103 protein-coding genes, 1 tRNA gene, 1 pseudogene and 1 riboswitch (1 of these 106 cut by a window edge) are annotated in these 112,525 nt (G+C 64.8%); of the genes and pseudogenes, 56 read left to right on the forward strand and 49 right to left on the reverse strand.

Annotation, left to right across the window (positions count from 1 at the left end; genetic code table 11):
• Window positions 1-266 precede the first annotated feature (266 nt).
• The 3 genes from leuS to holA all read left to right on the forward strand — a co-directional run bounded on the left by leuS (window position 267) and on the right by holA (window position 4,608).
• Window positions 267-2,849: a leucine--tRNA ligase gene (gene leuS / locus ACE3TY_RS14375; RefSeq protein ID WP_374654107.1), complete on the forward strand. Its 2,583-nt coding sequence runs from the start codon at window positions 267-269 to the stop codon at window positions 2,847-2,849.
• On the forward strand, window positions 2,836-3,435 hold the full coding sequence (gene lptE / locus ACE3TY_RS14380) for an LPS assembly lipoprotein LptE (protein ID WP_374654109.1): 600 nt from the start codon (window positions 2,836-2,838) through the stop codon (window positions 3,433-3,435). Before leuS ends, lptE begins: the two co-directional genes overlap by 14 nt.
• Before the next feature lie 147 nt (window positions 3,436-3,582).
• Window positions 3,583-4,608 carry a DNA polymerase III subunit delta gene (gene holA, locus ACE3TY_RS14385; RefSeq protein WP_374654111.1) on the forward strand — a complete coding sequence of 342 codons (1,026 nt, stop codon included), beginning with the start codon at window positions 3,583-3,585 and terminating at the stop codon, window positions 4,606-4,608.
• A 30-nt stretch (window positions 4,609-4,638) separates the two neighbouring features.
• Here the strand turns inward: holA and ACE3TY_RS14390 are convergent, their stop codons facing one another.
• The gene (locus ACE3TY_RS14390; RefSeq protein WP_374654113.1) at window positions 4,639-5,352 is read right to left on the reverse strand and encodes a winged helix-turn-helix transcriptional regulator; all 714 of its coding nucleotides are present in this window, start codon (window positions 5,350-5,352) and stop codon (window positions 4,639-4,641) included.
• Window positions 5,353-5,650: 298 nt separating this feature from the next.
• Between ACE3TY_RS14390 and ACE3TY_RS14395 the strand changes: the two genes are divergently transcribed.
• Window positions 5,651-6,832, forward strand: a complete 1,182-nt coding sequence (locus ACE3TY_RS14395; RefSeq protein ID WP_374654115.1) for an acyl-CoA dehydrogenase family protein — start codon at window positions 5,651-5,653, stop codon at window positions 6,830-6,832.
• A 161-nt stretch (window positions 6,833-6,993) separates the two neighbouring features.
• On the opposite strand, the gene ACE3TY_RS14400 is transcribed toward ACE3TY_RS14395, so the two are convergent.
• From ACE3TY_RS14400 to ACE3TY_RS14430, 7 genes are all read right to left on the reverse strand, one after another.
• On the reverse strand, window positions 6,994-7,878 hold the full coding sequence (locus tag ACE3TY_RS14400) for a ParB/RepB/Spo0J family partition protein (RefSeq protein WP_374654117.1): 885 nt from the start codon (window positions 7,876-7,878) through the stop codon (window positions 6,994-6,996).
• Between the two features lie 149 nt (window positions 7,879-8,027).
• Window positions 8,028-8,825: a ParA family protein gene (locus tag ACE3TY_RS14405; protein ID WP_374654119.1), complete on the reverse strand. Its 798-nt coding sequence runs from the start codon at window positions 8,823-8,825 to the stop codon at window positions 8,028-8,030.
• Between the two features lie 17 nt (window positions 8,826-8,842).
• The gene (rsmG, locus tag ACE3TY_RS14410; protein WP_374654121.1) at window positions 8,843-9,478 is read right to left on the reverse strand and encodes a 16S rRNA (guanine(527)-N(7))-methyltransferase RsmG; all 636 of its coding nucleotides are present in this window, start codon (window positions 9,476-9,478) and stop codon (window positions 8,843-8,845) included.
• 163 nt (window positions 9,479-9,641) lie between these two features.
• A complete protein-coding gene (gene mnmG, locus ACE3TY_RS14415; RefSeq protein WP_374654123.1) occupies window positions 9,642-11,537 on the reverse strand; it encodes a tRNA uridine-5-carboxymethylaminomethyl(34) synthesis enzyme MnmG in 1,896 nt (631 codons plus the stop codon).
• Window positions 11,538-11,591: 54 nt separating this feature from the next.
• Window positions 11,592-13,055, reverse strand: coding sequence for a tRNA uridine-5-carboxymethylaminomethyl(34) synthesis GTPase MnmE (mnmE, locus tag ACE3TY_RS14420; protein ID WP_374654125.1), 1,464 nt, complete (start codon window positions 13,053-13,055; stop codon window positions 11,592-11,594).
• Window positions 13,052-13,435, reverse strand: a complete 384-nt coding sequence (locus tag ACE3TY_RS14425) for a ferredoxin (RefSeq protein ID WP_374654127.1) — start codon at window positions 13,433-13,435, stop codon at window positions 13,052-13,054. The genes mnmE and ACE3TY_RS14425 overlap by 4 nt, the downstream gene beginning before the upstream one ends.
• A gap of 1 nt (window position 13,436) precedes the next feature.
• Window positions 13,437-13,712: a DUF6489 family protein gene (locus ACE3TY_RS14430; protein WP_374654129.1), complete on the reverse strand. Its 276-nt coding sequence runs from the start codon at window positions 13,710-13,712 to the stop codon at window positions 13,437-13,439.
• A 178-nt stretch (window positions 13,713-13,890) separates the two neighbouring features.
• On the opposite strand from ACE3TY_RS14430, the gene ACE3TY_RS14435 reads away from it, so the two are divergent.
• The 8 genes from ACE3TY_RS14435 (at window position 13,891) to ACE3TY_RS14470 (ending at window position 23,265) form a co-directional block, all read left to right on the forward strand.
• The gene (locus ACE3TY_RS14435) at window positions 13,891-14,355 is read left to right on the forward strand and encodes a hypothetical protein (protein WP_374654131.1); all 465 of its coding nucleotides are present in this window, start codon (window positions 13,891-13,893) and stop codon (window positions 14,353-14,355) included.
• A gap of 82 nt (window positions 14,356-14,437) precedes the next feature.
• Window positions 14,438-16,513, forward strand: a complete 2,076-nt coding sequence (locus tag ACE3TY_RS14440; protein ID WP_374654133.1) for a thioredoxin domain-containing protein — start codon at window positions 14,438-14,440, stop codon at window positions 16,511-16,513.
• A 149-nt stretch (window positions 16,514-16,662) separates the two neighbouring features.
• Window positions 16,663-17,718 carry a ferrochelatase gene (hemH, locus tag ACE3TY_RS14445; RefSeq protein WP_374654135.1) on the forward strand — a complete coding sequence of 352 codons (1,056 nt, stop codon included), beginning with the start codon at window positions 16,663-16,665 and terminating at the stop codon, window positions 17,716-17,718.
• A 128-nt stretch (window positions 17,719-17,846) separates the two neighbouring features.
• On the forward strand, window positions 17,847-18,278 hold the full coding sequence (hemJ, locus tag ACE3TY_RS14450; protein WP_374654137.1) for a protoporphyrinogen oxidase HemJ: 432 nt from the start codon (window positions 17,847-17,849) through the stop codon (window positions 18,276-18,278).
• Window positions 18,279-18,415: 137 nt separating this feature from the next.
• On the forward strand, window positions 18,416-19,450 hold the full coding sequence (locus ACE3TY_RS14455; RefSeq protein WP_374654139.1) for a methyltransferase: 1,035 nt from the start codon (window positions 18,416-18,418) through the stop codon (window positions 19,448-19,450).
• 311 nt (window positions 19,451-19,761) lie between these two features.
• Entirely contained in the window at window positions 19,762-21,123 is a 1,362-nt protein-coding gene (gene rho / locus ACE3TY_RS14460; RefSeq protein WP_374654141.1) for a transcription termination factor Rho, read from the forward strand.
• A 181-nt stretch (window positions 21,124-21,304) separates the two neighbouring features.
• Window positions 21,305-21,820, forward strand: coding sequence for a molybdopterin-dependent oxidoreductase (locus tag ACE3TY_RS14465; protein WP_374654143.1), 516 nt, complete (start codon window positions 21,305-21,307; stop codon window positions 21,818-21,820).
• Between the two features lie 2 nt (window positions 21,821-21,822).
• Window positions 21,823-23,265 (forward strand): sensor histidine kinase, encoded by a 1,443-nt coding sequence (locus ACE3TY_RS14470; protein ID WP_374654145.1) that lies wholly within the window; start codon window positions 21,823-21,825, stop codon window positions 23,263-23,265.
• Window positions 23,266-23,285: 20 nt separating this feature from the next.
• On the opposite strand, the gene ACE3TY_RS14475 is transcribed toward ACE3TY_RS14470, so the two are convergent.
• The 4 genes from ACE3TY_RS14475 to hemE form a co-directional block, all read right to left on the reverse strand.
• Complete coding sequence (locus ACE3TY_RS14475) at window positions 23,286-24,287, reverse strand: quinone oxidoreductase (protein ID WP_374654147.1); 1,002 nt, start codon at window positions 24,285-24,287, stop codon at window positions 23,286-23,288.
• A gap of 177 nt (window positions 24,288-24,464) precedes the next feature.
• The gene (gene ribB, locus ACE3TY_RS14480; protein ID WP_374654149.1) at window positions 24,465-25,136 is read right to left on the reverse strand and encodes a 3,4-dihydroxy-2-butanone-4-phosphate synthase; all 672 of its coding nucleotides are present in this window, start codon (window positions 25,134-25,136) and stop codon (window positions 24,465-24,467) included.
• Window positions 25,137-25,253: 117 nt separating this feature from the next.
• Window positions 25,254-25,420, reverse strand: a riboswitch (FMN riboswitch).
• A gap of 97 nt (window positions 25,421-25,517) precedes the next feature.
• A complete protein-coding gene (locus tag ACE3TY_RS14485; protein WP_374654151.1) occupies window positions 25,518-26,060 on the reverse strand; it encodes a methylated-DNA--[protein]-cysteine S-methyltransferase in 543 nt (180 codons plus the stop codon).
• Entirely contained in the window at window positions 26,057-27,097 is a 1,041-nt protein-coding gene (hemE, locus tag ACE3TY_RS14490) for a uroporphyrinogen decarboxylase (RefSeq protein ID WP_374654392.1), read from the reverse strand. Before hemE ends, ACE3TY_RS14485 begins: the two co-directional genes overlap by 4 nt.
• Window positions 27,098-27,631: 534 nt before the next feature.
• Here hemE and ACE3TY_RS14495 point away from each other — a divergent pair.
• From ACE3TY_RS14495 to ACE3TY_RS14505, 3 genes are read left to right on the forward strand one after another with little or no spacing between them, the layout of a single operon-like run.
• Entirely contained in the window at window positions 27,632-28,492 is an 861-nt protein-coding gene (locus tag ACE3TY_RS14495; protein WP_374654153.1) for a pyruvate, water dikinase regulatory protein, read from the forward strand.
• A gap of 7 nt (window positions 28,493-28,499) precedes the next feature.
• Entirely contained in the window at window positions 28,500-29,099 is a 600-nt protein-coding gene (locus ACE3TY_RS14500) for a nucleoside triphosphate pyrophosphatase (protein WP_374654155.1), read from the forward strand.
• Window positions 29,096-29,962: a shikimate dehydrogenase gene (locus tag ACE3TY_RS14505; protein ID WP_374654157.1), complete on the forward strand. Its 867-nt coding sequence runs from the start codon at window positions 29,096-29,098 to the stop codon at window positions 29,960-29,962. The genes ACE3TY_RS14500 and ACE3TY_RS14505 overlap by 4 nt, the downstream gene beginning before the upstream one ends.
• 17 nt (window positions 29,963-29,979) lie before the next feature.
• Here ACE3TY_RS14505 and ACE3TY_RS14510 read toward each other — a convergent pair whose 3' ends face one another.
• The gene (locus ACE3TY_RS14510; protein ID WP_374654159.1) at window positions 29,980-30,567 is read right to left on the reverse strand and encodes a TetR/AcrR family transcriptional regulator; all 588 of its coding nucleotides are present in this window, start codon (window positions 30,565-30,567) and stop codon (window positions 29,980-29,982) included.
• Window positions 30,568-30,697: 130 nt separating this feature from the next.
• Here ACE3TY_RS14510 and ACE3TY_RS14515 point away from each other — a divergent pair, with 130 nt between their 5' ends.
• A complete protein-coding gene (locus ACE3TY_RS14515) occupies window positions 30,698-31,417 on the forward strand; it encodes an MBL fold metallo-hydrolase (protein WP_374654161.1) in 720 nt (239 codons plus the stop codon).
• A 57-nt stretch (window positions 31,418-31,474) separates the two neighbouring features.
• Here the strand turns inward: ACE3TY_RS14515 and ACE3TY_RS14520 are convergent, their stop codons facing one another.
• Window positions 31,475-32,278, reverse strand: coding sequence for a hypothetical protein (locus ACE3TY_RS14520; RefSeq protein WP_374654163.1), 804 nt, complete (start codon window positions 32,276-32,278; stop codon window positions 31,475-31,477).
• Between the two features lie 213 nt (window positions 32,279-32,491).
• On the opposite strand from ACE3TY_RS14520, the gene lepA reads away from it, so the two are divergent.
• Window positions 32,492-34,291, forward strand: a complete 1,800-nt coding sequence (gene lepA, locus ACE3TY_RS14525; protein WP_374654165.1) for a translation elongation factor 4 — start codon at window positions 32,492-32,494, stop codon at window positions 34,289-34,291.
• Window positions 34,292-34,303: 12 nt separating this feature from the next.
• Here lepA and ACE3TY_RS14530 read toward each other — a convergent pair whose 3' ends face one another.
• Complete coding sequence (locus ACE3TY_RS14530; RefSeq protein WP_374654167.1) at window positions 34,304-34,603, reverse strand: hypothetical protein; 300 nt, start codon at window positions 34,601-34,603, stop codon at window positions 34,304-34,306.
• Between the two features lie 196 nt (window positions 34,604-34,799).
• Here ACE3TY_RS14530 and ACE3TY_RS14535 point away from each other — a divergent pair.
• Window positions 34,800-34,889, forward strand: a tRNA-Ser gene (locus ACE3TY_RS14535).
• Between the two features lie 182 nt (window positions 34,890-35,071).
• Window positions 35,072-35,272 (forward strand): GIY-YIG nuclease family protein, encoded by a 201-nt coding sequence (locus tag ACE3TY_RS14540; protein ID WP_374654169.1) that lies wholly within the window; start codon window positions 35,072-35,074, stop codon window positions 35,270-35,272.
• Between the two features lie 99 nt (window positions 35,273-35,371).
• On the opposite strand, the gene ACE3TY_RS14545 is transcribed toward ACE3TY_RS14540, so the two are convergent.
• Window positions 35,372-36,424, reverse strand: a complete 1,053-nt coding sequence (locus ACE3TY_RS14545) for a Fic family protein (RefSeq protein WP_374654171.1) — start codon at window positions 36,422-36,424, stop codon at window positions 35,372-35,374.
• Window positions 36,425-36,666: 242 nt separating this feature from the next.
• Here ACE3TY_RS14545 and ACE3TY_RS14550 point away from each other — a divergent pair, with 242 nt between their 5' ends.
• The gene (locus tag ACE3TY_RS14550) at window positions 36,667-37,233 is read left to right on the forward strand and encodes a T4SS efffector SepA family protein (RefSeq protein WP_374654173.1); all 567 of its coding nucleotides are present in this window, start codon (window positions 36,667-36,669) and stop codon (window positions 37,231-37,233) included.
• Window positions 37,234-37,358: 125 nt separating this feature from the next.
• Complete coding sequence (locus ACE3TY_RS14555) at window positions 37,359-37,661, forward strand: helix-turn-helix domain-containing protein (protein WP_374654175.1); 303 nt, start codon at window positions 37,359-37,361, stop codon at window positions 37,659-37,661.
• Window positions 37,662-37,860: 199 nt separating this feature from the next.
• Here the strand turns inward: ACE3TY_RS14555 and ACE3TY_RS14560 are convergent, their stop codons facing one another.
• Window positions 37,861-38,496: a hypothetical protein gene (locus tag ACE3TY_RS14560; RefSeq protein WP_374654177.1), complete on the reverse strand. Its 636-nt coding sequence runs from the start codon at window positions 38,494-38,496 to the stop codon at window positions 37,861-37,863.
• Window positions 38,486-39,043 (reverse strand): DUF2239 family protein, encoded by a 558-nt coding sequence (locus ACE3TY_RS14565; RefSeq protein WP_374654179.1) that lies wholly within the window; start codon window positions 39,041-39,043, stop codon window positions 38,486-38,488. The genes ACE3TY_RS14560 and ACE3TY_RS14565 overlap by 11 nt, the downstream gene beginning before the upstream one ends.
• 328 nt (window positions 39,044-39,371) lie before the next feature.
• On the opposite strand from ACE3TY_RS14565, the gene msrB reads away from it, so the two are divergent.
• Window positions 39,372-39,797: a peptide-methionine (R)-S-oxide reductase MsrB gene (msrB, locus tag ACE3TY_RS14570; RefSeq protein WP_374654181.1), complete on the forward strand. Its 426-nt coding sequence runs from the start codon at window positions 39,372-39,374 to the stop codon at window positions 39,795-39,797.
• On the opposite strand, the gene ACE3TY_RS14575 is transcribed toward msrB, so the two are convergent.
• The 5 genes from ACE3TY_RS14575 to ACE3TY_RS14595 form a co-directional block, all read right to left on the reverse strand.
• On the reverse strand, window positions 39,794-40,765 hold the full coding sequence (locus ACE3TY_RS14575; RefSeq protein WP_374654183.1) for an endonuclease/exonuclease/phosphatase family protein: 972 nt from the start codon (window positions 40,763-40,765) through the stop codon (window positions 39,794-39,796). The two genes, msrB and ACE3TY_RS14575, sit on opposite strands and share 4 nt — an antisense overlap.
• A 158-nt stretch (window positions 40,766-40,923) precedes the next feature.
• Window positions 40,924-41,937 carry a cytochrome d ubiquinol oxidase subunit II gene (locus ACE3TY_RS14580; RefSeq protein WP_374654185.1) on the reverse strand — a complete coding sequence of 338 codons (1,014 nt, stop codon included), beginning with the start codon at window positions 41,935-41,937 and terminating at the stop codon, window positions 40,924-40,926.
• Between the two features lie 5 nt (window positions 41,938-41,942).
• Window positions 41,943-43,310 (reverse strand): cytochrome ubiquinol oxidase subunit I, encoded by a 1,368-nt coding sequence (locus ACE3TY_RS14585; protein ID WP_374654187.1) that lies wholly within the window; start codon window positions 43,308-43,310, stop codon window positions 41,943-41,945.
• Between the two features lie 132 nt (window positions 43,311-43,442).
• A complete protein-coding gene (locus ACE3TY_RS14590; RefSeq protein ID WP_374654189.1) occupies window positions 43,443-44,699 on the reverse strand; it encodes an adenylate/guanylate cyclase domain-containing protein in 1,257 nt (418 codons plus the stop codon).
• A gap of 173 nt (window positions 44,700-44,872) precedes the next feature.
• Window positions 44,873-47,362 (reverse strand): methyl-accepting chemotaxis protein, encoded by a 2,490-nt coding sequence (locus tag ACE3TY_RS14595; RefSeq protein ID WP_374654191.1) that lies wholly within the window; start codon window positions 47,360-47,362, stop codon window positions 44,873-44,875.
• A gap of 381 nt (window positions 47,363-47,743) precedes the next feature.
• Here ACE3TY_RS14595 and katG point away from each other — a divergent pair, with 381 nt between their 5' ends.
• Entirely contained in the window at window positions 47,744-49,933 is a 2,190-nt protein-coding gene (gene katG / locus ACE3TY_RS14600) for a catalase/peroxidase HPI (protein WP_374654193.1), read from the forward strand.
• A 70-nt stretch (window positions 49,934-50,003) separates the two neighbouring features.
• Here the strand turns inward: katG and chrA are convergent, their stop codons facing one another.
• From chrA to ACE3TY_RS14665, 13 genes are all read right to left on the reverse strand, one after another.
• Window positions 50,004-51,332 carry a chromate efflux transporter gene (gene chrA, locus ACE3TY_RS14605; RefSeq protein WP_374654195.1) on the reverse strand — a complete coding sequence of 443 codons (1,329 nt, stop codon included), beginning with the start codon at window positions 51,330-51,332 and terminating at the stop codon, window positions 50,004-50,006.
• Window positions 51,329-52,150 (reverse strand): chromate resistance protein ChrB domain-containing protein, encoded by an 822-nt coding sequence (locus ACE3TY_RS14610; protein WP_374654197.1) that lies wholly within the window; start codon window positions 52,148-52,150, stop codon window positions 51,329-51,331. Before ACE3TY_RS14610 ends, chrA begins: the two co-directional genes overlap by 4 nt.
• A 128-nt stretch (window positions 52,151-52,278) precedes the next feature.
• On the reverse strand, window positions 52,279-54,081 hold the full coding sequence (locus ACE3TY_RS14615; protein ID WP_374654199.1) for a SulP family inorganic anion transporter: 1,803 nt from the start codon (window positions 54,079-54,081) through the stop codon (window positions 52,279-52,281).
• Window positions 54,082-54,098: 17 nt separating this feature from the next.
• Complete coding sequence (locus ACE3TY_RS14620) at window positions 54,099-55,853, reverse strand: TIGR01244 family sulfur transferase (RefSeq protein ID WP_374654201.1); 1,755 nt, start codon at window positions 55,851-55,853, stop codon at window positions 54,099-54,101.
• A 16-nt stretch (window positions 55,854-55,869) separates the two neighbouring features.
• Window positions 55,870-56,742, reverse strand: a complete 873-nt coding sequence (locus ACE3TY_RS14625; protein WP_374654203.1) for an MBL fold metallo-hydrolase — start codon at window positions 56,740-56,742, stop codon at window positions 55,870-55,872.
• Between the two features lie 94 nt (window positions 56,743-56,836).
• Window positions 56,837-57,160: an ArsR/SmtB family transcription factor gene (locus tag ACE3TY_RS14630; protein ID WP_374654205.1), complete on the reverse strand. Its 324-nt coding sequence runs from the start codon at window positions 57,158-57,160 to the stop codon at window positions 56,837-56,839.
• 68 nt (window positions 57,161-57,228) lie between these two features.
• Window positions 57,229-58,122, reverse strand: coding sequence for a LysR family transcriptional regulator (locus ACE3TY_RS14635; protein WP_374654207.1), 894 nt, complete (start codon window positions 58,120-58,122; stop codon window positions 57,229-57,231).
• 137 nt (window positions 58,123-58,259) lie between these two features.
• Window positions 58,260-58,496: a formate dehydrogenase subunit delta gene (locus ACE3TY_RS14640; RefSeq protein WP_374654209.1), complete on the reverse strand. Its 237-nt coding sequence runs from the start codon at window positions 58,494-58,496 to the stop codon at window positions 58,260-58,262.
• Window positions 58,497-58,511: 15 nt separating this feature from the next.
• Entirely contained in the window at window positions 58,512-59,354 is an 843-nt protein-coding gene (fdhD, locus tag ACE3TY_RS14645; RefSeq protein WP_374654211.1) for a formate dehydrogenase accessory sulfurtransferase FdhD, read from the reverse strand.
• A 4-nt stretch (window positions 59,355-59,358) separates the two neighbouring features.
• On the reverse strand, window positions 59,359-62,193 hold the full coding sequence (gene fdhF, locus ACE3TY_RS14650) for a formate dehydrogenase subunit alpha (RefSeq protein ID WP_374654213.1): 2,835 nt from the start codon (window positions 62,191-62,193) through the stop codon (window positions 59,359-59,361).
• Between the two features lie 11 nt (window positions 62,194-62,204).
• Window positions 62,205-63,773 carry a formate dehydrogenase beta subunit gene (locus ACE3TY_RS14655; protein WP_374654215.1) on the reverse strand — a complete coding sequence of 523 codons (1,569 nt, stop codon included), beginning with the start codon at window positions 63,771-63,773 and terminating at the stop codon, window positions 62,205-62,207.
• Window positions 63,773-64,276, reverse strand: a complete 504-nt coding sequence (locus ACE3TY_RS14660) for a formate dehydrogenase subunit gamma (RefSeq protein ID WP_374654217.1) — start codon at window positions 64,274-64,276, stop codon at window positions 63,773-63,775. The genes ACE3TY_RS14655 and ACE3TY_RS14660 overlap by 1 nt, the downstream gene beginning before the upstream one ends.
• A gap of 179 nt (window positions 64,277-64,455) precedes the next feature.
• Complete coding sequence (locus ACE3TY_RS14665) at window positions 64,456-64,986, reverse strand: GNAT family N-acetyltransferase (RefSeq protein WP_374654219.1); 531 nt, start codon at window positions 64,984-64,986, stop codon at window positions 64,456-64,458.
• A gap of 88 nt (window positions 64,987-65,074) precedes the next feature.
• On the opposite strand from ACE3TY_RS14665, the gene ACE3TY_RS14670 reads away from it, so the two are divergent.
• The 9 genes and pseudogenes from ACE3TY_RS14670 (at window position 65,075) to ACE3TY_RS14710 (ending at window position 74,765) form a co-directional block, all read left to right on the forward strand.
• The gene (locus ACE3TY_RS14670; protein WP_374654221.1) at window positions 65,075-65,857 is read left to right on the forward strand and encodes a carbon-nitrogen hydrolase family protein; all 783 of its coding nucleotides are present in this window, start codon (window positions 65,075-65,077) and stop codon (window positions 65,855-65,857) included.
• 531 nt (window positions 65,858-66,388) lie between these two features.
• Window positions 66,389-67,135, forward strand: a pseudogene (gene rhuM / locus ACE3TY_RS14675) (RhuM family protein).
• Between the two features lie 147 nt (window positions 67,136-67,282).
• Window positions 67,283-68,281, forward strand: coding sequence for a phosphotransferase enzyme family protein (locus tag ACE3TY_RS14680; RefSeq protein WP_374654223.1), 999 nt, complete (start codon window positions 67,283-67,285; stop codon window positions 68,279-68,281).
• A gap of 334 nt (window positions 68,282-68,615) precedes the next feature.
• On the forward strand, window positions 68,616-69,506 hold the full coding sequence (locus ACE3TY_RS14685; protein WP_374654225.1) for a proline iminopeptidase-family hydrolase: 891 nt from the start codon (window positions 68,616-68,618) through the stop codon (window positions 69,504-69,506).
• Window positions 69,503-70,447 (forward strand): ABC transporter permease, encoded by a 945-nt coding sequence (locus ACE3TY_RS14690; RefSeq protein ID WP_374654227.1) that lies wholly within the window; start codon window positions 69,503-69,505, stop codon window positions 70,445-70,447. Before ACE3TY_RS14685 ends, ACE3TY_RS14690 begins: the two co-directional genes overlap by 4 nt.
• A complete protein-coding gene (locus ACE3TY_RS14695) occupies window positions 70,444-71,289 on the forward strand; it encodes an ABC transporter permease (protein ID WP_374654229.1) in 846 nt (281 codons plus the stop codon). The genes ACE3TY_RS14690 and ACE3TY_RS14695 overlap by 4 nt, the downstream gene beginning before the upstream one ends.
• Window positions 71,286-72,272 (forward strand): ABC transporter ATP-binding protein, encoded by a 987-nt coding sequence (locus tag ACE3TY_RS14700; protein WP_374654231.1) that lies wholly within the window; start codon window positions 71,286-71,288, stop codon window positions 72,270-72,272. The genes ACE3TY_RS14695 and ACE3TY_RS14700 overlap by 4 nt, the downstream gene beginning before the upstream one ends.
• A complete protein-coding gene (locus ACE3TY_RS14705) occupies window positions 72,269-73,255 on the forward strand; it encodes an ABC transporter ATP-binding protein (RefSeq protein ID WP_374654233.1) in 987 nt (328 codons plus the stop codon). The genes ACE3TY_RS14700 and ACE3TY_RS14705 overlap by 4 nt, the downstream gene beginning before the upstream one ends.
• Window positions 73,248-74,765, forward strand: a complete 1,518-nt coding sequence (locus tag ACE3TY_RS14710; protein WP_374654235.1) for an ABC transporter substrate-binding protein — start codon at window positions 73,248-73,250, stop codon at window positions 74,763-74,765. The genes ACE3TY_RS14705 and ACE3TY_RS14710 overlap by 8 nt, the downstream gene beginning before the upstream one ends.
• A gap of 243 nt (window positions 74,766-75,008) precedes the next feature.
• Here the strand turns inward: ACE3TY_RS14710 and ACE3TY_RS14715 are convergent, their stop codons facing one another.
• Window positions 75,009-77,132: a methyl-accepting chemotaxis protein gene (locus ACE3TY_RS14715; protein ID WP_374654237.1), complete on the reverse strand. Its 2,124-nt coding sequence runs from the start codon at window positions 77,130-77,132 to the stop codon at window positions 75,009-75,011.
• 237 nt (window positions 77,133-77,369) lie between these two features.
• Between ACE3TY_RS14715 and ACE3TY_RS14720 the strand changes: the two genes are divergently transcribed.
• The 4 genes from ACE3TY_RS14720 (at window position 77,370) to ACE3TY_RS14735 (ending at window position 81,952) form a co-directional block, all read left to right on the forward strand.
• On the forward strand, window positions 77,370-78,203 hold the full coding sequence (locus tag ACE3TY_RS14720; protein WP_374654238.1) for a pirin family protein: 834 nt from the start codon (window positions 77,370-77,372) through the stop codon (window positions 78,201-78,203).
• A 238-nt stretch (window positions 78,204-78,441) separates the two neighbouring features.
• Window positions 78,442-80,001, forward strand: coding sequence for a trimethylamine methyltransferase family protein (locus ACE3TY_RS14725; RefSeq protein ID WP_374654240.1), 1,560 nt, complete (start codon window positions 78,442-78,444; stop codon window positions 79,999-80,001).
• A 147-nt stretch (window positions 80,002-80,148) separates the two neighbouring features.
• Window positions 80,149-80,952 (forward strand): M55 family metallopeptidase, encoded by an 804-nt coding sequence (locus tag ACE3TY_RS14730; RefSeq protein WP_374654242.1) that lies wholly within the window; start codon window positions 80,149-80,151, stop codon window positions 80,950-80,952.
• Between the two features lie 136 nt (window positions 80,953-81,088).
• A complete protein-coding gene (locus ACE3TY_RS14735) occupies window positions 81,089-81,952 on the forward strand; it encodes a carbon-nitrogen hydrolase family protein (protein WP_374654244.1) in 864 nt (287 codons plus the stop codon).
• A gap of 25 nt (window positions 81,953-81,977) precedes the next feature.
• Here ACE3TY_RS14735 and ACE3TY_RS14740 read toward each other — a convergent pair whose 3' ends face one another.
• The 3 genes from ACE3TY_RS14740 to ACE3TY_RS14750 form a co-directional block, all read right to left on the reverse strand.
• Window positions 81,978-82,757, reverse strand: a complete 780-nt coding sequence (locus ACE3TY_RS14740) for a sterol desaturase family protein (protein WP_374654246.1) — start codon at window positions 82,755-82,757, stop codon at window positions 81,978-81,980.
• A gap of 19 nt (window positions 82,758-82,776) precedes the next feature.
• A complete protein-coding gene (locus ACE3TY_RS14745) occupies window positions 82,777-83,556 on the reverse strand; it encodes a sulfurtransferase (protein WP_374654248.1) in 780 nt (259 codons plus the stop codon).
• Between the two features lie 127 nt (window positions 83,557-83,683).
• Entirely contained in the window at window positions 83,684-84,583 is a 900-nt protein-coding gene (locus ACE3TY_RS14750; protein WP_374654249.1) for a LysR substrate-binding domain-containing protein, read from the reverse strand.
• A gap of 112 nt (window positions 84,584-84,695) precedes the next feature.
• Between ACE3TY_RS14750 and betC the strand changes: the two genes are divergently transcribed.
• The gene (gene betC, locus ACE3TY_RS14755) at window positions 84,696-86,222 is read left to right on the forward strand and encodes a choline-sulfatase (protein ID WP_374654251.1); all 1,527 of its coding nucleotides are present in this window, start codon (window positions 84,696-84,698) and stop codon (window positions 86,220-86,222) included.
• A gap of 59 nt (window positions 86,223-86,281) precedes the next feature.
• Here betC and ACE3TY_RS14760 read toward each other — a convergent pair whose 3' ends face one another.
• The gene (locus ACE3TY_RS14760) at window positions 86,282-87,280 is read right to left on the reverse strand and encodes a zinc-dependent alcohol dehydrogenase family protein (protein ID WP_374654253.1); all 999 of its coding nucleotides are present in this window, start codon (window positions 87,278-87,280) and stop codon (window positions 86,282-86,284) included.
• A 112-nt stretch (window positions 87,281-87,392) separates the two neighbouring features.
• Between ACE3TY_RS14760 and ACE3TY_RS14765 the strand changes: the two genes are divergently transcribed.
• On the forward strand, window positions 87,393-88,253 hold the full coding sequence (locus tag ACE3TY_RS14765; RefSeq protein ID WP_374654255.1) for a LysR family transcriptional regulator: 861 nt from the start codon (window positions 87,393-87,395) through the stop codon (window positions 88,251-88,253).
• 10 nt (window positions 88,254-88,263) lie between these two features.
• On the opposite strand, the gene ACE3TY_RS14770 is transcribed toward ACE3TY_RS14765, so the two are convergent.
• The gene (locus tag ACE3TY_RS14770; protein ID WP_374654257.1) at window positions 88,264-88,680 is read right to left on the reverse strand and encodes a cupin domain-containing protein; all 417 of its coding nucleotides are present in this window, start codon (window positions 88,678-88,680) and stop codon (window positions 88,264-88,266) included.
• Window positions 88,681-88,741: 61 nt separating this feature from the next.
• The gene (locus tag ACE3TY_RS14775; protein ID WP_374654259.1) at window positions 88,742-89,518 is read right to left on the reverse strand and encodes an SDR family oxidoreductase; all 777 of its coding nucleotides are present in this window, start codon (window positions 89,516-89,518) and stop codon (window positions 88,742-88,744) included.
• 257 nt (window positions 89,519-89,775) lie between these two features.
• Here ACE3TY_RS14775 and ACE3TY_RS14780 point away from each other — a divergent pair, with 257 nt between their 5' ends.
• The 4 genes from ACE3TY_RS14780 (at window position 89,776) to ACE3TY_RS14795 (ending at window position 92,636) form a co-directional block, all read left to right on the forward strand.
• The gene (locus tag ACE3TY_RS14780) at window positions 89,776-91,365 is read left to right on the forward strand and encodes a winged helix-turn-helix domain-containing tetratricopeptide repeat protein (protein WP_374654261.1); all 1,590 of its coding nucleotides are present in this window, start codon (window positions 89,776-89,778) and stop codon (window positions 91,363-91,365) included.
• A 68-nt stretch (window positions 91,366-91,433) separates the two neighbouring features.
• The gene (locus tag ACE3TY_RS14785; protein WP_374654263.1) at window positions 91,434-91,754 is read left to right on the forward strand and encodes an ArsR/SmtB family transcription factor; all 321 of its coding nucleotides are present in this window, start codon (window positions 91,434-91,436) and stop codon (window positions 91,752-91,754) included.
• A 22-nt stretch (window positions 91,755-91,776) separates the two neighbouring features.
• Window positions 91,777-92,205 carry a YeeE/YedE family protein gene (locus ACE3TY_RS14790; protein ID WP_374654265.1) on the forward strand — a complete coding sequence of 143 codons (429 nt, stop codon included), beginning with the start codon at window positions 91,777-91,779 and terminating at the stop codon, window positions 92,203-92,205.
• A 5-nt stretch (window positions 92,206-92,210) separates the two neighbouring features.
• Window positions 92,211-92,636, forward strand: coding sequence for a DUF6691 family protein (locus tag ACE3TY_RS14795; RefSeq protein ID WP_374654267.1), 426 nt, complete (start codon window positions 92,211-92,213; stop codon window positions 92,634-92,636).
• Window positions 92,637-92,759: 123 nt separating this feature from the next.
• Here ACE3TY_RS14795 and ACE3TY_RS14800 read toward each other — a convergent pair whose 3' ends face one another.
• From ACE3TY_RS14800 to ACE3TY_RS14810, 3 genes are read right to left on the reverse strand one after another with little or no spacing between them, the layout of a single operon-like run.
• Window positions 92,760-93,617, reverse strand: coding sequence for a TIGR01459 family HAD-type hydrolase (locus ACE3TY_RS14800; RefSeq protein ID WP_374654269.1), 858 nt, complete (start codon window positions 93,615-93,617; stop codon window positions 92,760-92,762).
• 18 nt (window positions 93,618-93,635) lie between these two features.
• Window positions 93,636-95,018, reverse strand: a complete 1,383-nt coding sequence (locus ACE3TY_RS14805; RefSeq protein ID WP_374654271.1) for an EAL domain-containing protein — start codon at window positions 95,016-95,018, stop codon at window positions 93,636-93,638.
• A 52-nt stretch (window positions 95,019-95,070) separates the two neighbouring features.
• The gene (locus ACE3TY_RS14810) at window positions 95,071-96,144 is read right to left on the reverse strand and encodes a quinone-dependent dihydroorotate dehydrogenase (protein ID WP_374654273.1); all 1,074 of its coding nucleotides are present in this window, start codon (window positions 96,142-96,144) and stop codon (window positions 95,071-95,073) included.
• Window positions 96,145-96,567: 423 nt separating this feature from the next.
• On the opposite strand from ACE3TY_RS14810, the gene ACE3TY_RS14815 reads away from it, so the two are divergent.
• The 3 genes from ACE3TY_RS14815 (at window position 96,568) to ACE3TY_RS14825 (ending at window position 98,877) form a co-directional block, all read left to right on the forward strand.
• Complete coding sequence (locus tag ACE3TY_RS14815; protein ID WP_374654275.1) at window positions 96,568-97,281, forward strand: helix-turn-helix transcriptional regulator; 714 nt, start codon at window positions 96,568-96,570, stop codon at window positions 97,279-97,281.
• Between the two features lie 110 nt (window positions 97,282-97,391).
• The gene (locus ACE3TY_RS14820; protein ID WP_374654277.1) at window positions 97,392-97,853 is read left to right on the forward strand and encodes a hypothetical protein; all 462 of its coding nucleotides are present in this window, start codon (window positions 97,392-97,394) and stop codon (window positions 97,851-97,853) included.
• A gap of 172 nt (window positions 97,854-98,025) precedes the next feature.
• On the forward strand, window positions 98,026-98,877 hold the full coding sequence (locus tag ACE3TY_RS14825) for a branched-chain amino acid aminotransferase (RefSeq protein ID WP_374654279.1): 852 nt from the start codon (window positions 98,026-98,028) through the stop codon (window positions 98,875-98,877).
• 211 nt (window positions 98,878-99,088) lie between these two features.
• On the opposite strand, the gene ACE3TY_RS14830 is transcribed toward ACE3TY_RS14825, so the two are convergent.
• The 3 genes from ACE3TY_RS14830 to ACE3TY_RS14840 all read right to left on the reverse strand — a co-directional run bounded on the left by ACE3TY_RS14830 (window position 99,089) and on the right by ACE3TY_RS14840 (window position 104,324).
• Entirely contained in the window at window positions 99,089-99,499 is a 411-nt protein-coding gene (locus ACE3TY_RS14830; protein ID WP_374654281.1) for a tellurite resistance TerB family protein, read from the reverse strand.
• Window positions 99,500-99,575: 76 nt separating this feature from the next.
• The gene (locus ACE3TY_RS14835; protein ID WP_374654283.1) at window positions 99,576-102,359 is read right to left on the reverse strand and encodes an ATP-dependent DNA helicase; all 2,784 of its coding nucleotides are present in this window, start codon (window positions 102,357-102,359) and stop codon (window positions 99,576-99,578) included.
• A 150-nt stretch (window positions 102,360-102,509) separates the two neighbouring features.
• On the reverse strand, window positions 102,510-104,324 hold the full coding sequence (locus ACE3TY_RS14840; RefSeq protein WP_374654285.1) for a putative bifunctional diguanylate cyclase/phosphodiesterase: 1,815 nt from the start codon (window positions 104,322-104,324) through the stop codon (window positions 102,510-102,512).
• 322 nt (window positions 104,325-104,646) lie between these two features.
• On the opposite strand from ACE3TY_RS14840, the gene ACE3TY_RS14845 reads away from it, so the two are divergent.
• From ACE3TY_RS14845 to ACE3TY_RS14895, 11 genes are all read left to right on the forward strand, one after another.
• The gene (locus tag ACE3TY_RS14845) at window positions 104,647-105,171 is read left to right on the forward strand and encodes a hypothetical protein (protein WP_374654287.1); all 525 of its coding nucleotides are present in this window, start codon (window positions 104,647-104,649) and stop codon (window positions 105,169-105,171) included.
• A gap of 80 nt (window positions 105,172-105,251) precedes the next feature.
• The gene (locus ACE3TY_RS14850; protein ID WP_374654289.1) at window positions 105,252-105,584 is read left to right on the forward strand and encodes a helix-turn-helix domain-containing protein; all 333 of its coding nucleotides are present in this window, start codon (window positions 105,252-105,254) and stop codon (window positions 105,582-105,584) included.
• A gap of 67 nt (window positions 105,585-105,651) precedes the next feature.
• A complete protein-coding gene (locus tag ACE3TY_RS14855) occupies window positions 105,652-106,947 on the forward strand; it encodes an MFS transporter (protein ID WP_374654291.1) in 1,296 nt (431 codons plus the stop codon).
• Window positions 106,940-107,230, forward strand: coding sequence for a SelT/SelW/SelH family protein (locus tag ACE3TY_RS14860; protein ID WP_374654293.1), 291 nt, complete (start codon window positions 106,940-106,942; stop codon window positions 107,228-107,230). Before ACE3TY_RS14855 ends, ACE3TY_RS14860 begins: the two co-directional genes overlap by 8 nt.
• 147 nt (window positions 107,231-107,377) lie before the next feature.
• A complete protein-coding gene (locus tag ACE3TY_RS14865) occupies window positions 107,378-107,962 on the forward strand; it encodes a histidine phosphatase family protein (protein WP_374654294.1) in 585 nt (194 codons plus the stop codon).
• A gap of 250 nt (window positions 107,963-108,212) precedes the next feature.
• Window positions 108,213-108,824 (forward strand): 3-isopropylmalate dehydratase small subunit, encoded by a 612-nt coding sequence (gene leuD, locus ACE3TY_RS14870; RefSeq protein ID WP_374654296.1) that lies wholly within the window; start codon window positions 108,213-108,215, stop codon window positions 108,822-108,824.
• Between the two features lie 143 nt (window positions 108,825-108,967).
• Entirely contained in the window at window positions 108,968-110,083 is a 1,116-nt protein-coding gene (leuB, locus tag ACE3TY_RS14875) for a 3-isopropylmalate dehydrogenase (protein WP_374654298.1), read from the forward strand.
• Between the two features lie 248 nt (window positions 110,084-110,331).
• On the forward strand, window positions 110,332-111,213 hold the full coding sequence (locus ACE3TY_RS14880; RefSeq protein ID WP_374654300.1) for a universal stress protein: 882 nt from the start codon (window positions 110,332-110,334) through the stop codon (window positions 111,211-111,213).
• A 26-nt stretch (window positions 111,214-111,239) separates the two neighbouring features.
• A complete protein-coding gene (locus ACE3TY_RS14885; RefSeq protein ID WP_374654302.1) occupies window positions 111,240-111,542 on the forward strand; it encodes a hypothetical protein in 303 nt (100 codons plus the stop codon).
• Between the two features lie 119 nt (window positions 111,543-111,661).
• On the forward strand, window positions 111,662-111,787 hold the full coding sequence (locus ACE3TY_RS14890; protein WP_374654304.1) for a hypothetical protein: 126 nt from the start codon (window positions 111,662-111,664) through the stop codon (window positions 111,785-111,787).
• 136 nt (window positions 111,788-111,923) lie between these two features.
• Window positions 111,924-112,525: the 5' portion of an aspartate-semialdehyde dehydrogenase gene (locus tag ACE3TY_RS14895; protein ID WP_374654306.1), read on the forward strand. The gene runs 427 nt beyond the window's last position; only the first 602 of its 1,029 coding nucleotides appear in the window; it begins with the start codon at window positions 111,924-111,926; its stop codon lies off the right edge, out of view.

The raw sequence follows: 112,525 nt of genomic DNA on the forward strand, positions 1-112,525 counted from the left end.
GATGGACCGGATACTACGGAAAGCCAGGCCCCATCGTCATGCTCAGAGGTCTCAATCAGTTCCATGCAATCAAGCATGGCTGGAACCTCCGAAATGTGTGAATCTCGTAGCCTCGCGGGAGAGGGTCGGGGTGAGGGGGTGGGTCGAACGAGACTGAATGCCAGCGCCCCCTCACCCAACCCTCTCCCGCGAGGGGAGAGGGTTTGAGTGGCAGCGAAATCGAACTCCAAAAGGTGACCTCAGGGTCCGGCAAAGAATTAGTGATCATGTCGCGATATAATTTCCACGAGGCGGAAGGCAGATGGCAGGCGGCCTGGAAGGCCCGCAACTGCTTTGCCGCATCCGCCGACACCACGAAGCCCAAATATTACGTCCTGGAGATGTTTCCCTACCCGTCGGGGCGCATCCATATGGGCCATGTGCGCAACTATACGATGGGCGATGTCGTCGCCCGCTATAAGCGCGCGCGAGGCTTCAACGTGCTGCATCCCATGGGCTGGGACGCGTTCGGCCTGCCGGCCGAGAACGCCGCCCGCGACATGAAGATTCATCCCGCGCGCTGGACCTACGACAATATCGCCACCATGCGCGCCGAATTGAAGCGCATGGGCCTGGCGCTGGACTGGTCGAAGGAGCTGGCGACCTGCCATCCGGGCTATTATGCCCAGCAGCAGCGCATCTTCCTCGATTTCTTCAAGGCGGGCCTCGCCTACCGCAAGGAGGCCTTCGTCAACTGGGATCCGGTCGATCATACCGTGCTCGCCAACGAGCAGGTGATCGACGGCAGGGGCTGGCGCTCCGGGGCGCCCGTGGAAAAGCGCAAGCTCAGCCAATGGTTCCTCAAGATCACGGAATATGCCGACGATCTGCTGAACGCGCTGGGTTCGCTCGACCGCTGGCCCGACAAGGTCCGCCTGATGCAGGAAAACTGGATCGGCAAATCGACCGGCGCCCATGTACGCTTCAGGATCGCCGGGTCCGACAGCAGGATCGAGGTCTTCACGACGCGGCCCGACACCCTGTTCGGCGCCAGCTTCATCGCCGTCTCGCCGGACCATGCGATTGCCGAAGCGGCCGCCAAGGCGGACCCGGCGGTAGCCGCCTTCATCAGTGAATGCCGCGCCGCCGGCACGTCGGAGGCCGCGGTCGAGGCGCAGGAGAAGCGCGGGCATCGCCTGAACCTCGAAGTCGAACACCCCTTGATGCCGGGCAAGCGGCTGCCCGTCTACATCGCCAATTTCGTCCTCATCGAATACGGCACCGGCGCCATCTTCGGCTGCCCGTCCGGCGACCAGCGCGACCTGGATTTCGCCCGCAAATACGGCCTGCCCGTCATTCCCGTGGTGCTGCCCCCGGGCGAGAACCCCGCGACCTTCGCCATCGGCGACACCGCCTATACCGATGACGGCACCATCTACAATTCCGGCTTCCTCGACGGGCTCGACACCGAGACGGCGAAGAAGAAGGCCGGCGCAGCCCTCAAGGAACAGGGCGACGGCGAACCCACCACCATCTTCCGCCTCCGCGACTGGCTGGTCAGCCGCCAGCGTTACTGGGGCTGCCCGATCCCGATCATCCATTGCGATGCCTGCGGGCCCCAGCCGGTGCCGGAAAAGGACATGCCGGTGCTGCTGCCCGACGATGTCACCTTCGAGAAGCCCGGCAATCCGCTGGATCACCATCCGAGCTGGAAGCATGTCGCCTGCCCCACTTGCGGCAAGGCGGCCGTGCGCGAGACCGACACGTTCGACACTTTCGTCGATTCCTCCTGGTATTTCGCGCGCTTCTGCAGCCCCCGCCATGACCAGCCGGTCGACCGGGCGCTGGTCGATTACTGGCTGCCGGTCGACCAGTATATCGGCGGGGTCGAGCACGCGATCCTGCATCTTCTTTATTCGCGCTTCTTCACCCGCGCCATGAGGCAGGTGGGCCTGGTCAAGCTCGACGAGCCCTTCGCCGGCCTCTTCACGCAAGGCATGGTCTGCCACGAGACCTACCGCGATCCGGAAAGCGGCGAATGGCTCTTGCCGGATGAAGTGGAGAAACGCGGCACGGGCGCCATCCGCACCGATACCGGCATGGCCATCGAAATCGGCCGTTCCGAGAAGATGTCGAAGTCGAGGAAGAACGTGGTGGCGCCCGATGTCATCATCGGCGGCTACGGCGCCGACACCGCGCGCTGGTTCGTCCTTTCCGACAGCCCGCCCGAGCGCGACATGGAATGGACGGCTTCCGGCGTCGAGGGCGCCTGGCGCTTCGCCCAGCGCCTGTGGCGCCTCGGCGCGCTCTGGCGGGAAGCCCATCCTGCCCTCAAGGGCGCCAAGGGTGGCCAGCCGGGGAGCTTCCCGGAAGCGGCCCTGGCGCTGCGCCGCGCCACCCACAAGGCCATCGCCGGCGTTTCCGAGGATATCGAGAAGTTCCGCTTCAACCGGGCGGTGGCGAAGCTTTACGAATTCGCCAACACTCTCTCGGAAATCAAGGATTCCGATCTCGCCGACGAGGCCGGCCTCTATGCCCGCAAGGAGGCCCTCGAAGCCCTCGCCCAGCTCATCGGCCCGATGATGCCGCATCTGGCCGAGGAAATGTGGGCTTCCCTGGGGCACGATACGCTTCTGGCCGAGACCGCTTGGCCGGAAGCCGATCCCGTGCTTATCATCGACGACCATGCTACCGTCGCTATCCAGGTCAACGGCAAGCTGCGCGCGACCATCCAATTGCCGCGCGATTGCGTGCCCAAGATCGCGGAAGCGGCGGCCCTGGCCGAGGATGCGGTGATCCGCGCCCTCGACGGCAAGAGCCCTAAGAAAATCGTCGTGGTGCCGAACAGGATCGTCAATGTCGTGGTCTAGAAGAGACGCCATCCGCCTTGGTCTTGCCGGAACCGCCCTTCAGGCGGCGGCACCCCTCCTGTCCGCCTGCGGCTGGAAGCCGCTTTACGGCAAGTCGAGCGTCACGCCCAGCGGCAATGCGACGGTCGATGCCAACCTCGCCGCGGTCGCCATCAAGGAACCGTTCTGGGAACGCGACGCCGCCCCCTTCGGCGAGTTCGCCCAGGCCGGCCGCGCCAAGTACGATGCGCGCACCTCGCAGATCCTGCACAATGCGCTGCGCGACGGTTTCAATCCCTATGGCCAGCCGGCGACGCCCGCCTACACGCTGACCATCGAACTCTCCGAAGCCATCAACCGCACGGTCACGGCGGAAGAAGGCGATGCGCGGCGCGAGGATCTGGTCCTCAAGGCGAATTTCGCGCTCCGCGATGCCAAGGGCAACGAGCTCGTCAAGGAAAAGACGCGCTCGATCGTCGCCTATACCGTGCTGCAGGATCCCTATACCGATCTCGAGGCCCGCAACGACGCCCGCGACCGCACCGCGCGGCAGCTCGCCGAACTGATCAAGCTGCGCATCTCCAGCTATTTCGCCACGCATGGGTGAGGCTGTCATCGGCAGCCCCCTCACCCCAACCCCTCTCCCCGGAGGGGCGAGGGGCTTTGCAGCGCACTCGTTCGAAGCTCCCTCGGCCCGCTTGCGGGGAGAGGGTCGGGGTGAGGGGGCAGCGCTCCGATCCCGCCAAATCCATCCATGAAACTCGACAAGCAGCCGCTCGATAAATTCCTCAAGGACCCGGCGCCGAATATCGCCGCGGCGCTGATCTTCGGTCCCGACGAAGGCATGGTGCATGAGCGCGCTGGGGTGATGAGTCGCGCCATCCTGGGTGAAGGCGACGACCCCTTCCGCCTGAGCGAACTCAGCGGCGACGAGATCAAGGCCGACCCGGCGCGGCTCATCGACGAGGCACGCGCCATCGCCATGATGGGCGGCCGGCGCGTGGTGCGCGTCACGCGCGTCACCGACGCGCTGGAGCCCGCTTTCGCGGCACTCCTTGCCGACCATAAGGACAGCGCCCAGTGCCTCGTCGTCATCGAGGCCGGCGATATCGGCGGCAAGTCCAGCTTGAAACGCCTGTTCGAGAATGCGCCGCATGCCGCCGCCATCGCCTGCTACCGCGACGAGGCCGGCGCCCTGCCCGGCCTCATCACGCAGCATCTCAAGGCCGCGGGGCTGGAGATCGAGCGCGACGCGCTTTCCTATCTTGCCGCCAATCTCGGCGGCGATCGCGGCATCACGCGCGCCGAGCTCGACAAGCTCGTCCTCTATATGGGTCCCGAAAAGAAGGTCTCGCTCGACGCAGCGATGGCCTGCATCGGCGACATGGCGGCGATCGGCCAGGACGATCTCTGCCAGGCGATCGGCCTGGGCGATCTCAAATCGCTTGAACGGCAGATCGAACGCAACCTCGCCGAGACCAACGAAATCGCCCTCATCCGCGCGGTGGCACGCCATTTCATGCGCCTGCATCAGGTGGCCGGCCGCGTGGCGCGCGGCGAGCAGCTGGAAGCCGCCATGGGCGGCCTGCGCCCGCCGGTCTTCTGGAAGGCGGTCGACGGATTCAAGAGCCAGTGCCGCCGCTGGAATATCGAGGCCATCGGCAACGCGCTGCTGCGCCTTTCCGAGATTGAGGCCGAAGCCATGCGCCAGCATCAATTCGCCGACACCCTCACCCGCCGCGGCCTGATGGAGATAGCGGTGATGGCCGGGAAGAGATAGGACTGCGCCGAAGGCCGCGATCCCGCTCCTTCACCCCGCCTTGGCGAACGGACTCAAACCCAGCCAGCTCTGCATCATGCGGGAGATATTCTTGTCGCCGCTGAGGTCCATCCGCCCGCCGGCGATTTCGGTGGCGACATTGGTGATGCCCATCCAGATCGCCGTCATCGATTTCAGCGACGTCTCGACATAAAGATCGACATCGAAGCCGGGATCGGTCTGGCAGAGATCGACATTGCCGCGCTCGATCACCAGCCACCAGTCGCGCCGGTTGGAAAGTTCGGGATAGGTGAACTGGACGACGCAGCGCCGCGGCGGCAAGGGTGTCGGGTTGAGGTTGCGCCGCATGTCCCACATCAGCAGCGACGGGTCGAGATTCTTCAGCGATTTCTGCGTATCGACCCAGCGCGCGCCCCAGAAGCCCAGCGACATGACGAGGTTGCGCAGATCCTCGCCGGCCGGCGTCAGGATATATTGGGCGCCGCTCGTTTCCAGCAATCCGCCCTGCTGCAATTCCTTGAGCCGCTTCGAGAGAAGTGTGGGCGAGATGCGCGGCAGGCCGCGCTTCAGATCGTTGAAATGCCGACTGCCGGCCAGCAGCTCGCGCAGAATCAGCGGTGTCCAGCGCATGCAGAAAATCTCCGCCGCCATGGCCACCGGGCAGAACTGCCCGTACCCGCCTCCCTCGCGATCCTCGGCCGATTTCCTGGCGGCCACTGCCTTGGCCGATGCCTGCATGTCCATGAGCTTCCTCCATTCATGTCTCGGAAGCCGGTTGCAACGCTGCAATCTATAGCATGAAGGGGCCCGAGATGGGTGTTCATAACCTCGATACAGATTCTGAAGCGTCTACCGATCGGTAGACGGCGCCCGCGGCGCGGAACGCTAAGCAATCGGGGCATCCGCCAGGCCCGGCTGCATCGGACCCATATCGGGCGAGCGCTTCGCTACAGATCCAGGACTGGAAGCCGGCGGCCCGATGGTGGTTGAGATGAACGCGGGATGAAACGCCATCGGAAAAAGACATAAGGAGCCACCCGTCATGACCCCCGCAGCCCAAGCCGCCATCAAGCCGGATTTTCCGGCCCCCCTTGCCGATACCGGCGCCACCGACCTTGTCGCGAAGGTTCGCGGCCTCGGCCCCGCTTTCGCGGCCCGCATCCAAGCGGCCGACGATAGCGACAGCTTCGTTGCCGCGAATTTCGCGGAACTTAAGGCAGCCGGCCTGGTCGAGGCCGGCGTGCCGGCCGATCTGGGCGGTGGCGGCGCCGGCGTCGCCGAGCTTTCCGCCATGCTGCGCGAGATGGCGCATCATTGCAGCTCGACCGCCCTTGCCTTTGCCATGCACACGCACCAGGTCGCGATTCCCGCCTGGCGCTGGGTGCGACAGCAGGCGGCGCCCGTGGCGCCCCTGCTGAAGCGCGTCGCCGCCGAAAGGCTGGTCCTGCTTTCCAGCGGCGGTTCGGACTGGGTCGCCGGTTCCGGCAAGGCCGAGAAGGTCGAGGGCGGCTATCGCATCGCCGCCCGCAAGGCCTTCACTTCCGCCTCGCCCATCGGCGACATCCTGATGACCGGTGCCGTCTGGGAAGATGCGCCGGAAGGGCCCTGCGTGCTCCATTTCGGCATTCCGATGAAATCGCCGCATGTCAAAGTGCTCGGCAACTGGAAGTCGATGGGCATGCGCGGCACCGGCTCCCATGATGTGATGATCGACGGCCATGTGGTGCCGGAAGAAGGCGTTGCCCTCAAACGCAAACAAGGCGAATGGCATCCGCTCTTCCACATCATCTCGATGATCGCCTTCCCGATCATCTACGCGGCTTATCTCGGTGTCGCGGAGAATGCGCGCGACCGTGCCGTTGCCATGGCGGGTCAGCGCCGGCCGAGCGATCATGTGGTCTCGCTCGTCGGCCGCATGGATACGGAACTGCGCGCGGCCCAGATGGCGCATGCGGCGATGGTGCGGCTTGCCGAAACCGCTTCGCCCTCAGCCGCGACCACCAACGAAACGATGATCGCCCGCACCCTGGTGGCGCGCCACGCACTGGCCGCGGTCGAACTGGCGATGGAAGCGGCGGGCGGTGCCGCCTTCTACCGCGACAATGGACTGGAACGTCTCTTCCGCGACATCCAGGGCGCCCGCTATCACCCGATGCAACAGGGCCCGCAAGCAACCTACGCCGGCAAGATCGCGCTGGGCGAGGATATCGCCACGGTGTTCTGAGGGAGCGAGCTTGTGGCGGACCCCCTCCCGCCGACGCATGTCGGCATTCGCCGACGGCCCTCCCCCCTGAAGGTGGGAGGGCTTTCTCCCTTCTCCTCCCACCTTCAGGGGGGAGGTTGGGAGGGGGGCGCCAAGTGACGGGTGTGGGCCGCCGCCGCGCCTCACCCCAGCTTCGCGATGATTCCGTCGAGCTGGTCGAGGCTCTTATAGTGCAGGATGACGCTGCCGCCCTTGCCGTTGAAGTCGATCTCGACCTTGAGGCCCAGCTTCATCGAGAGGTCATTTTCGAGGGCCTTGGTGTCGGCGTCCTTTTCCTTCGGCGCCTTCTTGGCCTTCAGGGTTTTCAGCAGCGATTTGGGCTTATAGTTCTCAGCCAGGCGCTCGGTCTGGCGCACGTTCAGGCCTTGCGCCACCACTTCGGAGGCGAGGCTCACCGGGTCCGAACATTTCAACAGTGCGCGCGCATGGCCGGCGGTCAGGCGCCCGTCGGCCAGCATCGAGCGGATGGCGCCGGGCAGGTCCATGAGGCGCAGCAGGTTGGCGATGGCCGAGCGCGACTTGCCCATGCGCGTCGAAAGTTCTTCCTGCGTGTATCTGAACTCGTCCATCAGGCGGCGATAGCCTTCCGCCTCCTCCAGCGGGTTGAGGTCCTGGCGCTGGACGTTTTCGATGAGCGCGATTTCGAGCGCGTCGCGGTCGGTGAGGCTCTTCTCGACGATCGGCACTTCATGGAGCTGCGCCATCTGGGCGGCACGCCAGCGCCGCTCGCCGGCGATGATCTCGAACTCGCCCTTGGGGCGGTTGGGATGCGGGCGCACCAGAATGGGCTGCAGCACGCCGTTGCTGCGGATAGATTGCGCGAGGTCTTCCATCGCGGCGGCATTGAAGCTGCCGCGCGGCTGGTACTTGCCCGGATGCAGGAACTCGATCGGCACCTGGCGCTGGCCAGCGACCGGCGCACTCAGCCCGTCGCTGGTCGTCGCCGCAACCACCGGATCATTCCCCAGCAACGCCGAGAGCCCGCGGCCCAGATGTTTCTTCGCCATGATCGTTTTCTTCTTCGTCGGCTGTAAGTCTTCAGTCGCTCCCCCCTCTCCCCGACCCTCCCCCACGTTGGGGGGAGGGAGAAGAAGTCGGAGCTCGGTCTAGTCCCCTCCCCCCGGCGTGGGGGAGGGTTAGGGAGAGGGGGCCTTCGTCACGCCACCTTCAGCGATCTTCCCTGCAATCCCTGTTCCCGCCGCAGCAGTTCGGAAGCCAGATGGATATAGGCCTGCGAACCGGCGCAGCGTATGTCGTAGAGCAAGGCGGGCTTGCCATAACTTGGCGCCTCGGCGATGCGGACATTGCGGGGGATCGCGGTCTCGTAGACCTTGGGGCCGAAATGCGCGCGCACGTCGGCCGCCACCTGCTCGTTCAAGCTGGAGCGCTTGTCGTACATGGTCAGCACCACGCCCTGGATCTCCAGCACCGGATTGAAATGCTGGCGCACGCGCTCGACCGTCTTGATGAGCTGCGAGAGGCCTTCCAGCGCATAGAACTCGCATTGCAGCGGCACCAGCACGCAATCGGCCGCGACCATCGCGTTCAAGGTGAGGAGCGAAAGCGAGGGCGGGCAATCGATGAGGACGAAATCATAGGCAAGATCGGCTGTCGCCAGCGCGTCCTTGAGGCGGTATTCGCGCCGGTCCAGGTCGATGAGCTCGATTTCGGCCCCCGCGAGATCCGGCGTGGTCGGCACGATCGACATGTTGGGCACAATTGTGGGTTGCGTCGCCTCCGCGATGCTCGCCCCATCCACCAGCACCTCGTAAGAACCGGTTGCGCGCTGGGCCGATTCCAGCCCCAGACCGGTCGAGGCATTGCCCTGGGGATCGAGGTCGACGATGAGGACTTTCTTCCCACAGGCCGCCAAGGCGGTCGCCAGATTGACCGCCGTCGTGGTCTTCCCCACGCCGCCCTTCTGGTTGACGACGGCCATGATGCGGGGCTGCATTGAACTACGCTCGCTCGTCACCGGGAACCCCGCCGCTGGATGTTGGAGAGTCTGAGAATAACGCCACTGGAATCCGTCAGACTCCGGTGGCGTGTCGTCGTCATATTCCAAGAGCTTCCCGCCCCGGTCAATTCATCTTCGGCCTTGGCGCCCTTCGGAAACAGGCAGACCGTCTCGGGCGTGAGGTAAGGCTCGGCCCAGGCAAGCAGCTGGTCCAGGCTTGCCAGCGCCCGCGCGGTGACGATCGGCGCCTTCCAGGCAGCTGCCGCCTCGATCCGGGTGGTGTGGATCTTGACCCGAGGGAGCACGCCGGTCTGGCGCGCGCATTCCAGCAGGAAGGCGCTCTTGCGCTGGTCGGAATCGACGAGATGCACCAGGCGCTCGGTCATGATGGCCAGCACCAGGCCCGGAAAGCCGGCCCCCGACCCCAGATCCGTGACCGGATCGTTGCCGGGCGGCAGCAAGGGCAGGAGCTGCGCGGAATCCAGGAAATGCCGCCGCCAGAGATCCTGGAGACTGTCCTTGGCCACCAGATTGATCCTGGCCTGCCATTTCCGCAGCAAGGCGTCATAAATCTCCAGCCTGGAAAATGTTTCACGTGAAACATTTTGCCCGAGACGGTTCATTTCCGAGGCGAATTGAGCGGGGGTCATCGCTTAACCCCCTCTCCCCAATCCTCCCCCACGTTGGGGAGAGGGGGTTCCACCGAGCTAGCGCCAGCAGCGGAATTCAAACTGGATGGAGTCCCCTCCCCCCAACGTGGGGGAGGGTTAGGGAGAGGGGGTGTCTGCAACTGAAAACTCCCGCCGCGGATACTCAAGCCGATTGCCGCTCCGCGCGCTGGCGGCGGGCGTGGCGGAGCAGGATGGTGAGCGCCGCCGGGGTGATGCCGGAGATGCGGCCGGCGGCGCCCAATGAGGCGGGGCGGGCTTTCTTCAGCTTTTCGCGGACCTCGGCCGAGAGCGAGGGGACCCGGTCGTAATCCAGATCCTCGGGCAGCAGCAGCGCCTCGTCCTTCCTGAAGGCCAGGATGTCGGCATCCTGGCGCTTGAGGTATCCGGCATAGCGGCCGTCGATCTCGATCTGCTCGGCGATATCGGGTGCCAAACCGCCGATCTCCGGCCAGATCGCGGCAAGGCGCGCCAGATCGATTTCCGGATAGGCGAGCAGCCCCATCGCCGTGCGGCGCTGGCCGTCCTGGTTGATGTTGAGGCCCTGGCCGCGCAACTCGTTGGGGGTCGCGGACAGGGTCCGCATGCGCGCCCGCGCTGCGTCCAGCGCCGCCATCTTGGCGGAAAAGGCCGTTTCGCGCGGTCTTCCCACGCATCCCCAGGCGAGGCCCAGGGGCGTCAGGCGCTGGTCGGCATTGTCCTGGCGGAGCTGCAGCCGGTATTCGGCGCGGCTGGTGAACATGCGGTAGGGCTCCGCCGTTCCACGTGAAACAAGGTCGTCGATCATGACGCCGATATAGGCGGTGGCCCGGTCCAACGTAAATGGGTCGAGGGTGACGCCCTGCCCGCTTCCGCCCACAAGGCGCGCGGCATTGAGGCCGGCCATCAGCCCCTGCGCCGCCGCTTCCTCATAGCCTGTCGTGCCGTTGATCTGGCCGGCCAGGAACAGGCCCGGGAGCGCCCTCAGTTCCAAACTGGGCTTCAGGGCGCGAGGATCGACGAAATCGTACTCGATGGCGTAGCCGGGACGCAGCATCGCGGCATGTTCGAGGCCGGCGATGGTCTTCAGGAGGTCGCGCTGCACATCCGCCGGGAGCGAGGTCGAAATACCGTTGGGATAGACGGTGTCGTCGTCCAACCCTTCCGGCTCCAGGAAGATCTGGTGCCGGTCCTTTTCGGCAAAGCGCACCACCTTATCCTCGATCGAGGGGCAATAGCGCGGCCCCGTCCCCTCGATCTGGCCCGAATAGATGGGCGCCCGGTGGAGATTGCCGCGAATGAGTTCGTGCCCGGCCTGGCTTGTATAGGTGATGCCGCAGGCGATCTGCGGCGTGGCGATTTCAGCCGTCAGATACGACATCGGCACCGGCGGATTGTCGCCGGGCTGGGAATCCAGCGATTTCCAGTCGATCGTGCGCCCATCGAGGCGCGGCGGCGTGCCGGTCTTCAAGCGCCCCATGGGCAGGTTCAGCCGGTGCAGTGTCTCGGCCAGTTTCTTCGAAGGCGCCTCGCCCACCCGCCCGGCCGGGACGCGCTCCTCGCCGCAATGAATGAGGCCATTGAGGAAGGTGCCGGTCGTCAGCACGACGGCGCCGCAGGCGATGCGTGCTCCAGCCTCGGTGATGACCGCGGCAACCCGGCCCTGACCGTCGACCTCCAGGTCGCCGGCGGCACCGGCCTCCACGGCGAGGTTCGCCTGCTCGGCCAGCAGCGCCTGGACGGCCTGGCGATAGAGCCTGCGGTCGGCCTGGGCGCGGGGGCCGCGCACGGCAGGACCCTTGGACTGGTTCAGCATGCGGAACTGAATCCCGCCCCGGTCGATGGCCCGGCCCATGATCCCGTCCAGCGCATCGATCTCGCGCACCAGATGGCCCTTGGCGAGACCGCCGATGGCCGGGTTGCAGGACATCTCGCCGATCCTGGCGGGATCGTGGGTCAGCAGCAGGGTGCGCGCGCCCAGGCGCGCGGCGGCGGCGGCGGCCTCGGTTCCGGCATGGCCGCCACCCACGACGACGATATCGAATTTCACTTCAGCATTCATGTTTCACGTGAAACAATTTCATATTCACCATATATTTCAACGGCTTGGTTATTTTCATTTGCCGATGCAGAATTCCCGAAAGATCAAATCGAGAACATCATCGACCTCCACCCGGCCAGTGATCCGGCCCAGGGCCTGAACAGCCAGGCGCAGGTCTTCGGCCTTCAACTCTATCACCCGCGCGTCAAGTCCGCGCTGCAGGGCACCCAGGCACCGTTCCAGCGCCGACCGGTGCCGCAACCGGGTGAGTACCGGTTGGCTGCCGGCATTGAGAAACCGGGCCGCCTTCGCGGCGAGGCTTGCCATCAGCGCGTCGAGCCCCTGGCCGGTCCTGGCCGAGACCCGCAAGAGCCCCCGCCCGGCAATTTCCGGCGTCTCATATGCGCTCAATTCGGCCTTGTTCAATACGACAATCGCCTCGGCGTCAATCTGCGCCGCGACCTGCTCGTCGAAATCCGGCCAGGTCGCCCCATCGAAAACGATGAGTTTCAAATCGGCATATTCCGCCCGTTTGAGGGCGCGCTTCACCCCCTCCTGCTCGATCTCGTCGGGACTGTCGCGCAGGCCCGCCGTGTCGGCGATGAGGAGCGGATAGCCGCCCAGATCCAGCTTCACCTCGATCACATCGCGCGTCGTCCCGGCGCGCGCCGAAACGATCGCGGCCTCGCGCCCGGCCAAGCGGTTGAGCAGGCTGGACTTCCCCACATTGGGCGCGCCGAGGATGGCGACGGAAAGTCCCTCGCGCAGCATCTCGCCGCGATGATCGTCGGCGAGATGCCGCTCGACCGCGTCGGCCAGCAGGCGCATGGTCTCGTCGACCATGCTCGTCAGGCCCTCGGGCAGATCCTCGTCGGGAAAATCGATCGCCGCCTCGATCCGCGCGAGTGCCGAAATCAGGGGCCCGCGCCAGCTTTCATAGAGTGCCGAGAGTTCGCCCTCCGCCTGGCGCAGGGCCTGCCGGCGCTGCGCTTCCGTTTCGGCGGCGATAAGGTCGGCAAGACCCTCGATTTCGAGAAGGTCGAGCTTGCCATGATCGAAAGCGCGCCGCGTGAACTCGCCCGCTTCAGCGAGGCGCAGGCCGAGCCCGCTCAGCGCCTTTGCAACGGCGGCGATGATCGCCTGTCCGCCATGGATATGCAGCTCCACCACATCCTCGCCGGTGAAGCTCGCGGGGCCCGGAAAATAAAGGACAAGTGCATCGTCGAGGGGAATGGGGTCGACATCTCCTCCCACCTTCAGGGGGGAGGGTTGGGTGGGGGGCCGCAAGTGACGGCTCTTTCCACCGAGATGCCCCCCTCCTGACCTACCCCCTGAAGGTGGGAGGGCTTGTTCTTCGAGGGGAGGGGCAAACAGCCGCCGTCTCACCGCCATGCGCGGTGCGGGCAATGCCTTGGCCGTCAGCTTTTGCAGCGCCTCGGCAGCGCCCGGGCCGGAGAGACGGAAGATGGCTACGCCCGATCTTCCGGCCGGGGTCGCCAGTGCATAGATCGTGTCGGGGGCGTAGATCGTGTCGCTCATTGCTCCGCTTTGACGAGGCGGTCTTCGGGCCGCTTGTCTTCGGGCCGCAGCATCAGCCGTTCGACGCGCTCGCCCTTGATGAGGTGGCGCTGGATGATCTCCTCGGCATCCTCGACCGAGTGATAGGAGTACCAGATGCCTTCCGGATAGATCACCATGGTCGGCCCCAGCTCGCACCGATCGAGGCAGCCCGACTGGTTGATGCGGACATTGTCGAGGCCCAGCTCCTTGGCGCGCGCCTTCATGTAATTGCGCAAGGGTTCGGCGCCGCGCGACTTGCAGCAGCCGCGCTTATGGCCGGCCGGCCGCTCGTTGACGCAGGCAAAGACATGGGTCTCGAAATAAGGCGCCGGATCGCCCGGCCTGGAACGGTCGGCCAATTTACTTGCCGCTCTCTTTATTGCCGCCCCTGGAGTCGCCCATGGGCCCCCCTTGCCCGAAAGCCTGCCAGAACATTTTCTGCATCTGCTCGAGCCCGGCTATTCCAGCCGGCATCCAGGTTTTGAGCAGGGTTTCGGCATCGGTCCCCTTCATGGCCGCCATGACCCGGTCCTGCACTTCCTGCATCACCGCATCCTGCATCGGCGCCACATTCGGCAGGCCGAAAAAAGCGCGGGCTTCTTCCGGCGAACAATCTATGTCGACATTGATCTTCATCGGGTACTCCTGGCCGAACGCGGCTGAATCATTGCCCGACACTAGCCGATGAAAGTGGCGAACAAAAGTGTGACGGACGCCCTCTCGGGTTTGGCAGCGGCGGCATCGGCATGCTAGACCGCGAAATCCAACACGAAATCCAACCCGATATCCACCGCGGGACCGTAACGGCGAGCCAATGACCGGCTACATCAACTATCTCGATCGGAAACCCGATCCGCGATTGCTGCGGCTGCAGGAAATCTGGCAGCAGCTCGGCGATGGCGGCAGATTGCCGGCCTATAGCGACGCGACGCTCAGCGAGTTCCCGCAGGCGATCGACCATGCCAGCCTCATCGAAATCCGGCACGAAGGCGGCAAGCGGCGGTATTTCGTGCTCAAGGACGGGCCGGCGGTAGTGGCTTGCGTCGGCATCGACAGCAGCGGCACCTATCTGGACGCACCCAGCGCCACGCCGGAATTCAACACCATGCTCATCAGCGACTATGACGGGCTGGTCGCCAGCCACCGCCCCCGCCTTTATGCCGAGGAACATCATCTCGACGACCGGGCGCGCAAGATCGCCGGCATCCAGCTGCCCTTCGCCACCGACGGACAGACCGTCGACTGGATCGTCGAATTCGTCTTCCCGATCGACGAATAGGATATAGTACCTATCGTTCCGGCAATTGGCCTTCCCAAGAACGCGGTTGATATGAGGATGCCCACGGGCCACTTTCCGCGCCATGACAAACCACGCGCCATCCACCCAGCCGGCCGGCCCCAATCCCAACAATCTGCTGGCCCATGAGACCAGCCCCTATCTGCTGCAGCACAAGGACAATCCGGTCGATTGGCGCGCCTGGAACAAGGCGGCCCTTGCCGAGGCGAAGGCGGCCGACAAGCCGATCCTGCTGTCGATCGGCTATGCCGCCTGCCATTGGTGCCATGTGATGGCGCATGAGAGTTTCGAGGATGCCGCGATCGCGCAGGCGATGAACGAGAAGTTCGTCAACATCAAGATCGACCGCGAGGAACGGCCGGACCTAGATCAGATCTATCAGCAGGCCCTCTCTCTCCTTGGCCAGCAGGGCGGCTGGCCGCTCACCATGTTCCTGACGCCCGACGGCAGGCCCTTCTGGGGCGGCACCTATTTTCCGAAGGAGCCGCGCTATGGCAGGCCCGGCTTCGGAGATGTGCTGAACGCCCTGTCCGACGCCTATCATGGCGACAAGGGGAAGGTCGCGCAGAATGTCGACGGCCTCGCGCAGGCGATGCATCGCCTGGCCAGCCCGCAAGGCGGCGGCGAGATCGCGCCGGAGGTGACCGACCGCATCGCCGAACGCCTGCTGCAGGAAATCGACCTGGTCAAAGGCGGAATCGCGGGCGCCCCCAAATTCCCGCAAGGGCCGGTGATGAACCTGCTGTGGCGCGCCTATTTGCGCAGCGGCGACGGGAGGTATCGCGAGGCGGTCATCTTGAGCCTCACCCGCATGATCCAGGGCGGCATCTACGATCACCTGGGCGGCGGCCTCGCGCGCTATGCGACCGATGCCGATTGGCTGGTGCCGCATTTCGAAAAGATGCTCTACGACAATGCCGAGCTGCTGGGGCTTCTGGCCGAAGCCTGGATCGCCACCGGCGAGCCGCTGTTCGAAACGCGCGCGCGGGAAATCGTCGGCTGGCTGCGGCGCGAGATGATGTCGCCCGAAGATGACGCGGGGCGCCGCGCCTTCACCGCCTCGCTCGACGCGGATTCGGAGGGCGTCGAAGGCAAGTTCTATGTCTGGGACGAAGCCGAGATCGACGAGGTACTCGGCGCCGAGGCGCCCTTCTTCCGCCATGTCTACGGCGTGAGCCCCGATGGCAATTGGGAGGGCGCCAATATCCTCAATCGCGGCCACCAGATGGGGCTGCTGGCACCCGCCGACGAACGGCGCCTGGCGCAAGCGCGCACCAGATTGCTGGCGCGGCGCGCCACGCGCATCCGTCCCGGCTGGGACGACAAGGTGCTGGCCGATTGGAACGGGCTGGCGATCGCCGCCCTCGCGCAAGGCGCGATGGTCTTTGCGCAGCCCGACTGGCTGGCGCTCGCCGAAAATGCCTTCGCCTTCATCGACGCCAACATGCACGATGGGGGCGGCCGCCTGCGCCATGCCTGGTGCAAGGGCCGGCTCGCCCATCCGGCGACGCTCGACGATCACGCCAATCTGGCGCGCGCCGCCCTCATGCTGTATCAGGCCGGCGGCAAGGCCAGCCATCTCGATGCCGCGCGCCGGATCGTCGCCGATCTAGACGCACATTACTGGGACCGGGACGGCGGCGGCTATTTCTTCACCGCCGACGATACCGGCGACGTCATCATTCGCGGCAAATCCGCCAACGACAATGCGACGCCCAGCGGCAACGGCACGATGCTGGAAGTGTTGGCAAGGCTCCATCATTTGACCGGCGACGATTCCTACCGCCAGCGCGGCGATGCCCTGCGCGATACCTTCGCCGGCGAGATCCAGCGCAATTTCTTCCCGCTCGCCACCTATCTCGGCGGTGTCGATTTCCAGCTTCTCGCCACCGACATCGTCATCGTCGGCGCGCGCGAGGCAGCCGACACGCGGGCGCTGCTCGGCGCGCTGCTGGCGCACCCACAAGCCCATACCGTTCTGCAAATCGTCGCGGATACCGATGGCTTTCCGGCCGATCACCCGGTCGCCGGCAAGAAGCAGGTGAACCGGCGCGCCACCGCCTATGTATGCCGAACGCAGGCCTGCTCGGCGCCGATCACCGACGCCGCCGACCTGGCCGCCGCCTTGAGCGATCGCTAGGCGGTCGGCTACAGTCGCACCGATCCACCCCTCACCCCGACCCTCTCCCCGCAAGCGGGGCGAGCGGATTTCAGGCAGATGCGCTTGGAAGCCCCTCGCCCACCGGGGAGAGGGGTTGGGGTGCGGGGGCAACCCGCTCCAGGAATCACATGCCCTCGCCGCGCCGCATCGCCATCGTGCTTTTCAATCTCGGCGGTCCCGATGCGCCGGCGGCGGTGAAGCCGTTCCTGTTCAATCTCTTCAATGACCGCAACATCATCGGCCTTCCGCAGCCGATGCGCTGGCTCGTCGCCAAGCTCATCTCGACGCGCCGCGCGCCCGTCGCGGCACATGTCTATGCGCAGATGGGCGGCCGCTCGCCGATCCTGCCCAACACCCAGGCGCAGGCCGCCGCACTTCATGCGGCGCTGGCCGACACGGGCGAGGTCAGATGCTTCATCGCCATGCGCTACTGGCATCCCTTCACCGAGGACGTGGCAAGGGCCGTGAAGGATTGGGAACCGACCGAGATCGTGCTCCTCCCGCTCTATCCGCAATTCTCGACCACCACCACCGCCTCCTCGCAGCGCGCCTGGGACGAGACCGCGCGGAAGATCGGCCTTGGCGCGCCGCGGCGGCTCATCTGCTGCTATCCGGACGAGCCCGGTTTCGTGGCGGCGCTGGCCGACATCACGCGCCAGGCCCTCGCCGCTTGTGCCGGCGAGGCGCCCGGCGCCGAACCAGCCATCATCTTCTCCGCGCACGGCCTGCCGAAGAAGATCGTCGATGCGGGCGATCCTTACGTGGCGCAGGTCGAAGCGAGTGTCGGCGCCGTCGCAAGGGAGTTGGGCCTTGCATCCGCGCAATACCGGATCGCCTATCAGAGCCGCGTGGGTCCACTGGAATGGGTGGGGCCGGCCACCGACGCCACGATCCTCGCCGCCGCCAGGGCAAGGCGCCCCATCGTCGTCGTGCCGGTGGCCTTCGTCTCGGAACATTCGGAAACGCTGGTCGAACTCGATATCGAATATGGCAAGCTCGCCAAGGCAAACGGCGCGCCCGCTTATGTGCGCGCGCCCACCGTCTCAACGCATCCCGCCTTCGTCGCCGGCCTCGCCCGGCTTGTGCGGGCAGCGCTGAACAATGAAGGCGCCATCCAACCCGGCTGCACCCGCGCCGCTTGCACCGGCCACAGCCAGTGCGCGCTGACGCGGGTGGGTCTGTAGAAGACTCTTCCCTCCACCTTCAGGGGGAGGGTAAGGGTGGGGCGCAAGTGATGATCGGGGCCGATCGAGACTGAACGCGGCCCCCCACCCACCTCCCCCCTGAAGGGGGGAGGCAATGAGCGACGCAAATGACCGACCTCTATTCCTGGATCAAGGCCCTGCATGTCATCGCCGTCATCGCCTGGATGGCGGGCATGCTCTATCTGCCGCGCCTTTACGTCTATCACAGCAAGGCCGCGCCGGGATCGGCGATGAGCGAGACGTTCAAGGTGATGGAGCGGCGCTTGCTGCGCGCCATCATCAACCCGGCCATGCTCTCGGCCTGGGCGCTGGGCCTCACCATGGCGTGGCTGGGCGACCTCTGGGCCGAAGGCTGGTTCCAGGCCAAGCTGCTGCTGCTTCTCGGCATGCAGCTGACCCATGCCGGCTACGCGCGCTGGCGCCGCCATTTCGCCGAAGACGCCAACCGGCACACCGGCAAATTCTATCGCGTCATGAACGAGGTGCCGACGCTGCTCATGATCGGCATCGTCATCCTGGCGATCGTGAAGCCGTTCTGACCTGATTCGATATTGGTCGCGCTATCATCGCCTCGGGTTCGTGACGGCGATCACATTAACCCGCAACGCCCCTTGTCCCCTGCACCGAATGCGCGCAGAAGCCGCCTCATAGAGGGACGGTATCCGGACAAGGAAACATGATGACCAACCTGCTGACACCCGCCCGCCTGCTCGATATCGGTTTCGGGTTCGCCCGCGCGCAGACCCTGCTCAGCGCCGTGGCGCTGCAACTCTTCACCAAGCTCGGCGACGGCGCCCTCACCGCCAAGGAACTGGGCGACAAGCTCGGCCTCGACAAGGCCGAACGGATGCGGGCCGACTTCTTCGACGCGCTCGTCGCGCTGCAGCTGCTGGAGCGGAGCGGCAACGGTACTACCGCGCGCTATCGCAACACGCCGGAGGCCGGTCTTTTCCTCGACAAGGCAAAGCCTTCCTACGTCGGCGGCATATTGGAAATGGCGCAGGCGCGGCTCTTTCCCTTCTGGGCCGACCTCAAGACGGCGCTGCTCACGGGCAAGCCGCAGAACGAGATCAAGCACAGCGGCAAGCCGATGTTCGAGGAACTCTATGCCGAGCCGGCGCGGCTGGAACAGTTCATGCTGGCCATGGCCGGCATCAGCCGCGGCAATTTCCAGGCCTTCATCGACGGTTTCAACTTCGCGCCCTACCGCTCCTACTGCGACGTGGGCGGCGCCACCGGGCTGCTGGCCGGCATGGTGGCGCGGGCCAAGCCGCATCTCACCGTTTCGACCTTCGATCTGCCGGTGGTGGCGCCGATCGCCACGCGGCACCTGGCGGCGCAGGGCCTGGACAGCCGCGTCGCCATCCTTTCCGGCGACTTCCTCAAGGAGGGCCTGCCCAAGGCCGATGTCATCAGCATGGGGATGATCCTCCACGACTGGAACCTCACGGGCAAGATGCACCTCATCCGCGCCGCCTACGATGCCCTGCCCGAGGGCGGCGCCTTCGTCGTCATCGAGCATCTCATCGACAATGAGCGGCGGTCGAACGCCTTCGGCCTGCTCATGTCCCTCAACATGCTGATCGAGTTCGGCGACGCTTTCGACTACACGGCGGCCGATTTCGAGGGCTGGTGCCGCGAGGTGGGCTTCACCCGCTTCGCCACCCTGCCCCTTTCCCCCGTCGCCAGCGCCGCCGTGGCATATAAATAAGGCCCTCATCCGCCGGGCGGTCTTCCGGCCGCCCGGCCCATTTATTAAGGTCATTTGACTTCCGCCCCGAATTCCGGTAGGGCTTTTATACGGGTTCCGGTTCGCCATTCGGGTCGTGCCGGCCCTGTCTTTGCAGCACCTCCGCTCCATATCATGTTGGCCGGCCCGGGACTGAAACGGGCAATGACGTGACATAAGGGTCGGCTTCAAGGTCCGAAGACCACATTCCGGCAACGCCGTTTCCAAGCATCCCACCCCCCATCGCAGCCGCAGCCCCACAGGGTCTCCCGCTCCTCAACTCCAAGAAACACATGAATTTACAAGAACTTAAGCGCAAGTCCCCAGCCGAACTCCTGGAGTTCGCCGAGAGCTTGCAGATCGAAAACGCCAATTCGCTCCGCCGCCAGGACATGCTCTTTGCCATCCTGAAGCACCTGGCGGACAACGACACCGCCATCTTCGGCGCGGGTGTCCTCGAGATCCTGCAGGACGGTTTCGGCTTCCTCAGGAGCCCGGAGGCCAATTACCTGCCCGGGCCCGACGATATCTATGTCTCCCCCTCCCAGGTGCGCCGCTTCGGCTTGCGCACGGGCGACACGGTCGAGGGGCAGATCCGCGGCCCCAAGGATGGCGAGCGTTATTTCGCCCTCCTCAAGGTCAACACGATCAATTTCGAGGATCCGGACAAGATCCGGCACCGCATCAATTTCGACAATCTGACCCCGCTTTACCCGGACGAAAAGCTGAAGATGGAGCTTGAGGGGAAGGGCGACGACAAGATGCCCGAACCCGAGGCGCTGCCCAAGGCCGAAGCCGCCCGCACCGTCGAGATGAGCAGGCGGGCCTTGAAGGCGCGCGAGAACCGCGACATCAACAAGGTCGATATCACGGGGCGCGTCATCGACCTCATCTGCCCCATCGGCAAGGGCCAGCGCGCGCTCGTCGTGGCGCCGCCCAGGACCGGCAAGACGGTGATGCTGCAGAACATCGCCAACTCGATCGCGGCCAACCATCCGGAAGCCTATCTCATCGTGCTGCTCATCGACGAGCGGCCGGAAGAAGTCACCGACATGTCGCGTTCGGTGAAGGGCGAGGTCGTCTCCTCGACCTTCGACGAACCGGCGGCGCGCCACGTCCAGGTCGCGGAAATGGTGATCGAAAAGGCCAAGCGCCTGGTCGAGCACAAGCGCGACGTCATCATTCTGCTTGATTCGATCACGCGATTGGCGCGTGCCTACAACACCGTCGTCCCCTCATCGGGCAAGGTGCTGACGGGCGGTGTCGATGCCAACGCGCTGCAGCGTCCCAAGCGCTTCTTCGGTGCCGCGCGCAATATCGAGGAGGGCGGGTCCCTGACCATTATCGCCACCGCCCTCATCGATACCGGCAGCCGCATGGACGAAGTCATCTTCGAGGAATTCAAGGGCACCGGCAATTCGGAAATCATCCTCGACCGCAAGCTCTCGGACAAGCGCACCTTCCCGTCGATCGACATCACCAAATCGGGCACGCGCAAGGAAGAGCTGCTGGTCGACCGCGCGACGCTTTCCAAGATGTGGGTGCTGCGCCGCATCCTGATGCCGATGGGCGTCACCGACGCGATGGAGTTCCTGCTCGACAAACTGAAGCATTCCAAGACGAATGCCGACTTCTTCCAGTCGATGAACCAGTAGGAGACAGGGCCGGTGAGAAATCGCCGGCCCTTTTTCCTGGGCCAAGGCCGATCGCATCCCGCGCTGGCTCGATAGCGGCTTGAGGTCTTTTCCCCCATCTTAACGGAAGCTAAACCATCTCTGCCGATAGTCTGGGCGGGCCCTGGGGAAGAGGGCCGCAATCCGGGGGATATCGTTCGACATGCCGCTGCTGCGCGCCATCACGATCGGCGCCGTTCTACTGCTGGGCCTATCCGTGCCCGCACTGGCGCTGGACCCGCTGCCGGCGCCGCAGGGTCCCGTGCTGCTCACCGTGGCCGGCAAGATCGCGATCGGCAATACGCCGGGCGGACGCGCCGAGTTCGACCTCGACATGCTGCGTGCCTTGCCCAGGAGCGGCTTTGCCACCAGCACGATCTGGACCGACGGCGTGCAGCGTTTCGAAGGCGTGCTGGTCGCGGACCTGCTGGCGCGCCTGGGCGCCACCGCATCCGAAATCGACGCGACCGCCGCCAACGATTACGAGATCCGCTTTCCCGCCGCCGATGCGACGGAACATGGCGCGCTCATCGCCTATGCCGCCAACGGCGCGCCGCTGCCGGACGACAATAAGGGACCGCTCTGGATCGTCTACCCCTACGACCGGGACGAGGCGCTGCGTTCTGAACGCTTCATCAGCCAGTCCGTCTGGAGCCTCGAAACCATGACGGTCTACTGACCATGCGCAGCGCGGTCTTCCTGAAACCCGTCGCCTGGTGGAAACGCGGCGTCGCCGCGACCTTCGCCATCGTGATCTGCGGCTTGCTGGTGGCCCTGCTGTTCCTGCGCGACGATGTCTCGCAGCATTTCGACCGCATGCGCAGCGCCGCCGCCGGTGCCATCATCTGGAACAGCGCGCAGTTCGAAGTCGATGCCGCGCGCTTCGGCACCAGCTTTGCCGGCATGCATGGCGGCGATCCGCACCGCCTGACGCCCGAGGCGCTGCGCCGCTGGCGCGCGTTGCAGAACCGCTATGCCATCCTCAATGCCGGCATGGTTCACCGCGAACTGACCGGCAGCCCGAATGCCGCCGCACTCCTCCCGGCCATCGAGGCGAACATGGCAAGCCTGCACGAGGAGCTGGAGGGCGAGGGTGCGGCGCCGCTCGCCCGCTATGGCATCATCGCCGATCTCATCGCGCAATTGCAGTCGAAGGCGCACCGGCTGGCGGTCCTCACCACCACGGCGGCGGCGGCCAAGGACGAGGCGGCGCGCGAATCCCTGGCCGATCTCATGGACACGATTGCCGCGGTGCGCATCGCGCTGGGCATCCTGCTGGGCATCGGCGTCGTAACGCTCTTCTGGCAGCAGACGCGCATGCGGCGCCTCACCAGCGAACTCGCGCGCGCCAAGCTCCTGGCCGAGGATGCCAACCGCGCCAAGACCGACTTCCTCGCTCATATGAGCCACGAATTCCGGACGCCCTTGAACGCCATCATCGGCTTTTCGGATCTGATGAGGGCGGAGATTTTCGGCCCCGTCTCGCCGCCGCGCTACAAGGATTATGTCGGCGACATCGCCGATGCGGGCAACCATCTGCTCGGCCTCATCGACAAGGTGCTGGACGTGGCCAAGATCGAGGCCGGCAAGCTGGAGCCGCAGCCACAGCCGGTCGACATCTCGGATCTGCTGAAGACCTGCGCCGACCTCATCCAGCAGCCGCTGGGCGCGCGTCAGCTGACGCTGAGCATGTACCTGCCGGCCGAACTGCCGCCGGTCCTCGCCGATCCGCAGCATCTCAGGCAGATCATGCTCAACCTGCTCAGCAACGCGGTGAAATTCACCATGGCGGGCGGCGAGGTCAGCATGGGCGCCGTGCGCAAGGCGACCGACGACGATGCCCGAAATAATGCCGGCAATGAGGACGGCATCGAAATCTGGGTGAAGGATACCGGCATCGGCATCGCCCCCGCCGATATCGCCAAGGCCCTGGCCCCGTTCGGCCAGGTGCGCACCAATGCCACGACGGCGCAGCAGGGCACGGGCCTGGGCCTGCCCATCACAAAATCGCTGGCCGAACTCAATGGCGGTCGTTTCGAGATCGAGAGCGCCCCGGGCAAGGGCACCCGCGTTTCCATCCATTTCCCGACCGGGCGTCTCGCCCCGGAAAAACTCGCGGCCTGAAAAACTCGCGGCCCGATCCTTCAGGGCAGCAGGACGACCGAGCCGGTGGTCTTGCGCGCCTCGAGATCGCGCTGCGCCTGTTCCGCGTCCTTCAGCGCGTAAGTATGGCCGACGCGGATCCTGACGGCACCCTTGGCGACGACGTCGATAAGGGCATTGGCCGAAAGTTCCAGATCCGCGCGCGTCGCCGTATAGGCCATCAGCGTCGGCCGCGTCAGGAACAGCGAACCCTTCTGCGACAGCAGCAAGGGCTCGATCGGCGGCACCGGGCCCGAGGCATTGCCGAAGGTGACGAGATAGCCGCGGGGCTTGAGGCAGTCCATCGAGGGGATGCAGGTATCCTTGCCCACCCCGTCATAGACGACATTGACGCCCTTGCCGCCGGTAATGTCCTTGACGCGCTTCACCCAATGGTCCGATCCGGCTTCGGCGCGGTAATCGATGACGTGATCGGCGCCCAGCGATTTGACGATGGCGCATTTCTCCGCCCCGCCCGCCGTGCCGATGACGATGGCGCCCAGATGTTTCAGCCATTGCACGGCGATGGAGCCGACACCGCCCGCCGCCGCATGGAACAGGACCCAGTCGCCCGGTTTCACGGTATAGGTGCGGCGGATGAGATATTCGACCGTCATGCCCTGCAGCATCATGGCGGCGGCGGTGTTGAAATCGATGCTGTCCGGAATCTTCACCAGCTTGTCGGCCGGATAGTTGCGCCATTCGCTGTAGGCGCCCAAGGGTGCCGCGCTATAGGCGACGCGGTCGCCGACCTTGAGCGAGGTGACGCCCGGCCCCAGCGCCTCGACGATGCCGGCCCCTTCCAGCCCGATGCCGGACGGCAGCGGCACCGGATAAAGCCCGCTCCTGTGATAGGTGTCGATGAAGTTGAGCCCGCAGGCGCGGTTGCGCAGCGTGACCTCGCCAGCATTGGGCGCACCGAGTTTCACTGTCTCCCATTTCAGCACCTCGGGCCCGCCGGTCTGGTGGAAACGGATCGCATTGGTCTCGGTGGGAATGATCATGGCGCGGCTCCGGGTGGTGAGTGGAATTGGGGCGAGCATAGCCAGAGAGAACCGGTTCGTCACGCACCCCCACCCAACCCTCCCCCTAAAGGGAGAGGGCTTTTTCAACGCGTTTCCTCGCTCCACCTCCCTCTCCCTTCAGGGGGAGGGTCGGGGTGGGGGTGGCGACTGAAGATCCTACGCCGCCTTGGCCAGCAAGCTCTGCCGGTAGGCGACGATGTCGGCGATGGTGAGGACGGGGAAGCCGTTGCGGCGGCCATAGGCCTTGGCCTGGCGGCCACGCAGCATCTCGCCGTCGCGCGTCATCAGTTCACAGAGCACGGCGGCGGAACCCAGCCCCGCGATCTCGGTAAGGTCGACCGAGCCTTCCGTGTGCCCGCGCCGCGCCAGCACGCCGCCGGGCGCGGCGCGCAAGGGGAACATATGACCGGGGCTGACGATGTCGCCGGGCTTGGCGCCTGGCGCGATGGCAGTCCGCACGGTGGTCAGCCGGTCCGCCGCCGAAACACCGGTCGTCACACCCAGGCGCGCCTCGATCGAGACGGTGAAGGGCGTGCCGAAGCGGCTCTCGTTGCGCACCGCCATCATCGGCAGTTCCAGCCGGTCGACGGTGGCGGCATCGAGACAGAGACACACAATGCCGCTGCAATCGCGAATCATGCGGGCCATGATGTCGTGGCTGAGGTTGCTGGCGGCCGCGATGAGGTCCGCCTCGTTCTCGCGGTCGTCATCGTCGAGCACGATCACGGGAAGGGCCGATTGCATCGCCTGCACGGCCGCCTCGATGCGGCCCTGAACGCGCGACAATTCGGCTTGGGAATAGTGCTTGATGGTGGTCTGGATATTCATGTGAAACGCTCCTCGCATCTGTTTTTGCGACAAACGTTCCAGGGCAAAACCATGACGCCCGTTGCCGGAGTCCGCATCATCACACGGGATGACGGGACCCTGAAAAGGGTGCCACGATCTCGTCTTCTTCCATCCGGACTATGACCGTCGGCTCAGGATTTCGACCTGATCTGCTTGACCCAGGATGGCGAACCGCCCTGGCGCTCGCGGGCTCGACCCGCCGGCAACCTTGCCGGAAAAGTCCTACCGCCGGTGGGGATTTTCACCCCGCCCTGAAGACGTATTGACGGTCCGGAACATGGCAGGTGGCATAGTGTCGCGTCAAGCGAGGGAAGGTCGAGGCAGACCCATTCCCTCCCCCCTGAAGGCGGAGGGAATGGGTCAGAACAGCCGTCCCTGGCCTTTTTCGAGATCCAGCAGGAAGCGCTTGGCCGTCAAACCCAGATCGCTCGAATAGCCGCCCAGCGCCGCCGTGCCGACGACGCGGTGGCAGGGAATGACGATGGCGATGGGATTCTGCCCGCAGGCGGTGCCCACGGCGCGGGCCGCGCTGTAATCCTGCTGGCCCATCAGCGTCGCCAGATCGCCATAGCGCCGCGTCTCGCCGAAGGGAATGCGCAGCAGCATATTCCACACTTCGACCTGAAACTCGGATCCCGGATAACTGAGCGGCAGGTCGAAATCGGTAAGCCTTCCTTCCAGATAGGCCGCCATCTGCTTCCTCGCTTCCTCGGCCAGGGCTGAGGAAACCATGACCTTTGGCTCTATCTTGCGCCAATAGCATTGCGTTACGGCCGCGTCGTCACAGCGAATCTCGATCCAGCCGATCCTGGCGCGCAGCACGGCGCCGATCGGGATGCCACCCGCTGGAACGGCTTCGTCACCCGCTGGAGCGGATTGACCCGATGTCTCAGATGCGCTCACCGCCGCCAGGCCTGGACCTGCTTCACCAGATCCTCGACATGCTGCGGCGGCGTCTCCGGCACGATGCCGTGGCCCAGGTTGAAAATGAACGGACCCTGGCCAAGCGTATCCAGGATCTTCGCCGTCGCGTCCCGCATCGCCACGCCGCCGGCCACCAGCAATTGCGGATCGAGATTGCCCTGCAGCGCGATGCGCCCCTGCAATTGCGTGAAGGCCCAGTCCAGCGGCACGCCGGAATCGATCCCCAGACCGTGCATGAAGCTGGCGCGCGCGAAATCGAGATAGCCGGCCCCGCAGCCGCGCGGAAAGACGATTACCGGCACTTCCGGATGCGACATGCGCACCCGGTCGACGATGGCCTTCATCGGCGCGAGGCTCCAGCGTAGCAGACCCGCATGGTCGAGCGCCCCGGCCCAGCTGTCGAAGATCTGCAGCACTTCGGCCCCGGCTTCGATCTGCGCGATCAGATAGCTTGCCGTCGCATCCACCAGCAGATTGGTCAGGCGCTGGAAGCTTTCCGGCCGCTGATAGGCCCAGGCCTTGGTCCTGGCATAATCGCGCGAGGAACCACCCTCGATCATATAGCTCGCCACCGTCCAGGGAGCACCCGCAAAGCCGATCAGCGCCGTCTCCGCGGGCAGGGCCGCCTTGATGCCGCTGACGGCCGTATAGACCGGTTTCAGCCTGGCATGGAACTGGTCCATGGCGAGGCGTGCCATGCCCTCATCGTCCGCGATGGCGTCGAGCAGAGGCCCGCGCCCTTCCTCGAAGCGCAGACCTTGCCCCAGCGCGTGCGGTACGACCAGAATGTCGGAAAAGAGAATGGCCGCGTCGAAACCGAAACGGCGGATCGGCTGCAGCGTGACCTCGACGGCAAGGTCCGGATTGTAGCAGAGATCCAGGAACGAGCCCGCTTTCATACGCGTTGCGCGATATTCGGGCAGATAGCGCCCGGCCTGGCGCATCAGCCAGACCGGCGGCCGCGCCACGGTCTCTCCCTTCAACGCCCTTACCAGCAATTTGCCCGCTGTTTGTATGGTTCCGCCCAACGCCGTTCCTCGTTCCAGCCTGTCCGCTCTCAAGTCCTGTTCTTCCTACATCTCTAATAGATAAGACTCTAGGTGGAAGATGATGATGCGCGGTGAATCACGAGAATCCCCGTTCTTGGGTTTCTCTCCCCATCCTGGCGCGTATAAGCCGGACCGTCACCCGCCACGGCGCCGCAGGATAAGTCTGTGGGTGTGAGAGGGCCGACCTTTATGTTCTTTCGGTCGTCATCTCCGGAGCGAAGACCCCCGGGATCAAGTACGGGCATGACGGAATAACTGAATGGGGAACAGCGTGAATCCTGTGGATGACTTTTCGACCCTTGTCCCATCCACCTTATCCCCGGGATTCGACCGATTCCCGGGGCGCTCTTGTCAGGCGGGAAAAGGGGTGCCATGAAAAGATAACAAAGTGGGTGGATTGGACCGGGCCGGTTTATCCACAGCCTCCGGGGCGGTTATCAACGGATCGGCTGTGGATTGCACGGCTCCGCTTCGTCGCTCTTCTTGCTAAAGGCCCGAGGCATGCCAGAAACCAATCCGGCGCGACAATTGCACATCCACCTTGTCTCCGATGCGACCGGCGAAACGCTGAACAGCATTACCCGTGCCTGCCTGGTACAGTTCGAACGCGCGCATCCGATCGAACATCATTGGACCCTCATCCGCACCATCGGCCAGATGGACAAGGTGCTGGCCGGGATCGAGGCGCATCCGGGCCTGGTGCTCTTCACCGTGGTCAACGACCGGCTGCGTCAGCATCTCCTCAACGGATGCCGGGCGCTGGGCGTCAAGGTCGTCTCGGTGCTCGATCCGATCATCGGCGCTCTTACCGATCATTTCGGCCAGGCCGCGCGCGGACAGTCCGGCCGGCAGCATGCGCTCGATGCCGAATATTTCGACCGCATCGCGGCGATGGATTTCGCCCTCACCCACGATGACGGGCAGTCGGCCAGGAATTACGAGGATGCCGATGTCATCCTGCTGGGCGTCAGCCGCTCCTCCAAGACGCCGACCTGCATCTATCTCGCCAATCGCGGCATCAAGGCCGCGAACGTGCCGCTGGTGCCGGGCTGTCCGCTGCCGCCCGAACTCTTCCAGGCGAGGAAGCCGCTCATCGTCGGTCTCACCAAGGATGTGACTTCGCTGGTGCAGATCCGGCGCAACCGCATGGCGATGATCGCCAAGGACGAGGAATCCGACTATGTCGATCCGCAATCCGTGCGCGAGGAAGTGGCGCAGGCGAGGAGACTCTGTTCCGAACATGGCTGGCAGATGATCGACGTGACGCGCCGCTCGATCGAGGAAACCGCCGCCACCATCATCCAGATGCTCAGCGAACATCGCGACCGGACGATGGATGCGGGGGCGGAAGCCGAGGCCTGAGGGACTCATGACGCGGCCGCTCATTCTTGCATCCGGCAGCGCCGTGCGGGCCAGGATGCTGCGCGATGCCGGCGTGACGCTTGAAATCGTCAAGCCCCGGATCGACGAGGATGAAGTGAAGGCCAGCTGCCGCGCCGAGGGCGCCGACGCGGTCGAGACGGCGATCGCGCTGGCCCAGATGAAGGCGCTGGCCGTGAGCCGCCGCGTGTCCGGCCGCTATGTCCTGGGCGCCGACCAGATGCTGGAATGCGAGAATGTCTGGTTCGACAAGCCGGCGGATCCGGCCGCCGCCCGTACCCAGCTCCAGGCCCTGCGCGGCCGCTCGCATCATCTCATCAGTGCCGCCGTGCTGGCCAGGGATGGGCAGCGCATCTGGCATCATGTCGACCGCGCCGAGCTTGCCATGCGCGATTTCAGCGACGCATTCCTCGACACCTATCTGGCCGGGGTCGGCGACGATGTCACCGGCTCGGTCGGCGCCTATCATCTGGAAGGATTGGGCGCCCAGCTGATGACCCGCGTGCGCGGCGACTATTTCACCGTGCTGGGCCTGCCCCTGCTGCCCGTCTTGGCGATCCTGCGCACCCATGGCATGTTGCCGGCATGACGGACCTCAGCACGCATACGGGGATCAGCACGCATACGGGCAAGACCCTGGTCGCCGGCGTTTTCGGCTGGCCGGTCAACCATTCGCGCTCGCCCCGCCTCCATGGCTATTGGCTGGCGAAATATGGCATCGACGGCGCCTATCTCCCCTTCTCGACCCGGCCGGAAAACCTGGTCGAGGCCATCCGCGCCTTGCCCAAGCTCGGCTTCAAGGGCGGCAACGTCACCCTGCCGCACAAGGAACGGGCGCTCGATGCGGTCGATGCGTTAAGCGATGTGGCGCGGCGGATCGGTGCGGTGAACACGCTCATCGTCCAGGAAGATGGCAGCATCCTTGGGCACAATACTGACGGCTATGGCTTCCTCGAACATCTCAAGGCGAGCGCGCCGCGCTGGCGCGCCGAGGGCACGGCCGTGGTGCTGGGCGCCGGCGGTGCCGCGCGCGGCATCATCGTGGCGCTGCAGGATGCCGGTGTTGCCAGGATCGTCCTCACCAACCGCACGGCGGCGCGCGCCGAAAATCTCGCGCGCGATCTCGGCGGCAGTATCGAACTGGTCGGCTGGGAGACCCGCGCGGAAATCCTCAAGGACGCAGGCCTCCTTATCAACACCACGCAACTGGGCCAGGCCGGGCAGCCGGCGCTCGATATCGATCTGAAGCACCTGCCGCGCGAAGCCGTGGTCGACGATATCGTCTATGTGCCGCTCGAAACCAACCTCCTCGCGCAAGCCCGCATGCGCGGCAATCCGGTGGTCGACGGCATCGGCATGCTCCTCCACCAGGCCCGCCCCGGCTTCAAGGCGTGGTTCGGGCACGAGCCCGACGTGGATGCGGGCTTGCGGGCATTCGTGTTGGCTGGGTAATACCGCGCCTCTAACGGTCATCCACCGAAGATCGCGCCGGCCAGGCTCTCGATGGCCGCCGTGTCGCTGAGGCCGCTCTCCAGCGCCAATGATCGCCAGGTGAAGAAGCTTAAGCTGAGATGCAGCAGTGGCATCTGCTTTGCGCTGAGGCCTTCGCTCAATGATTCCTGAATGGCCGATATGCCGGGCGCGATGCGGATCGCCACGATCTCGCGCGTCAGCGGATGGCATTCGGCATCGCGCAGCACTGCGGCCGTGAGGCCCGCATTACGCCGGTACCAACCGTAAAGCGCCTGCAATCCCGTGCGGAACCGCGCGGCCGGTTCTTCGATTGTACGCCAGCCTTGCGCGTCCGGCAGTGGGTCGCGCGCCAGCGCCTCGCCCGAGCAGGCGAGGTAGAGGCTGAGTTCGGTGGGAAAATGCGCATAGAGCGTGTGTCGCTGCACGTCGGCGCGTTCGGCAACCATGCTGATCGTGGTCCGCGCCGGGCCGACCGCGCCATGGAGCTCGATGGCGGCCTCGACGATGCGCTGGCGGGTCAGCGAGGCCTGCGCGGCGCGGCGGTTCTGGCGATAGGGGCGCTTCCTGGGCGTGGGCTTTGACATATTTCGATGCACAATGATGTTTATTGAATATTGACTCCAGGCCTTATTTTAAATACACAGTCACGTGCATTCAATTCAAATCGCGCCGCGCCGGGGATGTATGCGGGCGCCAGCGACCGGGAAATCCGCCATGGAAACAAAGATTTACGAAATCGCCGCCGGCATCTATCGCCTCTCCACCCATGTGGCCGAAATCGCACCGCCGGCCGGCTTCACCTTCAACCAGTTCTTCATCCTGGGTGACGAGCCGCTGCTGTTCCATACCGGTCCCCGGCGCATGTTCCCGCTGGTCCGGGCGGCGGTTGCCAAACTGATGAAGCCCGAGGATCTGCGCTGGATTACCTTCGGCCATGTCGAGGCCGATGAATGCGGCGCCATGAACGACTGGCTGGCCCTGGCGCCACGCGCTCAAGTCGCGCATGGCAAGACCGGCTGCTTCGTCTCCTTGAACGATCTCGCCGACCGGCCCCCGCGCATGCTGGACGATGGCGAGGTCATCGATATCGGTGGCAGCAAGCGCCTGCGCTATCTCGATACGCCACATGTGCCGCATGGCTGGGAAGCCGGCCTGCTCTATGAAGAGACGAGCGGCACGCTGCTCTGCGGCGACCTCTTCACACAGCTTGGCGACCGCGCGGCCCTGGTGAGCGACGACATCGTCGGCCCCGCGATCGCGGCCGAGGACATGTTCAAATATTCAAGCCTCAACCCCGATATGGGTGCCACCATCCGGCGCCTCGCCGATCTCAAGCCGCGCAAACTCGCGCTGATGCACGGGCCGAGTTTCGAGGGCGACGGTGCGGCGGCCCTAGTGGCACTGGCTGCGGATTACGACCGGCGTGTTTCCTGACAGGCCCCACCCCCACCCCGGCCCTCCCCCTGAAGGGAGAGGGATTCTCACAGCCGCCTAGAACCGCCCGTCGAAATTCATCAGTTCGCCATTGACCCAGCCTTGGCCGGTGGCGATGGCGCCCTTGCGGTTGAGGACGACGCCCGCATATTCGGGCCGCGATTTCTGCGCCCGCAGATGTGAGAGGATGAAGAGGTCGCGCCATGCATCGGGCACGGCGCCGCGCCAGAGCGTGGCGTTGCGCCAGCAATCCTTGAAGCCGGCATGGGCGGTGGGTGTGGCGGCGAGGCGATCGCAGATGGCGCCTACGGCCTTTTCCGCATTGCCGGCCGCGGCGACGAAGCCCTGCACCTGGGCCAGGGCGACGCCCTTGAGGCCGCCATTCTGTGTGACGAGATCGAAGAACCAGCAGAAATCGCGCTTGGCGTGCGGGGCGGTGCCGCGCGAAGCGGCCCAGCCGGTCGCGAGACGGTCGGCGGTCCGCGCCACGCGCGTCGAGGCTTGCATCTGCTGCGCCACCATGGGGGCGGAAACGAGGAGGGCCACCAGCTCCGCCTTCACCTCAGGCTTCAGCCGCGCGCCATTCTGCCAGCCGCGCACGATGGCGAGGCCCGCCGTCTTGGTGCCGGTGCAGGCGCGCCAGAAATCGGCGCCGAAGCGCGGCATCGCGGCCCTGACCGCCGGCTCGCCCGCCGCCTGGACCAAGGGCTGCAGCGAGGAGGAGCCGATATTCCATTGCAGCACGCCGCAGGAAATGCCCATCCCGTCGAAATCGCCGGTGACACCGCCCCAGGGATTGCCCGCCGTCTCGAAATCGCCGGTCGTTTCCAGGGCTGTCGCCAGCCAGGCTTCATTGACCATCTCTCGCCTCCGGGGTGCGCCTTGTTGCCAAAATGATTTGTGGAGAGGGCCGGGAAATCTACCCCCGCTTGCAGGCCGCGACAATGCAGCCTGGCCGGCGCCTTGGCTCGGATGCTCTAACGGGTTGATCCAATTATAACTTTCGCCGGTTGATTATACCCCTGGCCACCCCTATCTTGCGCCGCGACAGAACTCCCTCACATTCGTGGCCAAATGACCGATCTCGCGCATATCCGCAATTTTTCCATCGTCGCCCATATCGATCACGGCAAATCGACCCTCGCCGACCGGCTGATCCAGGCCTGCGGGGGCTTGACCGACCGCGAGATGACCGAACAGGTGCTCGACAATATGGAGATCGAGAAGGAGCGCGGCATCACAATCAAGGCGCAGACCGTGCGCCTGATGTACAAGGCCGACAATGGCGAGACCTATCAGCTCAATCTCATGGACACGCCCGGCCATGTCGACTTCGCCTATGAAGTCTCGCGCTGCCTTGCCGCCTGCGAAGGCTCGCTGCTGGTGGTGGATGCGTCCCAGGGTGTCGAGGCGCAGACGCTGGCCAATGTCTATCAGGCGATCGACCATCACCACGAGATCGTGCCGGTCCTCAACAAGGTCGATTTGCCGGCGGCCGAACCGGAGCGCATCCGCCAGCAGATCGAGGACGTGATCGGCATCGACGCCTCGGAAGCGGTCGAGATTTCGGCGAAGACCGGCCTCAACATCAAAGGTGTCCTGGAAGCCATCGTCACCAAATTGCCGGCCCCCAAGGGCGACCGAAACGCGCCCTTGAAAGCCATGCTGATCGACAGCTGGTACGACCCCTATCTCGGCGTCGTCATTCTGCTGCGCGTCATCGACGGCGTGGTGAAGGTGAAGACCCTGGCCCGCATGATGGCGGCCGATGCCGTCTATGAAATCGACCGCGTCGGCTGCTTCACGCCCAAGCAAACCTTGACCGGCGAACTGGGCCCTGGCGAAGTCGGCTTCATCACCGCCGGCATCAAGGCGGTGGCCGATTGCCGCATCGGCGACACGATCACCGACGATAAGAAGCCTTGCGCCGAAGCCCTGACCGGCTTCAAGCCGTCGGTGCCGGTCGTCTTCTGCGGCCTCTTCCCGATCGACGCCGCCGATTTCGAAACCCTGCGCGACAGCATGGGGCGGCTGCGCCTCAATGATGCCAGTTTTCAATATGAGATGGAGACGTCGGCTGCGTTGGGCTTCGGCTTCCGCTGCGGCTTCCTCGGGCTCCTGCATCTCGAAATCATCCAGGAACGGCTGGAGCGCGAATTCAATCTCGACCTCATCACCACGGCACCCTCCGTCGTCTACAAGATCCACATGCAGAATGGCGATCTCATCGAGCTTCACAACCCGGCCGATTTCCCGGACGTGGTGAAGATCGAGAAGATCGAGGAACCGTGGATCAAGGCCACCATCATGGTGCCCGACGAATATCTCGGCGCCATCCTGAAACTGTGCCAGGAACGGCGCGGACTGCAGGTCGATCTCACCTACGCCGGCAGCCGCGCCATGGTGGTCTATCGCCTGCCCTTGAACGAAGTCGTGTTCGATTTCTACGACCGTCTGAAGTCGATCAGCCGCGGTTACGCCAGCTTCGACTATCATCTCGACGGTTACGAGGAGAGCGACCTGGTAAAGCTCAACATCCTGGTCAATAACGATCCCGTCGATGCGCTCTCCTGCATCGTGCACAAATCCCAGGCCGAAAGCCGCGGCCGCGTGCTCTGTGAGAAGTTGAAGGATCTCATCCCGCGCCAGCTCTTCAAGATCGCCATCCAGGCGGCGATCGGCGCCAAGGTCATCGCCCGCGAGACCGTCTCGGCCCTGCGCAAGGACGTCACCGCGAAATGTTACGGCGGCGATATCAGTCGCAAAAGGAAGCTCCTCGACAAGCAGAAAGAGGGCAAGAAGAAGATGCGCCAATACGGCAATGTCGAGATTCCGCAATCGGCCTTCATCGCCGCGCTCAAGATTCACGAATAGCCGCGCCACTTATTAAGGGGCGGCATCGTCCTTCCTGCCGGAAAAGAACAGGATGGCGCCCAGCACCAGCAGATGCGCCCACAGCGGCAGCATCAGCAAGGGCAGCAGGATGCGCTGCCACAGGATCAGCGAAATGTTGTCCTCGACGAAGTCTTTGACGGCGTTGAGGCTCGACGGCCAGATGACCGACCACAGATAGCCCGCGGCCATGCCGTTCCAGTTCCTGGCGACCAGTGTCTCCAGCAGGTCGAGCACCGCCAGCAGCAAGGCGGCGGCAAGGATGGCGAGGGCCGTGACGCGAAGTCCGTTCATGGGTTCCGATATTGCCAAAACCCGCACCCGGGGTCGAGCCGGGAAGCGGCGGAAATGTCGCTCCCGGCTCATTATTTCCAATAGGAATCAATCTACTTGCCGGTTCCGGGCGATCCGCACTTGCAAGCAAACGGCCCGCCCGCTAGGTTCCCGCCCGCATCAGCCACATGCACGCAAGGCCCCGCCTGCGTCAGCCGGAGAGATGGCCGAGTGGCTTAAGGCACACGCTTGGAAAGCGTGCATAGGGTAAAACCTATCGTGGGTTCGAATCCCACTCTCTCCGCCACCCTGCGCCCTATCGGGTTTCGGGTGGCGCAGCCACCTGGAGCCCGATAGGGCGCAGGGTGATCTCCCGAAGCTGCGTTAGCAGCATAGGGAGGCAGGCTCAGGATAGAACCCCCCCCTCGATTTACTGCTGAACTATTGCCACACTGAACGCCCAATGCGCGCGGTGATATGGTATCGGCCATGTGGTACGTCTATTTCCTTCAGCTTAGTAACGGCGACATCTATGTCGGCTCGACCAATGACCTGAAGCGCCGTTTTGCTTCGCATCAGGCAGGACAAGTCTTGTCGACAAGGGTCCATCTGCCGGTTCAACTTAAATCCTACAATGAGTTCCTGGTTTTGGCCGATGCCATAAAGACAGTTTTAGAGATTGCCCCATAACACTTTGCGGTGCATGCAGATGCGGCCGCAATGGGTGACCATGACCTCTGTCCGGCCCGGGCACTCGGACTGAGGCTAGAGTGGGGCGGGCCCTGTCTATCAGGCAAGACGATACCACGCTCCCCGGCCGGCCCCGTGCAAGGACAGATGGCGTTGCTCGACCAGCGCCTTCAGATGGTCCTTGACGGTGTTGCGGCTGGCGCCGCTGACCCTTGCAGCCTCGGCCACCGTGACCCGGCCATGTTCGCGCGCCAGTTCGAGGATCAGCACCGACAGCTCCGGCAGCGCGGCGAGCATGACCCGCTCGCGCTCCATTTTCTTCTCCAGACGCTGTTTCTGACTCTGCAAGGCCCGCAGGAAGAACTCTGCCCAAGGGTTCCAGTCCGGCGCCCCCATCCGCATCGTCCCCTGCGTCCGCCGAAGCGATAGGTAATAGCCTTCCTTGTTCTGTTCGATCACGCTCTCCAGCGAACTGTAGGGCACATAGGCATAGCCCGCCCGGAGCAGCATCAGCGTGGTCAGGATGCGTGACAGCCGGCCGTTGCCGTCCTGAAAGGGGTGAATCTCCAGGAACGCCACCACGAAGACCGCGATGGCCAGGAGCGGGTGAAGAGATCTGTCCTTCTCCGTTCCGGCCATCCATTCGACCAGCTCGGCCATGCGGCGGGGCGTGTCGAAGGGCGTGGCTGTCTCGATCACCACGCCGAGACTCTTGCCGTTCTCGTCGAAGGCCTCGACATGGTTGGGAAGCGTCTTGTACGAGCCGCGATGCCGTTCATCCTTGATCGAATGCGCCAGCAGGTCACGGTGGAGCTGGCGGATGTGGTTCTCCGTCAGCGGGATCGCGTCGCAGGCGTTGAAGACCGTCTCCATTACCTCGGCATACCCGGCGACCTCCTGCTCGTCGCGCGTGACGAATGCGCCGATCCGGATATTGGCCAGCAGCTTCTCGACCTCCCGGTCGCTCAGCCTTGCGCCCTCGATGCGGGTCGAGGAGCCGATGCTCTCGATGGTGGCAACGCGGCGCAGCCCCGACAGGCGCTCCGGCGCGATCCGGCCGATCGCCCGCCAGGCACCCTTGAACTCGTCCATCTCGGCGATCATCGACAGGATTTCGGGCGTGATGCGGAGCGTCGCGGTATTGAGCGCCATGCTATTGATCCATCCATTTACATCCAATTAGCATGATGCCGCGACCGCCATTTGTCCATCTGTTTACACCCAATTATCGCTGACTGTGCGGTGTCGCCAGAGAAAGCGGCCGGAAGGGGCCTGAGTTACTTTAGCTTCCTGCCGTCAATCGGGCATCACACATAGAGAATATGTAACATATTCCATTGACAATCCGATATGGAATATGTAACATATTGTTCGTCAAATCGACGGAGGAGCACATGATGCCCGTAGTCAGGATCAACGACGCCACCTTTGCGGACCTGAAGTCCATCGCGGCCTGGTTCGGCACCAAGACCCCCAGCGAGACCATCGATCGCGTCGTACGAGAGGCGATGGAGCAACTTGGCATGGAGCGGGACGACGAGCCGGCGGAGGTAGCGACCACGACGAACGATGGTGTGATGCAGTTCGAGAGCGCGCCGGGGCTTGCCTTCACAAAGCCGCTGGCCGCCTCGATCAATGGCAAGGCGCTCCATAGCCCGCGCTGGTCGGCTATCCTGCTGACGATGATCGCGCAGGTGAAGTCCAAGGGGTTCGAGGGCGAAAAACTGGTCCGTGAACTAGCGATTCCGGCCAAGGTGGAGCAGTACGAGGAAGAAGGGTTCAAGTACTACTCCAACCTCGGAATTTCCGTGCAGGGGCAGTCGGCGTCGGACTGTTGGAAAGAAGTAGACCGGCTCGCCAAGAATTGGCGCATTCCGGTCTCGGTGGAGTTCCGTTGGCGGCAGAACCCGAAGGCGCGGCATCCCGGCCGTACCGGCGTACTGCGCTCGGGAAATGCGTAGAGCTGACGCGACACGCCGCTCGGTTGCGGCAAGGGCGCCGCAGACGATCTATCGGCGGAAGGTAAGCGCCAGATGGCGCAGATTGTGGCCGGCATTAAGGCCGATTGGCGAAAGTGAGGTTTGACATGGCAAAGGCACGTAGCATCGAGGCGGATCTGATTCAGTCGCTGACTGAGGCCGCCGCTTTTGTGAAGGGCGTCCGGAAGGGCTTCCGCGTTCATGTGCTCAGCCCCGACGACGTGCGCTTGATCCGAGCGACCACGAAAAAGAGCCAGGCCGAGTTTTCCGCCTCCTACCGCATCCCCCTGCGCACCTTGCAGAAGTGGGAACGGGGCGAAACCAAGCCCGCCGGCACGGCCGCCGCCCTGCTCCAGGTTATCAGGAGTAATCCGCGCGTGGTCGAAAAGGCCCTCGAGGAAGTCGCCTAGCCGCCTCTAAATCCATCTACTTTAGAACGGGCGCCATCGATCGCCGCGGTCGTTAGGCGCAGCGGCAGGCCTGCTATAAACCCCATGTCGGCACCAGCGCGGAGTAACTCGATGGGCCTACGGAAGAACTGCTTATCAAGCATCCACGGCGCCTTCAAATTGGCGAGTGTTGGGGATGCTGGCTGCGGTAGCGGCGGGGTCAGGTGATCTCGGTGATGCGGGTGCCGGAATCGATGACGAGGTTGAGCCCGGCCGGCAGGGATTTCGTGGCAAGCTCGGCGATCTCGGCCAACAGCGCATCGTCGCGATCGAGGATGAGATAGATCAGGCGCAGCGCGGTTGCATCATCGTCGGCAGCCAATTGCTTCCGCGCCGCGAGAAGCCGCGTGCAGAGCTTCGTCGGAAATGTCGGTGGCAACTTATCGGGCGACAACTTGTCGGGCGACAACTTATCGGGCGATTTGAGCCGGATCGTCTTCACTTCGCAAAGGACGCGCCGTGTGCCGCGCCGCGCGCTGAGGTCGGGTGACTTTGCCAGCATGGAGCGCCGCGCGAAGGCGATCTCCGTGCAGCCGAGCTGGTCGAGATATCGAAACGCGCGCGCTTCATGCAGCAGGTCGCGCATCTGCGGCCAGCCGCGCGCCGGCTGGCGCCGGTCGATCTGGCCGATGATATTGCCCTTGAGCACAAGCCAGGCCTCGTCCGGCAGATGCGCCAGCGCGCATTCGGCCGCATCGCGTTCCACGGCGACGGTCTCGATATGCTTCCACCATGCCTTGCGGTGCCTCGGTCCGATGGCGGCGAGGAGATCGGCCAGCCGCGGCTCAAACGCCATAGGCCATCTTCAGCGCATGGCCGTTTATATCGCGTGGCCAACCGTCGATATGGCGCGCGAACGTGGCGCGGTCGTCGGCATAGAGCGCGCGGATCGCATCCTCGAAATGCGGCAGGTTGCCGGCCATGGCCGACATGAAATGATAGGCCGCATCCAGTGCGGCGCGCCGGCTGGCCTTGCCGCCGTCGCGCTTGCGGGCTTCCTCGACCAGCTTGCGCAGGGTGACGGAGGCACCGCCCGGCTGGGCCGCCAGCCAATCCCATTGCCGGGGCAGCAATGTCACCTCGCGGGGCACGACGCCGAGCTTGGGCCGCCCGCGCCCGCGCGGCTCGGCCTCGGCGGTCGCGCCATAGCGTGCCGCCACCTCCGCCGTGCTGCCGCGCGTGTCGAGGTCGATCGCGTGGCCGGTGGTGTCGTCATAAATCAGGATCGATCCCGACGCCCCGGCTGTTTCCGCTGCCTTCACGGCCATGGCGACTGCCGCCAGCTGGCCCGATGCGAGGCGCGTCGTGCCGGCAAAGGCGGTGTAGGTCGGACTGGAATTCATGATGGCTCCTCCCGAGACGGTAATTATTACCCGGGTGAATTTTGCTCGTCAATATTATCCGGGTAAAAATAATGAAGACGCCGGCAAAGCCGCTTTCTTCGCCAGTCTCCACCGAGCCCCCCGGACTGTGACCCGCATCACAGACGCCTTGCCGGTCGGCGGATATGGTCTGTCCCATGAAGCGGGGTCACCCAACCGTCCCCATCCCCGCTCCATATCGCGGGCGCCCGGTGCCATCCCCACCAGGCGCCCGCAACAGTTTCGGGGCTGTTCGCCCGCGCTTGCTTTCGCCCCCCGCCCGGCCCATTTAGGTCCGATGGAGGATCCCATGCAGGACAAAGCCGGCGCCGAGAAGAATTTTCCCGTGACCCGCACCGAAGCCGAATGGCGGGCACGCCTCAGCCCGGAGCAATATCACGTCATGCGCGGCCACGGCACCGAACGGCCGGGTTCCTGCGCGCTCAATTACGAGAAGCGGCACGGCACGTTCACCTGCGCCGGCTGCGACCGGCCGCTCTTCATTTCCGGCACCAAGTTCGAAAGCGGCACCGGCTGGCCCAGCTTCAACGATCCCGTCCCCGGCTCGGTCGAAACCACGACCGACCGCAGCCATTTCATGGTCCGCACCGAAGTGCATTGCGCGACCTGCGGCAGCCATCTCGGCCACGTCTTCGACGACGGCCCGCCGCCCACCCACCAGCGCTATTGCATCAACGGCGTCGCCATGAATTTCGCGGCCGATGAAGAAGCCTAGAAGCTGATCTCCGCCATCGTCGCGCGGTGATCCGACGGCCAGGGGGTGACGACGATATCGGCTTCCGGCGCCTTCTCGCCGACGATGCCGGCTTTCAGCACCTTGAGATTTTGCGCACGCGCGAAGGCGAAATCGATGCGGTCGTGATGATCCTCGGGGTCGGTAGGTTCCGATGTTGGCGTCCAGGTGTAAGCGGGCTTTGCCACCGGGTCCGGGAAGGCCGCGCGGAACGTGTCGGTGAAGCCGGCTTCCTCGATCGCCGCCGTCGTCGGGAATCGCACGGGCACCGGATTGTGTCCGGCCTTCACCGTCTCCGCCGTCCAGTCATGGAACGATGGCTCGTTGAAATCGCCGAAGATGAAGGCGGCATCGGCGCCGTCGGCCGCCTTCAGGTCCTCGAACAGCAGCTTGAGAGCCGGCCCCCGCGTATCGGCCGCGAACGTCACCGCCTCGGCCTCGGTCTTGATGAAGGGGAAGGCGCCGTACTCGATGCCCAGCAGCTGATAGGGTTGATAGGGCGAATCGTCGAGATGGATGTTGAAGGCCCAGACCTTGCGCCCGCCGACATCGATCGGCACGCCCAGATCGTTGGGCGTCGCCGGCCCGATCGGATAGCGGCTGATGATTGCGTTGGCCCACAGCGCGTCATTGACCTTGGCCTGATCGTAATAATGATAGCCCAGCGCATCGGCGATGGCCTTGGCGACGCTGGTCCCGGCCGGCGGGCAGACATCGGCCGTGCAGGGGTCCGCCTCCAGCCGCGTTTCCTGGATGCCGACGATATCGGCACCCGCCGCCTTGATCGCCGCCACGGTCTCGTCAACCGGTTTCTGCTCGTTGCCGCCGCCGCCCCACACATTGAAGCTCATGATCGTGAGCGTGGTTTCGGCCCAAGCTGGTTCAACCAAGACCGGCGCATGGACCAGGCCGATACCGGCCAGAATGGGCAGCAGGCGGATAAGGCGCATTTCGTTCCCCCGACATGTTCGTTGCGGATCTGATTGAATGAACGGTCAATCAATAGCAGAGCAATGTTGCAATTCTTGGTCGCTCCACGCCGCTTTGTCCAGGAGGGGAAAGTTAATGCGCCTTCCATGCTGCGCAACAAATGAAAGGGATCAGGCGCTTAGTCGTAGCCCAGCGGCGTCGCCTTGCCGCGGAAGACATGATAGCTCAGCGCCGAATAGGCCAGGATCGCCGGCAGCACGACGAGCGCTCCCCACAGGATGACGAGCAGGCTTTCGGGCGCCGCCGCCGCCTGGAACAGGGTGAGCCGGTCGGGCACGACATAGGGATAGAAGGAATAGGCAAGGCCCGTGAAGGCCAGGGCGAACAGGCCGGTCACCGCGATGAAGGGCAGGCGGCACCAGCGGTCGCCGCTGTCCGGCAGGTTCCGGAGCAGGATGGCGAGTGCCGTGAAGATGACGGCCGCGCCGACCGGGAGCGGCGCCAGCAGCAGGATGGTGGGCCCGCCGAACCATTTTTCGAAGATGCGCGGACTGACCGAGGGCGAGGCGATGGAGATGGCCGCCATGCCGATCGCGGCGAAGATCAGGGCCCGCGACGCCCAGGCAACGGCGCGGCGCTGCAGCGTCCCATCCGTCTTGATGATGAGCCAGCAGGCCCCGACCAGCATATAGCCCGCCACCAGACAGATGGCGGTGAGCAGGCCGAAGGCCAGGGTGGCCGGCGTCTGCTCCAGCCCCATCACATAGACGCCCAGCATATAGCCCTGGGTGAGGGAAGCGGTCAGCGACCCGGCGATGAAGATGCGGCTCCAGCGGCGCTTCGCGGCGCCTTCCGCCTTGGCGCGGAACTCGAAGGCGACGCCACGCAGGATGAGGCCGACCAGCATCAAGGCGACCGGCAGATAGAGTGTGGAAAGGATGATGCCGTGCGCGATGGGAAAGGCCACCAGCAGCAGGCCCACCGCCAGTACCAGCCAGGTTTCGTTCGCATCCCAGAACGGGCCGATGGCGGCCATCATGCGGTCCTGCTCGACCTCGCTGCCCAGCACGAACAGCATGCCGATGCCGAGGTCGAACCCATCGAGCACGACATAGATCAGGATGGAAAGGCCCATCAGCCCGGCAAAGGCGAGCGGCAGCCAGACGGTGGGATCGCCGAAAAGATCGAGCATGCTTCTCACTCCGCCGCGGCGAACGTGCCGGCTTCGAGCGGTTTCCCGGCGCTGGGCTTCTGCCCCTTCGCGGCCCTCTGGGCCAGGCGCGTGACGACACCGATATAGGCGACGATCAGCGCCGCATAGACGATGAGATAGAGCGTGAGGCTGAGGCCGATCATCGGTGCCGGCACGCCGCTCGCGGCATCTTCCGTGCGCAGGATGCCGGCCACCAGATATGGCTGGCGGCCGATCTCCGTCACGTACCAGCCGGCCAGCGTCGCCACCCAGCCGGAAAAGGTCATGCCGATGAACACGCGCTGCAGCAGGCGCGGCATCTCGCCCCTGCGCCACAGATAGTAGCTGCCGGCCCAGGAGACGGCCAGCATCAGCAGGCCCAGCCCCACCATGATGCGGAAGGCGAAGAAGAGCGGCGCCACCGGCGGGTGTTCGCCGGCATAATCGTTGAGCCCCGGCACCACGCCCGCCGGCGAATGGCGCAGGATCAGGCTGGCACCGCCGGGAATGCCGACCTCGAAACGGTTCTCGCGCAGGGCCTCGTCGGGCCAGGCGAACAGCAGCAGCGGCACGTTGCCCCCGGTCCGCCAGTTGCCTTCCATCGCCGCCACTTTCTGCGGCTGGTGCTCCAGCGTGTTGAGGCCGTGAAAATCGCCGGCCGCGATCTGCAGCGGTATGAGGATGGCGGCAAGATAGGTGCCCGTCTTCAACGCCGCCTTGAGATCGTCCGAGCGTTCGCCCCAGAACCAGCGCAGCGCGGAGACGCCGGCCACCAGGAAGGCGGCGGTCAAGCCCGATGCCAGCAGCATATGGACCAGGCGATAGGAAAAGCTCGGGTTGAAGATGATGGCCAGCCAATCGTCGGCATGGACGATGCCTTCCCTCATCACATAGCCTGCCGGCGTCTGCATCCAGGAATTCAGCGCCAGGATCCAGAAGGCCGACAGGGTGGTGCCGAAGGCCACCAGGAAGGTGGCGGTGCTGTGCACCCAGTTGGGCACGCGCTTGAAGCCGAACAGCATGATGCCGAGGAAGACGGCTTCGAGGAAAAAGGCCGTCAGCACTTCGTAGGCGAGCAGCGGCCCCGCCACATTGCCGACCTTCTCCATATAGCCCGGCCAGTTGGTGCCGAACTGAAAGCTCATGGTGATGCCGGAAACGACGCCCATGGCAAAGCTCAGCGCGAAGATTTTGACCCAGAAGCGATAGGCCAGCCACCAGCGCATGTCGCCTGGAACCTTCGCCTGCAGATCGTCATGGCGCAGCTTGAAGTAAAACAGCACCCAGCCCAGCGCGATGGTGATGCTGGGAAAGAGGATATGGAACGAAATATTGGCGGCGAACTGCAGCCGCGCGAACAGGACGGCATCCATGATTCTCGTCTCCGGCAACCGCGTGAGGGGCAGCCGCGTGAGGCGGCGCCACAAAATCTGGAATCACTCTAATCGGCGGATTCGGCAAAACCCACCTGGCATTTGGCCGCATGCGACGCAAACGCCCACATGTCAATCCGGGCTATCCGGGATCGCGAATAAATCGACGGGAGCCGACACGCCGCGCACCGAATGCGCACCCAGATAACGCATGCCGACATTTGCCGGTTCCGCAAACTCAGCCGAGGCGAGAATCGGAATTCCCATGAGTTTAGTCAGGTCTTGAATGCGGCTCGCCTGGTTCACCGCCCGCCCGATCACCGTGAAATCAAGGCGCGTGCCGGTGCCGATATTGCCGAATGCCACTTCGCCGAAATGCAGGCCCACGCCGAAATCAATCGGTGGCCTCCCCTCGACAGCCAGGGCCGTGTTGAGTGCCTTCAGGTTCGCGCGCGATTGCAGCGCCGCCCGGTAGGCATTGCCGCAGACGACGCCGCGCTCCAGCCAGTTCGTGATCGGAAAGACGGCGAGCAGCCCGTCGCCCATGAATTTCAGGATCTGCCCGTCATGCGCGGCGATCGCTTCGCCCAGCGTGTCGAAATAGCGGTTGAGCAGCTCGACCGTGGCGATCTCGCCCAGCGCCTCGCTCAGCTGCGTGAAACCGCGCAGATCCGCGACCAGAATTGCGGCAGCGATCGGTTCGACGGCGCCGCGCTCGATCTGACCGCCATAGACGCGCCGGCCCGCGATCTTGCCGACATAGGCGTCGAGCAGGTCCAGCGCGATGATGCGCAAGGCCGCGCGTTCGACGATGGGCGTCATCGTCCAGGCGACGCGGCGCAGCAATCCCATTCCTTCATCATCGCCGCCGAGCGCGCCGAAGCCACCGGGCCGCTTCGTGGCGAAGGACATGGTGCTGGTGCGGCTGGTGTCCTGGATGGGCAGCGGAAAAAGGCAATAATCGGTGATGCCTTGCGCCGAAAGATCCTGGACCAGCGGCATGTCCGGCACCGCCTCGCCAGCGCGCCAGCGCCAGGGGCGGTTGGTCTGGTCCGTCACATAGACGGCACTGCGCAGATAATCGTCGAAACCGACAAGGTCGGCGCGTGCCAGATCGCGTTGCGAAATCCGCCCTTCGTGCCAGTACATCGACCCGCCGGACAGTTCCGGATGCAGTACCTCCATACCCAGCGAGATGCGTGCGAACGGCCCGATCCAATCGTCCAGGCGGTCGCAGAAACCGGCAAAGACATCGACCATCGGCAAGGCACCCAGATTATTGTCCGGCGCCCCGTCCCCACGCTTGCCCGTATCGCCCAACGCCGCCTCCAGCAGCCAGGCGACAAGGCGCCCGAATCCTTCCATGTCGTTGGCGGGGATGGTTGTCATGAGGGGAAAGGATAAAGTGGTGCGGAGCTTGCTGCAAACACCCCCTCTCCCTAACCTTCCCCCACATTGGGGGAGGAAACTGTAGCCAGCTTGCACGCAAACGCCTCAGCGAACTCGGCTGGCCCCCTCCCTCCAATATGGGGGAGGGTTAGGGAGAGGGGGTCACCTCGTTCTCACGACAACTTCAACGCCATCCGCACGGCGCCCCAATGCTTGCCGCCGGCCCTGATCGGGGCGTCGATCTCTTTCAGCACCACGAAATTGCCGCCACCCATGTCGCGGGCATAGGTCTGCACGATGGTGCGCGTGGCGCGGCCGGCCAGCGTTCCGGCACGGTCGGCATAGATGCGCCGGTTCCTGGAATTGGCCGTGTTCCACACCGTCTCGCCGGGGCGCTGCGGTGCCGAGTATTTCCTGTTGTGGGCGGCGATATAGCCTTTGCGGTCGATGATGCAGCAGAAGACGATGCGGCTGTCATCCTGCAGCGGCGGCTCGATGATCGGCGGGAACAGGCGTTCGACCAGCGCCGTATGCTTGGCCATCACCTGCTGCGGGTCTGTGCCGCCGATCGGCTCATATTCGACGTCGTAGAGATCGTCGAGCGTGATGGCGCGCTCGGCCAGCGATTTCTCCAATGCGGCCGATGCGGCCTCGGCCACCGAATTGGCAAGTGCCATGAAGGGCTCGTCCTCCTGGCCCACGGCGACCAGCTTGGCATGCAGGGCCTCGAGCTCCGCCGGCCCCGGATCGATGAACTGGATATGGATGCCCAGCGGATCCTGGCTCACCAGCCTGGCGCGGAAGCGGCCGACATCCTTGAGCTCGCAGGTGCCTTCCGCGGGGCGCAGGGTGGTATTGCCGCCGGCCACCACCAGCACGCCGCCGTCGGACACATCGCCGGTAAAACCGGCCACCGTCTGCCCGCCGAATTCGCCGCGGAAGGCGATGGCCGCCGTGCGCCGTGCGCCATCGCGCCGGTTGCCGCCGATCGAGGAACGCAGGATGACATAGAGCCGCTGCTGCAACGCGCCGATGTCGCGGTTGACCAGGGCGGACAGATCGTTGACATGACCCGCCGTCTCGCCGGTGCGCTCGACGCGTTCCAGCATGCGCGCGACATTGTCGGCGACCGAGCGGGTCGAATGGGCGGCCTGGCCGGCGCTCTGCATGATCTCGGCGGTGGCGGCGCGCTGTTCCTCGCTGGCGCGGGCCACTTCGACCGTCACGGCATCGATGTCGCGGATGCCGCCCGCCACATTGTCGACGATGCCCACGGCCTTGGCGGTGGATTGCGCGATCTCCTCGGCCTGGGAATTGACCTGGGCTATTCCCTCCTCGGTCTGTCGCGCCAGGCTCTTCACTTCGTCCGCGACGACCGCGAAACCCTTGCCCATGTCGCCGGCGCGCGCCGCTTCGATGGTGGCATTGAGGGCCAGCATGCGCGTCCTGGCGGCGATCTCCTGGATCATGGTCACGACATTGCCGATGCTGCTGGCGGTCTGCGCGAGACCCGCCACTTCGGTGTTGGCGACCTCGGCTCCCTGCCTCGCGGTGGCGGCCAGCTTGCTGGAATTGTCGATCTGCGAGGAAATGGCGCGGCTCGACGCCTCCAATTCCTCGGTGGCGCTCGCCACCGTCTCGACATTGCGGTTGGTGGCGTCGACCAGCTGGTTGACTTCCATCGCCATGTCGCGGAGTTCGCTCGCGGTGCGCGACAGCAGGGTCGCGTTTTCGGTCAGCTTGTTGGCCTGGGTGGAAATGTCGCCCACCGTCTCCCTGACTTCGTTCTCCAGCGTCTCGGTCAGCTGCAGCATCTCGGCTTTCAGCGCCTCGTCGTTGCGCGTGCGTTCGTTCTCCTGCAATTCGCGCAGGCGCTCATTCTCCCTGCCATTGTCGCGGAACACGCCGACCGCGCGCGCCATGGCGCCGATCTCGTCCTCGCGCCCGGTCGCGGGAATGTCGGTATCCAGCTTGCCGTCGGCCAGGGCCGTCATGATGCCGGTCATGCGGATGATCGGCCGGATGACGCCCAGCGCGATGGCGGTGATGCCGCCCGCAACCAGCAGCAGAACGACGATCGTCACCAGCCAGACGATGGCCAGATAGGATGTGTCCGTGGCCGCGGCCTCCGCCTCGGTCGCGGCATTGGCCGTGTTGGCGCCGGCCACGATTTCGTCGATCACCTTGCGGTGCGCCTGATAGGCGTCGCTCACTTGCGCATAGGCCGCGTCGATCGCCGCCTGATCGGCCTTTTCGATCGCGGGCAGCAGCAGCTCGATGGCGGCGTAGAACTTCGTCACCTCCTCGTGGCTGTCCTTGGTCAGCCTGGCACTGAGTTCCGCGTTGTAATCCGCCGCCAGCCAATATTCATGGCGCGCGTCGTAATCCTTTCTGAGCTGCGCCAGGCGCGCGCGATGCGCCGCGAGCTCGCCTGGATTCTTTACCGCGAGCGTCGCCTCCAGATAGGATTCCAGCACATATTCCGGCGGCGGCAGGATGTCGGCGATGAGATCCTTGCCCAGCACGATCTGCCGATAGAGCGGACCGCCCACCTTGAGTTCAGAGAGCGCCAGCGAATTGGTGGCGAGCACGGCGGCGAATCCGCCGGCGATGAGAATGCCGAAGAGGATGATGGCTTTCGCCACGCTCAGTCGAAGTCGCATTGTCGGATCAGCTCACGGATGTTTCCTCGGCGCACGCCATTAGTTTCGGCGCGTTGATTTAATGCTGGGTTAATCGGTGGGGTGAAGAAACACCGACAATAGTCTTGGGTACGAGGTCCGGGGCGTGGGGGCTCCGACAATCGTCCTATTGTTCGCTTGTACTGCAGAGCGGCCAGCGCAGACCCTGCGCCGCACCCGGCAAGATTTCTTCACCGCAAGCCGGCAACCATCGGACCGCCTGATCGATTTTATCCATCACTGGGTGCGGGACTATCAATTTCCCCCTCCGGAACGGCCGGGCCATGATGGTCGCCGTGATATTCGGTCGAACAATTGATGACAGACCATGATGACAGACCATGATGACAAGGAGCCCCAGCCATGAATGACGTCAAAGCCGAAGGTAAATGCCCGTTCCATCCCGCCGCCGGCGGCAACGCGAATCGCGACTGGTGGCCCAATCAGCTGCGCCTCGATATCCTCAACCAGCATTCGGCGCGCTCCGACCCGATGGGTGCGGATTTCGACTATGCCAGGGAATTCAAGAGCCTCGATCTGGAGGCGGTGAAGCAGGATCTCAAGGCGCTGATGACAAGCTCGCAGGATTGGTGGCCGGCCGATTTCGGCCATTACGGGCCGCTCTTCATCCGCATGGCCTGGCATAGTGCCGGCACCTATCGCATCGGCGACGGTCGGGGCGGTGCCGGCGGCGGGCAGCAGCGCTTCGCGCCTTTGAATTCCTGGCCCGACAATGTCAGCCTCGACAAGGCGCGCCGCCTGATCTGGCCGGTGAAGCAGAAATACGGCGCTAAGATTTCCTGGGCCGATCTCATCATCCTCACCGGCAATGTGGCGCTGGAATCGATGGGCTTCAAGACCTTCGGCTTCGGCGGCGGCCGCGCCGATGTGTGGGAGCCGGAGACCAATGTCTATTGGGGTTCCGAGACCGCCTGGCTGAAGGGCGACAAGCGCTATTCCGGCGAACGCCAGCTGGAAGGGCATCTGGGCGCCGTGCAGATGGGTCTCATCTACGTCAATCCGGAAGGGCCGGATGGGAATCCCGATCCGATCGCTGCCGCCAGGGATATCCGTGAAACCTTCAGGCGCATGGCGATGGATGACGAGGAGACCGTGGCGCTGATTGCCGGCGGCCACACGTTCGGCAAGACTCACGGCGCCGGCCCCGCCAGCCATGTGGGGCCGGAACCGGAAGCCGCCGATCTCGAACTGCAGGGCCTCGGCTGGAAGAGCAGCCATGGCTCGGGCGTCGGCGCCGATGCGATCACCAGCGGGCTCGAAGTCATCTGGACCTCGACGCCGACCAAGTGGAGCAACAATTTCTTCTGGAACCTGTTCGGCTATGAATGGGAACTGACCACGAGCCCGGCGGGCGCCCATCAATGGACGCCCAAGGGCGGTGCCGGCGCGGGGTCGATTCCGGATCCCTTCGACAAGACCAAGCGGCGCGCGCCCACAATGCTCACAACCGACCTGGCGCTCCGCTTCGATCCGGCCTACGAAAAGATCTCGCGGCGCTTCCATGAAGACCCCGAGGCCTTCGCCGATGCCTTTGCCCGCGCCTGGTTCAAGCTCACCCACCGCGACATGGGACCGCGCGCCCGTTATCTGGGCAAGGACGTGCCGGCCGAGGAACTGATCTGGCAGGACCCGGTGCCGGCGGTGGATCACAAGCTGATCGAGCCGAATGATGCGGCGGGCTTGAAGGCCCAGATCCTGGCTTCGGGCCTTTCCATCGCCGAGCTGGTCTCGACCGCTTGGGGTGCCGCCTCGACTTTCCGCGGCTCCGACAAGCGCGGCGGCGCCAACGGTGCCCGCATCCGGCTGGCGCCGCAGAAGGATTGGGAGGTCAACCAGCCGCAGCAGCTCGCCAAGGTGCTGAAAGTCCTCGAAGGCATCCAGGCCGCGTTCAACAGGGACGAGGCCAGCGGCAGGAAAATCTCGCTGGCCGATCTCATCGTGCTCGCCGGCAATGCGGGCGTGGAACAGGCGGCCAGGAAGGCCGGGCACGATGTCACCGTGCCTTTCGCCGCCGGCCGCACGGATGCTACTGAGGCACAGACCGATGTCGAGGCCTTCGCCGTGCTGGAACCCGTGGCCGACGGCTTCCGCAACTATCTCCAGGGTCAATTCGGGCCGCTGGCCGAACATATGCTGGTCGACAAGGCAAACCTGCTGACGCTGACGGCGCCGGAAATGACGGTGCTGGTGGGCGGCCTGCGTGCCTTGAACGCCAATGTCGGTGGTGCCCGGCACGGCATCTTCACCAAGCGGCCGGAAACGCTGACCAACGATTTCTTCGTCAATCTCCTCGACATGGGCACGGAGTGGAAGGCGGTCTCGGACGCCAAGGATGTCTATGAAGGACGCGACCGCAAGACCGGCGATGTCAAATGGACGGGCACCCGCGTCGATCTGGTCTTCGGGTCGAATTCCGTGCTCCGCGCCCTCTCTGAAGTCTATGGCAGCGCGGACGCGCAAGAGAAGTTCGTGACCGATTTCGTGGCGGCCTGGGCGAAGGTGATGAACCTCGACCGCTTCGATCTCGCCTGAACGAAACGCCCCTCACCCCCGCCCTCTCCCCGCTTTCGCGGGGCGAGGGGTTGGGGTGAGGGGACTTCCGTCAGACCAGCGTAAGCCCGACACCGCAGGCGGCGGCGAGCGCCAAGGTGCCGAACACGCCCATCCGGAAACGGAACAAGGCAAGCGCCGCAAGCAGCGCCAGGGTGCCGGCAACCGGATCGAAGCTCGAAAGCACCGGCAGCTCGACTGAAAGCGGCCCCAGCACAATCGTGTCCTGCGCGCGGAACAGCATATGGAGCGCGAACCACAGAGCGAGATTCGCGATGACGCCGACCACGGCGGCGGTGATGGCGGCAAGGCCGCCGGCCAGCAGACGGCTCCCTTGCATCTTCTCGATCCAGGGTGCGCCTAGGAAGACAAAGGCAAAGCAGGGCGCAAACGTCACCCACAAAGTGATGCTGGCGCCGATCAGTGCGCCGCCCACGCCATCTTCGCGAAAGCCGGCGAGGAAGCCCACGAATTGCAGCACCAGGATGAGCGGTCCCGGGGTCGTCTCCGCAAGGCCCAATCCTGTCAGCATCTCGGCCGAACTCAGCCAGTGATAGGTCTCGACCGCATCCTGCGCCACATAGGCCAGCACCGCATAGGCGCCGCCCATGGTGACGACCGCCATCTTGGAAAAGAAGGCGGCGATCTCGCCATAGGTGCCGGGGGCGAGGAAGACGAGACCTAGCGCCGGCACCAGCCACAGGATGAGCGCGCCGAGGCCAGCCCACCGCGCATTGCGCGCCAGCCGCAACGCGCGCCCAGGTTCGCGCCGCGACAGCGTATCGACGAGGGCCGGCCCGCCGCGATCGTCGGCATCGTGCCGGCGATGCGTGAAGGCGTGCGGGATCGCAAGTCCCACCAGTCCGGCGCCGATCACCACCAGCGGAAACGGAATGCGCAGCACGAAAAGGCCGACGAACGCGCCCAGCGCCATCGCATGGGCGGCCTTGCCCTTGAGCGCGCGCCGTCCCACGCGCAGCAATGCGTCCACCACCAGCACCAGCACCGCGCATTTCAGGCCGAAGAACAGGCCGGCCATCAATGGCACATGTCCCAGCAGAACGAAGGCCAGCGACAGGCCCAGCATCACCAGGGCCCCAGGCAGGATGAACAGAAGGCCGGCCATCAGCCCGCCTTTCACCCCATGCATCAGCCAGCCCAGATAGGTGGCCAGCTGCTGCGCCTCCGGCCCCGGCAGCAGGGTGCAGAAGTTGAGCGCATGCAGGAAGCGCTTCTCCCCCACCCAGTTCAGCTCCTCGACCACCACCCGGTGCATCAGCGCGATCTGCCCGGCGGGCCCGCCGAAGGAAAGAAGACCGATCTTCAGCCAGATTCCGAACGCCTGGCCGATCGTCGGCAAGGCGCCCGCCGGCGCGTTCATCGTGCGGCCATGCTGTGACCGGGCCAGTTATGCGCCTCGCCCACGGCATCGCGGCACCAGCGGTAGAAGGCGTCGTAGAGCGGCAGGCTGGCCGCCAATTGCTGCAGATCGTCCTTGTACATGCGCGAAAAGCCGAGCGAGGCCGCCAGCAGGCCCGCCGCCTGCGGAGCCAGATCGTGCCGGTCGGTGTCCGCGCCGCGCACGATCGTGGCGAGGTGGTCCAGAACCTCCGAACGCAAACCGAATTCCTGCAGCATGACGTCGAAGGTGCACATCTCGCCGCGATGGCTCCAGAATGCGCCGTCGATATCGAAGGGCGTCGCATTGAAACGCTCCGCCACCGCCGGTACTTCGCCTTGCGCGACATAGAGGAAGATCGCCGACGGGTCGGCGAAGCGGCGTATCAGCCACGGGCAGGCGATGCGGTCGATCTTGGGCCGCGCCCGCGTCACCCAGACCGTGCGGCCCTGGCCGTTGCGCGGCGGCAATGCCGCCTCGCGCAGCAGCAGGCCGCCGCCGGCGACCCAGGCTTCATGGCCGCCCTCCAGGCTTTCGGCCGGAATCTTCTCGTGGCGCAGCCAGGCCGCCACACCCTGGCTCAGTTTCAATCCGCGCTGGCAGGTGACGACGACCTGGCCGCCGGCAAGATCCCGCGCCCATTGGGCGACGTTTCGATAGTCGCGTCGCTGCGCGCCGGGAATGAGGCGGGGGTCGGCCGCATAATCCTCCTCGTCGCGCACATCGACGATGACGGGACTGTCGGCCAGGCCGATGAGACGGGAAAGCTGCTGTGGAGAAATGTTGTCGGGACCGGGCATGATGACGTCCACTCCGAATTGGGAGATACGGACGCGATGCTCTGGCCATGGCCTCACGGGGCGATCGCGGTCAACCCCTTGGGCCGTATTGTCAGAGCCCGCACGGCCGGAGTCAAGAGCCGGCTGCCCTACGCGGCCGCCTTCGCCTCCACCCCGATGCACGGCTCGCTCATCGCGGCGCGTGTGCCATCGGCGCGCCGGCCCAGGGCCAGGGTCGGATCCAGCGTGCGAATGGCCTCGTACTGGCTCAAGAAAATCCGCCCGCCGCCCGCCTGCAGATGATCGAGGAAGTCGCTGCGCCGGAGCGCGTCCATCACCGGGCCCTTCACTTCGGAAAGGTGGAAGGTGACGCCGGCATCCTTCAGGCGGTGCTGGATCGCTTCCAGGCTCTCCAGGGCGCTGGCATCGATCAGGTTCACCGCCGGGCACATCAGCACGGCATGGCGCAAGGCGGGCCGCGCCGCGATCTCGGCATGGATGCGATCCTCGAGCGCGCGCGCGTTGGCGAAATAGAGGCTTTCATCGACCCGGATGCTGAGCACGCTCTCGCTGACATAGACCCGGTGCCGGTCGACATTGCGGAAATGCTCGGTCTCGGGGACCAGGCCGACGACGGCGACATGCGGCCGGCTGGTGCGCCACAGGAACAGGATCAGCGACAGGCCGACGCCGGTCACGATGCCGGGTTCGACGCCAACCATGAGCACCACGATCATGGTCGCCGCCATGGCGATGAAGTCGTGCCGCGAATAGCGCCAGACGCGGGGCAGCGCTCCAAGATCGACCAGCGACAGGACGGCGACGACGATCGTGGCCGCCAGCACCGCCTGCGGCAGGAAATGAAAGAGCGGCGTCAGCAGCAATGCCGTGAACAGGATGCCGAGCGCGGTGAGCGCACAGGCCAAGGGCGTCTCGGCACCGGCATCGAAATTGACGACCGAGCGGGCAAAGCCGCCGGTCACGGGAAAGCCGCCGGTGAAGGCGGCGGCCAGGTTCGCGGCCCCCAACCCCATCAGCTCGTTATCCGGTGCGATGCGCTGGCGGCGCTTGGCGGCCAGGGTCTGCGCCACCGAAATCGATTCGACGAAGCCGACCAGGCTGAGCAAGGCGGCGGCGCCCGAAAGCCGCGACCACAGGCCGGCATCGAAGGCGGGAATCGTCAGCGGCGGCAGCCCCTGCGGAATGTCGCCGACGATCTTGACGCCCCGCGCTTCCAGGTCGAACCAGGCGACGCTCAGCGTCGAGACGATGACGGCGGCGACCGGCCCGGCCTTGGCGATCACGTCCGAGGGGCGCGGGCCCAGGCCAAGGCGCCGCAGCAGGGGCTTCAGCGATTTCCTGACCCAGAACAGAAAGCCGGTCGCGGCAACGCCGATGACCAGCGTCGGCGGGTTGACGGCACCGGCCTGCCCGATCAAGGCACCGATCATTTCCGGCAACGTATCGCCGCCGGCCCTGACGCCCAGGAAGTGTTTGAGCTGGCTCGCGGCGATGAGAATGCCGGACGCACTGATGAAACCCGAAATCACCGAATGGCTGAGGAAGTTCGATATGAAGCCCAGGCGGAAGGCCGCCATCGCCACCAGGATCAGGCCGGACAGGAAGGCGAGGATGAGGGCCGCTTCGATGTAGAGCGGTGATCCGGGTGCCGCCACCTTGGCCGCCGCCGCCGCCGTCATCAGCGAAATGACGGCTACCGGCCCCACGGCCAAGGTGCGGCTGGTGCCGAAGATGCCATAGGCGATGAGCGGCAGGATGCTGGCATAAAGGCCGATATAGGGCGGCAGCCCCGCCAGCATGGCATAGGCGAGGCTCTGCGGGATCAGCATGATGGTGACGATGAGTGCCGCCACCGCGTCGCTGCCGAACGTCGCCGCGTTATATCGCTTCGCCCAGTCGAGCGAAGGCAGCCATTTTTCCAGACCGTTCATGATCGCCGATGAATCCGCTATTTGCGTTGCGCGGGATCGGCGCAGGCCGCCGCCGCCTCATGCGCCAAGGGCTGGTGCGGCAGGACGGTGGGCTTGGCCAGCCATTCGCGACCCTTCATCATCACGTCGAAATAGAGCCAGGGCAGGACCGAAACCTTGGCGAACCAGGCGCTCCAGCGGGGCCTCGTCGAATCCCACGGGAAGGTCGGCAGCAATTTGCCGCCATAGCCGAACTCGGCCATCACCACCTTGCCGCGCTCGACGGTGAGCGGGCATGAGCCATAGCCGTCATAGACCGCGCGCGGATTCCTGCCGTCGAGAATGGCGATGATATTCTCCGCCACGATCGGCGCCTGCTTGCGCACGGCCGCCGCCGTCTTGGCATTGGGCATCGAACCGGCATCGCCCAGCGCGAAGATGTTGCCATAGGATTTGTGGCGCAGGGTTTCCGGATCCACATCGACCCAGCCGGCACCGTCGGCCAGGGGCGACTGGCGGATGAAGGCGGGTGCCGTCTGCGGCGGCACCACATGGATCATGTCGAAACGCTTGCTGACCCGCTCGACCGATCCGTCTTCCTTTCTCGTCTCGAACACGGCCCGCTTGTTCGGCCCATCGATCGATTTGAGGTTGGAATTGAAAACCAGCCTGGCGCCGTAGCGCTCGACATAGCGCATCAGCGAGGGGACATATTCCTTGACGCCGAACAGCACGCCGCCGGCATTGTTGAACTCGACATCGATACCCTTGAGGACGCCCTGCGCTTCCCAATGGTTGGCGCTGAGATACATCGCCTTCTGCGGGGCGCCCGCGCATTTGATCGGCATGGGCGGCTGCGTGAACAAGGCCGTGCCGCCTTTCAATCCCCGCGCCAGCTCCCAGGTATAGGGGGCAAGGTCCAGCATGTAGTTCGACGTGACGCCGTTCCTGCCGAGCGTCTCGCTCAGGCCCTCGACGAGATCCCAGCGCAGCTCCAGGCCGGGTGCCACGATCAGCGTCGAATAGCCGATCGGCGTTCCGTCCTCCAGCAGCACGGCATTGCCGGGCGGATCGAAGCTCGCCACCGCCGCCTTGATCCACGCGGCGCCGGCCGGAATGCATTCGGCCATTGGCCGCGTCGTCTTCCTCCGGTCGAACACGCCGCCGCCCACCAGCGTCCAGCCCGGCTGGTAATAGTGCATTTCCCTGGGCTCGACGATGGCGATCTTCAGGCCGGGCCGGCGCTTGAGCAGGCTGGCGGTGACCGAACAGCCGGCGGCACCGCCGCCGATGACGACGACATCGTAAGCCTTGGCGGCTCTTGCCGGCGCGGCATCCGCCGTGGCGCGGGCGACAATCGTGACACCTCCCGCCCATTGCGCATCGAGGCGCGGGCGCAGGGGATTGAGGTCGTAGCCGGCATCGGCGGCAACGCCGATCAGCACGGCGGGGTCGAGCCTTGCGGCTTCGCTCAACGCCCATAGGGTGGTCGAACGCGTGCCGGTGCGGCAATAGGCGAAGACCGGCCCGCGCAATTCGCGCATCGCCGCGCGGAAGGCTTCGACATCCGCTTCCGTCACCTTGCCCGAGATGACCGGAATATGCCGGTAGGAAAGGCCCAGCCGCTTGGCCGCCGCTTCGATCGCGGCACTGCTTGGCTGGCCTTCGCCTTCATTGTCCGGCCGGTTGTTGACGATGGCGTGATAGCCGCGGCTGGCGAGCGTCCCCACATCCGCCTCGCTGATCTGCGGTGCCACCGACAGGAAGGGCGTTAGGCGGCGCAGGTTTTCCATCGGAATGTCCTTGGGCTCAGAGCGCGTTGACGGGAAGCTTCAGGTACGAGACGCCATTGCCTTCAGGGGGCGGCATGTGGCCGGCGCGCATATTGACCTGCACCGACGGCAGGATGAGGCGCGGCATGTCGAGCTTGGCATCGCGCGCCTCGCGCATGGCGACGAATTCGTCTTCCGTCCTGCCGGCGCCGACATGGATGTTATGGCGCTTCTCGGCGCCGACCGTGGCTTCCCACACATAGTCGCTGCGGCCCGCCGGCAGGTAATCGTGACACATGAAAAGGCGCGTCGCGTCGGGCAGCGCGAAGATCTTCTGGATCGAACGATAGAGCTGCCGCGCATCGCCGCCGGGAAAGTCGCAGCGCGCCGTGCCATAATCGGGCATGAACAAAGTGTCGCCGACGAAACCCGCATCGCCGATCAGATAAGTCATGCAGGCCGGCGTGTGGCCGGGCGTGTGCATGGCCCTGGCCTCGATCGAACCCAGCTTGAACGTCTCGCCATCCCCCAGCAGCCGGTCGAACTGCCGCCCGTCGCGCGCGAACTCGGTGCCGGCGTTGAACACCTTGCCGAACACGTTCTGGATGGTGACGATCTCGAATCCGATGGCGAGGCTGCCGCCCAGCTTCTCCTTCAGATAGGGTGCCGCGGAAAGATGGTCGGCATGGACATGCGTCTCCAGCAGCCACGCGATGGTGGCGCCCTTTTCCTTCACATGGGCGATGAGCCGATCGGCCGATCCGGTCCCGGTGCGTCCCGACGGCGCGTCGAAATCGAGGACGGAATCGATGATCGCGGCCTGTCCGGTTGCCGGGTCGGTGACGACATAGCTCACGGTAAAGGTGTCCGGATCGAAGAAGCCCTTCACATCGGGGCGGGCACTGGTCATGGGCGTTTCCTCCTTGATGGCGCTTGCCGCGTCTCGTTTTCCACTGAATCTGTGTAAAATCTTGCAAACCCTTCAAGGGCTTGCGCCGCCTGCCTCAGCCCTGTTCGCCACCCTCCTCGCAATAGGGCCGGCAATAGGTTGCGTAGAGAAATTCGATGAGCTTGCGGACATCGTCGCGGTCCAGGGCATAGAGCATGTTCTGCCCGTCGCGCCGTGCCGCCACGATCCCGTCCTTGCGCAGCAGGGCCAGCTGCTGCGACACGGCCGGTTCCTTCATCTCGGTAAGGCGCGCCAGTTCCGAAACCGACCGCTCGGCTTCCGTCAGCTGGCACAGGATCAGCAGCCGCTTGGGGTTGCCGAGCGATTTCATCAGTTCGCTGACCTTGCCCGCCGTCTCGATGAGTTCCTGTATCTGCATATCTGCAGATATCTGCAATATTGCAGGAAAGAGCAAGCGCCAAGTCCCGCGGCGTTCTGACGCAGGCTCTAGTCGCTGCCGTTAAATCCCGGAAATTGCATGGAAAAAAGCGCCAGGCTGATGGGTGACAGGGGCTCGCGGTCGGGGACGACCAGCCCCACCTGACGGTTCACTTCCGGCTCGATCAGGTCCAGCGCCACGGCTCCGCTCGGCATGCCCAGCACCTGGATGAGCGATTTCGGCACAATGCTGGACAGCCGCCCGGACCTCACATGGGCACACAGATTGACCACCGAATTGGTCTCCAGCTGCGGCCTTGGACTGCAATCCAGCGATTTGAAGATCGCATCGATGATGCGCCGGTTCTGCATGTTGGGGGTGAGCAGACAGAGCGGCAGCTCCGCCGCTTGCCGCCAGGTGGCGAACTTGGCATTGCCGAGCGGCCCATGCTCGGGGGTCAGCAGCACATAGCGCTCGGTATAGAGGGTCCGCTGCAGCACGCCCTTCAGCGGCTCCGCCTCAAGGTAAGTGATACCGGCCTCCAGCTCGAAATGATCGAGCCCCTGCTGGATCTCCATCGACGAGGTCGACCAGACCGTGACGCGCACCTGCGGATGCCGGTCGTAAAGCGGATCGGTCACCAGCGGCACCAGCGGCAGGGCGGACGGAATGACCCCTAAGCGCAGATTGCCGGTCAGGGACCGCTTGGCGTTCTGGATACCCTGGCGCAGTGAATCGTAGTCGGACAGGATGCGCCGCGCCCACAGCAGCACCTCCTGCCCCTCCGGCGTGAAGCCCTTGAAGCGCTTGTCGCGATCGACCAGCGGCACGCCCAATTCTTCCTCCAGCTGCTTGATCGCGGTGGAGAGGGCCGGCTGCGTGATGTTGCAAGCCGCCGCCGCCCGCGCGAAATGCCGCTCGCGGGCAAGCGCTGCGAGATAGACGAGCTGACGGACGAGCATTTATCGATCCACAGGACTACTTACATTGTCATGGTCCGCGAAGGCGGACCATCCACGAGTTTGCCTCCAACCACGCGATGCGTGGAAAGAAACTCGTGGATCCCCCGCCTTCGCGGGGGATGACATGAAGGAGCCGCTCACGCGCTCTTGACCAGATCCGGCTGCTTGGCCGCCAGCTGCTGCAGCGCCTTCAGGGTCAGCGGCTTCAGTCCGGCGCCGCCAGCATTGAGGTGCGCGAAGATGCCCTGGCGCATGCGCGGGTCCCAGAATTTCTGGATATGCGTGGCGATGCCCTCGACCGCTTCCGCTTCCGGATAGGATTGGAAGAAATCGGCGATCTGGTTCGCCATCGAAATCAGGCGGTCGTTATTCATGGGATCGTTGCCCCCTTAGAGCGCGATGCGGTGTGGATGGGTAAGACACAGCGCGCTGTCGGCGCGCGCCAGGGCCAGCAGGGTGATGCCGGCTTCCTCCGCCACCTTCGCCGCCATGCGTGTCGGCGCCGAGACGGAGACGAGCATGGGAAAGCCGGCGATGACGGCCTTCTGCACCATCTCGACCGAACAGCGGCTGGTGATCAGGCAGAAGCCGGACGCGGGATCGATCCGCGCCACGGCGATGGCGCCGGCCAGCTTGTCGAGCGCATTGTGGCGCCCCACATCCTCGCGCACCAGCAGCAGATCGCCTTGCGCGTCCGCATAGGCCGCGGCATGCAGCGCATGGGCCTGGGCATTGTAAACCTGGGCGGGCGGCAGGGCGGAGAGCGCCTTCTCGATGGCCGCGAGGCCGATCTTCATGCCGCCGCCGACCTTCGGCAGATCGCGCGCCACCGCTTCCAGACTGTCGAGCCCGCAAAGGCCGCAGCCCGTGCGGCCGGCGATGGTACGGCGGCGTTCCTTGAGGCGCCAGAAACTCTCCGGCGCCAGATCGATCTTCAGTTCGATGCCCTTTTCGTGGGCCAGGATCTCGACATCGCGGATCTCGGCTGCCTGCTCGACGATGCCCTCGCTCAAGGAAAAGCCGCGCGCGAAATCCTCGAGGTCGGCGGGGCTTGCCATCATCACGGCATGAGAGATGCCGTTATAGACCAGCGCCACCGGCACTTCCTCGGCCAGGAAGTCGAGCCGGTCCAGTTCGGTCCCGTCGAAGCAAAGCTCCCGCAACTTCACCGGCACGACGACCGGCGGAATTTCCCCGGTCTCGTCATCCTGTTGCGGCAGCTTCTTCATCATGGCGCTACTCGGCGGCCTTGGTGATGCGCCGCGCCGCGTCGCGGAACAGGGCATATTCGCGCTGCCATTCCGACTGGTGGTTGGAAAGCCTGACCTCGACCGCCGTCACCTTGTATTCCGGGCAGTTCGTGGCCCAATCGGAGAAGTCGGTGGTGATGACGTTGGCGCCGGTGCCGACATGGTGGAAGGTCGTGTAGACGACACCGGGCTGCATGCGCTCGGAGATGACGGCCTTGAGGCTGGTCTCCCCCACCCGGCTCACCACCGCCACATTGTCGCCGTCGCGGATGCCGCGTTCCTCGGCATCGTGCGGGTGGATTTCCAGCACGTCCTCGGGATGCCAGGCCACATTCTCGGTGCGCCGCGTCTGCGCGCCGACATTGTACTGGCTCAAGATCCGGCCCGTGGTGAGGATGAGCGGGAAGCGCGGCCCCACCCGTTCCTCGGTCGGCACGAATTCGGTGATCATGAAGCGGCCCAGCCCGCGCACGAACTTCTCGATATGCATGGTCGGCGTGCCTTCGGGCGCCGCGTCGTTGCAGGGCCATTGGATCGAGCCCATTTCCTCCAGCCGCGCATAGGAAACGCCCTTGAAGGTCGGCGTCAGGCGCGCGATCTCGTCCATGATCTCGGATGGGTGGCTGTACTCCATCTTATAGCCCAGCGCGTTGCTCAGCATGATGGTGACTTCCCAATCGGCAAGGCCCGGCATCGGCGGAATGGCCTGCCGCACGCGGTTGATGCGCCGCTCGGCATTGGTGAAGGTGCCTTCCTTCTCCAGGAACGTCGTGCCGGGCAGGAAGACATGCGCGTAATTGGCCGTCTCGTTGAGGAAGATGTCCTGCACCACCACGCATTCCATGGCGGCAAGGCCCGCCGTCACATGCTGCGTGTTGGGATCGGACTGCGCGATATCCTCGCCCTGGACATAGAGGCCCTTGAAGGTGCCGTCGACCGCTGCATCCAGCATGTTGGGAATGCGCAGGCCCGGCTCAGGATCGAGAGTGACACCCCAGGCCGCGTTGAACTGCTCGCGCACCGCGTCGGTCGAAATATGGCGGTAGCCCGGCAGTTCGTGCGGGAACGAACCCATGTCGCACGACCCCTGCACATTGTTCTGCCCGCGCAATGGATTCACGCCCGCTCCCACATGGCCGACATTGCCGGTCGCCATGGCAAGGTTCGCCATGCCCATGACCATGGTGGAACCCTGGCTGTGTTCGGTCACACCCAGCCCGTAATAGATGGCGGCGTTGCGGACGCTGGCATAGAGCCTCGCGGCGGCGCGGACTTCCGCGGCCGGCACGCCGGTATATTTCTCCATCTCCTCCGGCGCATGGCGCTTGTCGGCGACGAAGTCGCGCCAGCGGTTGAATTCCGCCATGTCGCAGCGCAGGGCGACATAATCCTCCCGGACCAGCCCTTCGGTCACGATCACATGCGCCAGCGCATTGACCATGGCGACATTGGTGCCGGGCTTGAGGGCCAGGTGATGCGCCGCCCTGACGTGCGGCGACTTCACCAGATCGATGGCGCGCGGGTCGATGACGATGAGCTTGGCGCCCTGCCGCAGCCGCTTCTTCATGGCGCTGCCGAAGACTGGATGCGCGTCGGTGGGATTGGCGCCGATCACCATGATGACGTCGGCTTCGCGTACCGAATCGAAATTCTGCGTGCCGGCCGAGGTGCCGAAGGTCTGGGAGAGGCCATAGCCGGTCGGCGAATGGCAGACGCGGGCGCAGGTATCGACATTGTTGACGCCGAAACCGGCGCGCACCAGTTTCTGCACCAGATAGGTTTCCTCATTGGTGCAGCGCGACGAAGTGATGCCGCCCACCGCATTGCGCCCATACTGCTTCTGGATGCGCTTGAACTCGGACGCGGCGTGATTGATCGCCTCTTCCCAGGAGACTTCCTTCCAGGGGTCCGTGATCCTGGCGCGGATCATCGGCTTGGTGATGCGGTCCTGGTGCGTGGTATAGCCCCAGGCGAAGCGGCCCTTGACGCAGGAATGGCCGTGATTGGCCTGGCCATCCTTATAGGGCACCATGTTGACGACTTCGGTGCCGCGCATCTCGGCCTTGAACGAACAGCCGACCCCGCAATAGGCGCAGGTGGTGATCACGGAATGCTCCGGCTGGCCGGCCTCGATCACACTCTTTTCCATCAGCGTCGCGGTGGGACAAGCCTGCACGCAGGCGCCGCATGAGACGCACTCGCTCCCCAGGAAATCTTCCTTCTGCCCCGGCGACACGGTCGAGGCGAAGCCCCGGCTGTCGATGGTGAGGGCGAACGTCCCCTGCACTTCCTCGCAGGCGCGCACGCAGCGCGAACAGACGATGCATTTCGACGCGTCGAAGGTGAAATAGGGATTGCTCTCGTCCTTCTCGGCATCGAGATGGTTGGCGCCCTTGAAGCCGTAGCGTACTTCCCGGAGGCCCACGGCGCCCGCCATGTCCTGCAACTCGCAATCGCCATTGGCGGGACAGGTCAGGCAATCCAGCGGATGGTCGGAGATATAAAGCTCCATGATATTGCGGCGGAGCTTGGCGAGCTTGCCCGTCTGGGTCCAGACCTTGAGGCCGTTTTCGACCGGCGTCGTGCAGGAAGCGGGTGTTCCCTTGCGCCCCTCGATCTCCACCGCGCAAAGCCTGCAGGAGCCGAAGGATTCGAGGCTGTCGGTGGCGCAGAGCTTGGGCACCTTCGTGCCCATCTCGGCCGCCGCGCGCATGATGGAGGTGCCTTCCGGCACGGTGACTTGCTGCCCGTCGATGGAGAGCGTCACCATCTTGGTGGCGAGGCGGATCGGCGTGCCGAAATCGGTTTCCTTGATCAGCATGGTCTCTCTCCTCACTCAGCCGCGGCGCGTGCCGACGAACCCTGGGGGGCGCGGTTGAAATCTTCCGGGAAATGGCGGATGGCGCTTTGCACGGGGAAGGGCGTCAGGCCCCCCAGGGCGCAGAGCGACCCGTCGATCATGGTGTCGCAAAGGTCGGAGAGCAGCTCCATGTTCTTCTGCCGGTTTTCGCCATTGCGGATGCGGTCGATCACCTCGACGCCGCGGGTCGAGCCGATGCGGCAGGGCGTGCATTTGCCGCAGGATTCGACCGCGCAGAATTCCATCGCGAAGCGCGCCTGCCGCGACAGGTCCACGCTGTCGTCGAAGACGACGATGCCGCCATGGCCCAGCATGCCCTTGGCCGCCGCCATGGCTTCGTAATCCATCGGCGTATCGAGGAGGCTCTGCGGGAAATAGGCGCCAAGCGGCCCGCCCACCTGCACCGCGCGCACCGGCCGGCCCGATGCGGTGCCGCCGCCGAAATCCTCGATCAGCTGGCGGATGGTGATGCCGAAGGCCTTCTCGATGAGCCCGCCTTGGCGGACATTGCCGGCCAGCTGGAACGGCTTGGTGCCGCGCGAGCGGCCCATGCCGAAATCCTTGTAGAAGGCCGCACCCTTGTCGAGCACCGTCGGCACCGCGACGAAGGACAGCACATTGTTGATGACGGTCGGCTTGCCGAACAGGCCCTTGATGGCCGGCAGCGGGGGCTTCGCGCGCACCATGCCGCGCTTGCCTTCCAGGCTTTCCAGCAGCGAGGTCTCCTCGCCGCAGATATAGGCGCCGGCACCCAGGCGCAGCTCAAGCTGGAATGCCTTGCCCGATCCCATCACATCCGGGCCCAGATAGCCCTTGCGGTTGGCGCTGACGATCGCCTTTTCCATCTGCTGATAGGCCAGCGGATATTCGCTGCGGATATAGACGAAGCCCTTGCTGGCGCCCACCGCCAGCCCCGCGATGGTCATGCCCTCGATGAGCAGGAACGGATCGCCCTCCATGATCATGCGGTCGGCAAAGGTGCCGCTGTCGCCCTCGTCCGCGTTGCAGACGATGTATTTCTGGTCCGCCGCGCAGCCCAGCACCGTCTTCCACTTGATGCCGGTCGGGAACCCCGCGCCGCCGCGCCCGCGCAGGCCCGATTCGGTCACGGCGGCGACGATGGCGTCGCCGCTCATACGCACGGCGTTCTTCAGGCCGCGATAGCCTTCATGCGCGATATAGTCTTCGATGTCGGTGGGATCGATGATGCCGCAGCGCGCGAAGGTCACGCGCTCCTGGTTCTTCAAATACGCAATCTCCTCCGGCTTGCCGAGGTGCAGCGGATGATCCTTGCCGCCGTCGAGGAAGCCGGCATCGAACAGCTTGCCCACATCTTCCGCCGCCACGGGGCCATAGGCGATGCGGCCGGCTTCTGTCACCACTTCGACCATCGGCTCCAGCCACAGCAGGCCACGGCTGCCGTTGCGGATGATCCTCACCTCGATCTTGCGCGCCAGCGCCTCGACCTTGACCGCGCGCTCGACCTCGTCGGCACCGCAGGCGATGGCGGCTGAATCGGCTGGAATGTAGATCGTCTTCATTAGCGCGCCCCCGCCATCTTCTGCGCCATGATCCGGTCGAACTTTTCCGGCGTCACGCGGCCATGCAGCTTGCCATCCACCATCATCGATGGCGCGCAGGCGCAAAGCCCCAAGCAATAGACCGCCTCGAAGCATATCTTCTTGTCGGCGCTGGTTTCGCCCAGCTCTACTTTGAGGTGCCGCTTGATATGCTCTTCCAGCTCGCGCCCCTGCATCGACTGGCAGGCTTCGGCGCGGCAGATCTTCACCACATGCCGGCCCGCCGGTTCCTTCCGGAAATCGTGATAGAAGCTGAGCACGCCATGCACTTCGGCGCGGGAGAGGTTCAGTTCGTCGGCGATCACGGGCACGATGCTGGCATCGACATAGCCGAATTCGTCGTTGAGCGCGTGCAGGATGGGCATCAGGGCGCCATCCAGAGATTTCTTTTCCTGGACGATGCTCAAGGCAGCGTCCTTATCCCAGGATCTGACGGCGGATTTGGCGGCAGCTAATCCCGACATTGGCGTCTTCTCTCCCGATGGCCTCTCGTCTCGATCCCCTGATGTAGGGTGTCAGCGGCGGCCTTGGTGTCCAAAAAGCGACATCCAAATAGTAAATCCATGACCGGGCGGCGGGATTCAAATCGCTTCGGATTATGATCTAATAAAAGAAATTTATCAGAATTGATCGGGAACGGCTATCAGCCGGCCGGGACAGGGTCCGCATGGGCTGGGATGCCGAAGGGTTCTGGATAAATTATCCTGCCCTTTCTACCACTTAACGCGCTCTGGCGCAATTCCAGCGCCATGAAGGCCGGGCCCTCGAAGGGTGCCTGGAAACCCTGGAGCGGTTCGGGCGCGAAGCCGAAGTGCCGGTAATATTCCGGATGGCCCAGGACGACCGCGCAATCCCAGCCTTGGCGGCGCGCCTCGTCCAATCCCGCCGCGACCAGGGCACTGCCGACACCCTGGCGCTGATGCGCCGGCGCGACGGCCAAGGGCGCCAGCGCCAGGGCCAGCGCCGTGTCGCAACCGACCTCCACCAGCAGCGGGCTGAACAGGATATGGCCCAGGATGACATCGCCCTCGACCGAAGCAACAAGCGAGATCGCCGCAAGATCCGCCGCCATGAGATCGGCCACCAGCCGGCCCTCGAAAACCGTCCCAAAGGCGGAATCGTGCAGCCGGATCAAGGCCGGCAGATCGGCCTCCGTTGCGGGTTTGATATCCATGCATGAGATATAAGCGCCTCGCGGCTGACGCCAAGCTTAAGATAGTCTCGCGGGCGCCCATTCATTCGCGAAAGAAAGTCGGACATAAATGCGCCTCGCGCTGCTCCAGAATGATTCCGTGCCGCTCGATACCGGTTGGCAATTCGCCACCTTGGCCGAGGTGGCGCGGCACCTCTCCGGCACCGCCGACCTTCTGGTGACACCCGAACTCTTCATGACCGGCTATCGCATCGATGCCGCCGACATAAGGCGCCTTGCCGAACCCGCCGACGGTCCCTTCGCGCGGAAAGTGGCGCGCCTCGCCCAGGAAACGCATGTCGCCATCCTCTACGGCTTTCCCGAACGGGACGGCGATCGCCTCTATAATTCGGTGCAGGTCTTCGATGCGCTGGGGCGCCAACTCGCCCTCTATCGCAAGCTGCATCTCCCTTCGGACGAGGAGCGCGCCGTCTTCACGGCCGGCGACCGCCTCGTCACTTTCGATCTGGGCGGATTCAAGGTGGCCCCTCTCATCTGCTACGACGTCGAATTTCCCGAATCCGTGCGCGCCTGTGCCCTCTCCGGCGCCGACCTCGTCATAGCCCCGACCGCCTTGCGCCGGCACTGGGCGCGGATTGCCGAAATGATGATCCCCGTGCGCGCCTTGGAAAACGGTGTCTTCCTCGCTTATGCCAACCAGGCGGGCAGCGAAGCTGATTGGGACTATGCCGGCCTCTCCTGCATCATCGCCCCCGACGGCAAGGAACTGGTCCGCGCCAGCGACCAGCCCGCCGTCATCCTCGCCGAATTGGATAGAGCGGAAATCGGCAACGCCCGCGCCAAACTCGCATATCTCCGCGATGCGCGCTTCAGCTTGACTGGGCCCGCGTAACGCGGGCGGCACATCTCCGTCAAAGGGGTCGGGCTATTGCATGTACCCAAATTCGTCATGCCCGGACTTGATCCGGGCATCTGGTTCGACCGGGCTCTGTCTTTCAGTTGCTGGCTGATCCCCGGGTCCCCGCCGACGCATGAAATTCAACATGCGATAACCCTGGTCAAAGGGGGGGAGACCCTAGGCACGGAGGAGTTGTTGCTATAATGTTCTATTGAGAGTGACAGGCAAGGCAGCAAGATGACCGAAAACAGGGAAGGTGGGCCCGTCCACTTGGTCGAGGATCCGGAAACCGGCGACCGGTTCCTGGTCTATGGCACCGACAAGGGACTCCAGTTCGATATCCGTTATGAAGGCGAAACACTGTGGATGACCCAGGCGCAAATCGGCCAGCTTTTCGGCCGCGACGTATCCACCATTTCGCGGCACATCGCCAATGTTCTCGATGAGGGAGAACTGGACGAAGCGACTTCTTTGCAAAAACTGCAAACAACGATGGGCCGCCCCGCAACCCTCTACAACCTCGATATGGTCATCTCGGTGGGCTACCGCGTGTCCTCGGCCCAGGCCACGCTCTTCCGCCGCTGGGCGACCTCTGTCCTGGTTCAGTTCGCCAGGAAGGGCTTCGTGGTCGATTCCCGGCGCCTCAAGCAGCCGGAAAATGCCGACAGGGTCGCCGAACTGCGCGAGATCATCCGCGACATCCGTTCGGACGAAGCGAATGTCTAGCGCGAGCTGAAGCACATTTGTGCCCTGTGCCAGGATTATGACGGCTCAACCGAATCCGCGCGGGACTTCTATCAGCGGACGCAGGCCAAACTGGTCTATGCCGTCACCTCGCAGACGCCTTCGGAAATCGTGATGGCCAGGGCCGATTCCGGCGTCGCGAATATGGGCCTGCAGATCTGGCCGAACGACAATATTCGCTAGACCGATGTCGCGACATCGAAGAACTATCTGGCCGAATCCGAAATCAAGGAACTGAACCGGCTGACCACGATCCTGCTCGACATATTCAAGGATCAGCTCGATCTGGGCCGCCTGGTGGTGATGCGGGACGCCCAGGAGCTTCTGGACCGCCAGCTTTCGCAGCTCGGCCGTGCCGTACTGAAGACGGGCGGCTTGGTGAAAGCCGCTGACGCGAGGCGGCACGCGGAAGCCCAGTACGAGAAATTCGCTCGCCAGCGAAGGCTCGAACGTCATCAAGACGCCGACAAGAACATAGCTGATCTGGCGCAGGAGGCGAAGAAGCTTCCCAAAAAGCCGCGGCGCTAAGCGCCCGCATTCCATTCCCGGCCACCTATGAATTTCTCCGCAATGGGATAAGGCGCGGGTCCGTTTGCGCTATTTCCTGCCGCTCCCTTGCAAGTATGCGGGCGTCCGCTCTATGACACTTGCCGACCGCATCACCCGAACAGACGCATGACCCACCCGCTGACCTCCGCCCAGCTCACGCCTTTCATCACCGACCTCGCTATCTCCGCCCTGCCGCGCTGGCACTTGCATGGCGCCGAGGTGAAACTCATCAATCATTCGGAAAACTGGACCTTCCGCGTGCAGCCGAAGAATTGCCAGCGGCCCGTGATCCTGCGCGTGCACCGTGCGGGCTATCACAGCCTGGGCGGGATCCGCAGCGAACTGGCCTGGATGCGGGCATTGCAGCGCGAGGCGGGCGTCAAGACACCCCAGGCGATACCAGGCCGCGACGGCGCCGACATCCAGACCGTTTCGCATCCGGCGCTGGAGAGCCCGCGCCATTGCGTGCTGTTCGAATTCATCGACGGGATCGAGCCGCCGCGGGACGATCTCATCGCGCCCTTCCGCCAATTGGGCGAGGTCACGGCGCGGTGCCACAATCACAGCGAACAATGGATGCGGCCTGCCTATTTCGACCGCCTTGCCTGGGACTTCGACCATGCCGTCGGCGCCGCGCCCAATTGGGGCGATTGGCGTTTCGGGCCGGATTGCACGCCGGACCGCGCGGCCCTCATCCAGCGCGCGGTCGATCTCCTCGCGCGGCGTCTCGCCGCTTTCGGCCAGGCGCGCAATCGCTATGGCTATATCCATGCCGATTTCCGCCTCGCCAACCTGCTGCTGCACGAGGGCGATGTACGCGTCATCGATTTCGACGATAGCGGCCTCGGCTGGTTTCTTTACGATGCGGCGACGGCGGTGAGCTTCTTCGAGACCCGCGCCGACGTGCCGGACCTGATCGAAGCCTGGAAGGATGGCTATCGCCGCCAGCGCGCGCTCTCCAGCATCGAAGCGGATGAGATCGACAGCTTCATCCTTCTGCGCCGACTGACCCTCTTCGCCTGGATGGGATCGCACGGCGAAACCGACCTCGCGCGAACAGAAGGACCGGGTTACGCGGAAGGCAGCGCGGAACTGGCGGAGAAGTACCTCACGCGTTTCGGGTGATGGAGGCCAGCCCAATACGGCCTCATCTCCCTCTCCCCTCGCGGCAGAGGGTCGGGGTGAGGGGGTGGTGAGAACGGACTCGTTGAGAGATCCCCCTCACCCGCTCGGCTCTCGCCTCGCCGCCCTCTCCCGCGAGGGGCGAGGGCTCACGCATCCGGTCAAGCGAACGTCCTCACCCGTCAAGCGCCTGCATCCCGCGCAGCCTAGTTTTGCATCCACCGTGCGGCGAATGCGCTTGCTCTCGCATCTGCGAAAGCCCTAGCATCGCTGCTATACGCGCGCCGAACAAGAGCGCGTGACGAGACAGGCTGGTTGAACTTCGAGGGGACGGACGATGTGGCGCGAGATTGCCGCCGACGAACGGCATGAGATTGCGGTCGATGGCTATAAGGTCGTCGCCTATTCCTTCGGCAAGGGGCCGGAAACCATCCTCTGCCTCAATGGCGGGCCGGGCCTCCCTTGCGATTATCTGCGCGAGGCGCATTCCTGCCTCATCGATCAAGGTTATCGTGTCGTCGCCTTCGACCAGCTCGGCACCGGTGCTTCCGACCGGCCGACCGATGCGAAACTCTGGAACATCACGCGCTATGTGGCGGAGGTCGAAACCGTCCGCACGGCGCTGAACCTGGGCCGGGTGCATCTCCTTGGCCATTCCTGGGGCGGCTGGCTCTCGATCGAATATGCGGTGACGCATCCTGGGAATCTGAAGACGCTGATCCTCGAAGACACCAATGCCGACATGCCGCATCTCGTTTCGGAACTGATGCGCCTGCGCGATGCGTTGGGCTCCGAAACCGTCGCCATGATGCAGCGGCACGAAGCGCAGGGCACGCTGACGCATCCCGAATATCAGGCCGCCGTCACCATCCTCAATTACCGCCATGTCTGCAGGCTTCAGGAATGGCCGGCGCCGGTCAAACGCTCGCTCGACGATTGGAACATGGGGCCTTACGTCACCATGCAGGGGCCCAACGAATTCCTCTATACCGGCAATCTCAAGGATTGGAACCGCGTCCCCGATTTGCACAGGATTCCCTGTCCCGTGCTGATCACGACCGGCCAGCATGACGAACTGACGCCGGCCTGCTCGATGCGCATGAAGCTGCACCTGAAGAATGCCGAACTCCACGTCTTCCCCAATTCCAGCCACATGCCTTTCTACGAAGAGCCGCATGCCTATTATCCGGTGCTGAGCAGTTTCCTGAAGCGTCATTCCGGCAAATGACTCTCCACCGCTACCGATTCATCCTGGCGCGGCCGCTGCAGCTTCTGCCCGTTCTGCTCGGCATCAGCATCGTCACCTTCGTCCTGGTGCGGCTTATCCCCGGCGATCCGGCACGCGTGCTGCTGGGGGCCAAATCGACGCCGGAAGCCATCGCCCGCATCCGCGCGCAGTTCGGTCTCGATGAGCCGATCTGGCTGCAATATTTCTATTTCCTCAAGAACCTCGCGCTGGGCGATATGGGGAAGTCGATCCTTTATAAGATCCCCGTGCTGCAGCTGATCGCCGAGCGCCTGGCGCCCACCTCGCTGCTGATCCTGGGCAGCGTCGTGCTGGCGCTGGCGCTGGCCATTCCGCTGGCCTCGCTCGCGGCGACGCGGCGCGGGCGCGTGGCGGATCATGCCATCCGCCTCCTTTCGACCGCGGGCCTGGGCTTCCCGCCCTTCTGGCTCGCCATCATGCTGATCATCCTCTTCAGCGTGAAGCTCGACCTTTTTCCCGTGGCGGGCTATGGCGATATGTGGGGCGACCGGCTGCATCATCTGGTGCTGCCCTGCTTCACGGTGGCGCTGGCCTTGTCCGCCGTCGTCACGCGCAATCTGCGCGCCAGCATGATCGCGGAACTGGCCTCCGACCATGCCACCGCCGCCAGGGCGCGGGGCCTTTCCGAAGCGCGCATCTTCTGGCGCCATGTGCTGCCCAATGCCGTCATCCCGGCCATCAATCTGCTGGCCGTCAATATCGGCTGGCTGATCGGCGGCAGCGTCGTCATCGAGACGGTCTTCTCCATTCCCGGCATGGGCCAGCTCCTGGTGCGCGGCATCTTCACGCGCGACTACATGGTGGTGCAGTCGGTCGCCATGGTCTTTGCCTGCGCCACCGTCATCGTCAATTTCCTGGCCGACGTGCTCACCGTCGCCATCGATCCCCGGGTGGAGCTATGAATGCCGTTGCGTTGCGCCCTGCCTGGCTGCCGCGTTTGGGCAAGCATCCGCTGCCGCTGATATTGGGTGGCTTGCTCATCGGCGCCATCGTGCTGCTGGCGCTCTTTGCCCCCATCGTGGCGCCGTTCGATCCCATTGCGCAGAATCTCGATGTGAAGCTGCAGGGCCCAAGTCCCGCGCATCCGTTCGGCACCGACAATTTCGGTCGCGACATCCTCTCGCGCATCATCTGGGGGGCGCGCATCGATCTGCAGATGGGCCTCATCGGCGTCGCCTTCCCGTTCCTCATCGGCACCGCCATCGGCGCCATCGCCGGCTATGCCGGCCGCGTCGTGGATGCGGTGGCGATGCGCCTCGTCGATATCGTGCTGGCCTTTCCCTTCCTGGTCCTGATGCTCGCCATCATCGCCATTCTGAAGCCCGGCCTCGGCAGCTTCTACATCGCCATGGCGCTGGTGGGCTGGGTCTCCTATGCGCGGCTCATCCGCGCGCAGGTGCTGGTCTTGAAGTCGGCCGATTTCGTGCTGGCGGCGCGGAGTCTGGGCTACGGCCATCCGCGCATCCTCTTCCGCCACATCCTGCCCAATGTACTCACCGGCTCGATCGTCTTCTCGATGTCGGATGTGGTGCTGGTGGTCTTGAACGGTGCCGCCATCTCGTATCTGGGGCTGGGTGTCCAGCCGCCGACCGCCGAATGGGGCATCATGATCGCCGAGGGGCAGAACTTCATCACCACCGCCTGGTGGATCACCGCCTTTCCGGGCCTCGCCATCGTCGTCATGGCGCTGGGCTTCAGCCTCCTGGCCGACGGATTGGGCGAAAAACTGGGGGTTCGGGAATGAGCCCCGGAAAGACCCTTCTGCGGGTCGAAAACCTCTCCGTCCGGGCGCGTTTGGGCGGGCGCATATTCTACATTGTAGAACAAACGTCATTTTCGCTCCGCCGGGGCGAGGTGCTGGGACTGGTCGGCGAAAGCGGGTCGGGAAAGTCGGTGACCTGCCGGGCGCTCCTTCGCCTCCTCCCCGGCGCCAATCTCGAGCTGGCCGAGGGCAAGGTCATTTTCGACGGGCGCGACTTCACGGCGATGGCGGAGCCTGAAATCCGCGCCGAACGCGGCGCCTCCATCGGCATGATCTTTCAGAACCCGGCCAGCCATCTCGACCCCGTCATGAGTATCGGCGAGCAGGTCGCGGAATCGATCGTGCTGCACCGGGGCGTCTCACGCGCGGAAGGCTGGTCGCAGACCGTCGACCTGCTGCGCCAGGTGGGTATTCCCGACCCCGCGCGCCGCGCGCGGCAATATGCGCATGAATTTTCCGGCGGCATGAAGCAGCGCGCGATGATCGCGGCGGCATTGGCGTGCGATCCGCAGCTGCTCATCGCCGACGAGCCGACGACGGCGCTCGATGTGACGGTGCAGGCGCAGATATTGCGGCTGCTGCTGGATCTCAGGGACAAGCGCGGGCTTTCGATCATCCTGGTGACGCACGATCTGGGCGTGGTGGCGCAGTCCTGCGATTCCATCGCCGTCATGTATGGCGGGCGCATCGTCGAGCGGGGACCCAAGCGCGATGTCTTGAAGGCGCCCTATCATCCCTACACCGCGCGCTTGATTGCGTGTCAGCCGGCGCATGGTGCGGGGAGCGGGTTGCTGCCGAGCATTCCGGGCCAGCCGCCAAGCGCCGGCGACATGCCACCGGGCTGCCGCTTTCATCCGCGCTGCGATCTGGCGCGGCCGAGCTGCCGGGAAGATGTGCCGGCGCTGGTGAGGCGTGCGGCAAGTCATCTGGCGGCCTGTCCGGTGACGGCGGAGATGGAGCCATGAGCGCGCCGCTGCTCCGCGTCAAGGATTTGCAGGTGCATTTCCCTGGCCCCAAGGGCCGGCTGGTGCGCGCGGTCAACGGCGTCAGTTTCACGCTGAAACCGGGCGAAACCTTGGGCCTGGTCGGCGAGAGCGGCTGCGGCAAGAGCACGCTCGGCCGCGCCATCCTGCGCCTTGGCGACATCAGTGCGGGCGCGGTCGATTTCGACGGCATCGATGTGGGCGGCGGCGATCGCGATGCCATCCTGCGGCTGCGGCTGGAAACCGCGATGATCTTCCAGGATCCCTATAATGCCTTGAATCCACGCCTTTCCATCGGCCAGGCGATCGCGGAAGTCCTGCGCGTTCATCGCAAGGTGCCGCCGGCGCGGATCGCGGCGCGTGTCGCCGAACTGATGCAGCTGGTGGGCCTCAGCCCCGACCTCGCCAACCGGCGGCCGCGCGCCCTTTCCGGCGGGCAGTGCCAGCGCGCCGGCATCGCCCGGGCGCTGGCCATCGTACCCAAGCTCATCGTCGCCGACGAATGCGTGGCGGCGCTCGACGTCTCGATCCAGGCGCAGATCATCAATCTGCTGATCGAGCTCAAGGCGCGCATGAACCTCGCCCTCATCTTCATCGCCCACGATCTCGGCGTGGTGCGGCGCATCTGCGACCGCGTCGCCGTCATGTATCTGGGGCGCATCGTCGAGGAAGGTGCCACCGAGGACGTCTTCGGCGCGCCCCGGCATCCCTATACCAGGGCCCTGATGCGGGCGATCCCGGAGATCGATCCCGACCGCATCCTGCCGGCCGATCCCCTGGGCGGCGAACCGCCAAGCCCGCTCGACCTGCCGACGGGCTGCGCCTTTCATCCGCGCTGTGCCGACGCGATGCCGGTTTGCCGCCAGGAATATCCGGCGCAGCGCTTCGTGGCCGGATGCCGTGTTGCCTGTCACCTCTATCAAGACCAGACCACCCACAGCGAACAGGAGAGGATCCATGCTTAAGAAGAAATGGCTGAGTATCGGTGCCGCGAGCATCTTCGCGCTGCTGACATTGGGGACCAGCATGGCCGAGGCCGACGGCGTGCTGACCATCGGCCGGCGCGAGGACGGGACCACCTTCGACCCGATCAAGACCACGCAGAACGTCGATTTCTGGGTGTTCTCGAACATTTTCGATGTGCTGGTGCGCGTCGACAAGACCGGCACCAGGCTGGAGCCGGGCATTGCCGAAAGCTGGGAAGTCTCGGGCGACGGTCTTACCTACACGTTCAAGATCCGCGACGCGAAATTCTCCGACGGTTCGGCCGTGACCGCCAAGGACGCAGCCTTCAGCCTGACCCGCATCCGCGACAATGAAGGCTCGCTCTGGGCCGACAGCTACAAGGTGATCAAGACCGCGGAAGCCGCGGACGACCATACGCTGGTCATCACGTTGACGCAGCCGGCGGCCCCGTTCCTGGCCTCGCTCGCCATGCCGGGCGCCTCGATCCTCTCCGAAAAATCGGTCACCGAACTGGGCGAGGAGGCGATCGCCGAAAAGCCGCTGGGTTCGGGCGCCTTCGAACTGGTCGAGTGGAAGCGCGGCGACAAGGTCGTGCTGAAGAAGAACCCGAATTTCTGGGAAGCCGACCGCGTCAAGCTCGATGGTGTCGAATGGGTCTCGATCCCCGACGACAATACCCGCATGCTGAAGGTGCAGGCGGGCGAGCTCGATGCCGCCATCTTCGTGCCCTTCTCCCGCATCGCCGAGCTGCAGAAGGATGCCAGTCTCAGCGTCCATCTCGACCCCTCGACGCGCGAGGATCATCTCCTCATCAACCAGCGCAACGAGATTCTGGCGAAGGTTCCGGTGCGTCAGGCTCTGGACATGGCGATCGACAAGCAGGCCATCGTCGACACGGCGACCTTCGGCTTCGGTGAAGTCGCCAATTCCTATGTGCCCAAGGGCGCGCTCTATCACAACGACGGCAATCTGCAGCGGCCTTACGATCCGGAAGGTGCCAGGAAGCTGCTGGAAGGCGCCGGTGTCTCCGACCTCTCCCTCAGCTTCATCGTCGATACCGGCGACGAGGTGCAGGAGCAGACCGCGATCCTCATCCAGGAACAGCTGGCCAAGGCCGGCATCACGGTGAACATCGCCAAGGTCGATCCCAGCTCGTCCTGGCAGATGGAAGTCGATGGCGAATACGACCTGGCCATCAACTATTGGACCAATGACGTGATCGACCCGGACCAGAAGACGACCTTCGTGCTGGGCCATGACGCCAACAACAATTACATGACCCATTACCAGAACGACAAGGTGAAGGAACTGGTGGCGGCGGCCCGCGTCGAGATGGACCCGGCAAAGCGCGAGGCCATGTATATCGAGATCCAGACCATCGCCAAGGACGAGGCGCACTGGATCGATCTCTATTACAGCCCCTATCGCAATGTCAGCCGGAAGAATATCGAAGGCTTCTACCAGAACCCGCTCGGCCGTTTCTTCCTCGAGGATACGGTGAAGAACTGAGCTGAAAAAGCCGAGACTGGAACGCCTACCCCTCACCCCAACCCTCGCCCCGCGATAGCGGGGAGGGGTTGGGGTGAGGGGTGTTTCCATCAAACGCTGTTACATTTTTCCGTCATCCCGGGGCCTTGCCGGTGCATGCCGACATGCGTCGGCGGGGGCCCGGGGGTGACAAATTCGGGTACATGCGATTGCCCTGGGGAATACCGGAGCAAGGCGCGCGATTCCGGGTAATGTTGAAATGCTCTAAAGCCGCCGCACCACATGCAGGAAGGTTTCGACCTCCTTGCGCAGGACGGCGCCGTTCCTGGCCAGTTCGGCGGCGGCGGTAAGCACCTGGTGCGAGGCTTGGCTGGTATGCTCCGATGCCTCGGTGACGCCGCCGATATTGGCGGATACCTCGGTGGTGCCGGCCGCCACCTGCTGGACGTTGCGCGATATCTCCTGGGTCGCCGCCCCCTGTTCCTCCACGGCCGACGCGATGGCGCCGGAAATCTCGCTGATGCGACCGATCACCTTGGTGATGTCGCGGATGGCATCGGCCGAACTTTCGCTCGATTGCTGGATCGCCCGTACCTGGCCGCCGATTTCATCGGTGGCCTTCGCTGTCTGCATCGCCAGATTCTTCACTTCGGAAGCGACCACGGCGAAGCCCTTGCCTGCTTCGCCCGCCCGCGCCGCCTCGATCGTCGCGTTCAAGGCCAGCAGGTTGGTCTGGCTGGCGATCTCGTTGATGAGGGTTACGACATTGCCGATCTTCTCGGCGGCGTCGGCCAGGGTTCTCACGCGGGTATTGGTTGTATCCGCCTGGGCCACCGCATCGCCCACGACGCGGTTCGATTCGGTCACCTGGTTGCCGATCTCCCCGATCGAGGCGGATAATTCCTCGGTCGCCGAAGCCACGGTCTGCACGCTCTGGGTCATTTCGACGGCGGCATTGGCCACGACATTGGACTGCCGCGCCGTTTCCTCGGCGGTGGCCGACATTGCCTGGGCGGTCGTCTGCAATTCGGTCGCGGCGGCGCTCACACCCTCGACCACCGCGCCGATCGCCTTGTCGAACTGGGTGACGGCTGCTTCCATCTGCTTGCCGCGCTCGATCTGGCGTTCCTGGGCCTCGACCTGCTGCCTTGCCAGCTCGCGCCCCTCGATCAGCTTGCCGCGGAACTGTTCGGTCGCCTGGGCCATTTCGCCCAGTTCGTCCTTGCGCGCGGTCGCCGGAACGGTGACCGTATATTCGCCCCCGGCCATGACGCGCATCACGTGGGTGAGGGCCGCCAGCGGCCGTGCGATCGCGCGCGCGCCGAAGAAGCCGACGATCGCGGCGAGGAAAAGCGCAATCGCCCCCACGGCGAGAATGATGTTGCGCGTCGCGCGTACGGGAGCAAAGATTTCCTCGGCATCGACCTCGCCGATGACGGCCCAGCTGACGCCTTCGAAGATGACCGGCTTATAGGCCGAGACAACGTCGATGCCGCGATAATCCTCGATCGGCAGCACGCCTGTCTCTCCCTTGAGGGCGGCGGCGACTGTCGGTGTCGCCACCTCCTGACTGAGGATCGAGGTTTCGTCCGGTTTCAGGAAACGCGAATCGCTGCGCATCAGATTGTCGGCGCCGACGATATAGGTTTCGCCGCTTTCACCCATGCCCTCGGCCCGCTGCATGACGGCATTGATGCGCCCGATCGGCATCTGGAAGATGAGCGTGCCGAGAAATTCGCCCTGTTCCATGATCGGCGCGGCCATGAAACTGGCCGGGACACCCTTGCTGGGGGCGTAGGCGGCGAAATCCGAGAAGGCGATGGCGACGCTGCCCTTGCCGTCGTCGATCTTGCGCCAGACCTTGGCAAGATCGCTCTCCTTCCATTCCCCCGCCGCCAGGCTGGTGCCGAAATCCGGCTCCTTGGTGTACGAATAAACGACGTCGCCCGCGGGGCCCACCAGGAAGATGTCGTAGTAGCCCCGCGTTTCGGCGATCGAGCGATACCAGGGATGGAACGCCGCATGCGCCGCGCTGTAGGGCGAGCCGTCGGCGGCGGCGTCGAGCTCCCACAATTTGCCCGGATTGGGATTCTCATCGACATAGAGCTTGCGCGGAGCGCCTTCCGGAAGTTCGCGGTAGCCCTTGGCAAGGGCGGTGACGGCGCGGTGCGTGTCGCCAGCCAGCGCCAGCAGGGAAAGATCCTCGACGATGCTGTCGAGATAATCCTGGAGCGCCGCGGCACGCGCATCGACCAGCGCCACCAGCTTGCCTTCGGCGGATTGGCGCAACGCGCCCTGGGCGAAATAGACCGCGATGAGGCCCAGCGTCACGATCGACGCGGCGATGAGCGCGGTGACGGCGGCGGGCATCTTGGCAGCAAGCTTCATGATCGGCCTCCCCAATGCATAAGCGCCCCAGCGACGAAGGATGCGCCGAAAGAATTAATTTTATGCAAACCCGGCCTGGTTGCAGACAATTGAAATGTCAGCGCTTTCTCAACCAGCCCACATGAACAGGGTTAACGGCTGTTGCCGTCCAGTGAACAATGAGATGCGCAAAGTCGCTATTGTCGGTTTCCATCCCCACGCCTAGCTTCCGCCTGGCGAGAAGGAGCGCGGCAAGCCATGGCGATCAGAGAGACGCGGCACATCATCAAGGGGCAGGAAACGTCGGACGGCGCCGGCGTCAAGATGAAGCGCCTCTTTCCGGTGCCGGGGGTCACGCAGGTCGATCCCTTTCTGCTGTTCGACGAATTCGGCTCGGACGATCCCGGCGCCTATATCGGCGGCTTTCCCGACCATCCGCATCGCGGCTTCGAGACGGTCACCTATATGCTGGCCGGGCGCATGCGCCATTTCGACAGCCGCGGCAACAGCGGGCTCCTCGTATCCGGCGGCGCGCAATGGATGACGGCCGGGCGCGGCCTCATCCATTCGGAAATGCCGGAACAGACCGACGGCCTGATGCGCGGCTTCCAGATCTGGATCAACCTGCCGGCCGCCGAGAAGATGGCGGCGCCGCGCTATCAGGATTACGCGCCCGCCGAGATTCCGGCGACGAAACTGCCCAACGGCATCGTGCTGAAGGTCGTGGCCGGCACGGCGGAAGGCATCAGCGGCCCGGTCAACGGCGTCTCGCGCCAGCCGCTTCTCGTCGATGCGGCCTTGCCGGCGGGGACAAGCTGGCGGCACAAGGTCGATGCGCAGGCGACCGTGCTGGCGCATGTGTTCGAAGGTTCGGCCGAAATCGGCGGCCGCCCGGTCGGTGCGACGCAGATGGCGGTGCTGGGCGAAGGCGACGAGATCGACATCGAAGCCGGCCCCGATGGCGCGCGCATCCTCGTCCTCGCCGCCCGGCCGATCGGCGAACCGGTCGTGCGCGCCGGCCCTTTCGTCATGAACACGAGGGCCGAGATCGAACAGGCATTCAAGGACTACCAATCCGGCCAATTGGCGTGATGCTTCTCGTTGTCGATAGCCGTCATTGACACCCCCACACCCTGACCCTCCCCCTGAAGGGAGAGGGGATTGCGGCGCGTGCAGCGCGGCAATGAGTTCTGCGCATCGCGCTAGCGCATAATTGCGCGCGGGGTGTTCTGTTCAGTCGGTCATGCACTCGCTAATGTCACCTCTACGCCTCCTCCTCGAAGGCCCTGCCCTTCGAAGGGAGAGGGAAGGATTGAAAGGGCGGAGTGTCATGAGCGACGATCTCGAAAGTGGCGCGCGGGTGCGGCGGCGGGGGGTGGAGCATCCGCGGCGGCCGCGCGAGAGCGGGCTTTCCCAGGGGCATTTTCCGGCGATCCTCAAGCGCCATCTCAAACCGGTCGAGCCGCTCCATCCCGAACAGGTCGAGGCGATTCACCGCGCCTCGCTGACCATTCTGGATGAGATCGGCATCGAATTCATGGGCGCCAAGGCGCGTGCCGCTTTCGCCAAGGCCGGCGCCAAGGTCGATGAGGGAACGGGCCTGGTGCGCATCCCCGCCGAACTCATCGCCGAGGCGCTCAAAACCGCGCCGCGCGCATTCGCGCTGACGCCGCGCAATCCGGCGCGCCGCATCGAGGTTGGCGGCGACGCGATGGCTTTCAGCCTGGTGGCCGGCCCGCCCACGGTCGAGGATCGCATCAACGGGCGGCGCGCCGGCAATCTCTCCGATTATCGGCGCCTCATCCAGCTGGGGCAGAGCTTCGACATCATCCATCTTCTCGGCAACCAGCCGACGGCGCCGCAGGAATTGCCGGCGGCGAGCCGGCATCTCGATTGCTATCTCGCCAATCTCACTTACTCCGACAAGGTCTATCACTGCACGGCCATCGGCGCCGAGCGGGCGCTCGACGGCATCGACATGATGGCGATCGCGCGTGGGAAGACGCGCGAAGACCTCATCGACGATCCATCGGTCCTCACCATCATCTCGGTGAATTCGCCGCGCCGCTTCGACGAGGCGATGAGCGACGGGCTGATGGCGATGGCGGAATGGGGCCAGGCCACGGTGGTGACACCCTTCACCCTGATGGGTGCGATGGCGCCGGTCAGCCTTGCCGCCGCCTTGGCGCAGCAGAATGCGGAGGCGCTGGCCGGCATCGTCCTGACGCAGCTTGCGCGCCCCGGTGCGCCCGTGGTCTACGGCGCCTTCACGTCGAACGTGGATCTGCGCTCCGGGGCACCCGCCTTCGGCACGGCGGAGAATGCACGCGCGACCTTGATCGGCGGGCAATTGGCGCGGCGCTGCGGCCTTCCCTACCGCGCCAGCAATGCCAGTGCCAGCAACGCCGTCGATGCGCAGGCGGCGTATGAATCGGAAATGTCGCTCTGGTCGGCGGTGCTGGGCGGGGCCAATATCGTCTATCACGGGGCGGGGTGGATGGAAGGCGGGCTTTGCGCCTCGTTCGAGAAGATCGTGCTGGATGTCGAGATGCTGCAGCTGATGGCGGGGCTGGTGCAGCCCTTCGATATCTCCGATGCCGAACTGGGCCTCGACGCGCAGCGCGAAGTGGCTCCCGGCGGGCATTTCTTCGGCGCGCAGCATACGCTGGCACGCTATCAGAATGCGTTCCACAAGCCACTCATCGCCGATTGGCGCTCCTATGCCAACTGGGCGGCGGACGGTGCCAGGGACGCAACCATGCGCGCGACCTCGGTCTGGCAGCAGGCGCTGAATTCATACGTGGCGCCGCCGCTCGATCCCGGCATCGCCGAAGCGCTGGAGGCCTTCGTCGCCCGGCGCAGGCAAGAACGCCGCGGCGCGCAGGACTGAGCCGCCGCTCCTTCCCTGGCTGTCAGGAAGCGACCGTCGGGTGGCGGCCGTCGGGTGGCGCTAGGGCGCCAATTGCATTTCCCTCGCCGATCGGGCATCAATCGGGCCCGCATTTTCGCCCAGCCATTCCCCGATCAGAGGATCGCCATGAAGGTTTTCATCAGCAGCGACATCGAAGGCACCGCCGGCATCACGCATTGGGACGAGGCCGAGAAGCCGCACGATTCCTATCCGGAGTTCCGCGAGCTGATGACGGGCGAGGTGATGGCGGCGATCGAGGGCGCGATCGAGGCCGGGGCCACCGAGATCCTGCTCAAGGACGCGCACGATTCCGGGCGCAACATCGTCACGGCGAACCTGCCCGACTGCGTCAGGATCATCCGCGGCTGGAGCGGACATCCCTTGAGCATGGTGCAGGGGATAGAGGACGGGTTCGATGCCGTGATCTTCACCGGCTATCACAGCCGCGCCGGGTCGGAGACCAATCCGCTGGCGCATACGATGAACCTGCGCATCTCGGAACTGCGCCTCAACGGGGTGCCGGCGTCGGAGTTCCACCTGCACGGCACCGCCGCCGCCTATTTCAAGGTGCCTGCCGTGTTCATCTCCGGCGATAAGGGCATCTGCGAGGATGCCGAGAAGCTGAACCCAGGCATGGTGACGGTGGCGGTCAGCGAAGGGATCGGCCGGTCGACCGTTTCCGTGGCGCCCAGGGTGGCGCGCGCCAACATCAGGGCGGGGGTGAAGAAGGCGCTGGGGCTCGACCGGTCGAAGCTGCTGCTGCCCATTGCCGACGTGACGGTGCTGGAAGCCGTCTTCAACAATCCGACCGACGCCTATCGGGCGTCCTGGTATCCCGGCGCCAAGCATATCGGCCACCGCACCGTGCAATTCGCCGCGCGCGACTTTTTCGAGATCATGCGGGCGCAGAAGTTCATCCTGGGGATCTGATCGCCGGGGAAGGCCCCTCATCCCAACCCCCTCCCCGCAAGCGGGGCGAGGGGTCTTCACCCGTGCCTAAACAGGGGCTAACGCGGTGGCCGCCCTTGGGCTATCGTTCCGCCACTTGAACGATGAGGGGTGGGTCATGAACGAATCGCGCCCGGTCACGATTTCGATCGCGCAATTCAATGCGCAGGATGACGACAAGGCAGGCAATCTCGCCAAGGCACGGCATTATCTGGACCTCGCCGGATCGCGCGGCAGCAATATCGTCGTGCTGCCGGAGCTTTTCACCGGCACCGGATTTTCCAGCGGCGATGCGCACAAGGCGCTGGCCGAACCGATTCCCGGCCCCACCTTCGAGCTGCTGGCCGACTGCGCGCGCAGGCATGCGATGTATGTGACCGGCTCGTTCTACGAACAGGGGCCGGACGGGTGCATCTACAACACCGCGCCGGTGATCGGCCCGGGCGGCGACCTGCTGGGCGCCTACCGCAAGACGCATCTCTTCGACGTGCCCAACCGCACCGATCTGCCGCCGGGCATCATGGAATCGAAGAAAGTGTCTCCGGGCGCGGCGCTCCAGGTCTACGACACCAATCTGTGCCGCTTCGGCTTAGGGATCTGCGCCGATATCCGGTTCCCCGAAATGTTCCGCGCCTATGCCAAGGCCGGGGCGGAACTCATCCTGCTGCCGACCGCTTTCCTGGCGCCCCGCTTCGACCATTGGGATTTCCTGCTGAAGGCGCGCGCCACCGACCATCAGATGTTCATCGCCGCCTCCGGCATGACGGGGAAGGAAAAGGTGACCGGCATCGGGTTCATCGGCCGGTCGGCGGTGGTCGATCCCTGGGGCGTCATCCTGGCGGGGGCCCCGGACGAAGAGGCGATGCTGACCACGACGATCGACCTCGACCAGGTGCGGCGGGTGCGCAGCCGGTGGCCGCTCAACGATCAGGTCCGGCCGGAGCTTTACGGAGAGGTCGTGGTGAAGACGGCGCGGCCGTGAACGGCGGCCCCGTGCCTCCGCCCTCCTAGCGGAAGGGCATCAGCAGCAGGTGCGTCAGGCCGAGCCTGGCGCCCTTGCGTTCGTCGGCCAGCCCCAGGATGACGCCCTGCTGGCCCAAGGCGGGATTCTCGAAGTAAGCGCGCGCCAGCCGGTCCCAGAAAGAGAAGATATTGCCGTAATTGGAATCGGTCTCGTCCTTGCGCGTCGAATGATGGCGCCGGTGCATGTCGGGCGTGCAGACGAGGCGCCGCAGGGCCCGGTCCCATCCTTCCGGCACGGCGATATTGCCGTGGGTGAAAAGCGCGAAGGCGCTCAAGGACGCTTCGTAGATGAGGACGATGAGCGGGTCGGCGCCGATGAGCAGCACGATCCCGGCCTTATAGAGGGCCGAGAGCAGAATCTCGACCGGATGGAAGCGCAGACCCGTGGTGAGATCGACATCGAGATCGGCATGATGCACGCGGTGCAGGCGCCAGAGCGGCGGCACCTTATGCGTCGCCACATGCTGCAGGTAGATGGCGCCGTCGAGGATGACGAATGCCGCGGCCCCTTCGAGCCAGAAGGGCAATGCCGTCAGGTTGAAAAGTCCCCAGCCCATCTCGCCGGCATGGAGGGCGGCCGAGACGAGGATGGCGCCCAGGACGAGGCGCTGCGCCAGGATGTCGAGCAGGAAGAGGCCAAGGTTGGTGCGCCAGCGCCGGGCCTTGTCGTCGCGCAGCGGCCGGCGCGGGCGGAAAGTCTCGGCAAGCCCCAGCAGCGCAAACAGGATGAGGAAGATGCCGAGGCGGAAGATGGCTTCGTTCATGAAGCCATTAGAATGCGGTTCAGTTGGCCGCGGTCAATGCCAATTCGCCGCCCACGATCTGCCGCGCGTCGTAACCCTGGTCGAGCAGGATGGCGGCCAGCCAGGCCGATCGGCGGCCGGCGGTGGCGATCCTCGAATCGCGGTCGATACCCTGTCCCGCCAGGATCGCGGCGATCTGGTCGGCGGTCTTGAGGCGCCCATCGGGCGTGAGGAGGTCGGCGGAGAGATCGCTTTCCAGCAGCTGGAAGTCGCGCGGCTTTACCCTGGCGGCATCGAGCGACCAGCTGTCGTTGCGCGCGACGGCGAAGGTGCCGGCACCGAAGGGCGCCTGCACGGTGGGCAGGCCCGCCGCCAGCAAGGCCGGCAGGCCGCCATCGACCATGGCGACACGGCCATGGCCGAGCGAGCGCAAGGCGAGGACCAGGGCGGCATCCTCGCCCAAGCCATGGGCCGGATCGCCCAGGATGACGGCAGGTTCATCGTTGCTGAGGCCGAGGGATTGGAGCCTCGCCGCGATGTCGGCATCAGTGCCGGCAAGCTCGTTTGCCTGCAGCGGTGCTGCGTTGCGGATCGGCGATCGGGCGCGAAGCTCGGCATTGCGGGCGTCGACGACCAGGGCGCCGGAGGCGATGAGGGCGCGGGCCTCGTCGACCGAGAGCAGCCATTTGCGCTCGAAGCCGATCACGTCGATGGCGGCCGCGGGCATGCCGGCAAGCCCCGTGAGCGTGGTCACGGCACCCACGGCAATCGGCGTTATTGCCAGAAAACCAGCTATGATCAATGATTTAGGCTGAAGCATGGGCCATCCCTGGACTTTGCCTTCCGGCTCGCCCGATGCCCATAAGGTCAGCGCAGCGAACCTATTTCCCGGCCTTTAAACACTATCAGTTCGATAGAGTAAAGAGAGAAAATTTACCGGAGAGTGCTCAGGTGATCTGGCGGGCGGCCTCGGCGAGGATCCAATCGCGGAAAAGCCGGGCCGGTCGTGGCAGCCTTTCGCCCGCGCGTTCGACCAGATAGAAGGCCTCGGTGCTCTTGATCCCGGCGGCGCAGGGCGCCACCAGCCGGCCTTCGGCCAGCAGCGCATCGACGAAGCAGGAGCGGCCCAGCATGAAACCGCCGCCGGCCAGGGCAAGGTCGACGGCGAGCGTGGCGGTATCGAAGGTGACCCCGTTCGCCCCCGGCTGGGCGGTGCCGCCGGCGCCGCGGAACCAGTCGTTCCAGCCTTCGGCGAAGCTCGCCACATGGATGAGGCGCTGGCGGCCGAGATATTCGTGCGGCAGCGGGCGCTGCAGGCCTTCGGCCAGCGCCGGCGCGCAGACCGGAAAGAGCCGGTCGCGGGTCAGCGGATAGGCGGTCAGTTGCGGCCAGGCGCCGATGCCGCAGCGTATCTCGAAATCGGCCTCGGCATCGATTTCGAGCGGCGTCCACAGCGTGGTGAGGAGGCGCAGGCGGATGGTGGGCTCGGCGGCGAGGAAGCGCGCCAGGCGCGGCGCCAGCCACAGATGCGCAAAGCCGGCGGTGACGCGGACCGACACATCGCTGCCCGACCGGCCATGGAACAGCTCGTCGGTTCCGGCCCCCAGCCGGTCGAATGCGTCGCGCAGCACGGTGAGATAGGAAAGGCCGGCCTCGGTCAGGCTCAATCCCTGCGGCCGGCGCAGGAACAGCATCTGCCCGAGATGTTCCTCGAGCCCCTTCACCTGCTGGCTGACGGCCGCCGCCGTGACGCCGAGCTCGTCCCCGGCGCGGGCGAAGCTGATATGCCGCGCCGCCGCCTCGAACGAGCGCAGCATGCCCAGCGGCGGCAGCTTGCGGAAGGTCATCGCGGCTCCAGGATAAGTGCAGCTTAGCCTCTGACTCTAATATTTCTCGTTTGTCTAAGCCAGATGCAAAGAGGAGACTTGGCCTAGCATCCAGGAACAAGAGGGAACCCAGATGGCCAAGCGGAAACCCAATTTCGTCATCTTCATGCTCGATCAGCTCGCCCCCCAATTCATGCCGACCTACGGCCATAAACTGGTGAAGACCCCGGCCCTCTCCGCCTTCGCAGAAAAATCGATGGTCTTCGACGCGGCCTATTGCAACTACCCGCTCTGCGCCCCGGCGCGCTATTCGTTCATGTCCGGGCGCCTGCCCAGCAAGATCGGCGCCTGGGACAATGCGGCCGAGTTCATGGCCGAGATCCCGACCTTCGCGCACCATCTTTCGGCCCTGGGCTACGACACCACGCTGTCGGGCAAGATGCATTTCTGCGGGCCGGACCAGCTCCATGGCTTCCATCGGCGCCTCACCACCGATGTCTATCCGTCGGACTTCGCCTGGGTTCCCGATTGGGACCGGCCGGAAGCCAAGCTCGACTGGTTCCACAACATGGATGTGGTGCGCCAGGCCGGCATCTGCACGCGCTCGGCCTATCTCGATTTCGACGACGAGGTCGTGTTCATGGCCAAGCGCCATCTCTTCGACCTGGCGCGCAAGGACAGCGACCAGCCCTTCTGCCTGGTGGTTTCGCTGATCAGCCCGCACGATCCCTATCTGGCGCGGCAGGAACATTGGGACCTCTACCGGCATGACGATATCGACATGCCCAGGCTGAAAGCGGGTGCCGTGCCGCTGGGGCCGCATGAGCAGCGCATCGCCAACGGCATCGGCATGCTCGATCCGGCGCCGAGCGCGGAGGAAATCCGCAATGCGCGCCATGCCTATTACGGTTCGGTCTCCTATATCGACGAGCGCTTTGCCGATCTGATGCAGGCCTTGAAGGAAAGCGGCTTTGCCGACAACACCGTCACCATCGTCACCGGCGACCATGGCGACATGCTGGGCGAGCGGGGCCTGTGGTTCAAGATGAACTGGTTCGAGAATTCGGCGCGCATTCCGATGATCATCAACGGACCTGGACTCAAGACCGGCCGGGTGAAGGCGGCCGTCTCGCAGATCGACATCCTGCCGACCTTGCTCGACCTCGCCACCGACGGCGCGCCCCTGCATGAGCAGGTGGTGACCGAGGGCCGCTCGCTGGTCCCGCACCTGACCGGGCTTCAGGGCCATGACGAGGTGATCGGCGAATATATGGGCGAGGGCGCCAAGGCGCCGGGAATCATGATCCGGCGCGGGCGCTACAAGTTCATCCACTTCCAGACCGATCCCGACCAGCTCTACGATGTCGAGGCCGATCCGCTGGAAGTGACGAATCTGGCGAACGATCCCGCCCATGCGGAGCGTATCGGGAAATTGCGCGCCGAAATCGCCAAGGGCTGGGACATGGAAGCGATCCGCCAACAGGTCGTGGCCAGCCAGCGCCGCCGGCGCTACCTCAACGACATCATCCGCGCGCAAGGTGTGGCCTGGGACTATCAGCCGTCGGTCGATGCACGGAACCTCTATATCCGCAACACCGTGCCGATCTTCGAACTCGAAATGCGCTCAAGGTTTCCGGCGCTCAAACGCGCGGCGGAGTAGCAGCTGCTCGCTCGAAATCCCTCCCCCCCTTCAGGGGGGAGGAGATTGGCACTCAGTCATTACTTCCCAATCTCGATCACGACCTTGCCCTGAGCGCGGCGCTGGTTGATGGCGTCGTGGGCGGCGTCGGCGGTTTGCAGTGTGTAGTGCTGACCGTCGAGCTGCGGTTTCAATTGGCCGGCATCGGCAAGCGACGCTGCGGCGGCGAGAATGTCGCCGTGATGGGCGCGGCCCTTGCCGGTGAGGAGCGGCAGCAAAGTGAAGACACCGGCATAGCTCGCGGCCCGGAAGGAAAGCGGGGCCAGTGCATGGGTGCCCCAGCCGAGGCAGCTCACGACGCGGCCGCCATAGGGCCGCACGGCTTGGAACGACGCATCGAGCGTGGGACCGCCGGCGGTATCGTAGATCACGTCGAAACCATCGCCGCCGGTATGCGCGGCGACATAGGTGGCGACATCTTCCGTGCGGTCGATGAAGGTAGCACCTTGGCTTTCGACAAGGCCGCGCCGTTCGGCGCCTTCCGTCGCGAAGATCTCGGCGCCCCTCGCCTTGGCCAATTGCACCGCCATGTGGCCGACACCGCCGGCACCGCCGTGAACGAGCACACGCTCGCCCGATTTCACCTGGGCGCGGTCGACCAGACCTTCCCAGGCGGTGATGAAGATGAGCGGCAGGGCGGCCGCCGCGCGCATGTCGAGCCCCGCCGGCTTCAGCGCCAGCAGGTCGGCATCGACAGCCGCAAATTCGGCGAGCGTCCCTTGATGCCCGCCGACGCCGCCCACCATGCCGAAGACCGCGTCGCCCGCCTTGAACCGGGTGACGCCGGGGCCGGCCGCCTCGACCGTACCCGCCATGTCGATGCCGAGGATATTGGGCAGCGGATGGCGGGCATGGGCGGCGGCGGCAGCGCGAATCTTGAGATCGAGCGGATTGACGCCGCTGGCCTTGATGCGGACCAGGACCTGGCCCGGGCCGGGCGCGGGGCGCGGCAGCTCGATCATCCGCAAGGGCGATGCCGGGTCCGGCGCCTGCAGGGCACGCATTGATGGGATAGGCATGGGGCAGTCTCCTGAAGGGATGCTATGGAGATAGACCATGCGGGCAAGTATGGAAGATTGGATTATCGTTTGAAGCTCATGCATTATTGCATGACATTGGTTAAGGTACGCCATGGAATGGAGCGACCTGCGCATCTTTCTGGCCATCGCCCGTGCCGGCACCCTGGGTGCCGCGGCGCGCCGGATCGGCCTTACGCAGCCCACCATGGGGCGGCGCTTGCGCGCCCTGGAACAGGCGCTGGGGCAGACGCTCTTCCAGCGTAGCAGCGATGGCTTCATCCTCACCGACGAGGGCCAGTCGGTCCTGCAGCATGCAGAGCGGATCGAGGAGGAGTCGCTGGCGGTCGAGCGCCTTGCCGCCGGCGGCGCGCAATTGCAGGGCCAGATCCGCATCGCTTCGTCCGACTGGTTCGGCGTCCATGTGCTGACGCCCATCCTGGCCGCGTTCGCGAAGGAACATCCCGGCATGGGCATCGAACTCATTACCGATCAGCGCCCCTTCAGCCTGGCACGGCGCGAAGCGGATCTTGCCTTCCGCATCGCCCCTTTCGACGAGCCGGAGATCGTGCAGCGCAAATGCCTGCACATGGATTATGCGCTCTATGCGCCGCGCGGCATGGCCGTGCCGTCATTGGGGGACGGCGCCGGGCTGGTGCTGGTGACGATGGACGCGGCCTTCGGCACCCTGCCCGACATGGCCTGGCTGCGCCGCCGCCTGCCCAAGGCGCGCATCGCGTTCCGCAGCAACAATCGCGACGTCCAGGCCCAAGCCTGCCTCGAGGGCGTCGGCCTTGCCGTGCTGCCGCGGCTTCTCGGCGACAGCCTGCCGGGCCTCGAGGCGATCGCGCTCGATGAGGCGCGGCCCGGAACCGACATTCCGGGCCGCGACGTATGGGTGGGCTATCACCGCGATCTCAAGCGCGTGGCACGGTTGCGCACGCTCCTTGATTTCGTGCTGCAGCGGCTGGCCTGAACGAGGGCCGCTATTTATCTTCCGTCACCAGTTTCGTCTCGTCGGTCTTGACGACGAAGACGGCCAGCAGGCGCGAGGGTTCGGTGTCGCTGGCATTGGCGCTGACGCCATGATGATCGCCCGGCATTTCGACGAAGTTCTCGCCGGCGCGATAGATCTTTTCCGGCTCGTCATTGACCTTGATGCGGACGGCGCCTTCGAGGACCGTCGCATAGATGAAGGCCGAGGCCGGATGGGTATGCGCGGGCGATGCGGCGCCCGGCCCGTATTCGACCAGCACGCCTTTCATGCTCATGCCGGGAGCATTCGGCAGCGCGCGGTCGAAGACCACCGACACCTTGCGCTGATCGGCATCCGCTTCCTGCGCCGATGCGGTGCTGAAAGCGAGGCCGGCGACGACGATTCCGAAGATAAACCTGGTGAACATCTGAATTCTCCTTATCTGGACGCGAACAGGTTGCGGGAAATTCCAAGGTTGCTGCGTTGCGTTACGCCTGCGGCGCGGAGCGGCCGAGCCAATCGTCGAACCGCGTCTTGCCGATGCGCGCCCCTTCAAGCGGGGTGAGAGAGCGATCGTTAAGCTCGGCGCCGAAATAGCGCGCATGGATATCGGGAACGATCCTGCGCGGGTCCTTCCTGGCGTTGAGGAAACGCCGGACGCATTCGTCGAGGCTGATCTTCTCGGGGCCGGCCACCTCGACCGTGCCGTTGGCCGGTGCCGCAAGCGCCACATCGGCCAGGGCGGCAACCACATCGTCCGACGCGATCGGCTGAAAGAGGGCCGGCGACAGGCGGATCGTCTGCCCGTCGGCGGCGGATTCACCGATGGCGCCGACGAATTCGAAGAATTGGGTGGCGCGCAGGATCGTATAGGGGATCTTCGATTCCTTGATCAGCTTCTCCTGGGCCAGCTTGGCGCGGAAGTAACCGTTATCGGCCAGACGCTCGGTGCCGACAATCGAGAGGGCCACATGATGGCCGATACCCGCCGCCGCTTCGGCCGCCATCAGGTTGCGCCCCGACTTCTCGAAGAATTCCAGCACCGCCTTATCCTCGAACGAGGGCGAGTTCACCACGTCGACAACGGTGTCGGCGCCGGCAAGGGCGCCTGCCAACCCCTCGCCGGTGACGCTGTTGACGCCGGTGCTGGGCGACGCCGCGAGGACGTCGTGGCCAAGCGCGCGCAGCCTGCTCACAAGCTTGCCGCCGATGAGGCCGCTGCCGCCAATGACCACAATTTTTTTAGATGATTGATGATTGCGCATGGAAACCTCCCTTTCGCCATTCGCCGCGACCATCGCGGTCGATGGATGGAGGATGCCTGGAGGCCGGCCGGAAGACTTTGCGCCAGCCTTCAAGCGTCCTTGAATTTGTCCTGAATATTTGTCCAAAACGGCCGGCCGACCCGGTAATATCCCGGTGACAGCGGGCCGCCGCGCGGCCGCGCGTGACAAGTGGTTTCAGCTCTTTCAGGGTCTTGCAAACAGTGCCACCCAGGCTGGCCGGGTGGTGGAGTGCCGACGTGCAGTTCGCCTTTGAAAATTACAGGCTCGATCCGGATCGGCGTGAACTGACGCGCGGGTCCGAGACGGTCGCCATCGGACCGCAAGTCTTCGACTTGCTGCTCTATCTGCTGCGGAACCGCGCGCGCGTCGCCAGCAAGGACGATCTGCTGGAGGCGGTGTGGGGCGGGCGGATCGTCTCCGAATCGACCCTCACCAGCCACATCAATGCGGTTCGAAAGGCCATCGGCGACAATGGCGCCGAACAGCGCCTGATCCGGACGGTTGCGCGCAAGGGTCTGCGCTTCGTAGGCGCGGTGCGCGAGGAAGCGTCGTCGGACCGGCCGGGTGTCGCGGGACCCGATTTCGCGGAATTGCATGAGACGCCACCCCACGCGCCAATATTGGCTCTTCCCGACAAGCCATCGATCGCCGCTTTGCCGTTTCACAATCTCAGCGGCGATGCCGAACAGGAATATTTCGCCGATGGCGTGGTCGAGGACATCACCGCGGCGCTGTCGCGCATCGGCTGGCTGTTCGTCGTCGCGCGCAATTCGAGCTTCACCTATAAGGGCCGGGTCGTCGACGTGAAGCAGGTCGGCCGCGAGCTGGGCGTCCGCTATGTCCTGGAAGGCAGCGTGCGCAAGGCCGCGAACCGGGTTCGCATCACCGGCCAGCTCATCGACGCGACCAGCGGGGCGCATATATGGGCGGATCGGTTCGAAGGAACCCTCGACGACATTTTCGATCTGCAGGATCAGATCACCGTGAGTGTCGTCGGCGCGATTTCGCCGCAGCTGGAGCGGGCGGAGATCGAACGCGCCAAAAGGAAGCCCACCGAGAATCTCGACGGCTACGACCTATACCTGCGCGGCATGGCGAGCTTCCATCAAGGCACCAGGGAAGCGATCAACGAGGCCTTGCCGCTGTTCCATAAGGCGATCGCGCTCGATCCCGATTTCGCCTCGGCCTATGGCATGGCGGCGTGGTGCCATTTCTGGCGCAAGATCAATGGCTGGATGACGGATCGCCGGGCGGAGATGGCGGAAGGCGCGAGGCTGGCACGCAGGGCGGTCGATCTCGGCAAGGAGGATGCGGTGGCGCTCACGCGCGGCGGTCATGCGCTCGGTCATTTCGGCGGCGATCTCGACAGCTGCATCGCCCTGCTCGATCGGGCGCTGATGCTCAATCCGAACCTCGCGGCCGCCTGGTATCTGGGCGGCTTTCAGAGAATCGCCCGTGGCGAGCAGGAAGAAGCGATCGGGCATTTCTCGCGCGCCATGCGGCTCAGCCCCCTCGACCCGGAAATGGTCCGCATGCAGGCCGGAACGGGGCTGGCGCATCTCTTCGCGGGACGTCCCGACCAGGCGTCGTCCTGGGGCGAAAAAGCGCTTGGCAACCTGCCGAGTTTCCTGCTCGCCGCCAGCGTCGTCGCGGCAAGCCACGCGCTGGCCGGGCGAACGGACGCGGCCCGGCAGGCGATGCGCCGTCTGCGTGAGCTCGATCCCGACCTGCGCATCTCCACGCTCAAGGACTGGCTGCCGCTCAGGCGGGCGGAGGACCGGGCAACGCTCGCCGACACGCTCCGCAAGGCGGGCCTGCCGGAATAGCGGCCGCTGGTGCGGCTCTTGACTAATCCATTAATATTCATATATTCGCATTTATGAATATAAAGAACATGCGGCGAGGCGCCGCTCCGCGGGATCTGCTCGCCAAGGCGGGCGAGGCGGCCGCTTTCCTGCGTGCCCTGGCGCATGAGCACCGGCTGGCGATTCTCTGCGTGCTGGAGGACGGACCCATGAGCGTCGGCGACATCGCGCTGGCGCTCGATCTCGCCCAGCCCAAGGTCTCGCAGCATCTGATGCGCCTGCGCGCCGAGGGGCTGGTTGCAACGAAGCGCGACGGCACCAGCATCTATTACGAGGCGGCAAGTGCTCCGGCGCGCGAGATAGCCGGCGTGCTGAAGGCCGCCTTCTGCCCGCCCGCGAAGCGGCGCTGAATTTCGGCCGGAGGAACGGAAAATGGACTGGAACGCATTCAACCCCCATGCCGCCCTGGCGGGTGGCGCGCTGATCGGGCTTGCCGCCCTCATGCTGCTGCTGGCGGTCGGCCGCATCGCCGGGATAAGCGGAATCCTGGGCGGCCTGCTGCAAAGGCCCGGCACGGATACGCCGTGGCGCCTCGCCTTCCTCGTCGGCCTGCCGGTGGGGGCCTTGCTGATGGCACGCTATCTGGGCGGGTTCGAGCCGCGCCTCGTTGCCGGTCTGCCGGGCCTTGCGATCGCCGGCCTTCTCGTCGGCTTCGGCACGCGGCTGGGGTCGGGCTGCACCAGCGGTCACGGCATCTGCGGCCTGGCGCGCTTCAGCCCGCGTTCGCTGGCGGCGGTGCTCCTCTTCATGGGAAGCGCCATGATCACCGTTTTCGTCACGCGACACCTGATCGGAGCCTGAAAATCGTGACCCGTATTCTCCTGGCCCTCCTTTCCGGCCTCGTCTTCGGCGCCGGCCTCGTCCTTTCGGGCATGGCCGATCCGGCGAAGGTGCTGGCCTTCCTCGATCTCGCCGCCTTCGCCGGTGGCGGGTGGGACCCGAGCCTCGCCTTCGTCATGGGCGGCGCGCTGGCCGTCACCGTGCCGGGCTTTGCCTATGCGCGGCGCCGGGCAAGGCCGATCGCCGCCGACAGCTTCCAGTGGCCCAAGGCCAGCGCGATCGACGGCCGCCTGGTGCTGGGCAGCGCCATCTTCGGCATCGGCTGGGGCCTCGCCGGCATCTGCCCCGGACCGGCCCTCACCTTGCTGGCGCTGGACGGGAGTGCCGCCCTGGTCTTCTGCGCGGCGATGCTGGCCGGCATGGCCGGCTACGATCTGGCCGTCCGCCGCTGAGGGAGGCAGGCATGTTCTACGAACCGCGCCTCGATCCCGGCCAGCCCAAGCCGTTGGCCCGCATGGGCTACGCGCTCCATGCGGTGGTCGCCGAAACCTTCCGCATGACGCGGCCGGAATAAGCTACCAGCGGAGATATGGCAGGGCGAAGTCCGGCTCGGGCCCGTCCGCGGCGAGGCTTGCAAGTGCCGCCGCGTCGATGCCGTCCCCCTTCAGCAGCATGGCATGATGGATGCCGCCGCCGATGAGGAGCGATTTGGCGCCGATTCCCTTGGCGCCGGCTACATCGGTGCGCAAGGCGTCGCCGATGCCGATGAGCCGGTCGGGCGGGACCGCGAAATCGGCGAGCAGGCGCCGATAGACGCCCGGATGCGGCTTGCCTTCGATGAGGATCCGGCCGCCCATCCGCCGATAGTCTTCCGCGATCGCGCCGGCGCAGATTTCGGCAACGCCGCCGCGATGCACGACGAGGTCCGGATTGGCGCAGACCAGCGTCAGACCGCGGGCCAGCGCCGCTTCCAGGATGGCGCGGAAATCCTCGACGCGGGTTTCGGGACTGGCGACACCCAGGACCAGCAGGAAGTCCGCGCGCGCGATATCGTCGACGACATCGAGGTCGAGCCCTTGCGTGAAGGTGCGGTCCAGCGGGCCCGCGATCCGATAGGCCTTTTCGCCGAGCGCCGCGTAGCCTGGCAGATCGCGCTTGGCGATATGGTTCCAGACTTCCTCGCCCGAGGTGTAGAAGCCATCGTAGAGATCGCCGGTTATGCCCATCTCGTCGAGGCGCGGGCGCACGGTCGCGGTGCGCCGCGGCGCGTTGGAAACGAGGGCCACCGGAATGCGCGCGGCCCGGAGCCGGCGCAGGGTCTCAAGGGCGGCGGGGTAGGCCACGATGCCGTCATGCATGCAGCCCCAGAGATCCATCGCGACGAGGTCGATATCGCCGGCGATGGCGCCGAGGCCGGTCGGGAATTGAGTCATTGCTTCCGTGTCTGCTTATTAGTGGAGGGCGGTGGTTTCGGCGCGCGCGATGCGGGGTTCGCCGAAGAGATAGCCCTGGCCGAAATCGAGATGCATGTCGAGAAGTTCGAGGAGCATCGGTTCGGATTCGATATGGTCGGCGACGAGGTCGATGGCGAAGGAATCGAGCATCCGCTTGAACTCCTGCGGATCGTCGCCCAGCGCGCCTGCCCGCGCCGCGGCGATGAGTCTCTCAGCCTCGATCTTCATGAAGCGGAAATGATGGCTGGAGAGCTGCGCCGGGTTGATGTCGAAATGCGTCACCTGGTCCAGGCTGAAGCGGTAGCCGAGCTGGGCCAGCCGGTCGAGATCGCGCAGGAGCGCCTCGTCGGCCAGCTCCATCGCGCGCTGCGAGAATTCAAAGACGATGGCCGGGGCGAGTTCCGCGTTCTGCGCCATCATGTTGATGAACTCGCGGAAGAAGTCGCGGTCGGCCAGCGTGTGGTGCGAGATGTTGAGGAAGAAGCCGATCCCGGCATTCCCCTTGCGGATGCGGCGCAGGATCTGGATGCAGCGGAAGAGCTGCATGTTGTCGATGGCGGTGACCAGCCCGTGGCGCTCGGCGAGGTCCAGATATTGTTCCGGCGTCAGCACGCGCCCGTCGCCGATGCGCACGCGCGAGAAACATTCGAAGAAGCGGCGCTTGCGCTGCGGCAAGGCGACGACGGGCTGCAGGGCGAGCTCGACCCCGTTTTCGCGCAGGCCGTCGCGCAAGGCATCGAGGATTTCGTCCTCGGCAAGATCGTAGGCGATGGGCGGCATGGGCAGGCTGGCGCTGCCGGCACCCGAGACCGCCGATGCGATCGCCGGGGTGGGTGAGGATGGGGTGGGCGCCGGTTGGGCGATGGGCGCTTCCCTGGGCACGGCGAGCTTCGGCATGCTGAGCTGGTCGGCCGCGACCTTGCCGGCTGCGGCTATGCCAGCTGCAACATCGCGCGGGGCAAGCCTGGCCGGCGCGGCTGCCTTGCCGCCGATAGCGGTGCGGGCGCTGTAGAGCTGTTCGATCAGCTTCTGCAGGACCTTCACTTCATTGACCACCTCGCCCACATCCTGCCGCGGGGCGGTGGCGAGATTGGCGAGCGTCGCCCGGAGCTGCAGCATGTCGTCTTCGAGCTTGCGCTGATCCTTGAGCACGTCGCCAAGCAGGCGGTTGAGGTCGCCCAGCGACCGCGCCTGGTGCTGCGCCCGCGCCTGGCCGAGTGCTGCCTGGTGCAGCAGCGCGCCCGCCATCACCACGAAGCCGCCGGCGATGTAGGCAAGGATGCGGGATATGCCGGGCACGAATGCCGGCAGCCAGAAGGCCAGCAGAACCGCGCCCGATGCATAAAGCAGGAAGATGAGGATATGGGCGCGCTGGGTCATGCCTTAGCCCTAGCAAGTCCTTGGTTAAGAGGCTGTTAAGAAGATGCGCATCCTAGCGGTGATCGGCACCGACCGCATCCCCGACATGGGCGAAGCCGCCGGCGCGCAGTAGAGCGGGCAGGCCGGCGACAATGCGCCGGGCCAGGCCCGGTCCTTCATAGACCATGGCGGAGTAAACCTGCACCAGCGAGGCGCCGGCGCGGATCTTGGCGTAGGCATCCTCGGGTCCGGCGATGCCGCCCACGCCGATCAAGGGCAGGCGGCCTTCCGTCAGCCGGTACATCTCGCCCAGCAGAGCCGTCGACGGCGCCATGAGCGGCGCGCCGGAAAGGCCGCCAGCCTCGCTGGCCAGATCGGCGCGGACGAGCGGCGGCCGCGCGATCGTCGTATTGCTGACGATGAGTCCGTCGAGCCCCTCATCCAGGGCCACCATGGCGATGTCGCGCCGATCCTCCCCGGTGAGGTCGGGGGCTATCTTCAGCAGCAAGGGCGGCCGCGTGCCCAGTGTATCGTGCGGGGCATCGCGCGCGGCGCGCGCGCGGCGGATGAGGTCGGCCAGCGGCGCCTTGCCCTGCAGCGCGCGGAGGCCCGGCGTATTGGGCGAGGAAACGTTGATGACGAGATAGTCGGCCAGGGGTCCGAGTTTGGCGATGCCTAACGCGTAATCGGCGGCGGCATCCGCCGTCTCCTTGTTCTTGCCCAGATTGACGCCGACGATCCCCGCCGCCCGGTCGCGTGCCGCAAGGCGTGCCGCCACCGCCTCCATGCCGTCATTGTTGAAGCCCATGCGGTTGATGATGGCGCGGTCCGGCACCAGGCGGAACAGGCGCGGGCGCGGATTGCCGGCCTGCGGGCGCGGCGTCACGCTGCCGATCTCGACAAAGCCGAAACCCAGGCCGAGCGCCCCGCGATAGCATTCCGCATTCTTGTCGAAGCCCGCGGCAAGGCCCACGGGGTTGGGAAAATCGAGCGACCAGAGGCGCTGCGCCAGCATCGGATGCGTTGTCGCGGATGCGCCGCCGCCGGCACTTTTCAGCAGGCCCACGGCCAGGCGGTGAGCGCGCTCGGCCTCGAGGCAGAAGAGGGCGGGCCGCAAAAGCGGATAAAATCGATCGAGCCAGTTCATGGGGACGTGGACCTATCGGATAAGTGCCGCGGGAGCAAGTCGGGCTACGATTTTCCCGCCCGTTTATTCCCTGGGACGAAAAATAATCCTAAATTCCTTGTAATCCGCCGCGAGACCCGGCGTAAACCGCAAGAAATCAAAGAGAATTACTGTTCAACGGAACATTAAGGCGAAAGATTCTTATACGAAAGTATAGAGTGCTCTAATCCTATTACTTACAAATGAATTGTTCTTTCTAGGCATTTCCTGGGCTATTATGACGATCATCATGTCGATGGCGCGGAACCTTCGGGGGGAGGACGCGGAATCGGAAGATGATCCTGGAACCCTCATGGGTTGTAGGCCGGTTTTAGGAAAGGAGACGCTTCGTCCTGGGGCTGCGGCAAGCGGGTCGTTTAAGCTTGAACATTAGGAGAAGCGATCGTGTCAGTTCCCATGTTGCAGCATGCCGACGTCTGGCGTGGTATCGATAGATTAGCCGCCAAGCACGGGCTTTCCGCCTCGGGTCTCGCGCGTCGCGCCGGCCTCGATCCGACTGCGTTCAACCCATCGAAGCGCATTACGCGCGAAGGTCGCCCGCGCTGGCCTTCGACGGAATCGCTCTCCAAGATCCTGACCGTCACCGGCGAGCCTTTCGTCGACTTCGTTCTCCTCACCGGCGCCGGCAATGGCGAAGCCAGCGGCAACGGCCATGGCGGTGCCGCCGCCTATGACCAGACAGTGGGCGGCGGGCGCGTCGTGCCGCGCACCGGTCAGCGCACGATTCCCGTCATCTCCCTGGACCGCCTCGCCGCCGGCGACTGCTTCGATGCCAGCGGCATGCCGGTCGGGCCCGATTGGGGGCATCTCGATTTCGCCGGTGCCGGGCGCGATTGCTTCGGGGTCGAAATCACGGGGGCCGATTTCGACCCCGTCTATCGCGACGGCGATACGCTGATCGCCGCCCGCGGGGTCGAAATCCGCCGCGGCGACCGCATCATCATCGGCACCAGCGCCGCCACGGTCCTGGTACGCAAGGTCGTGCGTCACGATGCCGACGGCTATTATCTGGAGGCGATCCGCCAGGGCGGCCAGCCGCAATTCGTGCCGCAGGACCAGGTGCGCTTCACCGCCCGCATCCAGTGGGTGAGCCAGTAAACGCGATTTCGCGGTAACACCGTTCCAAAGGGCCGGAAAAAGCGGCCCTCGGCTTGACTTGCAAGTCATGTTCGCTATATGTTCTCATTCAGGTCGCGATGGAGAACGGCATGGCCCGCACAGCAAGACGTTTCGAATTCGACGCCGGCGAAGACAGCCAGCTGCAGGCAAGCTTCGACTTCCTGCCCGAGGAAATGCGGCACCGCCGCCGCTTCGGCACGGGTGCCGCCGCCGACTGGGCGCAAAGGCGCGCGCAGCTGCGCCTCATCGACCGGCAGATGGTGGGGCTGGGTTCGCGCATCGCCGCCGCCCGGCTGCGCGAGATACTGAAACCGGCCGAGCAGGACGGCCCGTCGCCCGAGGCCTTGGCGGCGGCGCGGGCGGAATTGCGCGAACTCGGCAGCGCCGTCTTCTATTTTGGCAATCGTGAAGAAGACGCGGTCCCGGAACCGGGCATGGCGCAGCAGCGCCTGCATCCGCGCCCGTTACCGGCACGCTATTTCGATGCGCCGTCGCCTCACGATGCAACGCTCCCGGCAACCTTCCCGGCCACGTTCGCCGGGAACGGGTAGCCGAAGGCGGTCCGGGACTCCGAATTGGACCGCTCGCGGCATCCGGCTCGTGCCACAAAGCTTGACGCACCCAGAAGAAGCGTCCTAGCGTTTCACTCTGATATCTGACGATCCGGCGCCGATGGCCATTCCGCCCCGCGCCGGGCTTTCGCATTCATGAGTGAGGCCCGCCATGGAACAGTGGCACTTCGTTGACGGCAAATGGGTCACCGGCAATCCGCCGCTGATGCGCGCGTTCGATCACGCGACCTGGCTGATGGGCGGCATCTTCGACGGTGCCCGCGCCTTTGACGGCGTAACCCCGGATCTCGACCTGCATTGCCGCCGGGCCGTGCGTTCCGCCAGCAATGTCGGCCTGCGATCGCCCTTGTCGGCGGGCGAGATCGAAGAGATTTGCCGCGACGGCATCGCGCGCTTTCCGCGCGGCAGCCATCTCTATATCCGTCCCTTCATGTGGTCGGAGGATGGCTGGATGGCACCGGACCCGGCCAGCACGCGCATCTGCATTTCGGTCGTGCTGACGCCGCTCCCGGAACCCAAGGGCGCCAGCGCCATGATCTCGCGCTGGCGGCGGCCGTCGCCGGAAATGGCGCCGACCGATGCCAAGGCGGTCTGCCTCTACGCGCAGGCTGGCCGCGCCTCGGGCGAAGCGCGCGCCAAGGGGTTCGACGAAGCGGTGATGCTCGATCCGCTTGGCAACATCGCCGAATTCGCCTCGGCCAATCTGTGGATCGCCAAGGACGGCGCCGCCATCACGCCGGCCGCCAGTGGCTGTTTCTTGAACGGCATCACGCGCCAGCGCCTCATCCGCCTGTTCAATGCGGCGAAGATCCCGGTCTATGAGCGCACCTTGACGCCGAAGGATATACTGGAATGCGACGAGCTGTTCTCATCGGGCAATTTCGGCAAGGTGATGCCGATGACGCAGATCGAGGACCGCAAGCTCGACATCGGCCCGATCTGCCGCCGCGCCCGCGAACTCTACATGGACTTCGCCCATGGCGGCCTGCGCTCGGCGGCGTAGGTCAATTTCTCATCGCGTTGCAAACGACGGCGCGCAATCGCATATCGGACTCCATGAGTCGTCATCCCCGGGCTTGACCCGAGGATCAGGTGCGACCGGGTGATATCCGTCGCCCGCCGACAGATGCCCGGGTCAAGCCCGGGCATGACGAAAGTTGATAAATGCGATGGCCCTGCCTTGAGGGCGGCCGACGAAGAGGGGGTGTCTTCGCTTATACCGTCAGATGCCGTGCCCGCGCGCCGCGTTCGATGGCGGCGGCGACGAGCTTGCCGATCTTCAGTTCGAAGCGCAGCAGGTCGAGCAGGCGGGCTTCTTCCTCCGTGACCGTGCTGTCGGCGGCGGCGACATCGCAGGCCAGGGCATAGGCCGTCTCGCGCAGCTTTTCCGGCAATGTATCGCTGATCTTCTTCAGCACGGCATCGAGACCTTCTTTCCCGTTCAGCAGATCGATGCACGAGGCCGAGGTCTTGGCGATCTTCTCGCGGTCGAAATCGCGGAAGACGGGGAGATGGCCGACCATGTCGCCGATCGAGGACATCTCGGCATCCGACATGTCGCGGTCCGCCGCAGCCATCAGCACCATGGTGTAGATGAGGGCGGAATGATGGTTTTGCACGGCCATTGTCCTGTGATCCTATTGCCTGGTGAAAAATCGCCGGAACAATAGCGGCGGGCGGGCGCCCACTCAACCCCTGGGCTCAGTCTCTGTTTTCGGCCCATTTGTTAACGTTTTCAGCCAGAAACGCGGCGGTCAGGTCGATCGCGGCCTTGAGGCCGATCCGTTCCACCGCAACGTCCGGCGGGAAAGCCGACAGCAGGCGCGAGGGCATCGCCTTGTCGAGCAGCACGAAAGCGCCGTGATCGTCGGCACGGCGGATGAGGCGTCCGAAGGCCTGCTTGAGCTTCAGGCGCGTCAGCTGGTCTTCATAAGCGGTGCCGCCGAAGGCCTGTTTGCGGGCGCGGTGGAGGAGATCGGGGCGCGGCCAGGGCACGCGGTCGAAGACGATGAGGCGCAGCGCATTTCCCGGCACATCGACGCCGTCGCGCACCGCGTCCGTCCCCAGCAGGCAGGCGTCGAGATCGCCGCGGAAGATGTCGATGAGGGTCGCATTGTCCATCGCATCGACATGCTGGGCGAGGAGATTGAGGCCTTGCGCCTCCAAGGCCGGGGCGATGCGCCGATGCACCTCGCGCAGGCGCTGGATGGCGGTGAAGAGGCCCAAGGCACCACCGCGCGCCGCCAGGAACAACGTGCGATAGGCCGCGGACACCTGCGCCATGTCGTCCTTGTCGAGATCGGTGACGATGAAGACGCGCGTCTGTTTCGCATAGTCGAAGGGCGAGGGCACGCGCAGGCGATAGGCGGGGAGCGGCAGATGAATGGTGCCGGCCCGCGCCTCGGCCCCGGCCCAGGATTGCTCGGACCCGCTGCCGTCGGTCAGCGTCGCCGAAGTGACGACCACGCCATGGGCGGGTTTCATCACCGCTTCGGCGAAGGGCTGCGTGGGGTCGAGGAAGTGCCGGTACATGCCGACATCGAGTTCGCGCCCGTCGCTGCGCTCCAGGCCGAACCAGTCGACGAAGACGGGCGTGTCGCCGACCGGATCGGGAAGCTGCTGAAGGCCGAGCGCCTTCAGCATCGCACGCCAGGCACCCACTTCCATGTCGCCGCGCCGCTGCAGGCCGCGCGCCATCGCATCGATGCGCTGGCGTTCCGCGCTCTCCAACGCTTCCGCCTCATCGTCGAGGCGCCGCATCAATTTCGCCGCCAGCGCCAGCATCGGCTCCATCAGGCTGGCAAGCGCGCGGTCGAGCGCCACGCTGGCCAGCGCGACATCGGGTTCCAGCGGTGTGCAGGCGCATTCCAGGCTGTAGCCGCTGCGCGGTGCGGCCGATCGCGCCAGAACCTGATGACGGATCGTGTGCAGGAATTTCTCGGCCGGACCCAGCGGCTGATTGTCGGCAAGGCGCTGCTGCCAGCCTTCGCTCACCAGCAATCTCGCGGCATGGAGGATGGTATCGACCATGGCCGGCATCTCCGCATCGTCGAGGATGAGATCCTCGAGACGGCGCTTGAGGCCGCGCGCGCGGCTGGACCGGCCGCCCTCGGCGCCCAGCAGCCAGCGCCTGAGATCGCCCATCTCCTGGCCGGTGAGATGGGCCGCGAAAGCGCCGTCGGTGGCGCTGAAAAGATGATGGCCTTCGTCGAAGACATAGCGTGTCGGCAATCGCTGCTCGTCATTGCTGGAACCGATCGCCGCCTGGATCATCACCAGCGCATGATTGGCGATGACGATCTCGGCCCTTTTGGCGCGGCGTGCGGATCGCTCGATGAAGCAGCGCGTGTAATGCGGGCAGGCGGCATAGATGCATTCGCCGCGCCGGTCCGCCAGCGCATAGGAGCGGCCTTGCCCGATGAGATCGGGCAGCCAGCCCGGAAAGTCGCCGCCCACCATGTCGCCGTCGCGCGTCGTCATCGCCCAGCGCGCGACCAGGCCGAAACCCACGGCATCGACCGGGCGGCTGGCGAGCTGCGCGCCCATTTCCGCGAGATTGAGGATGCAGAGATAATTCTCGCGCCCCTTGCGGATGACGACCTTCTGCGCCTTCTGCGCGGGATTGGGATAGAGCCGGTCGAGCTCATGGTCGATCTGGTGCTGTAGATGCCTGGTATAGGTGCTGATCCAGACCGGCCCCTGGTTGCGCTGCGCCCAGAGACTTGCCGGCGCGATATAGCCCAGCGTCTTGCCGACACCCGTCCCGGCCTCGGCCAGCACCACATTGGGCGCGCCTTCCTCGGGCCTTGGGCAGAAAGCAGGGGTGAGGCCGGCGGCGAAATCGGCCTGCGCCGCGCGCTGCTCGGCGCCATCGCCGATGAGGTCGGCCAAGCGCCGGCGCGTTTCCTCGGCCGTGATGGGCAAGTGATCCGGTTCGGGCGGCGGCGTGCCGTCGCTCCATTCCGGAAGTTCGTCCCAGATGTTGATGCCGGGTGTCGAGATGCCGCCCTCCGCCTGGAAATCGAGTGCCCGCAGCACCAGCGGCCCCCAGGCCCAGCCGCCCCGCGCCATCGCCCAGGCAAGGCCGACGGTGCGCCGCCTCTGGCGCGACAGGGCCGACAATTCGGCGAGCAGCAGGCGCGCGCATTCATGCAGCATCCCTGCCTCGACCAGCGGATCGTGATGCGGGGGGACCACGATACCCAGAACTTCCGCAAGACCCTTGGGGGTGGGCAGCGAGAAGCTGGCCGGCCGCACGAAGGCGTAGAGTTCCAGGAGGTCGAAGGCGAGGAAACGCTCGGCCTTCAGGCGCCGCGCGGCCGCCGGCGCATGGACCAGCAGCGGCGCCCGGGCACGGGCGGACAAGGCCGCCGTGCCGTGGCTCACGCGCCGTGGCGCTGCCTGCCCATGGTCCAGCCAGACCGCCTCGCCATGATAGGCGATGAGGGCCGGCAGGTCGGCAAGCCTGACCGCGCGCTGGCTCATTGTACCGGTTTCGTTCATCACGCCGCTTTATGGACCAGCGGCGGGGCAGGATCAACCTCATGCGCGGGTCTTCAGTCGCGCCCCCCTCCCGACCTCCCACCTTCAGGGGGGAGGTCGGGAGGGGGGCGCCAAGTGACGGGTGCCTACTCCTTACGCCGACAATATCCGCTGGCCGACGGTCCAGGGGCGGTCGAATTGGGGGCGGCCGTAATGATAGCCTTGCAGGTAATGGACGCCGGCATCGATCAGGACGCGGGCGTCGGCTTCGTTCTCGACGAACTCCGCCACGGTTTCCAGGCCGAAGGTGCCGGCAAGGCCCATCAGGTTGCGGATGAAGAGCTGCTGGTCGACATTGTTGGCAAGGTTCCGGACGAAGGAACCGTCGATCTTCACCAGGTCGACGGTCAGCGCCTTCAAATGGCGGAAGCTGGTGAAGCCGGCGCCGAAATCGTCGATGGCGACGCGGCAGCCGGCATCGCGCACGACATTGACGAAGCGGGCCGATTCCTCGATGTCATGCAGTGCCGCCGTCTCCGTGATCTCGACGATCAGGCGCGGCGCGATGTTGGGTGTCGATTTCACCGCGGCGATGAGGGCACGCAGCCAGGATTGGTCGGTCGCGGTCAGGCCCGAAATGTTGAGCGAGAGGACGGCGGCCGGATCCTCGCGCAGTTCCGCCACGGTCATGTCGAGCACGTAACGGTCGAGGAGGCGCGTCATTCCCAGCTGCTCGACCACGGGGATGAAGGCGCCGGCCGGCAGGATCTCGCCCTTGGGATCCTTCATGCGCAGCAGGCATTCATATTTCGAGACCGTCATCGACTGGGCGTGCACGATCGGCTGGTAGGTGAAGATGAGGCGCTGCTCGCGCATCGCCTGCTGCACCTGGGTTCCGATATCCATGGCGCGCCGGTGCAGGAAAGTCTGCTGTTCGGACGGGCGATAGACATTGTAGCAGCAGCGCCCCGCCTTCTTGGCGTAAGTGAGGGCCGATTCCGCCTTGGTCATGACTTCATAGGCCGTGTTGACCAGGCCGGGGAACATCACGCAGCCGACCGAGACCGTGATGGGGATCGACTGGCCGTCGATCTCGATCGCCTGTTCGCGCATCATCTGGATGACGCGGTCCATGCACCCGGTGACGCATTCCTCGGGGCAGTTGGTCAGCAGCACGCCGAAGCGGTCGCCGCCCAGCCGGCCGATGAGGTCGCTGGCGCGCAGCGTGCGGTCCAGGCGCTGGCCGATCGCGACCAGCACGGCGTCGCCGATCTCGTAGCCATAGGCGTTGTTGACCATGGCGAGCTTGTCGACGCCGATGACGAGGAAGGCGCCGTCGACCTTGAAGCGGCGGCTGAAGGAGAGGGCGTGCTCAAGCTCGTCGCGCAGGCGCGCGCGGTTGAAATGGCCGGTGAGTTCGTCGTAATTGGCGATGCGCTCGAGGCGCGCCTCGTTCTGCTTCCGCTGCGTGATGATGCGCATGACGCCCGACATCGCGACCGGCATGCCGTTGGCGTCGATCTCGACCCGGCCCCGGTCATGCACCCAGATGACGATTCCCTGGCCGTTACGCACGCGGTATTCGCAATCGTAATTGTCGCCCTGGCTGAAATGGTCGGAGAGCGCCTTGAGGCGCCGCGGCAGGTCCTCGGGATGGATGCGGTTGTTGAAGCCGTGGCCGCTGGCGATGGCGTTCTCGCCCTCGCCCAGCACTTCCTCGATCTCGCCGGCCCAGGCCAGGCGGTCGGACAGAATATCCCATTTGTAGAGAATATCGCCCGAGGCGATGACGGCATTGCGCAACCAGTCTGGCGAACCGGTGGCGGGTGCACCGGTGGCGGGTGCACCGGCAGCAGCCGGCTCGGCCTGCGCGTAACGATCGCCCGAATCCGGCGCCAGGGAACTTAGTCCTTGCTCGTTCCTCAAAGCCGTCACGAGCGCTCCTCTGTTGCCATCGTCCGGTGCCATCGACCGACCCTAGCGCCAGAGTCTAAACAAAGTCCTAAAACCTGACTGGTTGGGCATTTTTCGCCATCCGGGCGGGACGGTGCCGGGGTCCGGGGCGAGGCCCCGGTGCGGCGGCGGGAAAGCGTTATCGGCATGGTAAATTATTGGTAAACTTAACGAAATTCTCGGGAGAGTCGCACGATGATGTGACCGGAATCGACGCGACGGGCCTTGAACGGGCTTGTCCCTAACTCCAATTTATCTAAAATTCTATCTAATTCGGGAACCGCCTACCGGTCCCCGCATGGCCTGAGCCTTTTTCATCCGGGGAAGCCCAGAACGCATGGCCGAAATCGGTCCGCTCCTGTTGCCGCCACCGACCGCGATCAGCGGCGGCGGCCGCACGCCCGTGCGGGTCGGCAGCGGCCGGGGCGAGACGGATGAAGAGCGGCTGGCTCTTTCCAGGGTCGACGAAACGGCGGACGCCACCAGCGGACCCGCCGGCGGATCCAGGGCCAAGCAGTTCCGTTTCCGCGTCGTCGATGGCGGGCGCAGCGATGCGCTGGGCAATGCCGAGGTGCCCGCCCGCACCCAGACCGAGACGGTCGAGGCGGAGACGGCGGCAGCCCGTGCCGGTTCGGCGGCGATCGGCGGCGATTCCGCCGCCCCCAAGACCGGCAATGGGTCGGTGCCATTGGGCACACCGCTCGCCGCCTTTCTGGCGCAGCTCATCGCGCAGGAGCAGTTGCAGGCCGGCCTCCACGATCCGCCAGTCAAGGCGGCCGACCGCGCCTATCGCCAGGCCGGGGCCGAGCCGTCCTTGAACGAAGGCGAAACGGCCATCGCGCGTTTCAGGATCGCGGTCTGACTCCCTTACGTCTGATTTTATTGCGGCGGATGCGCGCGGGTCGATAAGCTCAACCCCGCATGACACCCTTTGGACAAAGATTGCGCGATTTGCGCCAGGCCCAGGGCCGGCAGCTCAAGGATATGGCCAAGGCGCTGAAAGTGAGCTCCGCCTATCTTTCGGCACTCGAGCATGGCCACCGGGCGCGCCCGAAGACCGGCTTCGTGCAGCAGGTGGCGGCCTATTTCAACCTCGCCTGGGATGAAGTGGACGACCTCAAGGCGCTCGCCGACCTCTCCGACCCCAAGATCAACATCGATACCGGCGGCCTCTCGCCGCTGGCGACCGAACTCGCCAATCGCCTCGCCAAACGCATCGGCGATCTCGACGAGGCGACCTTGACCAGCCTCAACGAGCAATTGAAGCCGAAATAGACTTCCTTCAGCATGCGCCGCAACGGGCGTCCCCGAGTCGGGGTAGTGCCGCTTTGAAGGATGCAAGATGGCTGTCGAACGCAATGCAAGCTGGCTCGATGCGATGGCCGTCTACTTCACGCCGCGCCAGCTCATCATCCTGGTGATGGGCTTTGCCAGCGGCCTGCCGCTGCTCCTTACTCTCTCGACCTTGTCCTATTGGCTCTCGAAGCTTGGCGTCGACAAGACGACGATCGGACTCTTTGCCCTGGTCGGGGCGCCTTACACATTCAAATTCGCCTGGTCGCCTATCATCGACCAGGCGCCGATCCCGCTGCTCACAAGGCTCCTCGGCCGGCGCAAGAGCTGGCTGCTGGTGCTGCAGATAGCGCTTGCCGCCGCGATCTTCGGCATGGGCCAGACCGATCCCGTGACAGCACCGACAGCAACGGCGCTGATGACAATCCTGGTCGCCTTCTTCGCCGCCAGCCAGGATATCGTCATCGACGCCTACCGCATCGAATTGCTGGACGACGCAGAGCAGGGCGCCGGTGCCGGCACGACGCAGGTCGGCTACCGCATCGGCATGTTGCTGGCGGGTGCCGGCGCCGTCGCCATGTCGGACTTCATCGCCTGGCCGACCATCTTTGCCATTCTTGCCGGTGCGATGCTGATCTGCGCATTATTCACGCTCTTCATTCCGGAGCCGAAGGTCGCGTCCCGCACCGGGCGCCAGGGCAGCTATGCGCAATGGCTGAGCGATGCGGTTATACGTCCCTTTGCCGACTTCATCGGCCGGCGCGGCTGGGTCGTGATCCTGCTCTTCATTCTGTTCTACAAGTTCGGCGATGCCTTCGGCGGCACGATGGCGACACCGTTCTATAACGAACTTGGCTTCACCGGCACCGAGATCGCCGCCATGTCCAAAGTCTACGGCCTCATCGCCTCCCTCGTGGGCGGCGTGCTGGGCGGGCTCGTCGTCGCGCGCATCGGCCTTTTCAAGACCTTGTTCATCGGCGGCGTATTGCAGGCGGTAACCAACCTGTTGTTCAGCTATCTGGCGGTAATGGGCAATAATCTGCTGTGGCTGGGTGTTGCCATCACGGCCGACAATCTGGCCGGCGGCATCGCTGCAGCGGCATTCGTCGCTTATCTCTCCGGCCTCTGCAATGTGGCCTTCACCGCCACGCAATATGCGCTCCTTACCTCCTTCATGGCGCAGGGGCGCACGGTGATGTCGAGCGGCAGCGGGTGGCTGGCCGATCACATGGACTGGATCAGCTTCTGGGCGCTCACCGCCTTGATGGCCGTCCCGGGCCTGCTGCTGCTGCTGTGGATCGCACGGCTCTATCCGCAGGGATTGACGGTAAAGTCGCATGGCTGACGCCAAACCCGTTGTCGCCATCACCTATTGCACGCAATGCCGCTGGCTGTTGCGGGCGGGTTGGACGGCGCAGGAGTTACTGGTCACGTTTGAAGACGAATTGGGTGGCGTGGCGCTGATTCCGGGGACCGGTGGCGTGTTCGACGTGACGCTGGATGGCGCGCTGGTGTGGTCGCGAAAAGTCGAGAGCCGCTTTCCCGAGCTTAAGGAACTGAAACAGCGCATCCGCGATGTGGTAGCGCCTTCGATGCCGCTTGGACATTCGGATAACAAGACCGAATGAATCTGTGACCTGTCGCACAACTGACGGGATTGCCGGCGAAGTTCCTCGAATTTTCATCGCGCTGCCCCATTTCCGCCCCGATTGAAAGCGACTCTCCCGCGCATCACGAATCGCGTGACAGACCGCTCAACAGGGAAGGGGAATCCCATGCAGCTTCTCCGCCAGACTTTCTTCTTTCTGCGCCACGGTGAAACCGATTGGAACCGCATCGGCCTGGTGCAGGGCCAGGTCAACATGCCCTTGAACGGCACCGGCCTTGCCCAGGCGCGCGCCGCGCGCGACACCTTGCGCCACCAGGGCATCGGCACGATCTGCACCAGCCCCTTGGACCGCGCCAGCCTCACCGCCGATATCGTGGCTTCGGGCCTGCATGTGCCGGTGCGCGAGATCAAGGCGCTGAAGGAGTGCAATTTCGGCGAGCGCGAGGGCCATCCCAAGGGCCTCTGGTACGACGCCTGGCGCAATGGCGAGACCCCGCGCGGTGCCGAACGCTTCAGCCAGTTCATGGAACGCGCGCTCGAGGGGCTCAACGAAGCCCTGAATGCGCCCCGAAACAATCCGGGCCCGGTCCTCATCGTCGCCCATGGCGGTATCTACTGGGCGATCGAGCGCTTTGCCGGCCTCACCCGCCGCGAGCGCATCCCCAATGGCGTACCCCTTTTCCATGCCCCGCCGCCCAAGCCCCTGCTGCCCTGGCACCGGGCCCGCATCGGTGGGTTTGCGGCGGCGTAATATTAATAATTACAGATAGATAGCATCTGCACACTCAAACCCTCTCCCCTCGCGGGAGAGGGAAGGGTGAGGGGGTCCATCAGCGGTCCGGCCCATCCACCCCCTCACCCCAACCCCTCTCCCGCGAGGGGAGAGGGGAGATGAGAGAGACTCCCTGCCCCCAATCTTGCGCCACCGCCCCCCGCGTGACATAACACCCGCCGCCCGTTCCAGAACGGCTCTGGAACCCTGGGGAACAAGTTGGCGGAACATGGAAAAATTCACCAAGCTCAGCGGAATTGCAGCACCCTTGCCGATCCGCAATGTCGACACAGACATGATCATCCCGAAACAGTTTCTGAAGACCATCAAGCGCACGGGTCTGGGCAAGAACCTGTTCGACGAGATGCGCTATACGCCGGACGGAAAAGAGATTCCGGATTTCGTGCTGAACAAGCCGCAATACCGGAAGGCGCAGATCCTGGTCGCCGGCGACAATTTCGGCTGCGGCTCGTCGCGCGAGCATGCGCCCTGGGCGCTGGCGGATTTCGGCATCCGCTGCATCATCAGCACCAGCTTTGCCGACATCTTCTATAACAACTGCTTCAAGAACGGCATCCTGCCGATCAAGGTCTCGAAGGAAGATGTCGCCAAGTTGATGGACGATGCCGAGCGCGGCGCCAACGCCGTTGTGTCGGTCGATCTCGAAGCCCAGGAAATCCGCGGTCCCGACGGCGGCTGCATCAAATTCGAAGTCGACGCCTTCCGCAAGCATTGCCTGTTGAACGGCCTCGACGATATCGGCCTCACCCTGCAGAAGAAGGCCGCGATGGACGATTTCGAGACCAGGAACAAACTCGGCCAGCCCTGGCTGTGGAACTGAAATAGTCCCCCCTCACCCCAACCCCTCTCCCGCGAGGGGAGAGGGGCTTTAAGAGCGAGCTCGCTGCGATCTCCCTCTCCCCTCGCGGGAGAGGGTCGGGGTGAGGGGGCTCCCAACCGACTACCCGACCACGAGAAAAAAACATGTCCAGCAATTCGAAGAAGATCCTGATCCTGGCCGGCGACGGCATCGGCCCTGAGGTGATGGGCGAAGTGAAGCGCGTGCTGGCCTGGTTCGAGAAGCGCCAAGGCCGCGGTTTCGAGACTGAAGAGGGTCTGGTCGGCGGCTGCTCCTTCGACAAGCACGGAACACCGTTGACCGACGCCACCATGCAGAAGGCGATCGACGCCGATGCGGTGCTGCTTGGCGCCGTCGGCGGGCCGAAATGGGACAATCTGCCGTTCAAGGACAAGCCGGAACGCGGCCTGCTGCGCCTCCGGAAGGATATGGAGCTTTTCGCCAATCTGCGCCCCGCTTTGGTGTTCGACGCGCTGGCCGAAGCCTCGTCGCTGAAGACGGAACTGGTCAAGGGCCTCGACATCATGATCGTGCGCGAACTGACCGGTGGCGTTTATTTCGGCAGCCCCCGCGGCATCGAGACCCTGCCCAATGGCGAGCGTCGCGGCATCAACACCCAGGTCTATACGACCAGCGAGATCCAGCGCGTGGCGCGCGTGGCCTTTGAACTGGCGAGGAAGCGCAGCAACAAGCTCTGCTCGGTCGAGAAGGCCAATGTCATGGAATCGGGCGTTCTGTGGCGAGAGGAAGTGCAGAAGCTGGGCGACACCGAATACAAGGACGTGCAGCTTTCCCATATGTATGCCGACAATTGCGCGATGCAGCTGGTGCGCCAGCCCAAGCAGTTCGACGTCATCGTGACCGACAATCTCTTCGGCGATCTCCTCTCCGACTGCGCGGCGATGCTGACCGGTTCGCTGGGCATGCTGCCCTCGGCGAGCCTGGGTGCCGCCGATGCCGGTGGGAAGAGGAAGGCGCTCTATGAGCCGGTGCATGGCTCGGCCCCCGATATCGCCGGCCAGGGCAAGGCCAATCCGCTGGCCTGCCTGCTCTCGCTTTCGATGATGCTGCGCTATTCCTTCGATCTCGGGGCCGATGCCGATCTTCTCGACAAGGCGGCCAACAATGTCGTCGCCAAGGGCTTCCGGACCGGCGACATCATGGCGCCGGGCTGCACGCTGGTCGGCACCAAGGAGATGGGCGACGAGATCCTCAAGGAACTCGATCGGCTCGCGGCGTAAATCCGACCCCATCCCGATCCAAAAGACGCCGGCAGCGGGTTCGTTGCCGGCGTTTTGTTTGTTCTTGCCACGACGCCCGTCGGCGTCCCATCATCTTCCCGAAACAAAACGACCTTACATCCGTTAAGGCTGAGTGCCAGCCGCGATGCGTCGGATTGATTTCGATCAAGCCGCATCGCTCCCGCAGGCGCCAGACTGGCATCGGTCTTACTGATATGCATCCGCATCAGACATTGGGAGTCTCCGCCATGGCCATTCGACATATCCTCGTGCCGCTGTTCGGTTACGACGGCGACCGCACCTCGCTCGACGCGGCCCTGGTGGTCGCCAAGCGCCATGGCGCCCATATCGCGGTGCTGCATGTCGAGACCGACCCCCTGGAACAGACGCCGCTGATGGTCGATGTCGGCGTCGCCATTACCGAACTGGTCGAAGCGGCCGAGCGCCACGCCGCCCATCGCGCCAAGAATGCGGCCAAGACCTTCGCCGATTGGCAGGCGGCAAGCGGCGTCCCCGTCGATGCGCAGCCCAGCGTGCATCCGGCCGTCACCACCGCCTTCCAGAACATCAAGGGGAACGAGGAAGACCTCATCAGCCGCTACGGGCGCCTCACCGATCTCGTGGTGCTGGCGCGCCCGAAGAAGAACGAAGCCGCCGACCTCATCGCCGTGCGCATCGAAGACGTGCTGTTCGGGGCCGGCCGGCCCGTCCTCCTGGTGCCCAACGGAATCTCGGCCGAGGCCTTGGCGCATATCGAGGACGGGCCGGCGCTTATCGCCTGGAACGGCAGCATCGAAGCCACGCGGGCCGTCACCGCCGGCCTCGACCTCATCAAGGCGATGGGCAAGGTGCGCGTGGTCTCGATCAAGGAAGGCAAGCGCGACGCCCATCCAGCGGGCGACCTCACCCATTTCCTGGCCTGGCACGGCGTTTCCTGCAGCGTCGGCGAGGTGGCGGCGGATGTCCATAAGGCGACCGCCGACCATTTCCTCAATGCCGCGCGCGAGGCCAAGGCGACGCTCATCGTCATGGGCGCCTATAGCCATGGGCGTCTCCGGCAGCTAGTGTTGGGTGGTGTGACCAGCCATATGATCGACGCCGCCGACCTGCCGGTGTTGATGGCGCATTGAGACGGGCGCATTGAGACAGGGGTGCGATGGGGGCGGGACGGAGATCGCTTCTGCTGAGTTTGGCCGTGCTGGCGGGGAGTAGTCTCCCCGCCGCCGCCAACTGCCCCTGCCCCAAATCGAAGATGATCGAGCTTTACGGCACGGTTTCGATGTTCCCGCCGCAGCTGCCGGGACCCCGCCTTGCCCAGCCGCACCGGACGGCGCCCAAGCCTGCCGTCGCGGTGACGGCCCTTCCAAGCATGGGCGAGGTTGTGCGGCAGATGCCGACACCCGCTCTCGACCGGATCGGTAATCCGCTGCTCTGGGATCCTGTTTTCGTTGAGCAATAAAATTACGCCTGAGCCTTTTGGGCCGCCTGCGGCGCAAAGTCTCTCGACAAGCCGGGCGGGTCCGGTATAAAAAGCGCCGTTTCGACGGTTCAGCCGTCGTTTTGTTAGGGTCGATGGCGATGCGCGTATTTGCGGATCATGGGACGAAGGTGACGGGGACGGCTCTGCCGGCCGGCATCATCGCCTGCGCTATCGCCACCACCAAGACCGCCACCAAGACCACCGGTAAAACCACCGGGGTCTGAACGCGGCCATTGGGTTTTCATCCCAGGACAAAGGCCGCAGCTCGATGCGGCCTTTTTGTTTTTGGGCATTTGTTGACCGGTTTCCCCAGCCAGCTTTTGGCTGGGCGCCAAGTTTTGAGAGAGAAGTGAGGACATCATGGGTTATCGCGTAGCCGTGGTCGGCGCCACGGGCAATGTCGGGCGGGAAATGCTGCAGATCCTCTCCGAACGCCAGTTCCCGGTTTCGGAAGTCATTCCGCTGGCCTCGGAACGCTCGGCCGGTTCCGAAATCTCCTTCGGCGAGGATGAGGTGCTGAAGGTCCGCGCGCTGGAGAAGTTCGACTTCAAGGGCACCGACATCGTCCTCTCCTCGGCGGGCGCCAAAGTCTCGGCCGCCTTCGCGCCGCGTGCCGCGTCGGCCGGCGCCGTCATCATCGACAATACCAGCCATTTCCGCATGGACCCGGACGTGCCGCTGGTGGTGCCGGAAGTGAACCCCCAGGCCATCGCCGGCTATACCAAGAAGAACATCATCGCCAACCCGAACTGCTCGACCATCCAGATGGTGGTGGCGCTGAAACCCCTCCACGACATCGCCAAGATCAGCCGCGTGGTGGTGGCGACCTATCAGTCGGTTTCGGGTGCGGGCAAGGAAGGCATGGACGAACTCTTCAACCAGACGCGCGGCGTCTATATGAACCAGTCGCCCGAACGCACCAAGTTCACCAAGCAGATCGCCTTCAACGTCATTCCGCATAT

Origin of the sequence: Dongia sp., from assembly GCF_041918875.1 — a bacterium.
Lineage (GTDB): Bacteria > Pseudomonadota > Alphaproteobacteria > Dongiales > Dongiaceae > Dongia.

Excerpts from the sequence above, each read along its gene's own strand:
- msrB (WP_374654181.1), top strand. The coding sequence starts at position 39,372 with ATGCAGGACAAAGCCGGCGCCGAGAAGAATTTTCCCGTGACCCGCACC.
- ACE3TY_RS14620 (WP_374654201.1), bottom strand. The coding sequence starts at position 55,853 with ATGGAAAACCTGCGCCGCCTAACGCCCTTCCTGTCGGTGGCACCGCAG.
- hemH (WP_374654135.1), top strand. The coding sequence starts at position 16,663 with ATGCCCTCGCCGCGCCGCATCGCCATCGTGCTTTTCAATCTCGGCGGT.
- rho (WP_374654141.1), top strand. The coding sequence starts at position 19,762 with ATGAATTTACAAGAACTTAAGCGCAAGTCCCCAGCCGAACTCCTGGAG.
- ACE3TY_RS14680 (WP_374654223.1), top strand. The coding sequence starts at position 67,283 with ATGACCCACCCGCTGACCTCCGCCCAGCTCACGCCTTTCATCACCGAC.
- ACE3TY_RS14550 (WP_374654173.1), top strand. The coding sequence starts at position 36,667 with ATGATGCCCGTAGTCAGGATCAACGACGCCACCTTTGCGGACCTGAAG.
- ACE3TY_RS14475 (WP_374654147.1), bottom strand. The coding sequence starts at position 24,287 with ATGATCATTCCCACCGAGACCAATGCGATCCGTTTCCACCAGACCGGC.
- ACE3TY_RS14760 (WP_374654253.1), bottom strand. The coding sequence starts at position 87,280 with ATGCCTATCCCATCAATGCGTGCCCTGCAGGCGCCGGACCCGGCATCG.
- ACE3TY_RS14590 (WP_374654189.1), bottom strand. The coding sequence starts at position 44,699 with ATGACAACCATCCCCGCCAACGACATGGAAGGATTCGGGCGCCTTGTC.
- ACE3TY_RS14805 (WP_374654271.1), bottom strand. The coding sequence starts at position 95,018 with ATGACCCAGCGCGCCCATATCCTCATCTTCCTGCTTTATGCATCGGGC.
- ACE3TY_RS14440 (WP_374654133.1), top strand. The coding sequence starts at position 14,438 with ATGACAAACCACGCGCCATCCACCCAGCCGGCCGGCCCCAATCCCAAC.
- ACE3TY_RS14890 (WP_374654304.1), top strand. The coding sequence starts at position 111,662 with ATGCGCGTATTTGCGGATCATGGGACGAAGGTGACGGGGACGGCTCTG.
- ACE3TY_RS14510 (WP_374654159.1), bottom strand. The coding sequence starts at position 30,567 with ATGTCAAAGCCCACGCCCAGGAAGCGCCCCTATCGCCAGAACCGCCGC.
- ACE3TY_RS14730 (WP_374654242.1), top strand. The coding sequence starts at position 80,149 with ATGAAGGTTTTCATCAGCAGCGACATCGAAGGCACCGCCGGCATCACG.
- ACE3TY_RS14390 (WP_374654113.1), bottom strand. The coding sequence starts at position 5,352 with ATGGACATGCAGGCATCGGCCAAGGCAGTGGCCGCCAGGAAATCGGCC.
- ACE3TY_RS14515 (WP_374654161.1), top strand. The coding sequence starts at position 30,698 with ATGGAAACAAAGATTTACGAAATCGCCGCCGGCATCTATCGCCTCTCC.
- ACE3TY_RS14670 (WP_374654221.1), top strand. The coding sequence starts at position 65,075 with ATGCGCCTCGCGCTGCTCCAGAATGATTCCGTGCCGCTCGATACCGGT.
- ACE3TY_RS14845 (WP_374654287.1), top strand. The coding sequence starts at position 104,647 with ATGGCCGAAATCGGTCCGCTCCTGTTGCCGCCACCGACCGCGATCAGC.
- ACE3TY_RS14710 (WP_374654235.1), top strand. The coding sequence starts at position 73,248 with ATGCTTAAGAAGAAATGGCTGAGTATCGGTGCCGCGAGCATCTTCGCG.
- ACE3TY_RS14555 (WP_374654175.1), top strand. The coding sequence starts at position 37,359 with ATGGCAAAGGCACGTAGCATCGAGGCGGATCTGATTCAGTCGCTGACT.
- ACE3TY_RS14720 (WP_374654238.1), top strand. The coding sequence starts at position 77,370 with ATGGCGATCAGAGAGACGCGGCACATCATCAAGGGGCAGGAAACGTCG.
- ACE3TY_RS14765 (WP_374654255.1), top strand. The coding sequence starts at position 87,393 with ATGGAATGGAGCGACCTGCGCATCTTTCTGGCCATCGCCCGTGCCGGC.
- ACE3TY_RS14540 (WP_374654169.1), top strand. The coding sequence starts at position 35,072 with ATGTGGTACGTCTATTTCCTTCAGCTTAGTAACGGCGACATCTATGTC.
- ACE3TY_RS14495 (WP_374654153.1), top strand. The coding sequence starts at position 27,632 with ATGCCAGAAACCAATCCGGCGCGACAATTGCACATCCACCTTGTCTCC.
- lptE (WP_374654109.1), top strand. The coding sequence starts at position 2,836 with ATGTCGTGGTCTAGAAGAGACGCCATCCGCCTTGGTCTTGCCGGAACC.
- ribB (WP_374654149.1), bottom strand. The coding sequence starts at position 25,136 with ATGAATATCCAGACCACCATCAAGCACTATTCCCAAGCCGAATTGTCG.
- ACE3TY_RS14635 (WP_374654207.1), bottom strand. The coding sequence starts at position 58,122 with ATGCTCGTCCGTCAGCTCGTCTATCTCGCAGCGCTTGCCCGCGAGCGG.
- hemJ (WP_374654137.1), top strand. The coding sequence starts at position 17,847 with ATGACCGACCTCTATTCCTGGATCAAGGCCCTGCATGTCATCGCCGTC.
- rsmG (WP_374654121.1), bottom strand. The coding sequence starts at position 9,478 with ATGACCCCCGCTCAATTCGCCTCGGAAATGAACCGTCTCGGGCAAAAT.
- fdhD (WP_374654211.1), bottom strand. The coding sequence starts at position 59,354 with ATGATGAAGAAGCTGCCGCAACAGGATGACGAGACCGGGGAAATTCCG.
- ACE3TY_RS14785 (WP_374654263.1), top strand. The coding sequence starts at position 91,434 with ATGCGGCGAGGCGCCGCTCCGCGGGATCTGCTCGCCAAGGCGGGCGAG.
- ACE3TY_RS14865 (WP_374654294.1), top strand. The coding sequence starts at position 107,378 with ATGCAGCTTCTCCGCCAGACTTTCTTCTTTCTGCGCCACGGTGAAACC.
- leuS (WP_374654107.1), top strand. The coding sequence starts at position 267 with ATGTCGCGATATAATTTCCACGAGGCGGAAGGCAGATGGCAGGCGGCC.
- ACE3TY_RS14580 (WP_374654185.1), bottom strand. The coding sequence starts at position 41,937 with ATGCTCGATCTTTTCGGCGATCCCACCGTCTGGCTGCCGCTCGCCTTT.
- ACE3TY_RS14575 (WP_374654183.1), bottom strand. The coding sequence starts at position 40,765 with ATGCGCCTTATCCGCCTGCTGCCCATTCTGGCCGGTATCGGCCTGGTC.
- ACE3TY_RS14695 (WP_374654229.1), top strand. The coding sequence starts at position 70,444 with ATGAATGCCGTTGCGTTGCGCCCTGCCTGGCTGCCGCGTTTGGGCAAG.
- ACE3TY_RS14885 (WP_374654302.1), top strand. The coding sequence starts at position 111,240 with ATGGGGGCGGGACGGAGATCGCTTCTGCTGAGTTTGGCCGTGCTGGCG.
- ACE3TY_RS14735 (WP_374654244.1), top strand. The coding sequence starts at position 81,089 with ATGAACGAATCGCGCCCGGTCACGATTTCGATCGCGCAATTCAATGCG.
- ACE3TY_RS14660 (WP_374654217.1), bottom strand. The coding sequence starts at position 64,276 with ATGTCGGGATTAGCTGCCGCCAAATCCGCCGTCAGATCCTGGGATAAG.
- ACE3TY_RS14725 (WP_374654240.1), top strand. The coding sequence starts at position 78,442 with ATGAGCGACGATCTCGAAAGTGGCGCGCGGGTGCGGCGGCGGGGGGTG.
- ACE3TY_RS14405 (WP_374654119.1), bottom strand. The coding sequence starts at position 8,825 with ATGCAGCCCCGCATCATGGCCGTCGTCAACCAGAAGGGCGGCGTGGGG.
- ACE3TY_RS14790 (WP_374654265.1), top strand. The coding sequence starts at position 91,777 with ATGGACTGGAACGCATTCAACCCCCATGCCGCCCTGGCGGGTGGCGCG.
- holA (WP_374654111.1), top strand. The coding sequence starts at position 3,583 with ATGAAACTCGACAAGCAGCCGCTCGATAAATTCCTCAAGGACCCGGCG.
- ACE3TY_RS14655 (WP_374654215.1), bottom strand. The coding sequence starts at position 63,773 with ATGAAGACGATCTACATTCCAGCCGATTCAGCCGCCATCGCCTGCGGT.
- leuD (WP_374654296.1), top strand. The coding sequence starts at position 108,213 with ATGGAAAAATTCACCAAGCTCAGCGGAATTGCAGCACCCTTGCCGATC.
- ACE3TY_RS14860 (WP_374654293.1), top strand. The coding sequence starts at position 106,940 with ATGGCTGACGCCAAACCCGTTGTCGCCATCACCTATTGCACGCAATGC.
- ACE3TY_RS14565 (WP_374654179.1), bottom strand. The coding sequence starts at position 39,043 with ATGAATTCCAGTCCGACCTACACCGCCTTTGCCGGCACGACGCGCCTC.
- ACE3TY_RS14840 (WP_374654285.1), bottom strand. The coding sequence starts at position 104,324 with ATGGCACCGGACGATGGCAACAGAGGAGCGCTCGTGACGGCTTTGAGG.
- ACE3TY_RS14595 (WP_374654191.1), bottom strand. The coding sequence starts at position 47,362 with ATGCGACTTCGACTGAGCGTGGCGAAAGCCATCATCCTCTTCGGCATT.
- ACE3TY_RS14455 (WP_374654139.1), top strand. The coding sequence starts at position 18,416 with ATGATGACCAACCTGCTGACACCCGCCCGCCTGCTCGATATCGGTTTC.
- ACE3TY_RS14505 (WP_374654157.1), top strand. The coding sequence starts at position 29,096 with ATGACGGACCTCAGCACGCATACGGGGATCAGCACGCATACGGGCAAG.
- lepA (WP_374654165.1), top strand. The coding sequence starts at position 32,492 with ATGACCGATCTCGCGCATATCCGCAATTTTTCCATCGTCGCCCATATC.
- ACE3TY_RS14740 (WP_374654246.1), bottom strand. The coding sequence starts at position 82,757 with ATGAACGAAGCCATCTTCCGCCTCGGCATCTTCCTCATCCTGTTTGCG.
- ACE3TY_RS14500 (WP_374654155.1), top strand. The coding sequence starts at position 28,500 with ATGACGCGGCCGCTCATTCTTGCATCCGGCAGCGCCGTGCGGGCCAGG.
- betC (WP_374654251.1), top strand. The coding sequence starts at position 84,696 with ATGGCCAAGCGGAAACCCAATTTCGTCATCTTCATGCTCGATCAGCTC.
- ACE3TY_RS14775 (WP_374654259.1), bottom strand. The coding sequence starts at position 89,518 with ATGCGCAATCATCAATCATCTAAAAAAATTGTGGTCATTGGCGGCAGC.
- ACE3TY_RS14685 (WP_374654225.1), top strand. The coding sequence starts at position 68,616 with ATGTGGCGCGAGATTGCCGCCGACGAACGGCATGAGATTGCGGTCGAT.
- ACE3TY_RS14615 (WP_374654199.1), bottom strand. The coding sequence starts at position 54,081 with ATGAACGGTCTGGAAAAATGGCTGCCTTCGCTCGACTGGGCGAAGCGA.
- ACE3TY_RS14470 (WP_374654145.1), top strand. The coding sequence starts at position 21,823 with ATGCGCAGCGCGGTCTTCCTGAAACCCGTCGCCTGGTGGAAACGCGGC.
- ACE3TY_RS14770 (WP_374654257.1), bottom strand. The coding sequence starts at position 88,680 with ATGTTCACCAGGTTTATCTTCGGAATCGTCGTCGCCGGCCTCGCTTTC.
- chrA (WP_374654195.1), bottom strand. The coding sequence starts at position 51,332 with ATGAACGCGCCGGCGGGCGCCTTGCCGACGATCGGCCAGGCGTTCGGA.
- ACE3TY_RS14430 (WP_374654129.1), bottom strand. The coding sequence starts at position 13,712 with ATGAAGATCAATGTCGACATAGATTGTTCGCCGGAAGAAGCCCGCGCT.
- ACE3TY_RS14835 (WP_374654283.1), bottom strand. The coding sequence starts at position 102,359 with ATGAGCCAGCGCGCGGTCAGGCTTGCCGACCTGCCGGCCCTCATCGCC.
- ACE3TY_RS14395 (WP_374654115.1), top strand. The coding sequence starts at position 5,651 with ATGACCCCCGCAGCCCAAGCCGCCATCAAGCCGGATTTTCCGGCCCCC.
- mnmE (WP_374654125.1), bottom strand. The coding sequence starts at position 13,055 with ATGAGCGACACGATCTACGCCCCCGACACGATCTATGCACTGGCGACC.
- ACE3TY_RS14630 (WP_374654205.1), bottom strand. The coding sequence starts at position 57,160 with ATGCAGATACAGGAACTCATCGAGACGGCGGGCAAGGTCAGCGAACTG.
- ACE3TY_RS14435 (WP_374654131.1), top strand. The coding sequence starts at position 13,891 with ATGACCGGCTACATCAACTATCTCGATCGGAAACCCGATCCGCGATTG.
- ACE3TY_RS14560 (WP_374654177.1), bottom strand. The coding sequence starts at position 38,496 with ATGGCGTTTGAGCCGCGGCTGGCCGATCTCCTCGCCGCCATCGGACCG.
- ACE3TY_RS14585 (WP_374654187.1), bottom strand. The coding sequence starts at position 43,310 with ATGGATGCCGTCCTGTTCGCGCGGCTGCAGTTCGCCGCCAATATTTCG.
- ACE3TY_RS14715 (WP_374654237.1), bottom strand. The coding sequence starts at position 77,132 with ATGAAGCTTGCTGCCAAGATGCCCGCCGCCGTCACCGCGCTCATCGCC.
- ACE3TY_RS14855 (WP_374654291.1), top strand. The coding sequence starts at position 105,652 with ATGGCTGTCGAACGCAATGCAAGCTGGCTCGATGCGATGGCCGTCTAC.
- ACE3TY_RS14810 (WP_374654273.1), bottom strand. The coding sequence starts at position 96,144 with ATGAACTGGCTCGATCGATTTTATCCGCTTTTGCGGCCCGCCCTCTTC.
- fdhF (WP_374654213.1), bottom strand. The coding sequence starts at position 62,193 with ATGCTGATCAAGGAAACCGATTTCGGCACGCCGATCCGCCTCGCCACC.
- ACE3TY_RS14610 (WP_374654197.1), bottom strand. The coding sequence starts at position 52,150 with ATGCCCGGTCCCGACAACATTTCTCCACAGCAGCTTTCCCGTCTCATC.
- ACE3TY_RS14825 (WP_374654279.1), top strand. The coding sequence starts at position 98,026 with ATGGAACAGTGGCACTTCGTTGACGGCAAATGGGTCACCGGCAATCCG.
- ACE3TY_RS14745 (WP_374654248.1), bottom strand. The coding sequence starts at position 83,556 with ATGCTTCAGCCTAAATCATTGATCATAGCTGGTTTTCTGGCAATAACG.
- ACE3TY_RS14690 (WP_374654227.1), top strand. The coding sequence starts at position 69,503 with ATGACTCTCCACCGCTACCGATTCATCCTGGCGCGGCCGCTGCAGCTT.
- ACE3TY_RS14705 (WP_374654233.1), top strand. The coding sequence starts at position 72,269 with ATGAGCGCGCCGCTGCTCCGCGTCAAGGATTTGCAGGTGCATTTCCCT.
- ACE3TY_RS14820 (WP_374654277.1), top strand. The coding sequence starts at position 97,392 with ATGGCCCGCACAGCAAGACGTTTCGAATTCGACGCCGGCGAAGACAGC.
- ACE3TY_RS14640 (WP_374654209.1), bottom strand. The coding sequence starts at position 58,496 with ATGAATAACGACCGCCTGATTTCGATGGCGAACCAGATCGCCGATTTC.
- ACE3TY_RS14800 (WP_374654269.1), bottom strand. The coding sequence starts at position 93,617 with ATGACTCAATTCCCGACCGGCCTCGGCGCCATCGCCGGCGATATCGAC.
- ACE3TY_RS14530 (WP_374654167.1), bottom strand. The coding sequence starts at position 34,603 with ATGAACGGACTTCGCGTCACGGCCCTCGCCATCCTTGCCGCCGCCTTG.
- ACE3TY_RS14665 (WP_374654219.1), bottom strand. The coding sequence starts at position 64,986 with ATGGATATCAAACCCGCAACGGAGGCCGATCTGCCGGCCTTGATCCGG.
- ACE3TY_RS14520 (WP_374654163.1), bottom strand. The coding sequence starts at position 32,278 with ATGGTCAATGAAGCCTGGCTGGCGACAGCCCTGGAAACGACCGGCGAT.
- leuB (WP_374654298.1), top strand. The coding sequence starts at position 108,968 with ATGTCCAGCAATTCGAAGAAGATCCTGATCCTGGCCGGCGACGGCATC.
- ACE3TY_RS14465 (WP_374654143.1), top strand. The coding sequence starts at position 21,305 with ATGCCGCTGCTGCGCGCCATCACGATCGGCGCCGTTCTACTGCTGGGC.
- ACE3TY_RS14625 (WP_374654203.1), bottom strand. The coding sequence starts at position 56,742 with ATGACCAGTGCCCGCCCCGATGTGAAGGGCTTCTTCGATCCGGACACC.
- ACE3TY_RS14750 (WP_374654249.1), bottom strand. The coding sequence starts at position 84,583 with ATGACCTTCCGCAAGCTGCCGCCGCTGGGCATGCTGCGCTCGTTCGAG.
- ACE3TY_RS14880 (WP_374654300.1), top strand. The coding sequence starts at position 110,332 with ATGGCCATTCGACATATCCTCGTGCCGCTGTTCGGTTACGACGGCGAC.
- ACE3TY_RS14400 (WP_374654117.1), bottom strand. The coding sequence starts at position 7,878 with ATGGCGAAGAAACATCTGGGCCGCGGGCTCTCGGCGTTGCTGGGGAAT.
- mnmG (WP_374654123.1), bottom strand. The coding sequence starts at position 11,537 with ATGAATGCTGAAGTGAAATTCGATATCGTCGTCGTGGGTGGCGGCCAT.
- ACE3TY_RS14545 (WP_374654171.1), bottom strand. The coding sequence starts at position 36,424 with ATGGCGCTCAATACCGCGACGCTCCGCATCACGCCCGAAATCCTGTCG.
- katG (WP_374654193.1), top strand. The coding sequence starts at position 47,744 with ATGAATGACGTCAAAGCCGAAGGTAAATGCCCGTTCCATCCCGCCGCC.
- ACE3TY_RS14830 (WP_374654281.1), bottom strand. The coding sequence starts at position 99,499 with ATGGCCGTGCAAAACCATCATTCCGCCCTCATCTACACCATGGTGCTG.
- ACE3TY_RS14700 (WP_374654231.1), top strand. The coding sequence starts at position 71,286 with ATGAGCCCCGGAAAGACCCTTCTGCGGGTCGAAAACCTCTCCGTCCGG.